Origin of the sequence: Nocardiopsis sp. JB363, assembly GCF_900143625.1 — a bacterium.
Lineage (GTDB): Bacteria > Actinomycetota > Actinomycetes > Streptosporangiales > Streptosporangiaceae > Nocardiopsis.
Genome location: NZ_FRFF01000200.1, coordinates 1 through 87,834, shown reverse-complemented (window position 1 = coordinate 87,834; position 87,834 = coordinate 1). Strand labels below are relative to the sequence as shown.

Annotated in this window: 71 protein-coding genes, 1 pseudogene and 1 riboswitch; of the genes and pseudogenes, 40 read left to right on the top strand and 32 right to left on the bottom strand. The window is 69.8% G+C overall.

Translation table 11 applies throughout. The features are described 5' to 3' along the window. Nucleotides 1-525 precede the first annotated feature (525 nt). Nucleotides 526-1,929: a hypothetical protein gene (locus BQ8420_RS30335; RefSeq protein WP_087103826.1), complete on the bottom strand. Its 1,404-nt coding sequence runs from the start codon at nt 1,927-1,929 to the stop codon at nt 526-528. Nucleotides 1,930-2,229: 300 nt separating this feature from the next. Between BQ8420_RS30335 and BQ8420_RS30330 the strand changes: the two genes are divergently transcribed. Both BQ8420_RS30330 and BQ8420_RS30325 read left to right on the top strand, forming a co-directional pair. Continuing rightward, entirely contained in the window at nt 2,230-3,195 is a 966-nt protein-coding gene (locus tag BQ8420_RS30330; protein ID WP_235006572.1) for a glycerophosphodiester phosphodiesterase family protein, read from the top strand. Nucleotides 3,196-3,299: 104 nt separating this feature from the next. Beyond that, nucleotides 3,300-4,553, top strand: a complete 1,254-nt coding sequence (locus BQ8420_RS30325) for an alanine racemase (protein ID WP_087103822.1) — start codon at nt 3,300-3,302, stop codon at nt 4,551-4,553. A 49-nt stretch (nt 4,554-4,602) separates the two neighbouring features. On the opposite strand, the gene BQ8420_RS30320 is transcribed toward BQ8420_RS30325, so the two are convergent. Next, nucleotides 4,603-6,201 carry a beta-N-acetylhexosaminidase gene (locus BQ8420_RS30320; protein ID WP_087103821.1) on the bottom strand — a complete coding sequence of 533 codons (1,599 nt, stop codon included), beginning with the start codon at nt 6,199-6,201 and terminating at the stop codon, nt 4,603-4,605. Between the two features lie 426 nt (nt 6,202-6,627). On the opposite strand from BQ8420_RS30320, the gene BQ8420_RS30315 reads away from it, so the two are divergent. The 3 genes from BQ8420_RS30315 (at nt 6,628) to BQ8420_RS30305 (ending at nt 9,244) form a co-directional block, all read left to right on the top strand. Beyond that, complete coding sequence (locus BQ8420_RS30315) at nt 6,628-7,521, top strand: DMT family transporter (RefSeq protein ID WP_087103836.1); 894 nt, start codon at nt 6,628-6,630, stop codon at nt 7,519-7,521. A gap of 52 nt (nt 7,522-7,573) precedes the next feature. Beyond that, entirely contained in the window at nt 7,574-8,794 is a 1,221-nt protein-coding gene (locus BQ8420_RS30310; protein WP_087103819.1) for a glycosyltransferase, read from the top strand. A 120-nt stretch (nt 8,795-8,914) separates the two neighbouring features. Then, a complete protein-coding gene (locus BQ8420_RS30305) occupies nt 8,915-9,244 on the top strand; it encodes a hypothetical protein (RefSeq protein ID WP_087103817.1) in 330 nt (109 codons plus the stop codon). A gap of 85 nt (nt 9,245-9,329) precedes the next feature. Here BQ8420_RS30305 and BQ8420_RS30300 read toward each other — a convergent pair whose 3' ends face one another. Continuing rightward, nucleotides 9,330-10,280, bottom strand: coding sequence for a LysR family transcriptional regulator (locus BQ8420_RS30300; protein ID WP_087103815.1), 951 nt, complete (start codon nt 10,278-10,280; stop codon nt 9,330-9,332). Nucleotides 10,281-10,429: 149 nt separating this feature from the next. Between BQ8420_RS30300 and BQ8420_RS30295 the strand changes: the two genes are divergently transcribed. Beyond that, on the top strand, nt 10,430-11,764 hold the full coding sequence (locus BQ8420_RS30295) for a pyridoxal phosphate-dependent aminotransferase (RefSeq protein ID WP_087103813.1): 1,335 nt from the start codon (nt 10,430-10,432) through the stop codon (nt 11,762-11,764). 162 nt (nt 11,765-11,926) lie between these two features. Here BQ8420_RS30295 and BQ8420_RS30290 read toward each other — a convergent pair whose 3' ends face one another. Continuing rightward, complete coding sequence (locus BQ8420_RS30290; RefSeq protein WP_087103811.1) at nt 11,927-13,123, bottom strand: glycosyltransferase family 1 protein; 1,197 nt, start codon at nt 13,121-13,123, stop codon at nt 11,927-11,929. A gap of 215 nt (nt 13,124-13,338) precedes the next feature. On the opposite strand from BQ8420_RS30290, the gene BQ8420_RS30285 reads away from it, so the two are divergent. Beyond that, complete coding sequence (locus tag BQ8420_RS30285; protein WP_087103809.1) at nt 13,339-13,593, top strand: DUF6457 domain-containing protein; 255 nt, start codon at nt 13,339-13,341, stop codon at nt 13,591-13,593. 218 nt (nt 13,594-13,811) lie between these two features. Next, complete coding sequence (locus tag BQ8420_RS30280; protein ID WP_087103807.1) at nt 13,812-15,230, top strand: sodium:alanine symporter family protein; 1,419 nt, start codon at nt 13,812-13,814, stop codon at nt 15,228-15,230. 100 nt (nt 15,231-15,330) lie between these two features. On the opposite strand, the gene thiD is transcribed toward BQ8420_RS30280, so the two are convergent. The 3 genes from thiD to BQ8420_RS30265 all read right to left on the bottom strand — a co-directional run bounded on the left by thiD (nt 15,331) and on the right by BQ8420_RS30265 (nt 19,274). After that, nucleotides 15,331-16,134, bottom strand: a complete 804-nt coding sequence (gene thiD / locus BQ8420_RS30275) for a bifunctional hydroxymethylpyrimidine kinase/phosphomethylpyrimidine kinase (RefSeq protein ID WP_087103806.1) — start codon at nt 16,132-16,134, stop codon at nt 15,331-15,333. Then, a riboswitch (TPP riboswitch) is annotated at nt 16,123-16,221 on the bottom strand. (Overlaps the previous gene by 12 nt.) A 67-nt stretch (nt 16,222-16,288) precedes the next feature. Next, a complete protein-coding gene (locus tag BQ8420_RS30270) occupies nt 16,289-17,215 on the bottom strand; it encodes a DUF368 domain-containing protein (RefSeq protein WP_087103804.1) in 927 nt (308 codons plus the stop codon). A gap of 397 nt (nt 17,216-17,612) precedes the next feature. Continuing rightward, the gene (locus tag BQ8420_RS30265; protein WP_087103802.1) at nt 17,613-19,274 is read right to left on the bottom strand and encodes an acyl-CoA synthetase; all 1,662 of its coding nucleotides are present in this window, start codon (nt 19,272-19,274) and stop codon (nt 17,613-17,615) included. Between the two features lie 369 nt (nt 19,275-19,643). On the opposite strand from BQ8420_RS30265, the gene rocD reads away from it, so the two are divergent. Next, nucleotides 19,644-20,918, top strand: coding sequence for an ornithine--oxo-acid transaminase (gene rocD, locus BQ8420_RS30260; RefSeq protein WP_087103800.1), 1,275 nt, complete (start codon nt 19,644-19,646; stop codon nt 20,916-20,918). Between the two features lie 87 nt (nt 20,919-21,005). Here rocD and BQ8420_RS30255 read toward each other — a convergent pair whose 3' ends face one another. Continuing rightward, nucleotides 21,006-22,352: an SGNH/GDSL hydrolase family protein gene (locus BQ8420_RS30255; protein ID WP_087103797.1), complete on the bottom strand. Its 1,347-nt coding sequence runs from the start codon at nt 22,350-22,352 to the stop codon at nt 21,006-21,008. Between the two features lie 446 nt (nt 22,353-22,798). Here BQ8420_RS30255 and fabI point away from each other — a divergent pair, with 446 nt between their 5' ends. Then, nucleotides 22,799-23,593, top strand: coding sequence for an enoyl-ACP reductase FabI (gene fabI / locus BQ8420_RS30250; RefSeq protein ID WP_087103795.1), 795 nt, complete (start codon nt 22,799-22,801; stop codon nt 23,591-23,593). Between the two features lie 140 nt (nt 23,594-23,733). Beyond that, nucleotides 23,734-24,063, top strand: coding sequence for a hypothetical protein (locus BQ8420_RS30245; RefSeq protein WP_087103794.1), 330 nt, complete (start codon nt 23,734-23,736; stop codon nt 24,061-24,063). Here the strand turns inward: BQ8420_RS30245 and BQ8420_RS30240 are convergent. Beyond that, on the bottom strand, nt 24,035-24,505 hold the full coding sequence (locus BQ8420_RS30240) for a DUF3291 domain-containing protein (RefSeq protein WP_087103792.1): 471 nt from the start codon (nt 24,503-24,505) through the stop codon (nt 24,035-24,037). The two genes, BQ8420_RS30245 and BQ8420_RS30240, sit on opposite strands and share 29 nt — an antisense overlap. A 116-nt stretch (nt 24,506-24,621) precedes the next feature. On the opposite strand from BQ8420_RS30240, the gene BQ8420_RS30235 reads away from it, so the two are divergent. Beyond that, nucleotides 24,622-26,097 carry a PLP-dependent aminotransferase family protein gene (locus tag BQ8420_RS30235; RefSeq protein ID WP_087103790.1) on the top strand — a complete coding sequence of 492 codons (1,476 nt, stop codon included), beginning with the start codon at nt 24,622-24,624 and terminating at the stop codon, nt 26,095-26,097. Between the two features lie 87 nt (nt 26,098-26,184). Here the strand turns inward: BQ8420_RS30235 and BQ8420_RS30230 are convergent, their stop codons facing one another. Then, nucleotides 26,185-26,799 carry a superoxide dismutase gene (locus BQ8420_RS30230; protein ID WP_087103788.1) on the bottom strand — a complete coding sequence of 205 codons (615 nt, stop codon included), beginning with the start codon at nt 26,797-26,799 and terminating at the stop codon, nt 26,185-26,187. Nucleotides 26,800-27,293: 494 nt separating this feature from the next. Between BQ8420_RS30230 and BQ8420_RS30225 the strand changes: the two genes are divergently transcribed. From BQ8420_RS30225 to BQ8420_RS30200, 6 genes are all read left to right on the top strand, one after another. Next, nucleotides 27,294-29,369 carry an acyltransferase family protein gene (locus tag BQ8420_RS30225; RefSeq protein ID WP_087103786.1) on the top strand — a complete coding sequence of 692 codons (2,076 nt, stop codon included), beginning with the start codon at nt 27,294-27,296 and terminating at the stop codon, nt 29,367-29,369. Nucleotides 29,370-29,697: 328 nt separating this feature from the next. Then, nucleotides 29,698-30,717 carry a class I SAM-dependent methyltransferase gene (locus BQ8420_RS30220; protein ID WP_087103784.1) on the top strand — a complete coding sequence of 340 codons (1,020 nt, stop codon included), beginning with the start codon at nt 29,698-29,700 and terminating at the stop codon, nt 30,715-30,717. A gap of 71 nt (nt 30,718-30,788) precedes the next feature. Continuing rightward, complete coding sequence (locus BQ8420_RS30215; protein ID WP_087103782.1) at nt 30,789-32,855, top strand: glycosyltransferase family 2 protein; 2,067 nt, start codon at nt 30,789-30,791, stop codon at nt 32,853-32,855. Then, nucleotides 32,852-34,528, top strand: coding sequence for a glycosyltransferase family A protein (locus BQ8420_RS30210; protein ID WP_087103780.1), 1,677 nt, complete (start codon nt 32,852-32,854; stop codon nt 34,526-34,528). Before BQ8420_RS30215 ends, BQ8420_RS30210 begins: the two co-directional genes overlap by 4 nt. 142 nt (nt 34,529-34,670) lie before the next feature. Beyond that, nucleotides 34,671-36,782 carry a glycosyltransferase family 2 protein gene (locus BQ8420_RS30205; RefSeq protein ID WP_087103778.1) on the top strand — a complete coding sequence of 704 codons (2,112 nt, stop codon included), beginning with the start codon at nt 34,671-34,673 and terminating at the stop codon, nt 36,780-36,782. Next, on the top strand, nt 36,779-38,467 hold the full coding sequence (locus BQ8420_RS30200; protein WP_087103776.1) for a glycosyltransferase: 1,689 nt from the start codon (nt 36,779-36,781) through the stop codon (nt 38,465-38,467). The genes BQ8420_RS30205 and BQ8420_RS30200 overlap by 4 nt, the downstream gene beginning before the upstream one ends. Nucleotides 38,468-38,472: 5 nt before the next feature. Here the strand turns inward: BQ8420_RS30200 and BQ8420_RS30195 are convergent, their stop codons facing one another. From BQ8420_RS30195 to BQ8420_RS30180, 4 genes are all read right to left on the bottom strand, one after another. Beyond that, complete coding sequence (locus BQ8420_RS30195; protein ID WP_200816156.1) at nt 38,473-38,928, bottom strand: MaoC family dehydratase; 456 nt, start codon at nt 38,926-38,928, stop codon at nt 38,473-38,475. Nucleotides 38,929-39,038: 110 nt separating this feature from the next. After that, nucleotides 39,039-40,136 (bottom strand): enolase C-terminal domain-like protein, encoded by a 1,098-nt coding sequence (locus BQ8420_RS30190; protein ID WP_087103834.1) that lies wholly within the window; start codon nt 40,134-40,136, stop codon nt 39,039-39,041. A gap of 277 nt (nt 40,137-40,413) precedes the next feature. After that, entirely contained in the window at nt 40,414-41,532 is a 1,119-nt protein-coding gene (ald, locus tag BQ8420_RS30185; RefSeq protein WP_087103772.1) for an alanine dehydrogenase, read from the bottom strand. Nucleotides 41,533-41,669: 137 nt separating this feature from the next. Beyond that, nucleotides 41,670-42,884 (bottom strand): amidohydrolase family protein, encoded by a 1,215-nt coding sequence (locus tag BQ8420_RS30180; RefSeq protein ID WP_087103770.1) that lies wholly within the window; start codon nt 42,882-42,884, stop codon nt 41,670-41,672. Nucleotides 42,885-43,215: 331 nt separating this feature from the next. Here BQ8420_RS30180 and BQ8420_RS30175 point away from each other — a divergent pair, with 331 nt between their 5' ends. After that, nucleotides 43,216-45,300: a cytochrome c oxidase assembly protein gene (locus BQ8420_RS30175; RefSeq protein WP_087103768.1), complete on the top strand. Its 2,085-nt coding sequence runs from the start codon at nt 43,216-43,218 to the stop codon at nt 45,298-45,300. A gap of 73 nt (nt 45,301-45,373) precedes the next feature. On the opposite strand, the gene BQ8420_RS30170 is transcribed toward BQ8420_RS30175, so the two are convergent. The 6 genes from BQ8420_RS30170 to BQ8420_RS30145 all read right to left on the bottom strand — a co-directional run bounded on the left by BQ8420_RS30170 (nt 45,374) and on the right by BQ8420_RS30145 (nt 52,140). Continuing rightward, nucleotides 45,374-45,901, bottom strand: a complete 528-nt coding sequence (locus tag BQ8420_RS30170) for a DUF3558 family protein (RefSeq protein ID WP_087103766.1) — start codon at nt 45,899-45,901, stop codon at nt 45,374-45,376. 128 nt (nt 45,902-46,029) lie between these two features. Then, nucleotides 46,030-46,458, bottom strand: a complete 429-nt coding sequence (locus tag BQ8420_RS30165; protein WP_200816155.1) for a hypothetical protein — start codon at nt 46,456-46,458, stop codon at nt 46,030-46,032. Between the two features lie 57 nt (nt 46,459-46,515). Beyond that, nucleotides 46,516-49,503: an AAA family ATPase gene (locus BQ8420_RS30160; RefSeq protein ID WP_087103764.1), complete on the bottom strand. Its 2,988-nt coding sequence runs from the start codon at nt 49,501-49,503 to the stop codon at nt 46,516-46,518. Beyond that, a complete protein-coding gene (locus tag BQ8420_RS30155) occupies nt 49,503-50,660 on the bottom strand; it encodes an exonuclease SbcCD subunit D (RefSeq protein WP_087103761.1) in 1,158 nt (385 codons plus the stop codon). The genes BQ8420_RS30160 and BQ8420_RS30155 overlap by 1 nt, the downstream gene beginning before the upstream one ends. A gap of 41 nt (nt 50,661-50,701) precedes the next feature. Next, nucleotides 50,702-51,361 carry an O-methyltransferase gene (locus tag BQ8420_RS30150; RefSeq protein ID WP_087103759.1) on the bottom strand — a complete coding sequence of 220 codons (660 nt, stop codon included), beginning with the start codon at nt 51,359-51,361 and terminating at the stop codon, nt 50,702-50,704. A gap of 65 nt (nt 51,362-51,426) precedes the next feature. Continuing rightward, nucleotides 51,427-52,140 carry a metal-dependent hydrolase gene (locus BQ8420_RS30145; RefSeq protein ID WP_087103757.1) on the bottom strand — a complete coding sequence of 238 codons (714 nt, stop codon included), beginning with the start codon at nt 52,138-52,140 and terminating at the stop codon, nt 51,427-51,429. A gap of 247 nt (nt 52,141-52,387) precedes the next feature. On the opposite strand from BQ8420_RS30145, the gene BQ8420_RS30140 reads away from it, so the two are divergent. From BQ8420_RS30140 to dapB, 11 genes are all read left to right on the top strand, one after another. After that, the gene (locus tag BQ8420_RS30140; RefSeq protein ID WP_087103755.1) at nt 52,388-54,226 is read left to right on the top strand and encodes an ABC transporter substrate-binding protein; all 1,839 of its coding nucleotides are present in this window, start codon (nt 52,388-52,390) and stop codon (nt 54,224-54,226) included. After that, on the top strand, nt 54,223-55,293 hold the full coding sequence (locus tag BQ8420_RS30135; protein ID WP_087103753.1) for an ABC transporter permease: 1,071 nt from the start codon (nt 54,223-54,225) through the stop codon (nt 55,291-55,293). The genes BQ8420_RS30140 and BQ8420_RS30135 overlap by 4 nt, the downstream gene beginning before the upstream one ends. Beyond that, on the top strand, nt 55,290-56,240 hold the full coding sequence (locus BQ8420_RS30130) for an ABC transporter permease (RefSeq protein WP_087103751.1): 951 nt from the start codon (nt 55,290-55,292) through the stop codon (nt 56,238-56,240). Before BQ8420_RS30135 ends, BQ8420_RS30130 begins: the two co-directional genes overlap by 4 nt. Next, complete coding sequence (locus tag BQ8420_RS30125) at nt 56,237-57,259, top strand: ABC transporter ATP-binding protein (protein ID WP_087103749.1); 1,023 nt, start codon at nt 56,237-56,239, stop codon at nt 57,257-57,259. Before BQ8420_RS30130 ends, BQ8420_RS30125 begins: the two co-directional genes overlap by 4 nt. Next, complete coding sequence (locus BQ8420_RS30120) at nt 57,256-58,299, top strand: ABC transporter ATP-binding protein (protein WP_087103747.1); 1,044 nt, start codon at nt 57,256-57,258, stop codon at nt 58,297-58,299. The genes BQ8420_RS30125 and BQ8420_RS30120 overlap by 4 nt, the downstream gene beginning before the upstream one ends. A 117-nt stretch (nt 58,300-58,416) precedes the next feature. Next, nucleotides 58,417-59,118: an arylamine N-acetyltransferase gene (locus BQ8420_RS30115; protein WP_087103745.1), complete on the top strand. Its 702-nt coding sequence runs from the start codon at nt 58,417-58,419 to the stop codon at nt 59,116-59,118. A gap of 194 nt (nt 59,119-59,312) precedes the next feature. Continuing rightward, on the top strand, nt 59,313-60,566 hold the full coding sequence (gene egtA, locus BQ8420_RS30110) for an ergothioneine biosynthesis glutamate--cysteine ligase EgtA (protein ID WP_087103743.1): 1,254 nt from the start codon (nt 59,313-59,315) through the stop codon (nt 60,564-60,566). After that, complete coding sequence (gene egtB, locus BQ8420_RS30105; protein WP_087103741.1) at nt 60,563-61,921, top strand: ergothioneine biosynthesis protein EgtB; 1,359 nt, start codon at nt 60,563-60,565, stop codon at nt 61,919-61,921. The genes egtA and egtB overlap by 4 nt, the downstream gene beginning before the upstream one ends. Beyond that, entirely contained in the window at nt 61,921-62,691 is a 771-nt protein-coding gene (gene egtC, locus BQ8420_RS30100; protein ID WP_087103738.1) for an ergothioneine biosynthesis protein EgtC, read from the top strand. Before egtB ends, egtC begins: the two co-directional genes overlap by 1 nt. Nucleotides 62,692-62,714: 23 nt before the next feature. After that, the gene (egtD, locus tag BQ8420_RS30095) at nt 62,715-63,689 is read left to right on the top strand and encodes an L-histidine N(alpha)-methyltransferase (RefSeq protein ID WP_087103736.1); all 975 of its coding nucleotides are present in this window, start codon (nt 62,715-62,717) and stop codon (nt 63,687-63,689) included. 44 nt (nt 63,690-63,733) lie between these two features. Further along, nucleotides 63,734-64,477, top strand: coding sequence for a 4-hydroxy-tetrahydrodipicolinate reductase (dapB, locus tag BQ8420_RS30090; RefSeq protein WP_087103734.1), 744 nt, complete (start codon nt 63,734-63,736; stop codon nt 64,475-64,477). Nucleotides 64,478-64,528: 51 nt separating this feature from the next. On the opposite strand, the gene BQ8420_RS30085 is transcribed toward dapB, so the two are convergent. From BQ8420_RS30085 to BQ8420_RS30070, 4 genes are all read right to left on the bottom strand, one after another. Then, the gene (locus BQ8420_RS30085) at nt 64,529-65,212 is read right to left on the bottom strand and encodes a class I SAM-dependent methyltransferase (RefSeq protein ID WP_087103732.1); all 684 of its coding nucleotides are present in this window, start codon (nt 65,210-65,212) and stop codon (nt 64,529-64,531) included. Between the two features lie 74 nt (nt 65,213-65,286). Further along, nucleotides 65,287-65,781 carry an NUDIX hydrolase gene (locus BQ8420_RS30080; RefSeq protein ID WP_087103730.1) on the bottom strand — a complete coding sequence of 165 codons (495 nt, stop codon included), beginning with the start codon at nt 65,779-65,781 and terminating at the stop codon, nt 65,287-65,289. Further along, nucleotides 65,778-66,659 (bottom strand): 1,4-dihydroxy-2-naphthoate polyprenyltransferase, encoded by an 882-nt coding sequence (locus BQ8420_RS30075; protein ID WP_087103728.1) that lies wholly within the window; start codon nt 66,657-66,659, stop codon nt 65,778-65,780. The genes BQ8420_RS30080 and BQ8420_RS30075 overlap by 4 nt, the downstream gene beginning before the upstream one ends. 90 nt (nt 66,660-66,749) lie before the next feature. After that, complete coding sequence (locus BQ8420_RS30070; protein WP_087103726.1) at nt 66,750-67,304, bottom strand: GNAT family N-acetyltransferase; 555 nt, start codon at nt 67,302-67,304, stop codon at nt 66,750-66,752. 85 nt (nt 67,305-67,389) lie between these two features. Between BQ8420_RS30070 and BQ8420_RS30065 the strand changes: the two genes are divergently transcribed. The 9 genes from BQ8420_RS30065 (at nt 67,390) to BQ8420_RS30025 (ending at nt 77,910) form a co-directional block, all read left to right on the top strand. Further along, the gene (locus BQ8420_RS30065; protein ID WP_255404919.1) at nt 67,390-67,770 is read left to right on the top strand and encodes a phage holin family protein; all 381 of its coding nucleotides are present in this window, start codon (nt 67,390-67,392) and stop codon (nt 67,768-67,770) included. Nucleotides 67,771-68,139: 369 nt separating this feature from the next. Then, nucleotides 68,140-69,111, top strand: coding sequence for a 4-hydroxy-tetrahydrodipicolinate synthase (gene dapA, locus BQ8420_RS30060; RefSeq protein ID WP_087103722.1), 972 nt, complete (start codon nt 68,140-68,142; stop codon nt 69,109-69,111). After that, nucleotides 69,108-70,793, top strand: coding sequence for a ribonuclease J (locus BQ8420_RS30055; protein WP_087103719.1), 1,686 nt, complete (start codon nt 69,108-69,110; stop codon nt 70,791-70,793). The genes dapA and BQ8420_RS30055 overlap by 4 nt, the downstream gene beginning before the upstream one ends. A 175-nt stretch (nt 70,794-70,968) precedes the next feature. Further along, nucleotides 70,969-73,437, top strand: coding sequence for a DNA translocase FtsK (locus tag BQ8420_RS30050; protein WP_087103717.1), 2,469 nt, complete (start codon nt 70,969-70,971; stop codon nt 73,435-73,437). Nucleotides 73,438-73,582: 145 nt separating this feature from the next. Beyond that, nucleotides 73,583-74,665: a helix-turn-helix domain-containing protein gene (locus BQ8420_RS30045; RefSeq protein ID WP_200816154.1), complete on the top strand. Its 1,083-nt coding sequence runs from the start codon at nt 73,583-73,585 to the stop codon at nt 74,663-74,665. Between the two features lie 174 nt (nt 74,666-74,839). Beyond that, on the top strand, nt 74,840-76,273 hold the full coding sequence (rimO, locus tag BQ8420_RS30040; protein ID WP_087103712.1) for a 30S ribosomal protein S12 methylthiotransferase RimO: 1,434 nt from the start codon (nt 74,840-74,842) through the stop codon (nt 76,271-76,273). After that, nucleotides 76,270-76,872 (top strand): CDP-diacylglycerol--glycerol-3-phosphate 3-phosphatidyltransferase, encoded by a 603-nt coding sequence (gene pgsA / locus BQ8420_RS30035; RefSeq protein ID WP_087103711.1) that lies wholly within the window; start codon nt 76,270-76,272, stop codon nt 76,870-76,872. The genes rimO and pgsA overlap by 4 nt, the downstream gene beginning before the upstream one ends. After that, nucleotides 76,869-77,396: a CinA family protein gene (locus BQ8420_RS30030; protein ID WP_143847662.1), complete on the top strand. Its 528-nt coding sequence runs from the start codon at nt 76,869-76,871 to the stop codon at nt 77,394-77,396. The genes pgsA and BQ8420_RS30030 overlap by 4 nt, the downstream gene beginning before the upstream one ends. Nucleotides 77,397-77,553: 157 nt before the next feature. After that, nucleotides 77,554-77,910 carry a helix-turn-helix domain-containing protein gene (locus BQ8420_RS30025; RefSeq protein WP_087103709.1) on the top strand — a complete coding sequence of 119 codons (357 nt, stop codon included), beginning with the start codon at nt 77,554-77,556 and terminating at the stop codon, nt 77,908-77,910. Between the two features lie 76 nt (nt 77,911-77,986). Here the strand turns inward: BQ8420_RS30025 and BQ8420_RS30020 are convergent, their stop codons facing one another. The 5 genes from BQ8420_RS30020 to BQ8420_RS30000 all read right to left on the bottom strand — a co-directional run bounded on the left by BQ8420_RS30020 (nt 77,987) and on the right by BQ8420_RS30000 (nt 83,382). Next, entirely contained in the window at nt 77,987-78,451 is a 465-nt protein-coding gene (locus tag BQ8420_RS30020) for an Rrf2 family transcriptional regulator (RefSeq protein ID WP_087103707.1), read from the bottom strand. A gap of 150 nt (nt 78,452-78,601) precedes the next feature. Beyond that, the gene (locus BQ8420_RS30015; protein ID WP_087103705.1) at nt 78,602-80,071 is read right to left on the bottom strand and encodes a glycoside hydrolase family 3 protein; all 1,470 of its coding nucleotides are present in this window, start codon (nt 80,069-80,071) and stop codon (nt 78,602-78,604) included. A gap of 84 nt (nt 80,072-80,155) precedes the next feature. Next, nucleotides 80,156-81,037: a carbohydrate ABC transporter permease gene (locus tag BQ8420_RS30010; RefSeq protein WP_087103703.1), complete on the bottom strand. Its 882-nt coding sequence runs from the start codon at nt 81,035-81,037 to the stop codon at nt 80,156-80,158. Then, nucleotides 81,034-82,014, bottom strand: a complete 981-nt coding sequence (locus tag BQ8420_RS30005) for a carbohydrate ABC transporter permease (RefSeq protein ID WP_087103701.1) — start codon at nt 82,012-82,014, stop codon at nt 81,034-81,036. Before BQ8420_RS30005 ends, BQ8420_RS30010 begins: the two co-directional genes overlap by 4 nt. A gap of 81 nt (nt 82,015-82,095) precedes the next feature. After that, nucleotides 82,096-83,382 carry an extracellular solute-binding protein gene (locus tag BQ8420_RS30000; RefSeq protein ID WP_087103699.1) on the bottom strand — a complete coding sequence of 429 codons (1,287 nt, stop codon included), beginning with the start codon at nt 83,380-83,382 and terminating at the stop codon, nt 82,096-82,098. A gap of 254 nt (nt 83,383-83,636) precedes the next feature. On the opposite strand from BQ8420_RS30000, the gene BQ8420_RS29995 reads away from it, so the two are divergent. Then, nucleotides 83,637-84,851: an ROK family transcriptional regulator gene (locus BQ8420_RS29995; RefSeq protein ID WP_087103697.1), complete on the top strand. Its 1,215-nt coding sequence runs from the start codon at nt 83,637-83,639 to the stop codon at nt 84,849-84,851. A 46-nt stretch (nt 84,852-84,897) separates the two neighbouring features. Here BQ8420_RS29995 and BQ8420_RS32515 read toward each other — a convergent pair whose 3' ends face one another. From BQ8420_RS32515 to BQ8420_RS29980, 3 genes and pseudogenes are all read right to left on the bottom strand, one after another. Continuing rightward, entirely contained in the window at nt 84,898-86,475 is a 1,578-nt protein-coding gene (locus tag BQ8420_RS32515) for a serine/threonine-protein kinase (protein WP_087103830.1), read from the bottom strand. Between the two features lie 30 nt (nt 86,476-86,505). Next, nucleotides 86,506-87,000 (bottom strand): GNAT family N-acetyltransferase, encoded by a 495-nt coding sequence (locus tag BQ8420_RS29985; RefSeq protein WP_235006569.1) that lies wholly within the window; start codon nt 86,998-87,000, stop codon nt 86,506-86,508. 5 nt (nt 87,001-87,005) lie between these two features. Next, nucleotides 87,006-87,834 (bottom strand): annotated as a pseudogene (locus tag BQ8420_RS29980) (DEAD/DEAH box helicase); the annotation flags it as partial.

Genomic DNA, 87,834 nt, shown 5'->3' with positions numbered 1-87,834 from the left:
GGGCCGGCCCGGGGTAGGGCACGGCGGGGGTGCGTGCCGCGATGGGGGCCGTGGCATCGGATCGAGGTGTCGGTCGGACGTGGGCGACGGTACATCATGCCTTGGCACGAATGCCGGGCGTTCGGGCGATTCGGGCCCAAGGACCTCAGTTCCGGTTTTCTTGCCGTCTTCTCCCGGGAGATTCCGGAAAAGAATCGATCAGTGGTCGAAGTATCGCTGAGGGTGACAGATTCGGAGGCGGTGCGCCCACGCCGGTCGGGCGGGAGGCGCGGGCCGGCGGGGTGGAGCCGGGAGGGCCGATGGAAAAGGCTTGTCCGAATGTGGCCCCAGAGGTGAGCCGGATATGTGTGGACCGAAAAGCCGTGGGGGTCGGTTTCGCGCGGCACGGTGTTCCGCGCAGCAGAGTGTTCCGTGCGGCAAAGAACCCGGGGCCGGTGGATGCGGGCACCGGCCCCGGGTCGCATGTGTCGCGGGGGAGCCTCGGCTCCGTCCGCTTCGCGCGCCGCTACTCGAAGCGCGCCCCGTTCAGGAGGTCTCGGCGGGGATGCTCCACGGCAGAGAGTCCCACAGCTCTTCCCACTCCTCGGCGCCGACCGGGTCCTCCATGTCGGCGGAGGCGGCGTCGGTGGTGTCGGCGGCGTCCTGCGCGTCGGTGGAGGCCTGTTCGGCCTGGTCCATCGCCTCGGCCATGGCCTCGCCGGCCTCCTCGACCAACGCGCCGATCTGGTCCGCGACCTCGGCGATCGCGTCCTCCACCTCGTCACTTCCCATGCCGAGGCTCTGGGCGCACTCGTCGATCGCGGCGACCTTGTCGGACTCGTCGCCGTAGTACCAGGCGGTGGCCAGCAGGCGGTCGAGGTCGGCCTCATCGAGGTCGTCCGCGTTCAGGGCCTGCTCGACGAACTCCTGACTCGCCGGGGCCATCTGCTCCTGGTCCAGGTCGGTGGAGCCGGACTCCAGGTCCACGAAGTGCTCGACCAGACAGGTCTTGGCCTCCTGAGAGGTAGTGGCCTCGGGCAGGTCGGCCTCTTGGGCACCGTCCTCGTCCGCGTCCTCTGCGGGGGTCTCGTCGGAGACCTCGTCGACCGGGGCCGTGTCGGCGCCCTCTTCCTCGGTGGTCTCCTCGTCGGTGGCGTCCTCCTCGGGAGCCTCGTCCTGCGGAGCCTGCGGGGTCACGTCGTCTTCCGGGGCCTCTTCGGGGGCGTCCTCGTTGGCCGGGGCGTCCTCAACGGGTGCCTCGTCCTCGGGGGTCGCGTCTTCCGGGGCTTCGTTCTCGGGCGCTTCCTCTTCCGGTACTTCGTCCTGCGGCGTCTCTTCCTCCGGGGTCTTCTCCTCGGGAGCCTCGGCTTCCTCGGCCTCCTCTGTCACCGGGGTCGCCGGGGCCGCCGGTTCGGCGACCGACTCGGCCATCCGGACCAGCTCGTCGCTCTCCCACCGGTCGGGCTGGAGGTGCGTGGTGACCGCGACCCCCGGGCTCGCCAACCAGAACAGGTCCCCGGTCTCCTCGGCCAGGTAGGCGCCGTGCTCGAACGTCTCGCTCTCGGGGAGCTCTTCGAGGCTCGAATCCGCGAGGTGGCTGTAGCGGCTGCTCCTGAGGTCGTCGAGTTCCTGCAGGTTCTCCGAACGCAGGACCGCGACCCGACCGTAGAGCTGGTCGGGTCCCTGAACCCACGAGAGCTGGGACCGGCTGTCGCCTTGGCGGTCGGTCGTGGAGTTGGCGTTGATCCCGTAACGGTCCAGACCCGGTGGCAGGTAGGCGATCCGGTACCCGTCGAGGCTGTAGGAGGAGACCCCCTGGCTGACGACGGGCCAGCTGAGCGCCTTCGTATCCTCATCCGCCGCGGCGGGCCCGGCGAGGCCCACCAGTCCCGATGTGGAGATGGCGGCGGCACTGAACAGCGCGACCCACCTCGTTTGGTGCTTGCGCATGCGAGTTCCTTCCCATCGACTACTACCAGTGATGATTTCAGGACTCTCAGTAGTTATCGAGGGTATTCATGGTCAAAAATCGGACATGAAGTAGCCAAATGCATTCATAGGGTGAGATTCGCCGGTCGTCTGGTGCGGTCCACCAGAAGATGGGCGGCGGATCATCGGCTGCTCTGCGTACGGTCACCAACTGGTCACCATGCGCGCTCACCCTGAGTGGGCAGTCGGCCAATCCACGCGTACATGGGAGGCCCGGTGCACCATCGCATCGGATTCGTTGTCGGAGCAGTCACGTTCTCGATGTCCGTTCTCGTGAGCCCCGCGCTCGCGGACCCGTCCACACTCGTGCGGAACGATCACGAGCCGATCGAAGTGCGGCGCGTCCACCAGAACGCGGCCACCCCACCACAGCAGACGGCGCCGACGCGCCCGCTCATCGCCGTCTCCCACCGAGGGGCGGCCGGCACCGCGCCGGAGAACACCCTCGCCGCCATCGACGAGGGACACCGACTCGGCGCGGAGACCGTGGAGATCGACGTCCAACTCACCTCGGACGAAGAGATCGTCGTGATGCACGACACGACTCTGGAGCGCACCACCGACGTCGCCGAGGTGTTCCCCGACCGGGCGCCCTACGACGTCGGCGACTTCACCATGGAGGAGATCGGTCGCCTCGACGCCGGTTCCTCCTTCGACGACGAGTTCGCCGGCGAACCCGTCCCGACCCTGCGGGAGGCCCTCGACCGACTGGAGGAGCTCGACATGAATCTGCTCCTGGAGGTCAAGGAACCCTCCCTGTACCCGGGGATCGAGCACCAGGTCTCCGTCGAACTGGCGCGCAGCCCGCACTGGCTGATGCCCAACGCGCCCGGTGAGCCCCACCGACTCGTCATCCAGAGCTTCGACTGGGAGTCCACCGAACACTCCAAGAGCCTGCTGCCGTCCGTGCCGCACGGCCTGCTCGGTCTCGTCCCGAAGGACGAGATCGCCGACCACGACTGGGCGCACATGATCAACCCCAACCACACATCCATCGACGCCGACTACGTCGCGGCCGTCCAGGACGCCGGGTTGGAGATCATGCCGTACACGATCAACGAGGCCGACGGGATGCGGCGCGTCCTGGAGATGGGTGTCGACGGTTTCATCACCGACTTCCCCGAGACCGGACGCCGGGCCATCGACGAGTTCCTGGAGGGCCGCACCGACCCGGTCTCCGACCCGGGTTCCGAGGAGTCGGGGGAGTCCGTGGAGCTCGTCTCCTGAGGCTTCCTGGGAAGGCGCACCGATGGGATGATCGGTGACGAACTCTCCGGTGCCGGGCGGTGTTCGCCGTCCGGCACCGGGCCCGGCCACGAAGCGGAGACCACGTGAGTGAACGGCTGACCATTCCCACCGAGTACGTCGACTGGCGCACGAAGGGTCTGTGGTGGCCGGGGGAACCCGTCACCCTCGACGAGTTCGCCGCCCGAAAGGACCACCTGTTCACCGGTCCGTTCACCTGGCCGCTGATGGTGCTGCGCGCTTCGGCCCTGGACCGCAACATCGCCGCGCTCGCCGACTTCACCCGCGACCACCGGCTCCTGTTCGCCCCGCACGGCAAGACCGCCATGTCACCCGTGCTCACCCAGCGCCAGCTCGACGCGGGCGCCTGGGGGATCACCGCGGCCACCGCCAACCAGGTACTGGACTTCCACCGCTTCGGGGTGCGCCGGATCCTGCTCGCCAACGAGTTGCTCGACCCGAAGGTGCTGCGTTGGGCGGCCGCCGAACTCGACACCGACCCCGACTTCGAGTTCCTCTTCTACGTCGACTCGCCGGAGGGCGTCGCCGTCGCCTCCGAGGCCGTCGCACCGCACGGCACGATGCGTGAGGGCGCACGACCGCTCCGGGTGCTGATCGAACGCGGCGTTCCGGGTGGTCGCACCGGTTGCCGGACCCGAGAGGACGTGCTGGCCGTCGCCCGCGAGGTCGCGAGTGCCCAGGGCCTGGAAACGGCCGGGGTGGCCGGATACGAGGGGCCCTTGGGTGACGCCGACGGCGTACGGGGCTTCCTCGACGACCTCCTCGGCGACGCCGCGGCCCTGGCCGGAGAACACGGGCCGACACGCCCGGTGCTGTCGGTGGGCGGCAGCGCCTGGTTCGACCTGGTCGCCGAGGCGCTGGGCGGACGCGAGGACGTCCTGCCGATCCTGCGCAGCGGCGCCTACGTCGCCCACGACGACGGCCTGTACCAGCGCACCACTCCCTACAACCGGCTGCCCGAGGGACCGGAGAGCCTCTCCGGCGCCCTGGAACTGTGGGCGCAGGTCACCTCGGTCCCGGAGGAGGGACTGGCGATCGTCGGCATGGGTCGCCGTGAGGCCAACCACGACCAGGGGTTCCCGATCCCAAGGGTGCTGCGCCGCACCGACGGCACCGTGGTCCCGGCCGAGGGGGTGGAGGTGTTCGACCTCAACGACCACCACGCCTACCTGAGGATCCCGGACGGGCTGCGTGTGCGCCCGGGCGACCTGTTCTCCTTCGGTATCTCCCATCCCTGCACGGCCTTCGACCGCTGGCAGGTGATCCCGGTGATCGATGACGACGACCGGGTGGTCGACGCGACCGCCACCTACTTCTAGGTGCCTCCGCCGGCACCGAAGCGCCGGCGGAGGCCCGAAAAGACGCTCTCTAGCCCCAGCCCTGGACGCCGGGGCGGCTGTGCCAGGGGCGGGGGCCGTCCATCGGGCGGTACTCCACTCCGGCGGCGTCCAGGCGACCCAGGTGGTGCACCAGGCGCGGTTCGAACTCGGCGTAGTCGCGTTCGTGGGTCGACCACACCTTCTCGGCGAACGCCGACAAGCGGGGGAACACCATGTAGTCGAGCCGACGGGGCGTGTCGATGTGCTCGGTCCACAGGTTCACCTGGGCGCCCAGGACGTGCTCGGCCTCCTTCTCGGTGAGGTCGGACGGTACCGGGTCGCCCGCGTACACGTCCTCCACCCGCAGCAGGGTGCCCACCGGCACCGGTTCGTCCGGGCTCTCGGACTGCTTGTAGTCCAGGTAGGAGGTGGCGGTGGGGGCCATGACGACGTCGTGGCCGGCGCGGGCGGCGGCGATACCACCCTCCTCGCCTCGCCAGGAGAGCACCGTCGCGCCCGGCGCGAGCCCTCCTTCGAGGATCTCGTCCCAGCCCAGCAGGCGGCGGCCGCGCTCGGTGAGGTGGTCGCCGAGCCGACGGATGAACCAGCTCTGCAGCTCGTCCTCGTCGGCCAGGCCCTCCTCACGGATGCGCTGTTGAGCGGACTCGCTGTTCTTCCACTGGGTCTTGGGGCACTCGTCCCCGCCCACGTGCACGTAGGGGCTCGGGAACAGTTCGATGAGCTCGTCGAAGACGTTCTTGTAGAAGTCGAGTACGTGGTCGGTGACGGCCAGTACCTCGTCGAAGATGCCCCACCGGGTTCCCACGGGGATCTCGCCGACCTCGCCGAGTTCGGGGTAGGCGTGGATGGCGGCCTGGGAGTGGCCGGGCACGTCGATCTCCGGGACCACCATGACGTGTCGTTCGGCGGCGTAGGCGACGATCTCGCGGATGTCGTCCTGGGTGAGGAACCCGCCGTGCGGGCGTCCGTCGAATACCGGGGGCTTGGTCATGCCGACCTGGCTCTCGGTGCGCCAGGAGCCCTTCTCGGTCAGCTTCGGGTAGCGGCGGATCTCGACCCGCCAGCCCTGGTCGTCGCTCAGGTGCAGGTGCAGCACGTTGAGTTTGTGCAGGGCGAGGAGGTCGATGAAGCGGAGGATCTCGCGTTTGGGCTGGAAGTGCCGGGCGATGTCGAGCATCACCCCGCGCCAACGGAAACGGGGGGCGTCGGTGACGCGCACGGAGGGCAGCTTCCAACGGTCGGAGGCTTCGCCCACGGGTGCGTCGCGGTAGGCGTCGGCGGGCAGGAGCTGACGCAGGGTCTGTGCCCCGTAGAAGACACCGGCGGGGTCGTGGCCGACGACGATGGCTCCCTCGGTGTCCACGATCAGCCGGTAGCCCTCCTCGCCCAGACCCGCGGTGGGGTCCACGCTCAGTCGGATCCGTGCGTCCTGTTCGTGGCCGATGGAGAGGGGAAGCCCGGTCGCGGCGCCGAGTTCGCGGCGCAACCAGGTCAGGGTCGGCCCGGCGGCCTGGTCCGCGGATATGCGGGTGGCGGCGTCGAGTGCCAGGCCCTCCGAGCCGTCGGCTGTGACCTCACCGGGGCGGGGGAGGAGGGAGACGGGGGAGTTGCGGGGGTTGTCAGGCACGAGGCACTGCTCCTATCCGGTCTAGACCACTATCGGACATCCTGTCACGAATCCACTCCCGGACCCAAGGGGTCGGTGTCGAAAGGTCCAATCACCCCATACCGACTTTTGACCCGCGCGGACTCTTAGGACACCGGTGATCGCGGCAGACGTAGGGACGAGGGGGCCGATGAGCGCATCGCCGAAACGACGGGGCGTGCGGACCCCGAGGGTAGGGAATGCCCGCACATGGAGGGGGTGCCGACACCACCTTGAGGACGGGGGGCGGCCCCATGGCCTGGTCACGGCCTTGTTCCGTACGGTCGTGACCGTATCCGGTTTCCGAACGGACGCGGATGGAGACAGAGTGCCGGAGGAGGCGGGGATGTCGTCGATGACACCAGGGACGCGCGGTGGCGCTCCGCGCCGACCGTGCCGGACCCGCTGATGGTCTGGCACGTGTTGATCGCGGTGGCGGGCGCCTTCAGTCTGGCGTTCGGTTCGGCGATGCAGGAACGCGATGCCGTCCGGGCCCCCGGAGGGAGAGTCGCTCGCGCGGGCTTCCTCCTGCACCTGCTGCGCCAACCCCGGTGGTTGCTCGGCAGCGGCGCGGCCGTGCTGGGCGCGACACTGCACCTGATCGCCCTCAGTGGTGCGCCCCTGACCATCATCCAGCCCATCGGGGTCACCGGACTGCTGTTCGCCATCGTGCTGTCGGCGTTCTTCAACCGTCAGAGGGTGCGGGTCTCGCAGATCCTCGCCGGGACCTCCGTCATGGTGGGTCTGGTCGGTGTCCTGTGGCTGTTCCCGCACGGTGGGCAGACCCCCGTGATGTCGAACGGAACCGCCCTGTGGCTGTCCGGGTGCGTCATCGGGGTGGGCGTCCTCGTGTACGTCACCGCCCAGTGGATGCCCAGCAACGCGCGTGCGCTCGCGCTCGCCCTGGCAGGTGGTGCCGCGCTCGGCACCACCTCCGGGTTGGCGCGGGTGGTGTCCGCCAACACCATGGCCGACCCGGTGCGCCTGTTCAGCTGGCTGACCGTGCTGGCCGTCGTCACCGCCGTGTTCGGCGCCCTGCTGTTGCAGAACGCCTACCGATCAGGTCATTTCGCCGCCGCCTACGCCACCCTGCTCATCGCCGACCCGGTGGTCGGGGTGGGCATCGGCGTCTTCCTCCTGGGGGAGGGGGTGCCCGACACCCCGGTGACGGCGACCGCGGCCGCGTTCTTCGCCGTGCTGGCGGTGCTGGGCACGGTGAGCCTGGCCCGTTCCCGGAACCGCAATCCGGAGGCCGACCCCCGCGCTTCCACGACCACCATCGCTCGCACCCGGAACCGCTGAACCGACGGCGACCGTCGCGAGCACCGCCACGTCGAACGAAGGAGTTCCCACCATGATTCACTCCGAGCGTCCACTGAGCGTGCTCATCGCGTCGGACACCTACCCGCCCGACGTCAACGGCGCCGGGTACTTCACCCACCGTCTCGCGGAGGGGCTGGCCGAGCGGGGACACCGTGTGCACGTGGTGTGCCCCTCGGAGAGGGGCGAACCGTACGTGAGGGTGAACGGGAGGGTCACCGAGCACAGACTCAGGTCCGCCCCGATTCCCTTCCAAGCGGACATGCGGGCGGCGTTGCCGTTGGGCATGGGCGGGCACATCGCCCGGCTCCTGCGCCGCCTGGACCCCGACGTCGTCCACATCCAGAGCCACTTCACCCTGAGTCGCTCGGTGCTGCGGCGGGCGCGTTCGGTGGCCGTTCCGGTGGTGCTCACCAACCACTTCATGCCGGACAACCTGTACGCGCACGCCCGGGTGCCGCACTCGATGCGGCGGGCCGCGGGCGCCGCCGCCTGGCGGGACATGGTGCGGGTGGCGATGGCGGCCGACCACGTGACCACGCCGACCCCGCGTGCGGCGGCGCTGTTGCGGGAGAAGGGGTTCGCCCGCGAGGTCGAGGCGATCTCCTGTGGGATCGACCTGGAGCGTTTCCACCCGTCGACGGATCGGGCCGGTGCGCGTGCCCGGTTCGGGTTGCCGGACCGGGACACGGTGGTGTTCGTGGGGCGGCTGGACCAGGAGAAGCGGATCGACGAAACGATCCGGGCCCTGGCGAGGATCGTGCCGGAGCGGGACGTACAGCTGGTGCTGGCCGGGACGGGGCAACGCGAGGATGAGCTGCGGGCGCTGGCGGCCCGGCTCGGGGTGGCCGACCGGGTGTTCTTCCTGGGGTTCGTGCCGGACGAGGAGCTGCCGTCGGTGTACGCGGCGGGTGACGCCTTCGCGATCGCCGGCGTGGCCGAGTTGCAGAGCATCGCGACGTTGGAGGCCATGTCGACGGGGCTGCCGGTGGTGGCGGCCGACGCGATGGCCCTGCCGCACCTGGTCTCGGAGGGGCACAACGGCTACCTGTTCCCGCCGGGGGACGACGCGGTGCTGGCCGAGCGGCTGCTCACGGTGCTCGGACCGAACCGGGAGAAGCTGGGGGAGGCGAGCCGGGAGGTGGCCTTGGAACACGACCACCACCGGTCGCTGGACCGGTTCGAGCGGGTGTACGGGAGGCTGCGCGGATGGGGTGCGGTCGGTGTGGCGGGGGAGCGTTCCCTGGTCGCCTGAGCGAGCGGTGCCCGTCGGGAGGCGCCTTCCGGAAATGCGACAAAAGCACCTAATGCCACTTTCCGTATTCTTTGCGTGGCCAACGGTGATGTTCGGGCGATACAGGAAACACCAGAGGTTGTGTGGTTCGAAGGCATCAGTGGACAGGCAGGCCTCGGCCGGAACGCCAAGAGTGGTAACGCGACCGAAGGCCTCACCGATCGGCTGCTCAGTGCCGAACGGGAGGCGGGGTTCCACGAGCGCGACATGTCGTCGTTCGAACGAGAGCGGATCGACTTGGAGCACCGGGTGAACCGGATGGAGGCCGAGCTGGAGTCCCTTCGCAAGAGAAGACTGGAAGCCTACGCTCGCTGGTGGGACGCCCGCGACGACCGTGACCGGGCCCGACACGTCTGTCGTCGGATCCGACGCAAGATCGACAAGATGCGCCGAAGAGCGCACGACGCATGAGAGCACGGGTTCCCGACAACCGACCAAGGAACGCGACACGTCCACTACGTGTCGCGTTCGACGTGTACGGGCCGGTACCTCGCCGTCACATGGTGGGTTCGTCCTTGGTGGTGAGCGGGTCGATCTCGTCCTCCACGCCGCGGGCCGCTTGCCGCAGGGCGTCCAGGGTCACCCGCATCGCGGGCCTGCGCAGCGACGCCGGCCGCAGTACCGCGTACACGTGCCGGGCCGGGGGTGAGGGCAGCTTCCGGTAGACCAGCCCCGCCGGTGCGCCCACCATCGCCAACGCCGGGACCGCGGCGATCCCGATGCCCTTCGACACCAGGCTCAGAATCGTGCCCAGCCCCTCGAACTCCCAGGTGGCGGCGGGCAGGCCGCCCACATCCGCGAACAGTGTGTCGGTGCCGTAACGCGAACGCTCGCCTTCGGGCGCCACGATCCACGACTCGTTGAGCAGACGATCCAACACCAGCGGGTACGACGGGTCCGCCAGCCGGTGATCCTCCGGGACCGCCAACACCATCGGGTCCCGCAACAGGTGGACGTGGCGCAGTCCGCTGTCCGCTCCTCGCCCCGGGTGCTTGCCGGTCCAGTCGTCGACGATCGCGATGTCGACCTCGCGGGAGCGCACCTTCTGCGTCCCGGTGGCCAGCAACGTCTGCCGCAGCACCAGCTGCATGCCCCGGTGCCGACGCAACGGCAGCGCCAACTCGGGCGCGAACGCCACCGCCGCGGTCGGGAAGGCCGTGACGGTGACCACTCCCAAAGCCACGTCCGCCTGTTCGGCCAGGACCGACTCGGCCGCCTCGACCATCGCCAGGATCTCCTCGGCCTGGATCACCAACAGCCGTCCGGCGTCGGTCAGCTCCGCACCGCGTGGAGAACGGTCCAGTAGTGCCACGCCCGTCTCCCGTTCGAGTGTGGCCAGTTGCTGGGAGACCGCGGAGGGGGTGTAGCCGAGGGCGCTCGCGGTGGCGACGATCGTGCCCCGAACACTGAATTCACGCAGCAACTGCAGGCGATGGAGATCAAGCATAAGGACATCTTACGCTCAGCATCAAAAAGCCGCGCTTGTACTGATGACGATTCCTGGGCAGGGTGGAGGGCGAGAGGTCAGACGAAGAGTGGAACAGCAGCTCAGAGGCTGACCCATCGCCTAACGTCCATATCGGAGATGAGTCACCCATGACCGTCACTGTGTCCGCCACTCTCGCCGTCAACGAAGCTCTCAACGAGAAGCGCCGCCAAGGGGTGCGTGTGCTTCCACTCGGCTTCGGCGAGGCGGGTCTTCCCGTGCACCCCGTCATGCGCGACCACCTCTCCGCGGGCAACGGAGCCAACGCCTACGGGCCCGTCGCCGGTTCGGCCGCGCTGCGCGAGGCCGCCGCCGGGTACTGGGGCCGTCGAGGTCTACCCACCGACCCGGACCTGGTCATCGCGGGCCCCGGCAGCAAGCCCCTGCTCTACAGCCTTCTTCTCGAAATCGGCGGCGACACCGCCATCGCCGCGCCCAGCTGGGTCAGCTACGCCGCGCAGAGCCGCCTGCTCGGTCAGAGCCCGATCATGGTGCCGACCGCCACCGGCCAGGGCGGCGTACCCCAGCCGGACCTGCTGCACGCCGCCGTCACCGACGCCCGCGAGCAGGGCCGCACCGTCAACGCCGTCGTCGTCACCGTCCCCGACAACCCCACCGGGACCGTCGCCGACGCAGAGACGGTCCGACGGCTCGCCGAGGTCGCTCGCGAACTCGACCTCATCGTCATCTCCGACGAGATCTACCGGGACGTCGTCCACCTCGACGCCGACGGCGAGGACCGTGTCGTCGTGCACAGTCCCGCCGAGTACGCGCCCGAGCGCACCGTCATCTCCACCGGCCTGAGCAAGAACCTGGCCCTGGGCGGCTGGCGGATCGGTGTCCTGCGCCTGCCCGACTCCGAGATCGGTCACCGGCTGCGCGGCGGACTGCTCGGTGTGGCCAGCGAGATCTGGTCCAGCCCGGCCGCGCCGGTGCAGGAGGCCGCCTCGCACGCCTTCGCCGAACCGACCGAGCTCGTCGACCACATCGACCGCAGCCGTCGCCTGCACGGCATCGTCGCCGGAGCCGTCACCGACGTGTTCGCCGCGGCCGGCGCGAACGTCGCCGCACCCAGTGCGGCCTTCTACCTCTACCCGGACTTCGAACCGGTCCGGGAACGTCTGCACGCCCTGCACGGGGTCACGACCGGGCCCGAACTCACCGGGCTGCTGCTGGAGCGGTACGGCATGGGCGTCCTGCCCGCCGTCGAGTTCGGGGAGAGCACCGACACCCTGCGCATGCGGGTCGCCACCAGCCTGCTCTACGGAGACTCCGAGGAGCGTCGCTACGCGGCCCTGTCCGCCCACGACCCGCTGGCGCTGCCGTGGATCCGCGCCCACCTGGATCGGCTCACCGAGGTGCTCGGCGGCCTGCTGGACGTGGGTCAGGGCCACGCCGCCAAGGTCATCCCGGTGCGACGCGAGGTCGCCCGGTCGGTGAACTGACCCGACCCCCACAGCTTGTGGCCGCCGCGTTTTAAGGGGGCGCGGCGGACACAACCGACGGGTCCCTCCCCATATCTCTCCCGGGGAGGGGCCCGTTCGTCATGTTCGGGGCCCGCGACGCCGAGGGGTCCGTGGATGCTGCGGGGTCACGGCCGCTGTGGGTCAAGCGCCCTGCGTCTGCGCCGACCGCTCGGCCAGTTCCCGGCTGGGAGCGATCACGGACCGGTAGTGCGCGACGAGTTCGGTGTTGACCGTGGCCCAGGTGCGGTGCTCCACCGATGGCCGGGCGGCGGCCCGCATCGGCTCGCGCACCCCGCGGTTGTGCGCCAGTCGGCCCACCGCCACCTTCAGCTCACGCGACGAGTCGGGCGCGAACAGCAACCCGTTGTGCTCGTCGGTGATCAGGTCCAGCGGGCCACCCGCGGCGGGGGCCACCACCGCGACCCCGGACGCCAGCGCCTCCTGGACGGTCTGACAGAAGGTCTCGTCGGCCCCCGTGTGCACGAACACGTCCAGCGCCGCGTACAGCCGGGACAGGTCCTGGCCGGTGCGCCGGCCGGTGAAGATCGCGTCGGGCAGCATCCGGCGCAGACGAACCAGGTCGGGGCCGTCACCGACCACCACCATCCGGACGTTGCGCAGGCGCGCCAGGTGGCCCAGCAGATCCACACGCTTGTCCTTGGACAGTCGGCCCACATAGCCGACGAGCGTCTCGCCGTTGGGGGCCAGACGGCGCCGCAGCTCCTCGGAACGGTGGTCGGGGTGGAACCGGTCGGTGTCCACCCCGCGTCGCCACAGGGCCAACCGGGGGAACCCACGGCCCGATAACGCCTCCATCGTGGCGGAGGAGGGCACCAGGGTGCGGTCCACCGCCGAGTGGACGCGGTGCAGCAACGACCAGAGCGCCTCGGTCCCGGGCAGACCGTACCGACCGGCGAAACCGGCCAGGTCGGTCTGGAACACGCCCACGGTCGGCAACGCCCAACGTCGCGCCACGTCCACCGCTGCGGCACCGAAGAAGGTGGGGGAGGCCAGGTGGACCACGTCGGGGGCGAAGGCGCGCAGGGCGGCGGTCATCGCCCGCCGCAGGGGCAGGCCCACCGCGAAGTCCCGGTACACGGGCAGGGGGACGGCAGGCAGTCGTACCACCGGGAACCCGGCGTACGAAGTGGGTCCGCGACCGGGCGCCAGCACCACGGCCTGGTGGCCCCCGGCGGCCAGGTGCTCCAGCACCCGACACACGGAATTGGTGACCCCGTTGACCTGGGGCAGGAACGACTCGGTCACGACGGCCACCCGGAGGGGGCGGCCCGATCGGGTCAGGGGGGAGGTGTCGATGAGCGGGATGATGGGGGACATGCGAGCGGGCTCCCAACGCCGGAATATCGCCACTACCAACGCTAGGCTCGGAGGGTGAACCGGGCCCCGGGTCCGAGAGAACCCGCCCCGTCGGAAGGGGGTGGGTTCGACGAGCGGACGGTGACGAGGCGTGTACGGTCGTCTGGCCGTCGCGTGACACCGGGATGGCCATGATCGTCGGAAACAGTGCAGGACACACGTTGAGGAGTCGAGCGGTGACCCTAGTGGAATGGTCGGAGCGGGTGTTCGAGGAGCTGCGATTGTCCGGGAGCGAGCCGCTCCAGAAGGCCGACGTCGATCGGATCCTCGACCTGGCCCGCGACGCCGCGCACTCCGTCGCCCGCCCCGCGGCGCCGCTCACCACCTACCTGTTGGGTGTGGCGGTCGGTAGGGGAGCGGACCCGGAGGAGGCCGCGGCCGCGCTCAGCAGGCTCGCGCTGGCCCACGCCGAGGACGACAAAACGGACTGAAGGTCCGTTCTCGGTTGGTCCAAGGCGCGCTGACGGCGACGCCCGCACGACGCAACGCGCATGTCGAACACACGTGATTCGTTCGTTACGCGTCAGTGCCATTCTTTGCCGATATCGAAATGCGCCCATCTGTGCCGATGTGACTCCGCGAACAACGGTCCACCTGTTCCACTCCCGGTTCCCTCGGCCCCACGCACACACCGAAAGGGAGATCCCCTGTGGACCAACTCCTTGAGATGGCCGACATCATCAGTGGCATCATCTGGGGGCCCTTCGTCCTCATTCCGTTGCTGTTGGGTGTCGGTGTCTTCCTCACCATCAGGCTGCGCCTTCTCCAGCTGCTCAGGCTTCCGCACTCGTTGTGGCTCGCCCTCGTCCGCCGCAAGGAGGACGACTCCGTCGAGGGCGACATCTCGCACTACCAGGCACTGAGCACCGCGCTCGCCGCCACCGTCGGTGTCGGTAACATCGCGGGCGCCGCACTGGCCATCGGTGTCGGTGGCCCGGGCGCGCTGTTCTGGATGTGGGTCATCGGCATCTTCGGTATGGCCACCAAGTACAGCGAGGCCCTCCTGGGGGTGAAGTACCGCCGCACCGACGCCAAGGGCGAGCAGAGCGGCGGCCCGATGTACTACCTGAAGAACGGCATCAAGGGTGGTCTCGGTACCTTCCTCGGTGTGGCCTTCGCGGTCTTCGGTGCCATCGCGGCCTTCGGTATCGGCAACGGCACCCAGGCCAACACCGTGGCCCAGCAGGTCAGCAGCGTCACCCCGCTGGAGCCGTGGGTCATCGGTCTCGCTCTGATGATCCTGGCCGGCGGAGTGATCCTCGGTGGCATCAAGAGCATCGGTCGTGTCGCCTCCGGTCTCGTGCCGATCATGATCATCGGTTACGTCGGCATCTGCATCGTCGTGCTCATCGCCAACTGGCAGTCGCTCCTGCCCGCGTTCCAGATGGTGTTCACCGACGCCTTCACCGGAACCTCCGCCGTCGGCGGTTTCGCGGGTGCCGGTGTCATGCTCGCCCTCCAGATGGGCTTCGCCCGCGGCATCTTCTCCAACGAGTCCGGTCTGGGCACCGGTGGTATCGCCGCCGCCGCGGCCAAGACCAAGGAGCCGGTCCGTCAGGCCATGGTCTCCATGACCCAGACCTTCATCGACACCATCATCGTGGTGAGCATGACCTGCCTGGTCATCATCGTGACCGGTGTGTGGCAGGGAGACGAGGCCGAGGACGGTTCGCTGCTGACCTCGCAGGCCATGACCGAGGGCCTGGGCGCCATCGGCCCCGGCTTCGGTGCGGCCGGCGCCTACATCGTCGCGGCCTCCGTCGCGGTCTTCGCCTTCAGCACCCTGCTCGGCTGGGCCTACTACGGCGAGCGGTGCGTGGAGTTCCTGGGCGGTCGCAAGCTGGTCCTGCCCTACCGCCTCATCTTCATCGTCATCATCTTCATCGGCTCGGTCGCCAGCCTCGACTCCGTCTGGCTGTTCAGCGACATCGCCAACGGCCTGATGGCGCTGCCGAACCTGGTGGGACTGCTTCTGCTGTCCCCTGTCGTCGTGGCCGAGACCAAGAGGTTCTTCGGCCACCCCGACTGGCGTAACCCGGACATCACCATGGACGACGTCCGGCGCTAGCCGACGCACGGACCCCGACACGGGGCGAACGCGAAGGGGGATCGGTCCGCACGGGCCGGTCTCCCTTTCGTGTGTTCACCACCAGAGGTGGCCGTGCCCGCTACCACCAGACGTGGAAATGGTGCACGGGGCCCTGGCCGCCGCCGGCGTCGATCTCGTCCGCGCGGCGCAGCGCCTCGGTCAGCCAGGTCTTGGCGTCGGCCACGGCGGTGGCCATGTCCGGGCGTTGGGGGATCAGCGCGGCGATCGCGGAGGACAGGGTGCAGCCGGTGCCGTGGGTGTTGCGGGTCGCCACGCGCGTGGCGCTCAGCTCGACCGGGGCGGACTCCCCGTCGACCAGCAGGTCGACGCTGTCGGTCCCCGGCAGGTGCCCGCCCTTGAGCAGGACCCGACGCGGCCCCAGCTTCAGAAGCCTCTCCGCCTGGGCCCGCATCGTGGCCAGGTCCGTGGCCTCCTCCTCGTCGAGCAGGTCGGCGGCCTCCGGCAGGTTCGGAGTGAGGAGGTCGGCGCGCGGCAGCAGTTCGCTGCGCAGCGCCTCCATCGCCGAACGCTCCAGCAACCGGTCACCGCTCTTGGCGACCATCACCGGGTCCACCACCACGTTCGACAATCCGCGCCGATCGATCGCGGCGGCCACGGCCTCGGTGACCTCGGCGGTGCCCAGCATCCCCACCTTGACCGCGTGGACGGTCGCGTCCTCGAACAGCGTGTCCATCTGGTCGACGACGAACGAGGCGGGGACACCGTGAACCCCGGTGACCCCGCGCGTGGACTGGGCGGTCAACGCCGTCACCACGCTCATCCCGAAGACTCCGTGGGCGGAGAAGGACTTCAGGTCCGCCTGGATGCCGGCGCCCCCACTGGGGTCGCTTCCGGCGATGGACACGACGTTGTACACGCTCATGGGCGTTCCTTCGCTAGTACGAACTAGGGCAGGTTCGACGGGTGTGCTCTCAGCCGGTTCGTTTCCCCGGCACCCCGCGCCGTCGGGGTCGGAGCGCTGTGAAGCGCTCGCTCGACCCCGACTCGGTATGTGGTTGTGAGTACGACTCTAAGGGTCAGACGGAGACGCTCTCGTGGCCGGCCTCGACCTCACGCTGGAGCCGCTTGCGGCGCTCCCACAGGATGGACACGACGATGATGGCGAAACCGGCCACCATCAGGGCGACCGTCAACGGGACCTCGGTGGGGGCGAGGATCTCCCGGTCCTCGCTCTGCCAGGGCCACAGGGCGCGCAGTGAACCCGCCATCAGGCCGGTCAGGACCACCAGGGTCAAGTGGTGGAAGTTCTCCAGGAAGTACTGGAGGACCTTCACGAAGAGCGCCAGACCGGTGAGCGCGCCGAGGGCGAAGGCACCGATGTAGACGAAGTCGAGGTTCTCCAACGCGTCCTTGGACGGGGTGTACAGGCCGACGGCCAACAGGATGAAGGAACCGGAGACGCCCGGCAGGACCAGCGCGCAGATCGCGACCGAGGCGACGAGGAAGACCACCACCGGGTGCGGGGGCAGATTGGCGCCGGGGAGACTGGTCAGGAAGAACGACAGTACGGCGAAGACCAGGGCCAGGAGGTAGTGCCCGGCCTTCCAGGACTTGCCCGCGCCGGTGTAGGGGATCCACAGACAGGCGAGCACCAGCCCGAAGAAGATCGCGTACGCGTACTGGGTGTACTCCTCGACCAGCGGGGCGATGAGCAGCAACGCTCCCACCAGGGCCACCGCCATGCCGACCAGGGCGGGGACGAGGACGGACCATTCCACCTGACGGAACTGTTCCCTGGCGCGGTCCTTGCCGCGGCCACGGGGCACGTCGGTGACGTAGCGCTTGATCCCGCTGACCATGTGGCCCGCGCCACCGATCAACTGGTCGTAGAGGCCGACGATGAGCGCGACGGTGCCACCGCTGATGCCGGGAAGTGCTTCGGAGGTGCCCACGGCCCCGCCGCGCACCGCGTTGAAGATGTAGGAGCCTACTGAGTTGGCCATATTGTCGGGCGCGGTCCCGGAAGGGACTTCCGGGGTAGGGGGCGCCGTCCTCCGTCCTGATGGTGCCGTCGGTTCCGTTCACACGGTGGACCGACAGGTCAAAGGGGTGCTGATCGGCGCGGTCCATGAGGAAGGCCGCTGTCGCGGTCTGATCCCGGATCCCGCGCCGAGGTTCGTCGCTCCGGCCGCACGTTGGGGGAAGGGGACCGCGGGCCCCGGGCCGGGTGTGGCCATTCTAGCGTCGCCGGAGAGGGCGGGAGGCGTCCCGGAGCTGTCCTGGAGACGTCGAGAGGGCGCCGAAACCCTGTTTCGGCTGCTGGGTCGTATGTCGACTCGGAGACCGAATCGCGGGATGACTCGGGAAGGGGCCGTAGGACCCACGGGAGTCCCCCGTGGATCACCGCGACTGGGGGCTGGGGGCACCCTGATCGGCCACGGAAGCGGCCCAACGGTAGTCCTGTTTGCCCACGGCCGTGCGCTGGACCCGGTCCACGAAGTGCACCGTCCGCGGCACCTTGAACCCGGCCAACAGAACCCGGCAGTGGGCGTGCAGCGCCTTCTCGTCCGGGGCGTACCCGGGGGCCGACGACACCAGAGCGGTGACCCGCTGGCCGAGGTTCTCGTCCGGCGCGGGCACCACGATCACGTCGTCCACCGACGGGTGGGCCTTGAGCACGGCCTCCACCTCCTCGGGGTACACCTTCTCCCCGGCGGTGTTGATGACCACGCTGCCCCGGCCCAGCAGGACGATCGAACCGTCCGAGGCCCGGGTCCCGTAGTCGCCCGACAGCGCCCAACGTCGCCCCTCGGCGTCGGTGGGGAAGGTGCGGGAGGTGGCGATGGGGTCGTTGTAGTAGCCCAACGGGATCCGCCCGGTCCGCGCGATCCGTCCGACCTGCGGTGACCCCGGCTCCAGTGGACGCAACGCGTCGTCGAGCACCGAGATGCTGCCGCCCATGGTGAAGCTGCGACGGTCGCCGGCGTCGGCGACCGTGGCCGCCTCGTCGGGGGCGGTCGCCGAACCGCACACACCCGTCTCCGAGCCCCCGTAGGAGTCGGCCAGGGTCACGTCCTCGCGCCAGGCCGTCCACAGGTTGCGCACCGACGGGGTCAACGGGGTACCGCCCGAACGTACCGAGGTCAGGTCGGGACACAGCTCGGGCTCGGTGAGCAGGTGCCTGGCCAGCGGGCGCGCCATCGCGTCGCCCACCAGCTGGAGCGCGTGCACGCCCTCGCGGTGCGCCAGTTCCAGCACGCGGTCGGGGCGGAAGCTGCGGTCGGTGGACAGCACCACGCGCTTTCCGCACAGCAGCATGCTCAACGCGTGCCACTGTCCGGCGGCGTGCATGAGCGGGCCCAGGACCAGCATGCGCTGGGGGAAGCAGCGAACGGCGCGTTCGGCGACGTCCTCGGGGGTGCGGGCACGGGGGGTGCCGGGGGAGCGACGCTCCACCGCGGCGCGGAAGACGTCGGCCTGCCGCCACAGCACGCCCTTGGGGTAGCCCGTGGTGCCGCCGGTGTAGAGCAGGTAGTGGTCGTCTCCGCCGGTGGTGGGAAGCGCGCTCTCGTGAGCGGCGGCCCCCTCGACCCGCGGAGCCAGGGCGGCCTCGTAGTCCACCCCGTCGGCGGTGCGCTCGGTCCCGTCCGCCAGCAGCAGCACGTGCCGCAGTCGCGGCAGGTCCGGTCGGATGGCCGTCACCGTCGCGGCCAGGGAGTCCTCCGCGATCAGTGCCACCGCGTGCGAGTCGGACAGCACGTGTCGCAGCTCCCCGGCCACGTACCGGTAGTTGACGTTGACCGGCACCGCGCCGGCACGCAGCACACCGAGGAACGACTCCATCCACTCGGCCCGGTTGAACGACAGGATCGCCACGTTCTCACCAGGGAGCACACCCGAGTCGACCAGGTGCCGGGCCAGCCGGGTGGAACGTTCGTCCAGGGCGCGGTAGGTGAGCCGACGAGGACCCGCGACCAGGGCGATCCGCTCGGGCACGGCCGCGGCCACCGCCGACATCAGTCCCGCGAGGGAGAAAGGGGTATCCGAAGACGCGTGTGGCACGACTGGTCCTCCCTGACGTGGTGTGACGGCCGTCCCCGGCAAGGGTGCTCGCGGCGGCTGTGACTGTACGGCGACCGTACCCGTCGGAAACCGAGCTGATCGTGGTGAGGGCTGTGTACCGCGTCACCTGCGCAACCATGCCTGTGACCCCCTTGTGACCGGGGCTCGGAAGAGTCCCGCTCAGACGGTGTACCGGCATAAGTTACGCGTGAGTTTCGGGCGTCGGTTCCGCGCGGTGATGTCGGCCACCTCTTGTGTGCTCACCGGATTATCTGCTCAAATTCTGGGGATCCCGCCGCGGGGGCTCTACCCGGCCCCACGGTGGGTATCTACTGTCTGACATCGGTCAATGGTGATCGGAGCGGCTAGATGGCCACCCAGAACCTGGGACAGCAGGACTCTGTCGGAAACCCCGACGGACAGGCACTCTCCAGCGCGGACCACATCGAACTCGCCCAGGCGAGATCCGCACACAACTACTCCCCCCTTCCCGTCGTGATCTCCGAGGGCCGTGGCTCCTGGGTGACGGACGTGGAGGGCAAGCGGTACCTCGACTGCCTGGCCGGATATTCGGCCATGAACTTCGGCCACCACAACCCCGACCTGTTGGCCGCCGCGCACGCCCAGCTCGACCGGGTGACGCTGACCAGCAGGGCCTTCCACAACGACCGGTTCGCACCGTGGGTGAGCGCCCTCGCCGACATGGTCGGCAAGCAGAAGGTCCTGCCGATGAACACCGGCGCCGAGGCGGTGGAGACCGGCATCAAGGTGGCCCGCAAATGGGGCTACGAGGTCAAGGGCGTTCCCGAGAACCAGGCGACCATCGTCGTGGCGGGCGCCAACTTCCACGGACGCACCACCACCATCATCTCCTTCTCCTCCGACCCGGAGGCGAAGACGGGTTTCGGCCCCTACACGCCCGGCTTCCGCTCCGTGCCCTACGGGGACGCCAAGGCCATCGAGGACGCCGTCGACGACACCACCGTCGCGGTGCTCATCGAACCGGTGCAGGGCGAAGCGGGCGTGGTCGTGCCGCCCGCCGACTACCTGCCCCGGGTCCGGGAGATCTGCGACGACAACCGGGTGCTGTTCATCGCCGACGAGGTGCAGGCCGGTTTGGGTCGCACCGGCACCATCCGGGCCTGTGAGCACACCGGGGTGGTCCCCGACGCCTACCTGTTCGGCAAGGCCCTGGGCGGCGGCATCCTGCCGGTGTCGGCCATGGTCGCCGACGAGGACGTGCTGGGCGTCATCCAGCCCGGCCAGCACGGGAGCACCTTCGGCGGGAACCCGCTTGCCGGCGCCGTCGGGGAGACGGTCGTGCACATGCTCAGCGAGGGTCCCTACCTGGAGAACGCCCGCAAGCTCGGCGAGGTCCTCAAGACCAGGTTGGACGAGTTCGTCGGTGACGGGGTGGTCGCGGCGCGCAGCATCGGCCTGTGGGCCGGTGTGGACGTCGACCCGGAACTGGCCTCCGGCAAGGAGCTGTGCAAGCGGCTCGCCGAGCACGGGGTCCTGGTCAAGGACACCCACGGTTCGACCGTGCGGATGTCGCCGCCCCTGGTGATCTCCGAAGAGGACCTCAACTGGGGTCTGGATCGCTTCGCCGAGGTCATCGCCGAACTCAAGGCCGAGAAGAAGTAGCGATCAGAGAGGGGCGGGGCGGTCGACGACGTCGCTGGCCCGCCCCCTCATGGTCCGGTGTACCGGACCCTTGCCTCGGGAACGTGGTCAGGACTCGGGGCCCGAGTCCGCGTCGGCGGCCTCCTCGTCACCCTCGCCCTCACCCTCAACGTGCACCGGGTCCAGCGGGCCTCCGAGTTCGCTGGTGAGCTTCTCCGGGGTCACACTCTCCAGACGGTCCCGGGATTGGTACAGCACCCGTTCGGGACCCTCCATGATCTGTAGGCGCACCCGCTCGGCGATCGACCGCTGACCCTCGGCGGTCGGGTGGAAGCTCGCACGGTCCACCTTCAGTCCCTCGCCCAGTTCACCCAGCACGATGCCGTTGAGCCAGGCGTCGTCCGCGCTGACCTCGTGGCCGGTCAGCGAGCTGAACACGTTCACGTACTCCACGCTGCCGACCTGGCGGGACCCGTAGACCTCGCCGTCCACCCGGTAGGCGGTGTCTCGGATGCGGTCGTTGAACCGCTCGGCGACGGTGTTCAGCCACAGCTGGTCGCTGTTGGAGAGCGTGTAGTACATACCGGGCGGCTCCTCCGGGAAGAGCCGCGGGTAGCCCAGGACCAGGACGCGGGCGTCGGGAGCACGGTCACGGATCTCGGTGAGCACCTCGGTGAGGATCTCCTCGAACTCGTCCATCTTCTCCTCGACCTCTGCGTCCTGGGCGGTGCAGCCGCCCCGTTCCAAGAGGGGCATGCGCACGATGCAGGTGCGCAGTACCGGGATGAACCCGAGGTCGTTGCCGCCGATGCCCACGGTCACCAGCGAGGTGTTCTCGGTGACGCGTTCGATCTGGGATTCGGGGGTGCCGATCTGTTCGAGCATCTGCGCGCCCCGGTGGCTGCTGCACGCGTAGAACCCCAGAGCGCCCTCGAAGTCGAACTCCTGCTCGATGAGGTTGGGGTAGGCGTTCTCCGAACGCCAGCACTCGCCCGGCTCCGCGGTCTCGGGGTCGTAGTCGCCGGCGCCGTCACCGGAGGAGTAGGAGTCGCCCAGCGACACGTAGTTGCCCCACAACGCGGCCTCGTCCGGCTCCACGCTTATCCGCCAGTCGATCTCCTCGTCCTCGGTGATCGGTGGCAGCGCCTCACCGGGGCAGACCCCGCCGGTGACGTCGCACCACAGGTTCAGGAGCCCGTTGCGGGTGGTGGGGACGGCCACCATGACGACCATGACCATCACCAGGGCGGCCGCGACGACCACGGTGACCTTGGAACGGCGACGACGACGGCGTTCGGGGGGTCTGGCGTCCTCGATGTCGAAGGCGTTGGCGCCGGCGCCCGGCACCTCGGGGAGGTCGTGGACCTCGGAGGGAGCGTTCTCCTCGGCGGCGCCGTCGTCATCGGGGCCGGGGGTCCCTTCGGGCACGTCCGGCTCACCGTCACGTGATGACACGGCCGCTAGCCTCCCGCGTGTACTCGGGCCTGTGGTCCAGCAGCCAGCCTACCCGCGGTGATTCGTGCGGATTACGTCCGTGAGCCGGCCGGGGGACGGGCTCGTTCGGGGAGCAGGCCCCTGACTCGGGGGCGTGTGATGACGGGGCGCCCCAGCGGCGGCCAAGCCCGCTGGGACGCCCCGAGTCCGTGCCAGGGAGGCGCCCTTACGACTCTGCCCGCACCACACCCCTCCGGTCACCCGTGGAAGACCACAAAGAATCGGCGCGGATTTCTGGCTCACTCGTACGGACCGCGGCTTCGCCGGTGTGTCCGGCCTCTCCCTCCACCGGCGCGGGCCGCGTCACCAAAGCCGGGGTGGGAATCTTTGTCGGCTTCCACGACTGAAAAACCGCCGGTACGCCGATACGTTTCCACTGCCAGCCACCGAACCGCCAAGGGGACCTCTTGAACCTGCTCATCACCGGTATCACCACCCAGTCCTCCATCGCCTACGCGATCGCCGAGGAGGCCATGAACCAGGGCCACGACGTCATCCTGACGAACCCGCCCGGCCGCGCCTTCTCCATCTGTGAGCGCATCGCCAAGCGGTTGCCCAAGGAACCGGTCGCGGTGCTGCCGATGGACGTCACCGACCCCGAGCAGATCAAGGCCACGGCCGAGGCCATCGGTGAGCACTGGGACCACGTGGACGGGATGCTGCACGCCATCGCCTACGCCCCCGAGTCCGCGTTGGGCGGCAACTTCCTCAACACCGACTGGGAGGACGTCGCCAAGGCGATCCACATCTCCGGTTACTCCCTGGCCGCCCTGACCGTGGGCATGCGCGACCTGCTCGCCAGGGCCCCCGAGGGTTCCGGTGTGGTGTCGCTGACCTTCGACGCCAGTGTCGCCTGGCCGGTCTACGACTGGATGGGTTCGGCCAAGGCCGTCCTGGAGAACTCGGCCCGCTACCTGGCCCGTGACCTGGGTCCGGACGGCATCCGGGTGAACACGATCTCCGCCGGCCCGATCAAGTCCCTCGCCGGCGGGTCCATCCCCGGCTTCTCCCGGATCGCCGACTCCTGGGGGGACAACTCCCCGCTGGGTTGGGACACCAAGGACACGACGGTGGTCGCCGGCCCCGCCCTGTTCCTGATGTCGTCCGCCGCCCGGGCCATCACGGGCACCGTTCTGCACGTCGACGGCGGCTACCACGCCATGGGCGCCCCCCTGGCCCCCGCCGAGACCCAGGACGGCTGAGGGACCCGAACGCTAGGCTGAGGGTCCCCCATCCCCCACGCGGCAAGGCGGCTGCTCGTGCCGGAATCCCCCGAGCCACTGCGGGTCAGCATCGATACCGGCGTAAGGCGGACGAGGCGGAGGCCTCGATCGACCCTCGGGTGACGATCGCGTTCTTCGAGGACTCGTTCGTGGTGGACGTGATGCTCGACGACGTCGACCGGGCCCGGTTGGGGCGGATCCAGCGGGTATCCGAAGTGTTCCTGGATCAGGGCCGCGACCTGAGGTGGGTGACCGAAACGGAGTGGGCCCTGGCGGTACGGCTTCCGGCCCTCACGCTGGATCGGGTGAGGGCCGAGCGCTGCCCGGTCGAGGGTGAGCGGGAGCGGCGGAGGGCGGAGACGTCGGCGCACGAGGGCTTCGTGGACGGGTGGATCTCCTCCCTGGAGGAAACTGCCGGGCTCAGGCCGGCACCGGGGACGCCAGCGTGAACGCGTGCGGGCGGGGGCCGTGCTCGCGCAGGTGGACGGCCCGACCGGCCGCCTCATCCAGGGTGGTCTCCGTTCCCGCGGTGGACCACCACAGGGTGCGCTCCACGGTGGGGAAGGTTCCACTTTCCCGGCGGTAGGCGAGCAGGTCGTCGTGGGTCCGTTCGACGAAGGACCGCAGGTCGGTGGCGTCGTGCCACAGGTGTACCCATCGGATGCGGTCTTCTTCGTGGCGGAAGTGGACCTCTCCCAGGTGGCCCATGTGGTCCTCGATCCGTTCGCGGAGGGCTCGCGCCAGAACCTTCAGGTGTGCGGGCTCGCCGGTGATCACCCGGTACTCGACCAGGACCGGCCCGGCGGCACGGCTCGGTCGCTCGGCCCGGAAGCGGTTCTGGGCGGGGCGGGAGTGGTCGGAGGAGGATCGGCGACGAAGCAGGGTACTCATGGGGTCTCCTTCAAATGGACCCTGTGATCGGGGCCACTTTGGCTCTGGTGGATCCGCGAACTTGATGCCATTATCGGAAGGGCAGGCCAAAGTCGCGAGATCCAATGGAGCGGAAAATGGACCTTGTTCGGCGGACCGATGAGCTCGTGGGTCTTCTCGGATCCTGGACGAGCGGGTCCGGTGCCCTCTACAAACGCTTGTCCGACGCCCTGAAGGACCTGGTCGGACAGGGTTCGCTGGCCCCGGGGGAACGCCTGCCCTCCGAACGGGCGTTGGCCACCGCGCTCCGAGTGAGTCGCACCACAGTGGTGGCCGCCTACGACCACTTGCGCGAGGAAGGGACCCTGGAGAGCCGGCAGGGCAGCGGAACCCGGATCAACAGCGCCCTGCCCCCGGTGCGTTCGGACGGGTGGACCTCCAGCGGTAACGGCAACCCCATCTACGGGACGCTGCTGCGAACAGACGACTCGCTCATCTCCGCCTCCTGCCTGCGTACCCCCGCTCTGGGCGGGGTCGAACGCGCCGTCCGCGAGGTGGTGGCCCAGGACCTGCCCTCGCTCATGGCGGAGAGCACTTACCACCCGCGCGGCCTGCCCGCCCTGCGCGAGGCGATCTGTCGGTACTACGAACGTCAAGGGCTGCCCACCCACCCCGACCAGATCGTCGTCACCACCGGCGCCCACCAGGCGGTGTCCTTGGTCGCCCAGCTCTACCTGCGGCGGGGCTCCACGGTGGTGGCCGAGGACCCGGGCTTCGCCGGATGCCTGGACCTCATGCGTGATCGCGAGGCCGAGATCATCCCCGTCCCGCTCGACGACCAGGGCATCGACCCGATCGGGACGCGCCGCGCCGTCGCCGAGCATCGCCCGCACCTGATGTACCTCATGCCCTCGTACCACAACCCGACCGGGGTGATGATGTCCGCGGCCCGTCGCCGGGAACTGGGGGAGTTGTCCGCGAGCTCGGGGGTGCCGATCCTGGAGGACAGCGCCTACACGGGAATCCGCGCCGAGGACGAACCCGCTCCGTTGGCCGCCTTCGCACCGCGGGGAGCGGAGATCATCACCGTCGACTCGCTGTCCAAGGTGGCGTGGGCCGGACTGCGGGTGGGGTGGCTGCGGGCGCCGGCCGAGATGGCGCTGCGGTTGAGCCGCCGCAAGGTCCTGGCCGACCTGGCGGGCCCGCTGTTGGACCAGGCGGTCGGGGTGCGCCTGATGGACGACTACGAAGCGCTCGCCCGCGAGCGTTCGGAGCTCCTGCAGGAGGCCATGGCCCACATGGAGGGGATGCTCCGGCGGGACCTGCCCGACTGGGCGTGGCGTACCCCCGACGGTGGGGCGGCGCTATGGGTGCGGCTGCCCGGTGTCGCGGCCCGGACCTTCGCCCGGGTGGCGCTCTCACACGAGGTCGAACTGGTGCCCGGTCCGGTCATGTCGGCGTCGGGCGGTGAGGGCCACGAGGAGTACTTCCGGCTTCCGGTGTCCTTCGACCACGCGACCCGGGAGGAGATGGTGTGGCGGCTGGCCCGCGCCTGGCGTGAACTGGACCGGCACGGTCCGATGGTCGGTCACCCGGACACCTTGGTGGTCTGAGAGGGAGGGCCCCGAACAAGGGGGAGGATGGCACCGGTCGGTGCCATCCTCCCCCGTCCGAACGTTCTCGAACGTTCGTGCGAGACGCTAGCCCAGCTGGGTCTTGCGAGCCTCGGTGAAACGCTGCTGGACGTCGGCCCAGTTGACGACGTTCCAGAACGCCTTGACGTAGTCCGCCTTCACGTTCTTGTACTGGAGGTAGAAGGCGTGCTCCCACATGTCCAGCATGAGCAGCGGCTGCGTGCCGATGGCGATGTTGGCCTGCTGGTCGAACAGCTGCTCGATGATCAGGCGCTGACCCAGGGCGTCCCAGGCCAGGATCGCCCAACCCGAACCCTGGATGCCCAGAGCCGCGGCGTTGAAGTGCCCACGGAAGGCATCGAACGAACCGAACTGGTCGTCGATGGCCGCACCCAGCTCACCCTCGGGCTTGTCGCCACCGTCCGGGGACAGGTTCTTCCAGAACACGGAGTGGTTGACGTGGCCGCCCAGGTTGAACGCGAGGTTCTTCTGGAGCTGGTTCACGGTCCCGAAGTCGCCGCCCTCGCGGGCCTCGGCCATCTTCTCCAGGGTGGTGTTGGCGCCCGCGACGTAGGTGGCGTGGTGCTTGTCGTGGTGCAGCTCCATGATCTGGCCGGAGATCCACGGCTCAAGGGCCGCGTAGTCGTAGGGCAGTTCGGGAAGCGTGTACGGCGCAGACATACTCTGACGCACCTTTCCAGTGACGATATTCGTCGTGTTCTTACCAGCGATGGGATCGCTCACCAGCAAGCTATCAGCAGCGGAAGCGGGTCCCTGATGTCAGCCTGCGGACACGGCCGACCGGGAATAAAACCGGGCCGGACCCTCGTTGAAACGCCGGTCCGGAAGGCGATCCCACGCTCCTCATCCTCCCTGCCCGCCACAGGGGGCCCGTGAACCCCGTGAGTGCGATGAATCCTCCCGCGTGATCCGCCGGGGTCGCTCCCTTTGTCCGGGACCCTCCGGGATTCCGTTCCCGGGTGGTGCGATTCGGTGCTGCTACCCTGACCCGCGTGTCTCAGAATCGCGAGTGAACGTTGACCGCGTGTTCGTTCGACATTCACCGTGGTGGCATCGGTCCAGGGGAGAATTCAGCGCTGAATTCGAATTGGCCGTACCCGCGAAGCCTCGTTCGGTGAAACACGCTTCCTAGACTTCCGAGGCCGTCTGCGCATATGAGCGAAACCACCACTGGGGTCCCCGCCCCCAGTACTCCCCGTATCCCCTCGGCCACCGATACCCGGGGGACCGTCCGGACCGGAGGCGGTTTCCGCCCCGAAATCGAGGGACTGCGCGCCGTCGCCGTGGTCCTGGTCGCCGTTTACCACATCTGGCTCGGACGGGTCTCCGGCGGTGTGGACGTGTTCCTACTGCTCACCGGCTTCCTCATCACGGGTTCGCTGGTGCGCGCCGTCGAACGCGACGGCCGGGTCCGGTTCGGTGCCTTCTGGGCCCGATTGGCCAAGCGCCTGGTGCCCCCGGTCGCGGTGGTCCTGGTCGCCATCATGGCCGGCATGTACATGTGGCTGCCCCGCTCACGCTGGGCGGACCTCTTGGCCGAGGTGCGCGCCGCCGCGCTCTACCACGAGAACTGGACCCTGGCCGACAACGCGGTCGACTACCTGGCCCGCGAGGCGGCCACCAGCCCCCTTCAGCACTTCTGGTCGCTCTCCATCCAGGGGCAGTTCTACCTGCTGTGGCCGCTGCTGATCACCGTCGCCGCGTTCATGGCCACCCGCGCGGGACTGTCCCTGCGTCGGAGTCTCCTCGTGCTGGTCACGGCGTTGTTCGCCCTCTCCCTGAGCTACTCGGTGTACATCACCGCCCACGACCAGGCCTGGGCGTACTTCGACACGGGCGCCCGCCTGTGGGAGCTCTCCCTGGGCGCGATCCTCGCCCTGATCATCACGGAACTGCGCCTCCCCGCCCGGATCAGGGTCTTCCTCGGCTGGTTCGGGCTGGTGGCGCTGGTCTCCTGCGGGTTGCTCCTCCAAGTCTCCACGCTCTTTCCCGGGTACATCGCGCTGTGGCCGACCCTCGCGGCCCTGATGGTCATCGTGGCCGGGAACACCGGCAGCCGGTACGGGGCCGACCGGCTTCTCACGTGGCGGCCGTTGATGTCGGTGGGCCGCCTCTCCTACGGGCTGTACCTGTGGCATTGGCCGGTCCTGGTCGGCTACCTGGAGGTGACCGGGCGGCAGACGGCCACCCCGCTCGGCGGGGCGCTGGTCCTGGGCGCGTCGTTCGCGCTGGCCTGGATCACCCACAGGGTGGTGGAGGGCGGCGTCGATCGGTTCACCCGGGCGGAGGCCCGCCGCACGCCCGGCTGGTCGGTCGTGATCGCCGCGCTCTTCCTGGTCCCGGTCCTGCTCGCCTCGCAGCTGTGGTCGCAGCGGTTGGAGGAGGAACGCGCGCAGCGGGTACAGGAGGTCATCGCACCGGAGAGGTATCCGGGCGCGCAGGTGGTCGCCGAGCCCGACCTGTTGTCGGTGCTGCCCGATCTGCCGGTACGCCCGGACCCGGCGGACGCCCGGCAGGATCTGTCCTCCCACCACCAGGAGGGCTGCCACGTCAACCTCTCCGTGGCGGAACTGGTGGTCTGCGAGCGGGGTCCCGCCGACGCGGAGTACACGTTGGCGCTGGTGGGAGCCTCACGCATGGCCCACTGGTATCCGGCGGTGGAGAAGGCCGCGGCCGAGCACGGTTGGCGGCTGGTGTCGTTCACCAAGAGCGGCTGCCAGTTCAGCCTGGCCACGTCCACTCGGGAGGACGCGGTGTTCCAGGAGTGCGAGGCGTGGAAGGCCGAGGCGTTGGCCGAGCTGGAGGAGCTGAACCCCGACGCGGTGCTGGTGTCCTCCACCCGGGCCACCCCCACCCGTGAAACGGTTCCCGAGGGCTACCCGGAGATGTGGTGGCACCTGAACGCCCTGGGCATCGAGGTGATCGGCCTCCGTGACCTGCCCCGGCTGCCCTACCGTGGCGCGGAGTGCCTGGAGTCCACGGAGGAGGTGGAGTGCACCAGCCCGGCCGCACTGAGTCTTCAGGAGGTCGACCCGGCCGCGCGGTTGGAGGAGTTGCCGCCCAACGTCACGCTGATGGACCTGACCGAACACGTGTGCCCGGGCGGCGACTGCGACGCGGTCGTGGGCAACGTGCTGGTGTACTGGGACCACTCGCACATCACCGCCACCTACGCGGCCACCCTCGCCCCGGCGGTGGAGAGCGCCCTGTCGGAGGCCACGGGTTGGTGACCCGAGCCCCGTCGCGACGACCTCGCCCGGATGACGCCCCAGGGTGTTCCGGGTGGGGTTCGTGCCGTTCCGATGGTTTTCCTTGGCACTTCGGAATCCCTTTCCCGAAATTCCGGACACGCTTCGATGATCTTCGGGTGATCGCCCGGTGAACGGCGAGGTAATTGACGGTCTCTTGGGTTTCGGATGCGCATACCCGATGCTCCGGACTCTTTCAAGGCGTTAATGTCGAAGCCGCACGGTGCTTTTCCCGTCGACGCTGTTCCGAACGGTTCCGCGTACTGATCCGTGCGTCGAGCGCCGCACCCCTTCCGCGGAGGTAACCCCCATGAGCTCCCTCAAGAACAGAATCCGCCGATTGTTGCCCATAGTCGGGCTCTTCGGCCTGGCGGCTGTCGCGACCCCGGTCGTCCTCGGAGTCTTCGGGCTGGTGACCTGGGCCGAGGCCGTTCTGGCCATCACGGTCCTGCTCCTGGGCGTCGCGGTGTGCGGATTGGGCATGGGCCTGCGGCGACTCCGCCTATCGGTGCTGGAACTGTCCACGTCGGTCCGGACCCAGACCGGCCAGGTCACCGAACTCTTCGGGCAGGACCGGTTGGAACTGGCCCGCTCCCTCGACGGGGTGCGCGCCGAGGTCAAGGAACTGCGGGACACCGCCCTGCCCCGAGCGGTCCACAACATCACCCGCTCGGGTGTGCGGAGCGGACGCGAGGACTACGAGCAGCAGGTCGCCTGGACCGAGCTGCGGGAGTACCTGGACGTGGCCCCGTTCATGCCGCCGCTGCGCGGGTGGGCCGCGTCGCCGGACGTGCTGCGGATTCTTGTCCGGATCATCGACCGGGACCGCCCCGAACTCGTGGTGGAGTGCGGCAGCGGCGCCTCCAGCGTGTGGATCGGCTACGCGCTGCGTAAGGCGGGGGCCGGCCGTCTGGTCGCGATCGAACACGACGCCCGCTACGCCGAGCTCAGCCGCGCCCTCGTCGCCGCCCACTCCCTGGCGGACATCGTCGAGGTCCGGCACGCGCCGCTCACACCGGTGCCCGCCGAGCTGGCCGACGGGGTATCCGCCGAGGTGCCCTGGTACGACACCGAAGCCCTGACCGACCTCAAGGGCGTGGGGCTGGTCTTCATCGACGGCCCTCCCGCGGCCACCGGTCCGGAGGCCCGCTACCCGGCCGTCCCGGCGCTCCTGTCCTCCTGCGCCGAGGGCGCCGTGTTCGTCCTCGACGACGCCGACCGCCTCGACGAACGAGCCCTGGGCGACCGTTGGCTGGCGGCCCACCCCGAGCTGACCCGCGTCGAGGAGGCCACCGAGAAGGGAGCGCACGTCTTCACCCGCACACCCTGACCCGAACGTCCCCGAGCATTCCCCGCGTCCCCCACTCACCCCGATCCGCAGCAGAACCGAGAAGGTCACCGATGATCACCACTGTCCTCCGGCAGGCCCTGCGCGCACGTGGCGACGAGCCCGCCGTGCTCTGCCACAGCGGGGCCGACACCCTCCGGGAGGTGTCCGAACAGCCTCGGCGGCCCGGGGACCTGCTCGTGGACCTGGGAGTCCACCCTCTGGGCGAGCCGCTTCGGATCGGCTCCGGCGAGGGCGACGAGGAGGAACCCGTCGCCGGGCTGGTGGCGCTGGTCGCCGCCACCCCCACCGACCTGAACCGGGCCCTGACCGCCGCCGTGCACCTGCCCCGGGCCGTGCAGGTGGTGGTCGCCCTCCTGGACACCCCCGGCCACCAGGACCCACCGGTCCCGGCCGGACCGGGCATGGGCCAATGGCGCGACCTGCAGGAACTGCGGGTGCGGAGGATGGGCAAGCGCGGGTGGGTGTGCGAGCTCTTCTTCCCCAACGCGGTCGAGACCGCCCAGGTTCTCGACGCCGTCCTGCACGGAACCCGGGGCCGCCGCCGCGGCCCGGTCGTGGCGCCCCTGACCGCCCTCAACGGCCCCGAGTCCTCGCTGTGGCGGCCCGGTGACACCGGCGCGCACGGTGTCGACGCGACCGGTCCGGTCCCGCTGCGCCGGGTCACCCCCGTGGCCGACCTGTCCCTGCGCGTGCACGACGGCGCGGACCCGGTATGGAACGAGGAGACCGTTCCGGTGCTGGACCGCGCGCCCACCAAGGCCGACGCCTGGGAAGAGCTCACCGGACCCGACGGCCGAGACCGCGCCGCGCACGTCGTCGCCGCGGGGCGCTCGGCGGCGCGGGTCACGGCCGCCCCCACCGACCTGGTGGCGCCGATCGACGAGACCACCGTCAACCCCACCGGGTTCTCCAAGGCCGAGAAGGGGCCCCTGGGCCATCTCACCGTGCACGGGGACCGCGCCGTCGTCCGCGAGGGGAACAAGGACCTGGTCGCGGTGGCGGCCGACGGCACCGTCACCGACGTCGACCTGACCCGGCTGCGCCACCTGCGCGGGGTGAGCGTCGACTGGTCCGGGCACACCGGCCCCACGGCGGCCGTGCGCGCGGTGGCGTCCCTGGCCGCCGGGGGCGTGCCCCTGGTCGCCGGCCCCGTGCCCTCCTGGGCCTCCGGGCTCGGCGCACCGCTGAGCGAACTCCTGGCCGGGGCCACCGACGCCGACCTCACCGACCGGCTGGCCCGTGAGGAACTCAGTATTCGGATGCGCCGCGCCGCCCTGTACACGCACGGTCTGCGTTCACGCTGGCGGGCCCTCGGCGAGCAGGCCGGGGTTCCGCTGCCGCCGGCCCCCCGGGTCTCGGTCATCCTGTGCACCCGACGTCTCGAGATGGTCGGCTTCGCGCTGGCCCAGATCGCCCGTCAGCGCGGGGTGGAGCTGGAGACCGTGCTGACCCTGCACGGGTTCACCGCCGACCGACCCGAGGTGGCTTCGGCGATCGACGCCTACCGCGACACCGGGCTGTCGATCACCGTGCACGAGGCCCCCGCCGACCAGATCTTCGGGTCGGTGCTCAACGACTCCGTCGCCCGCACCTCCGGTGACCTCATCGCCAAGTGGGACGACGACGACTGGTACGGGCCCGAACACCTGGCCGACCTCGTGCTCGCCCGGACCTACTCCGGGGCCGAGCTGGTCGGCACCGGACAGGACTTCGTCTACCTCCAGGAGGTGGACCTCATGGTGTGGCGCAGTCGCGAGTCCGAGACCGCCACCCGGTTCATCGCCGGAGGCACGATCCTCACCGACCGCGTGGTGCTGGAGGAGACCGGCGGTTTCCGCCCGCTGCCGCGCGCCATCGACACCCAACTGCTCATCGCCGTGTCCCGGGGTGGGGGGCGTATCCACCGCACCCACGGGCTCGGGTACGTGCTGCGCCGCACCGGCGGCGGACACACCTGGTCCGAGGACATGGCCTATTTCCTGCACAACTACGCACGACAGTGGTCCGGCTGGCGACCGAGCGTCCTGCTCGAAGGCGAACCTCACCCGTTGGGTGGACCGACCGAGGTCCACGAGGAGCCGGTCATGGCCACGACGCACCCCGGGGGACAATCTTGACCAGTACCGAAGAGCGCACCGTCGCCTCGATCACCGAGCCGACCGTGACGCCGGCGGAGACCGTGCCCGTACTGCCGCGCGGGGCGGTGGACCTGTCCGAGCAGCCTCGACTCCACCGCAACGACTACTCGGTGCTCACCCCGCCGCCGCTGGGGGAGTGGACGCCGACGTTGTCGGTGAGCGTGGTGATCCCGGCGCATGGTGGGGCGGACAAGCTCTCCCTGGTGCTGGCGTCGTTGGCGGCGCAGAGTTACCCGGCGCACCTCATGGAGGTGATCGTGGTGGACGACGGCAGCCCCGAACCGCTCGCCCTGCCGACCGTCCACCCGGAGAACACCCGCGTCATCCCCTCGGCTCCCGGTGGGTGGGGATCGGCGCACGGTGTCAACACCGGCGTCGCCGCCGCGTCGGGCCAGGTGATCCTGCGGCTGGACTCGGACATGCTCGTCTACCGCGAGCACGTGGAGTCGCAGATGCGGTGGCACCACCTGATCGACTACGGCGCCGTCCTCGGACACAAGCTGTTCGTCGACTTCGACCCCACCGCCCTGACCCCCGAGCACGTGCGAGGGGAGGTCGAGGCCGGCCGTGCCGACACGCTCTTCGACAGGGAGACCGCCGACCCGCACTGGATCGAGCGCCTGATCAACCAGCACGACCGGTTGCGCACCGCGGGGCGCCTCGCCTACAAGGTGTTCATCGGCGCCTCCGGGTCGCTGCACCGCGACCTGTTCGACGCCGCCGGAGGGCTCGACGCCGAGCTCATCCTGGGCGGCGACACCGAGTTCGCCTACCGTCTCGCCCAGCGCGGCGCGGTGTTCGTGCCCGACCTGGACACCAGCAGCTGGCACCTGGGGCGTACCCAGATGCAGACCCGCCGCGACGCCGGCACCCGCTACCGGATGCCGTACGTGTCCAACCGGGTGCCCGACTTCCACCTGCGCCGCAAGCGCCCGGACCTTCAGTGGGAGGTGCCGCTCGCGGACGTGGTCGTGGACACCACCGACCACACCCTGGAGGAGGTCGACACGACCGTCTCCTCGTTGCTGTCGGGTTCCACCCCGGACCTGCGCCTGTGGCTGCTGGGACCGTGGACGCGGCTGCACGGTGATCGCCGTGCCCCGCTGGACGACGAGCTCCTCGACGCCCGTCTCGTCCACGAGACCTTCCGCGGCGATCCCCGGGTGAGGTTCGTGGAGTCGCCGCCGCGGTCCGACTCGAAGGTGCCGTACCGCCTGTACCTGGCGGCCGGGCCCACCCTGACCGACACGGCCGTGGCCGATCTGATCAAGGAGATCGACAAGTTGGGCTGTGGACTGCTGAGCGCGCCCCTGCCCGGCGCCACCCGGGCGGCCGACGGGGTGCTGCGTCTGGAGCGCGCCTCCGCCTTCGCCCGCGCCCTCCACCTGGAACCCGAGGTGGCCGGCAAGGAGCTGGACCAGGTGATCGAGCAGACCCATGGCACCCACTGGATGCCGGGGGAGCGGTTCATCGCGGTGGAGGAGGAAGTCGAGGAGACTTCGCAGCCGAGCGCGGAGGTCCTTCAACAGCGTCTGGACAAGGCGTTGGTCGATGCCGACCGGCAGCGGGCGCGCGCCAAGCGGGCCGAACGCAAGCTGCGCTGGTTCACCCCGGGCCTGGGGCAGCGGTTGCTGCGCCGTATCGCTCGCTGAGACCGGGACGGGGCGGGCGCGTGGGTCGTGCCCGCCCCGGCGACACACCGCTCGCGGAGATCACATAGGGTAATCAATATGGCACTCTGGGTTCGACCCGTCGTCACGGGTCTCACACGCCCGCCACGTTCAAGGTTGCCCGATGATCACCTCTGTCGTCCGTCAGGCCCTACGTATCCGCGGTGAAGAACCCGCCGTCCTCTGTCACACCGGTGATCCGACGACGACCAGGCGCGAACTGGCGGGGTTCAGGCTTCGGCCCGGCGACCGGCTGATCGACCTGGACGCCCACCGGATGGGCGACCTGGTATCGGTCGCGGACGTCGAGAACGAGAGCGGCGGCCCCGAAGAGGGCACCGGGACCGCGGGACTGGTCGTCGTGCTGGCCGCCAGCCTCACCGACCTGCGACGTGTCCTGACCACGGCGACCGCGCTGCCGCGTACCGTGCACCTGGTCGTCGCCGTCGTCGACACCCCCGGCCACCAAGGGCCGCTTCTGCCCTCGCCCCCCGGCATCGACGAGTGGAACGACCTCCTCGAAGCCCGCGTGCGTCGGACGGGCAAGCGCGGCTGGGTGTGCGAACTCTTCTTCCCCAACTCCGTCGAGACCGCCCTGGCCATGGACTGCGTCCTGCACGGAGTCCGAGGGGGACGCCGCAGCCGACGCCCCGTTCCCTTGGTGGGTCTCCACGGAAACGAGGGGGCCCTGTGGCGGCCCGGCGACATCGCCACCACCGGGGTCAGCGCCACCGGACCGGTCCCGTTGCGCCGGGTCTCACCCAAGTCCGACCTGGTCCTGCGCACCGACGAGGTGGGTCTTCCCGTCTGGGAGGACCCCGCCGTCCCCCACCTGGACACCTCGGCGACCACGGGCCGCACCTGGTCCTCCCTCACGAGGACCGTTCCGCCCAGGGCCGGGGAGGTCGACCCGCACCGGGTCCCACCCGTGGACGAGTACCTCGTCAACCCCATCGGCTTCACCAAGAAGACCGGCGGACCCATGGGCGACCTCACCGCCCACGGCGACCGCGCCGTCGTCATGGAGGGCAAGAGGGTGCTGTGCGTCCTGCCCGAGGACGGCACGGTCACCGACCTCGACATCGGCCGGCTCCGGTACCTGCGCGGCGTCCGGATCGATTGGACCGGACACTCCGGTCCGCTCGCCGCGGTACGCGCGGTGGCCTCCCTGGCCGCCGGGGGCGTGCCCCTGATCGGTCGGCCCGTCCCCCCGTGGGCGGCCGATCTCGGAGATCCGCTCGTCGAGCTGCTCGCATCGGTGGAGGAGTGGGAGCTCGCCGACCCCCTCACCCGCGAGGAGCACAGCGTCCGGCTGCGTCGCGCCGCCCTGGGCACCCACTCACAGTCGGTCCGCTGGCGTGCCCTGGCCACCCGGGCCGGGGTCCCGCTCCCATCCGAACCCCTGGTCACGGTCATGCTCTGCACCCGCCGGCCGGAACTGGTGGGCTTCGCGCTCGCCCAGATCGCCCGCCAACGAGGCGCCCGCTTCGAGCTGGTGCTGGCCATGCACGGGTTCACCGCCGACCTGCCCCAGGTGCGATCGGCGTTGCGGGAGTTCGCCGCCACCGGCATCCCGCTCACCGTCCACGAGGCCCCCTCGGACCAGGTGTTCGGCGCCGTCCTCAACGACGCCGCCGACCGTGCCTCGGGAACGGTCATCGCCAAGTGGGACGACGACGACTGGTACGGCCCCGACCACCTCGCCGACATGCTCATGGCCCGCCACTATTCGAGCGCCGACCTGGTCGGCGTCACCCAGGACCTGGTCTACCTACAGGAACTGGACGTCACGGTGTGGCGCAGCTACCAGACCGAGAAACCCTCGCCGGACGTGGTGGGCAGCACGATCGTCATCGACCGGTCCGTGCTGGACGCCGTCGGTGGGTTCCGGCCGCTGCCCCGCGCGATCGACAGCCAACTGCTGCTGGCCGTACGCCGCAATGGGGGTCGTATCTTCCGCACCCACGGCCTGGGCTACCTGCTGCGTCGGGCGGGGGAAGGGCACACCTGGGGCGCCGACATGGGCTACTTCCTGCGCCGCAACAGTAAGCAGTGGTCCGGGTGGCGGCCCAGCGCCCTGCTGGAGGGCGCACCCGAGCCGATGGGCGGCGGACACGATCCCCTGCTCGCGACACCGACGCCGGTCCGAACCCGCATCGAGGGTTCCGTGCGACCGGGCGTGCCCGGGACGCCGGGCACGACGACGTCACCGACCACTATGGGAGGCCACCGTTGACCACCGCAGACAACACCTCCGCGTACGACGCGACCGGACCGTCACCGCTGGTCGAGGCCGCCCCACCCCAGGACGGGCCGCCCGCACAGCCTCGGATCCACCGCAACGACTACGCCGTGCTGGACGTCCCCGACCTGGGGGAGTGGACGCCGACGTTGTCGGTGAGCGTGGTGATTCCGGCGCATGGTGGGGCGGACAAGCTCTCCCTGGTGCTGGCGTCGTTGGCCGCGCAGAGCTACCCGGCGCACCTCACGGAGGTGATCGTGGTGGACGACGGCAGCCCCGAACCGCTCACCCCGCCACGGGTGCGACCCGAGAACACCCGGATCATCCGGTCCGCCGAAGGCGGGTGGGGATCGGCGCACGCCGTCAACACCGGCGTCGCCGCCGCGTCGGGCCAGGTGATCCTGCGGTTGGACGCGGACATGCTGGTCCACCGCGAGCACGTGGAGTCGCAGCTGCGCTGGCACCACGAGGTCGACTACGCGGTGGTGCTGGGCCACAAGCTGTTCGTCGACTTCGACCCCTCGGCGATGGTCCCGGAGTACGTGTACGAGGAGGTGGCGGCCGGCCGCGGCGACACGCTCTTCGACAGGGAGAACGCCGACCCGCACTGGGTGGAACGGTTCATCGACCGCACCGACCGGCTGCGTTCGGCGGGCCACGAGGGGTTCAAGGTCTACGTCGGCGCCACCGGGTCGCTGCACCGCGCCCTGTACGTCACGTCCGGGGGCATGGACCCCGAGATGGTGCTGGGCGGTGACAGCGAGTTCGGGCACCGCCTGGCCCAGCGCGGTGCGGTGTTCGTGCCCGATTTGGACAGCAGTAGCTGGCACCTGGGCCGATCCCAGATGCAGGAGCAACGTGACGCCGGCACCCGCTATCGGATGCCCTTCGTGTCCAACCGGGTGCCCGACTTCCACCTGCGCCGCAAACGGCCGGAACGCCAGTGGGAGGTGCCGCTGGTGGACGTGGTCCTGGACGTGGCCGAACGCACCCTGGAGGAAGTCGACGAGACCACCGGGGCGCTGCTGTGCGGCTCCACCCCCGACCTGCGTCTGTGGATGGTGGGGCCGTGGTCGCGGCTGCACGATGACCGCCGCACGCCGCTGGACGAGGAGTTCCTCGACCTGCGCCTGGCGCACGAGGCCTTCCGGGGGGACCCGAGGGTGCGCTTCGTGGAGTCACCGCCGGAGACCGACCCGCGCGTGCCGTACCGCCTGTACCTGGAGGCCGGGCCGCCGCCGACCCCGGACGCCCTGGTCGAACTCGTCAAGACCTGTGACCGGTCCGGGGCCGGTCTGCTGTGCGCCCCGCTACCAGGGGCGCTACGGGCCGGCGAGGGGGTCCTGCGACTGGAGCGGGTGGCCGCCTTCGAGCGTGCCCGGCACCTGGATCCGCTGGCCGCGGGCAAGGACCTGGACCACCTGGTGGAGGAGGTGTTCGGGATCCACTGGGCGCCGGCGACCGGCATCGTGGCGTCCCTGGGGCCGGAGGAGGCCGAACTGGAGGAGAAGGCCCCCACCGGCCGCAAGGAGGCGTCGACGGAGCGACTGAAGGCCGAACTGCGCCAGGCCACCGACCGGGGTGATCGGATGCGTCGACGGGCCGAACGCGCCGAACGCAAGCTGCGCTGGTTCACCCCGAGCCTGTTCCGTCGAGTCCTACGTCGCTTCGCCCGCTGAACGGTTCAGGGCACCCAGAGCCCCAGGCTCTCGGCGACCAGGGCGGGACGCTCCTGGCCCTCGATCTCCACGGTGTGCCGGGTGGAGACGAGGTAGCCCTTGGGGGTCTCCTTGACCTCGATGAGCTCCACGGCGTCGCGTACGCGTGAGCCCACGACGACGGGTTGAAGGAAGCGCACCTTGTTGAGCCCGTAGTTGATGGACATCCGGGGCTTCTCGGTGATCTCGAAGATCTGCTGGGAGAAGTGCGCCAGGAGGGACAGCGACAGGAAGCCGTGCGCGATGGTGGCGCCGAAGGGGCCCTCCGCGGCGCGGTCGGCGTCGAGGTGGATCCACTGCTGGTCCTCGGTCGCGTCGGCGAACCTGTCGATGCGACTCTGGTCGATGGTGACCCAGTCGGTGAGGCCCAGGGGCTCACCCTGAGCGGTGATGACCTCGTTGATGTCGGCGAAAACGCGCACCACGCCTCCACGTTCGGGTTGGGGGGCGGGCCTGTTTGCCGGGACCCCGTGTGGTGCGCGCCACTCTACCTAACAGTGTTCGGTTAAGCGTGGGCGGGGCCGGACCGACATCAGGCCGCATCCGGATCCGAGGCCCGTGGAGAACCCAGCAGCAACGTCCTGGCGGTGAAGGAGGGAAGGGTCGCCGGGTCGGGTTCGTGTCCCAGGCCGCTCACGGTCAACGGCACCGGAACCACGCCGTCGTGCGCGCGCACCGGCGGCACGACCAGGTCGCGCCCTCGTGAACCCGCGCCGGGCATCTCCACCGGAAGGGTCGCCCCGGCCAGCGACGCCAACGCGACCGTCGCGGCGCGGCCCACCCCGGTCCGCGCCGAGGAACCGCACCACGCCTGCCAACCGGCGTCCACCGCCATGTCCACCGCCCGACGGGCCGCGGTCAGCCCGCCCAACCGGGTCGGGTCCACGTTGATCGCCCGGCCCGCCTCGGCCCGGATCGCCTCACCCAGGTCGTCCAGTGAGGACAACGAACGGTGCAGAGCCACCGGCGTGCGCAGTTCGGAGGCCAGTCGGGCGTGCGCGGCGAGGTCGTCGGGGGCGAAGGGGTCCTCGATGGTCACCAGTCCCAGGGTGTCCAGGGACCGCAACGCGTCCAGGTGCTCGGAGGACTCGGTGTACCGACCGCCCGCGTCCACCTGGAGCACCAGGAACGGGAAGCTGGTCTGCACCGCGCGGACCACGTCGATGTCCCACCCCGGCTGGACCTCCAGCCTGATCCGCCGGAAACCCGATCCCACCTGCCGGTTCACCTCGGTGACCACGGACTCCAACGTCACCTGCCGGGCCAGGGTCACCCCCGCGGTGAGCGCGGTGCGCGACCCGGCCAGGGCGTGCGCCAACGGGGTCGAGCGTTGTCGACTCCACAGATCCCAACAGGCGGTGTCCAACGCGCCCACCAGCGCGGGATCCCAGGGCAGGTCGGCGAAGGCCTCCACCACCTCGGTCGGCCTGCGCCAGGAGTGGTCGAGCAGTACGGGTGCGAAGACCTGCGCCAGCGCGTCCCACTGCCGCGGGGTGGCACGGGGGATCTCGCCCCAACCGCTCACCTCGCCGTCGGACACCCGGACCAGGACGGGGGCCGTACCGCCTGCGCCTCGCCCGGCCAGCGACGGTCGTAGCCGCACCAGTTCGAGTTCGACGATGCGGGTCATGGTCACCGCTCCGGCGTGCGTCACTACAGTCCCCACCTCTGTTCGGGCCACGGGCAACGGGCCCGCCACGGGGAAGGACCCACTTTCGACGGTACCCCCGCCGGTCCCGCCCGACCACCCCGTACGGCTCACCCTGTGGACGAAGGTTTCCCTGGTGGTGCGGGCTTTGTGCGGGTCGGAGCGGGTTCGTCCATCCGGGTACGGGTCCGCGATATGTGTCTCACCATGGGAACGAGGAGGGGGCCGCCCGGGTCGGGCGGCCCCCTCGGGTGCGGCGTCAGCGCGCGAGGACCTCGTCGAGCTCACGGTGCTTGAGGCCGTGGGCCTCCGCCACCGGAGCGTAGACCACGTCCCCGTCGAAGGTGTTCAGGCCGGCCGCCAGGGACGCGTCGTCGCGCAGGGCCTGCTTCCAGCCCTTGTCGGCGAGCGCCACGACGTAGTGCAGTGTGTCCTTGGTGAGTGCGTGCGTGGAGGTGTTGGGGACCGCGCCGGGCATGTTCGCGACGCAGTAGAACACCGTGTCGTGCACGGTGAACGTGGGGTCGCCGTGCGTGGTGGGCCGGGAGTCCTCGAAGCAGCCTCCCTGGTCGATCGCGATGTCCACCAGGACCGCTCCCGGGCGCATTCGGGAGACCAACTCGTTGGAGACCAACTTGGGTGCCCTGGCGCCGGGAACCAGCACCGCGCCGATCATCATGTCGGACTCCAAGGCGGCCGACTCCACCTCGAAGGCGTTGGACGCCACCGTCTTGACCCGGCCCCGGTACAGGGAGTCCATGTGCCGCAGCTTGTCGACGTTCAGATCCAGCACCGTGACCTCGGCGCCCATCCCCACGGCGATCTGGGTGGCGTTCAGTCCGGACACACCGGCGCCGACCACGGTGACACGGGCCGGCCGCACCCCCGGAACCCCGCCCATGAGGACCCCGCGGCCGCCGGCGGAACGCTGTAGGGTCACCGACCCGACCTGCGTCGCCAGCCGGCCCGCCACCTCCGACATGGGGGCGAGCAAGGGCAGTGAACCGTCGGACAGTTGGACGGTCTCATAGGCGATACCGGTGACCCCGTGTTCGACCAGGGCGTCGGTGCACTCGCGGGAGGCGGCCAGGTGCAGGAAGGTGAAGAGGGTCTGCCCCTCGCGCATGCGGTGGTGCTCGGCGGGGACGGGCTCCTTCACCTTCAGGATGAGGTCACCGGTGGCCCACACCTCGTCGGCGGTGTCCAGGATGGTGGCGCCCACCTCCCGGTACTCGTCGTCGCTGATGGAGGAACCCAGACCCGCGTCGCGTTCGACGAAGACCTCGTGCCCCCGACGGGTCAGTTCGTGGACCCCGGCCGGGGTGATGGCCACTCGGTACTCGTGGTTCTTGATCTCACGGGGCACGCCGATGAGCACGGTTCCTCCAACTGGTATCGCCCTGGACACCTACCACTGTGACCGGTGAAGGCGCCTGGACGCCATCGCCAATGTGCATGACCCTGTAGGGCCATGTTGACAGGGTGTAAGGACTCCGTGTGGTGTGTGACACAGGTCTACGAATGTGTTTCCCGACCCGCCACCCACACCCTCGTGACCCGACCGGTCAGGCGCATCCCCGCGTAGGGACCCGGGTCGTTCTCGGGCACCAGTGTGGTCGCCTCGTCGTCGAAGGCGACCAGGTCCGCCTCGAATCCGGGCTGGATCCGGCCACGGGCCAGCCCCAAGAGGTCGGCGGGGCTTTGGGCGGTCCATCGCGCCAAGTGACTCAAGGTGAGGTTGCGGCGACGCGCGGCGGTCCACAGTGCCGAAAGACTCCACCGCAGTGTGTACAACCCGATCGCCGGCAGGTGTCCCGAACCGATGGTGGCCAGCGCCGAACCGGGTTCGAGGAGCGCGCTCCACAGGGCCTTGCGGTTGGCGTCCGAACGCAGGGGCGGACGGCAGCCGTGCACCGGTGAGTCCGGCCCGGGGAACTCCGAGGGCAGGCACAGGTAGTGCGGGCAGGTGTGCGCGCCCAGTTCCACCCCGGCCGCCTCCGCGGCCGACAGCAGCGCCGCGCACTCGGCGGCGGTGAACGGGGCGATGTGGGTACGCGCCCCCACCACCCTGGCGGCGGAGAACACCCGTTCCAGTCCACGACGTTCGGCCCGGGGCGGACGTTGTTCGGCGCTCACCGCAGGGGTGCCGAGCTCGGCGGAGTCCTCGGCGTGCACGATCAACAGCGAGTCGAGGGTGGCGATCTGCACCATGGCCTTGCGCAGACCGGAGTCGCTCAACGCCGCCATGTCGGGGGCGCCCCCGTCCGACAGGGAGGCCTGGAAGGCCACCACGCCGCCCGCTTGGAGGTCGGCGAGTTCCAAGGGGCCGGCGCCCTGATTGACACCGCCCAGGAAGGCGATGGCGACCGGGGAACCGGCGGCGGCGCGTTGGTGGACCTGGAGGGAGTCCGCGCAGGTGATGGCGGGTCGGGCGGGCGCGGGGGAGACCACCAGACAGGTGACCCCGCCGCGCAGGGCCGCGGAACCGGCCCGGTGATAGGAGTCGGCCAACTCCTCGCCGGGTGCGTGCACCCCGGTGCCCAGGTCGACCGCCCCGGGCAACAGGGCCCGGTCTCCCAGGTCGATGATCCGTGGGCCGGGCCCTTCGGTGATCGAACGGTACGGCAGCACCGCCTCGATACGTCCTTCGCGAACGGTCACGTCCGCTGCTTCGATCCCTTCGGGGACCACCACTCGTGTCGAGCGGATGACGGTGTCGAAATCGGGCATCGCTCCCCCTTCGTGCGCTGGGCTCAGGTCAGGGTGAGAGGTGTCGAGGAGGGGGACGGAGCGGGGACTCGTCGGAGCGTCGAGCGTATCGCGTGGATCCCCTTCATATAGGGGAAACATCACCAACGGTGGCGGCTTTCGCTTGCCGGCCGCGCCGAAAGGCGGTCGATCGGGGACCAAGTCCGACACCGCGTAGTAAACGGACTAACCTTGGTCGAGGTGTTCCTCCGTGCACGGCCCCTGCCGGACCCCGATCCGAACAGCACAGCGGTGGCCCTCACGGCCGAGAGCCCTGACCTGCTGTTGACCGCACTCGACGACGGAGTGGCACGTGGCTTCTCCCACCCAGAACGACAATTCCCCGATCAAAGCGCACCCCGACAACGCCGACCTGCCTCCGGGCACCGGGATCGTACCGATCTTCGCCCTGATCGCCGCCCTGGTGTGCGCCTTGTTCCTGGGCGCCACCCTGGTCCTGGGCGGTTCGGTCTTCGCCAGGGTCATCCCGGGCCTCCCCGACGCCGGTGAGGCCGTGCGGTGGGGCATGCCGATCGCCAAGAACGCCATGAACGTCGGAGCCGTCCTGACGATCGGGCTGCTGGTCATGGCGACCCTGCTGCTGCCCTCCTTCAAGGGACGCCTGTCCGACCAGGCCATCGGCTACGTACGCGCCGCCACCTGGGCTTCCTTGGCCTGGACCCTGGCCGCCGTGGCGACCCTCTACTTCCAGGCCTCCGAGTTCCTCGCCAAACCCATGGGACAGGTCTCGATCGACGAGGTCACCGCCTTCGCGGGGTCGGTCTCCGGCGGCATCGCCCTGATGTTCGTCATCCTGATCACGACCGGCATCGCGCTGTTCGGTCGCACCACCACCGGTGCCACCTCCGGCCTGTGGCTGCTGGTCGCCGCCTTGGTCGCGGTCACCCCTCCGGCCCTGACGGGCCACTCCGCCTCCTCCGGTTCCCACGAACTCGCCGTCACCGGACTGGCCCTGCACCTGATCTCCATCTCCGTGTGGGTAGGCGGCCTGGCCGCGGTCACCTACCACGCCGTACGAACCGACGGCGAGGCGCCGGCCACCGCCGCACACCGGTTCAGCCGCGTGGCGCTGTGGGCCTACGTCGGTGTCGCCGTCAGCGGGGCCGCCAGCGCCCTGGCCCGCCTCGAATCCATCGATCACCTGTTCGGCACCGAGTACGGGCTCATCATCGTCGCCAAGATCGTGCTGTTCGGCGTTCTCGGAGTGTTCGGCTACGCGCACCGCAAGTGGACGGTGGACCGGATCGCCCAGGCACCCGAAGGCAAGGCCGGCCACGCCTTCCGCCGCTGGAACTTCATCCGCCTGTCCGGGGTCGAGGTCGTCGTCATGGCCGCGGTCATGGGGATCTCCGCGGGGCTGGGGCGCACCGCGCCGCCCCCGCCGTTGGAGAGCACCGTCGACCCGGCCGCCGCCATCCTGGGCTTCACCATCCCGTCCGCGATGAGCCTGGAGAACCTGCTCACCCTGTGGCGCCCCGACCTGTTCTTCATCATGTTCGTGGTGATCGCCGCGGGCCTGTACCTGGGCGGCGTGTACCGGCTGTCCAAGCGGGGCGACAAGTGGCCGATCGGGCGCGTCGTGGCCTTCTTCGCGGGGCTGCTGACCATCGTCCTGGTCCAGCTCACCGGTTTCGCGACCTACGCGATGATCATGTTCTCGGCCCACATGATCCAGCACATGGTGCTGGCCATGGTCACCCCGATCCTGTTGGTGCTGGGTGCGCCGGCCACCCTGGCCTTGCGCGCCCTGAAGCCGGCCGAGCAGCGGGGCGACCGAGGGCCGCGCGAGTGGCTCAACGCCTTCCTCAACAGCCGCTTCTCCAAGTTCGTCACCCATCCCGCGGTGGCCGCACCGGTCTTCGTGCTCAGCCTGTACGCCCTCTACTTCACGCCGCTGTTCGGCATGCTCATGAACGACCACCTCGGTCACCTGTTCATGGGTGTGCACTTCCTCGTCTCGGGCTTCCTCTTCTACTGGGTGATCATCGGTGTCGACCCGGCCCCGCGGAAGGTCCCGTTCCTACTGCGCCTGCTGTTGCTGCTGGTGGTGATGGGGTTCCACGCCTTCTTCGGCATCGCCATCATGGAGCAGACCACGCCCATCGCCGCGGAGTTCTACGGCCAGTTCGACATCCCGTGGATGCAGGACCCGATGGCGGACCAGTACCAGGGCGGTGGCTTCGCCTGGGCCCTGGGCGAGATCCCCACACTCCTGGTGATGCTGGCGCTGGTGGTGCAGTGGTCGCGCGACGACGAGCGCCAGGAACGTCGCCGGCAGCGGCACAGCAGCCGTGGTGACTCCGACGACTCCGACATGGACGCCTACAACGAGTACCTCGCCGAACTCGACCGTCGTTCCCGCCAACAGCCGAACTGACCCCGATCCGTGGTCGATCCCCGACGGGCCCTTTCCCATCGAATGTGGAAGGGGCCCGTCGTCATGGGCGCCGTCACAGCTCCGGGGAGCCGGCGATGACGCTCCGGGCGGTCCGGATCGCCGTCTCACAGGCGTCCTCCGCACTGACCTGAACGAACAGACTGTGCTCGTCGGAGGTGGCCACCCCCAGGTTGCAGGAGTCGGGGAAGGTCTCGGTGTAGCCGGGGTAGCCCTCCACCGCCACGTATTCGTGCGCCTCTCCGCCCTCGAACGCCGCCGAGAGGGTGTGGGGGACCGGTGGCTCGTCCTCCTCGGCGTCGGGGTCGTGGGTCTCCACTCGCACGTCCACGCTGGAGTCGATCGCGTCGGTGAAGAAGCAGTTGTCGTCCGACTGCGGGACGCCGCTGTCACCCTCGCCGAGCAGACCGAGGTCGATCGCGGTTTCGTCGGGCAGCAGGTCGCAGGGGTGCCGCGCGGTGGGGTCCAACGGGGGCACGTCGAACTGGTCGATGGAGTCGCGCTCGGCCAGATCGACCTCACCACCACAGCCGCCGACCAGCACGGCCGCCACGCCCACGGCCGCCCATCTCCACCCGCGCATCCCGCCTCCGTCCACTCCGCACGACGATGCCGGGGCTCCCCGTCGGGGAACCCCGGCACGAAGTTACAGAGCGTCGCCGCCCCTGGAGCCTTTGTGGCCGGAAACGGTCACGGGTATGGACACCGTGCTCAGGAGATGAAAGCCATCACACCGGTCACCAGGAGCGCCATGGCCAGACAGATCACCAGGCCGCCCACCAGCACCGAGGGGGTGGGTTTGATCCCCGCCAGCCCTGCCTGGCCGTTCACCAGGGCCTGACGGCGGGCCACCATCGGCAGCATGGCCGCGTTGACCGCGTACATCACGACCGCCACGACGCTCGCGCCGGCGAACCCCACCCAGAAGCCGGTGCCCGCGGACATCTCGTTCAGGGCGGTCAAGGCCGGCAGCACCACCCACAACACGATCGAGGCGGCTCCGAAGGCGGTGAGCAACCGGGGAGGGATCCCACGAGAGCTTCCCGACAAGACGAGCAGCAGACCGAGCAGGGCCGCCACCATGATGGCGCCCCCGATTCCGAACACGGCGATGTTGACCAGCGAATTCACGATGGTCATTGTCCCACCGTCGGCCGGGCCTTCGGACCCGGGGTGCCCGACCGGGGGCGGGGCGCGTCAGCCGTGGTGTTCCACGTGCGAACCCGCGGAGCTCTTGCGCACGGTCAACCGCGTGGTCACCCGCTGGCGCAGGTCCGCCACGTGGCTCACCACGCCCACGGCCCGGCCACCGTCGCGCAGCCGGTCCAGCACGTCCAAGACCTCTTCCAGGGTGTCCTCGTCCAGTGTGCCGAACCCCTCGTCCACGAACAGGGTGTCGATCTCGGCGCCGCCGGCCTCCGCGGTGGCCACGTCGCCGAGTCCCAGGGCCAGCGCCAAGGAACTGAAGAAGGTCTCGCCGCCCGACAACGTCGCCGGGTCGCGTTCGACCCCGGTCCAGGAGTCCACCACACGCATTCCCAGACCACCGGCGGAGCGGGCCCGCCCGTCCCCGGCGGCCTTGTCGACGGTGTACCGCAGTTCGTAACGGCCGTCCGACATGGTCAGCAACCGGTCGTTGGCGGCGGCCACCACCTGCTCCAGCCGGGCCGCCAGGACGTAGGCGGACAACCGCACGCTGTCGGTGTTGTCCGGGGAGGTGCCCGCGGCCAGGGTGCTCAGCCCCTGCGCGATCGCGTACCTGCGCAGCACCGGCTCCGAACCCGTCATCCGGTCGGTCAACTCGGCGCGCAGGTCGCCCAACCGGCGTGCCCGATCCGCGAACATGCCCTGCCAGGTCATCGCGCGGTCGGCGGCGCGCTCCGCGGCGGCGGCGACGGTCTCCAACGCGACCAGGTCCGGTGGCTCCTGTTCCCCGGCGGCCACGAGTTCGGGGTCGGTCAGGCGTGCCCGGACCGCCGCCCACTGGTCGTCGAAGTCCCGGGCACGGCGGCGCAGGTCGCGGCGGGCGTGATCGTCCAGCGTCGCCGTCAGGACCTCCGCCTCGTCGGCGAACCCGGCTTCCGCTCGCGCGCCCTCGGCCTCGACCGTGGCGGCGCGCAGCTCCTCGGTGGCCCGTGCGCGCTGGTCCATCGCCTCGGCGGTCCCGCGCAGCAGGTCGGCCTCGCCCACCAGACGCGCGATGCGTTCGGGCAGGCCGGCGTCGGTACCACGGGCCTCGTCCAGCAGCGCCGTGAGCCGTTCGTATTCGGCCAGTGCGCTCTCCCGACGGGCCAGGAACTCACCCTCCTGGCGGCCCAGCGCGCCCACACGTTCCTCGGCGTGCCGTAGTTCCTCGCGGAGCCGGCCCAGCTCCTGTTCCAGGCTCTTACGCTCACCGGCGGCGGCGCGGGCCTCGGCCAACCGGGCACGCTCGGCCCCGACCTCCTCCTGCGCGCGAGCGGCGGTGCGGTCCTCGGCGACCCTGGCCTCGGTCTCCAACCGACCCCGCAACCGCACCACCGTGCTCTCGGCCGTCGACCGGTCCGTGGCGGCCCGCTCCGCGGCGGTCTGGGCCTCCTTCTCCCCGTCGGCCGAGACCAGGCCTCCTTCGCTCGGCATCGCGGGGGAGGGGTGTTCGACCGATCCGCACACCGCGCACGCCGACCCATCGGCCAGGTCGGCGGCGAGCTCGGCCGCCATCTGTCCGATGCGCCGCTCTCGCAGGTCCTGTGCGTGGTCCCGGGACCGCTGGGCGGTGTCCACGACCGTTCGCCGGGTCTCCTCCGCCCGCTCCAGTTCCACGGTGAGCCGCTCGTGCTCCACGGCGGCCGAGCGCCGCTTCTCCGCCAACGTCAACGCGTCCTGGGCGGTCTCCACCAGCCCGGCGTGTTCGCGCACCCGTTCCAGTTCCCGCTCGACCGCGGTCACCCGGACCGGCAGTGTCTCCGTACGCTCCCCGGCCCGCGCGGACTCGGCGCGGACCCCGGCGAGCCGCCGGTCCAGATCGGTCAGCTCCCCGCGCAGGGAGCGTCGGCGTTCGGCGTCACCGCGCAGCAGTTCCAACCGGGCCTGCTCGTCGCGGCGCTCCCGCTCGGCGGCGCGCAACGTCCGCGCGTCCGTCGACGCGGTCACGTCCAGGTCGGGCAGGCCTCCCGCCAGCGACAGCCGGTCGGTCACGGCCAGCTCCGCCTTGTCCAGTTCGGTGCGCCGGTGGTCGCGGGCGCGCAGGAACGGCAGCACGGCGTCGGTGCGTTCCGCGGCGGTCAGGCGTTCCTCGGACCGGGACCGCCAGGCCCGGTGCTCCTCCAACAGCGCGCTTCGCTCCCGGGCCTCGTCGAGCCGAGCGCGTCGCTCCCGTAGCGCGCGTCCGTCGGCCAGCGCCTGCCGGGACCGGTCCCGGGCGAGCGTGAACTCACCGGTGAGCGGTTCGGCGTCGCGGGCGGTCGCGGCGGTGACCATGGCCAGTTCGGTGGCCCAGGCGCTCAACTCCGCCGGGTCCGTCTCCCGGGGTGCGTCGGACCGTCCCACCTCGGCGATCCGCCCGGCGACCTCGCGCACCCGTTCCTCGGCCGAACGCACCTCGTGTTCGAGCCCGCGGGTGTGCCCGCCCAGCCATTCCTCCACGTCCCGGAACACCCGGGTGTTGAAGATCCGCTCCAGGGACTTGCGGCGGTCGTCCGACTTGGCCCGCAGGAACTGGGCGAAGTCGCCCTGGGGCAGCATGACGATCTGGCAGAACTGGGTGAGGGTGAGCCCCACCCGGTCCCCGACGAACTGTCCGGCCTCGTCCGGGCGGGTGGTGACCGGTTGCCAAGTGCCCTCCAGCAGCTCTTGGACCACCACCTTCTGGTTCTGGGTGACGGTGCCGCTGCCTCGCTTCTTGGGCCGTTCCCACCTCGGCTTGCGGATGATGTGGATCCGTCGGCCCCGGACGGTGAACTCCAGGGTCACCTCCGGCTCCAGGTCCGGTGGGGCGTGGTCGCTCTTGGGGGAGCGGTCCTTGCTGCGGGCCCCGGGCACGCTGCCGTACAGCGCGAAGCAGACCGCGTCCAGCACGGAGGTCTTGCCCGCCCCGGTCGGCCCGTGGACGAGGAAGAGCCCGCCCTGGCCGAGCCGGTCGAAGTCCACCCGTTCGGTACCGGCGAAGGGGCCGAACGCGGTCATGGTGAGGGTGTGCAGGCGCATCAGCGGATCCCTTCCTGGAGCCGGACCTCTTCGACGGCCCGGTCCACGAGCGCGCGCTCGTCCGGGGTGGCGGGCGCGCCGCGCGCCCACTCGACGAAGTCGGCGACCACGTCGCGTTCGGGCCGTTCGGCGATCGAGCCGGTGACGGGCCGTCGGTCGGGGGCACCGCCCTCGGGGGCGAACTCCAGCAGCAGGGCGTGCGGGAAACGTTCGCGCAGCCGTTCCATGGGTCGGGCCGGCCTGCGCGGGTCGGTGAGGGTGACCTGCAACCAGTGGCCGGTGTAGCGCTCCCACTCGGTACCGGTGAGCAGGTCGTCGAGCCTGCCGCGGATCCGGGCCAGGGGACGGGGCACCGGGGCGTCCACGAACTCGGCCCCGGCGAACCCGTCGGCGTCCAGTTCCACCACCCAGCAGCCCTTGCGGTGGTGCTCCTCGGAGAAGGAGTAGGCCAGCGGGCTGCCCGGGTAACGCACCGTGGGGGCGATGGTCTGTCGGCCGTGCAGGTGGCCCAGGGCGACGTAGTCGACGCCGTCGTAGATCGAGGCGGGCACGTACGAGGCGCCGCCCACGGAGATGTCGCGTTCGCTGTCCGAGCCCTCGCCGCCGGTGACGAAGGCGTGCGAGAGCACCACCGAACGGGTGCCGGGTCGCTCGGCCAGGTCGGCTCGGACCAGGTCCATGGCGTGTCCGATCGCCGCGGGGTGCCCGCGCTCGGTCAGGTCCCAGTGGTGGCGGGCGATCTCCGGTTCCAGGTAGGGGATGCCGTAGAAGGCGACCGGTCCGTGCTCGTCGTCGATGATCACCGGCTCGCCCACCCCTTCCAGGGAGCTGCGCAGGTGGACCCCGGAGGCGTCGATGAGGTCGGTGGCGAAGGCCATGCGGGTCAGGGAGTCGTGGTTACCGCTGATCAACACCGCCCGCGCCCCGGTCGCCCGGATCCGGCCCAGCGCCCGGTCGAACAGGCGCACGGCGTCCACCGGTGGCAGGGCACGATCGTAGAGGTCCCCGGCGACCACCACCACGTCGATCCGTTCGGCGTGGATGGTGGCGACGAGGTGGTCCAGGAACGCGGCCTGGGCGTCGATGAGGTTCTCCCGGTGGAAGGAGCGACCCAGGTGCCAGTCCGATGTGTGCAGCAGGCGCATGGAACTGGACATTACCCAAGTCGCGGGTGTTCCCGTCGGGAGAACCGGGGATCCTACAGCTTTCGGGCCAGGGTGAGCCCGTCGCCGATCGGCAGCAGGACCTGGGAGACCCGGTCGTCGGACACGACCCGGTCGTTGAAGTCGCGGATGCCCTGCACGTGGGGCGCGGTCTGCTCGGGGTCGATCACCCGCCCGTGGGAGAGGGTGTTGTCGGCCAGAAGCAGCCCACCGGGACGGATCCGCGGGACCAGTTCCTCCCAGTAGTCGAGGTAACCGGTCTTGTCGGCGTCCAGGAACGCGAGGTCGAACCGGGTGTCGTCGGGCAGGGCGCGCAGTGATTCCAGGGCCGGACCGACCCGCAGCTCGATCTTGTCGGCGACCCCGGCGCGCTCCCAATAGCGGCGGGCCACCGCCGTCCACTCCTCGCTGATGTCCAACGCCAGGAGGGTGCCGTCCTCGGGAAGGCCGCGGGCGAAGCAGATGGAGGAGTACCCGGTGAAGGTACCGATCTCCACCGCGTTCCGGGCCCCGGACAGCTGCGTGAGAAGGGTGGTGAACGCTCCCTGCTCGGGACCGATCTGCATGCCCCGCTGTTGGGGGAAGAGCCGAGCGGTCTCCTCGGAGAGGTCGGCGAGGACGGGGTCGACCGGTTCGCTGTGGGCGACGATGTAGGCGTGCAGTTCCGGGGTGAGGCCTTCTGAGGTTCGAGTCACGTCCGCAACCCTAGGACTCCGACCCTGCCCAGGCCAGGACCGCGCCGTGGGCGGGGAGGAGAGGATCAGTGCTGGGGAAGCAGGGTCGGCCAGTCGAAGAGGTAGATCGATCCGACGATGACGCCGATGGTGAGCAGCGGGGTGACGACCTTCTTCTCCACGGGGCCGTCGGTGACGAAACCTCGGCCCTGGCCGATGCGCTTCTTCCAGAACGGCCAGAAGATCGGGACGCCCATCTTGGTGATCATGTCGCCGAAGAAGTGCAGGATGACGCCGAAGGCGACCGCGAGTCCCAGCCAGGTGTAGTTCAGCCCGGCCGCGTACAGGCCCAGGGTGATCGCCGCCGTGCCCAGGGCGTTGATGATCCCCGAAGCGGCCCGGTTCTTGTCCAGACCGAAACCCAGCCCTTGGAGCGCGATACCGATGAGCAGGAACACGAACACCTGAACGGCCAACTCCGACCACAGGGCCAGGAACGTGACCAGGGCACCCATCAACGCGGCGAAGAAGAACGAGTGTGTTCCCATCCGGTGACCGCCGAAGGCCCAGTTCAGAATGTCACTGAGGATCTCGGTGACCTTTCCGTAGGTCTTGGTCACCGTCGCGCTCTTGTGGTCCACGTCGGGCAGGAGAGCCGCCCCCGCGCACACCAGAGATCCGGCGACGATCTCGCCCGGCCCCAGCTCGAAACTGAGCCCGAGGAATTCCTTGCCTTGGACGAGCGGAACGACCGCCATCCAACCGACCACGCCGCTCAGTGCGTGAGAGTGCCCCATCATGGCGGGAACCGTAGCGGAAGTCGACTATTCGCCGCGAATCGGAGTTTGGTTTTCGGTCGACCGTTGGGGGCACTTTCGTCACTCGGGCCCCGCGAAACGTCCCTGATTCCCGGGGTAGGAGTCGAATGTGTTGCGATATCCCGCCTCACCTCGGAGATGATTGACGCTCCTCACAACCTGTTGGTAGACAACCAACCACCCCCAGGTGGCCTGGCCACCACCCCACGATGAACCGACAGGGGCCGTCATGACACAGCACCGACCTCCCTCAGGCACCCTTCTTCGACGGACAGTGGCCTCCACAGGCGCGCTGATCCTGGTCGGGGGCCTGTCCGCGGTACCCGCGGCGGCCGAGGAAACCGACGCGAACACCCTCACCGTGGCCATCGCCCAGCAGGTGGACTCGTTCAACCCCTTCACGGCGCAGTTGGCCGTCACCACCAACATCCTCCGACACGTCTACGACAGCATCGTGACGGTCGACCCGGAGACCAACGAGCCCGCGCCCTCCCTCGCGGAGAGCTGGGACTCCTCCGACGACGGTCTGACCTGGACCTTCAACCTCCGTGACGACGCCTACTTCACCGACGGCGAGCAGCTCACCGCCGACGACGTCGTGTGGACGTTCACCACCATCATGGAGAACGACGCCGCCTCCATCGCCTCCGGCAACTACGTCGCCGGGTTCGAGGAGGTCACCGCCGAGGACGACCAGACCGTCGTCATCGAACTGAGCGAACCCCAGGCCACCATGACCGCGCTCAACGTCCCGATCGTGCCCCGGCACGTCTGGGAACCGATCGTGGAGGAGGAGGGCGAGGACTTCTCCGACTACGCCGGCGACGACTTCCCCACCGTCGGCAGTGGACCCTTCGTCCTCACCGAGCACGCCCGCGGCGAGCACATCCGGCTGGAGGCCAACCCCGAGCACTGGCGCGGCGCCCCCGGCTTCGACGAGCTGTACTTCCGCTACTACTCCGAGAAGGACGCCGCCGTCGAGGCGCTGCGCAGCGGAGAGGTCTCCTTCGTCTACGAACTGACCGACGCCCAGGCCACCTCCCTGGAGTCGACCGACGACATCGCCGTCAACATCGCCGACGGCAAGCGGTTCCAGGCCTTCACCATCAACCCGGGCGCCGAGACCCAGGACGGCGAGGCGTTCGGTGACGGACACCCCGCACTCCAGGACCTGACCCTGCGCCAGGCCATCGTCATGGGCATCGACAACGAGGAGATCGTCCAACAGGGCGCCAACGGACAGGCCGTCGCGGCCGGCGGCTACATCCCGCCGCGCTACACCGACTTCCACTGGTCGCCCGAGGGCGAGGAGGCCATCCTCGACTTCGACCCGGACGCCGCCAACGAGATGCTCGACGAGGCCGGCTACGACAGGGGCGACGACGGCGTGCGCGTCTCGCCCGACGGCGACCGCCTCGAACTGCGCATGCACGTCCACTCCGACCGCCCGGACAACGTCCAGGCCGGACAGGTCATCACCGAGCGCCTCGCCGACATCGGCATCGAGATCGACAACCAGACCGTCGACCCGGGCATCCTGAGCGACGCCCTCTACGACGCCGAGTACGACCTCATCTTCACCGGGTGGACGGTCAACCCCGACCCCGACTACGTGTTCAGCATCCACACCTGCGACGGGCTGCCCACCGAACCGGGCACCATGCAGGGCGACGCCTACTTCTGCGACGAGGAGTACGACGAGCTCTACGAGGCGCAGCTGAGCGAGTACGACCACGAGGCCCGCGCCGAGATCGTCCACCAGTTGCAGGAGATCCTGTACCGGGAGGCCGTGGTCAACGTCCTGGCCTACCCGAACATCATGGAGGCCTACCGGACCGACCAGATCGAGAGCATCCAGCTGGAGCCGACCGAGGGCGGCAACATCTGGGGCCAGGACGGCTACTGGGCCTGGTGGTCCGCCCAGCCCGCGGAAGGCGGCTCCGCCGCGAACAGCGGTGGGATCTCCACCGGGGTGGGCATCGGCATCGGCGCCGTGGTCCTCGTCCTGCTGGCCGGTGGCGCCTTCCTGTTCTTCCGTAACCGCTCCACCGTGGAGGACCGCGAGTGACGACCACGCCCACCGAGGCGGACGGACCGGACGGGGCGGGGACGGACGAGCTCCCCGCCCCGGCGGCCCCCGGGGGTGGGGGCCGGGCACAACGGGTCATCGCCTACGTGTTCGGCCGCCTGCTGACCGCGGCCGTTTCCCTGTTCGCCGTGATCGTCGCCGGGTTCTTCCTCTTCCGGATCCTGCCCGGCGATCCCGTCCGCGCCATGACGGAGGGACGCGAGGTCACCGCCGAACAGCGCGAGGAACTGCGCCGCCAGTTCGGCCTCGACCAACCCGTGTGGCGGCAGTTCCTCGACTACGCCGAGGGGCTGCTCCACCTCGATCTGGGCGTGTCCTTCCAGTACCGCGAACCGGTCGTCGACCTCATCCTGGAACGCCTGGGGCCGACACTCCTGCTCGCCGGCACCGGCACGATCATCGCCGCCCTGCTCGGCCTGTTCCTGGGGGCACGAGCCGGTTGGAATCCCGGTGGGCGCGGCGACCGGGTCAACACCGCCGTCGCGCTGTTCTTCTGGTCGGTGCCCACGTTCTGGCTCGGCCTGCTCCTCATCGTCCTGCTGGCCTCCGGCCGCGGCTTCATGCCCGGCCTGTTCCCGACCGGCGGCATGGTCGACCCGGGCCTGACCGGGCCGGTGGAACGCGCGCTGAGCACCGTCCAGCACATGGTCCTGCCGGTCACCACCATGGTGGCCGTCATCTACGCCCAGTACCTGATGATCATGCGTTCCTCCCTCATGGACGAGAAGGGGGCGGACTACCTGACCACCGCCCGCGCCAAGGGGCTGCGCGACGTCCTCGTCAGGCGCAGGCACGCCGTGCCCAACGCCCTGCTGCCCACCGTCACCCTCATCTTCCTCAACCTCGGACAGGTCGTGTCCGGGGTGATCCTGGTCGAGACGGTCTTCTCCTGGCCCGGCCTGGGCCAACTCTTCTACTCCGGCCTGGAAGTCCCCGACCTCGGCCTCGTCCAAGGGCTGTTCGTGGTCTTCGCGGCCTCGGTGATCCTCATGAACCTCCTGGCCGACCTGGTGTATCCGCTTCTCGACCCCCGGGTGCGCCCATGAGCGCCCCCACCGAACCCGGTCTCGGCACGGCGCTCTCGCCCCGTGCCCTGGCCCGGAAACGGCGCCGTGAGGCCCTGGGCCGGTTCGCCCGCGACTACGCGCGCAACCGCGCCGGCCTGTTCGGTCTGGCCTCGCTGCTCACGATCGGCGTGCTCGCCCTGACCGCGCCGCTGTTCGTCGACCAGGCCCACCTGACCATCACCGGCGCACCGGGCGACAGTTACCAGCCCCCCGGCTTCGAATACCCGCTGGGCACCGACAACTTCGGTCGTTCGATCCTGGATCTGATCATCTGGGGCGCGCGCGTCTCGTTGACGGTCGGTCTGCTGGCCACGTTCGTCTCCGTCACCCTGGGCACCCTGGCCGGCATCACCGCCGGGCACTTCGGGTCCTCCGGCGGGGTGGGCGGACGCATCGTCTCCTCGGTGATCATGCGCGTCACCGACTGGTTCCTGGTGTTGCCCACCCTGGTCCTGGCGGTGGCCCTGGCCGCGGTCCTGCCGCGAGGCACCGGCACCATCATCCTCGCCATCGGGCTCACCGTCTGGCCGCCCACGGCGCGACTGGTGCGCGCCCAGACCCTGGCGGTGGAAGCCCGACCCTACGTGGAACGCGCCCGCGCCCTCGGCGGCGGTCACGCCCACGTCATGGGCTGGCACGTGCTGCCGAACGTCATGCCGGTGGTGCTCGCCCAGACCACCCTGCTGGTGGCCACCTCCATCATCGCCGAGTCCACCCTCGCCTTCCTGGGCATGGGCGATCCCACCACCATCTCCTGGGGCGGCATCCTCCAGGCCGCCCGCACCTCCGGGGCGATCAGCGCCGGGATCTGGTGGTACATCGTCCCGCCCGGCCTGGCCATCGCCGTGGTCGCGCTGTCCTTCACCCTGTGCGGGCGCGCGGTCGAGTCCGTCATCAATCCACGACTGAGGGGAGGAGCCGGATGAGCGGCCTTCTCGACGTCCGGGACCTGCGCGTCACCTACACGACCAGCGGGGGCGAGATCCCCGCGGTACGCGGCGTGAACCTGTCCCTGGACCCCGGTGACACCCTCGGTGTGGCGGGGGAGTCCGGCAGCGGCAAGTCCACCGTGGCCCTGGCGCTGCTGCGCCTGCTGCCGGCCACCGCCCGCGTCACCGGGGACATCCTGCTCGAAGGCGAGAACGTCCTGGAGATGAAGTGGGGGCGCCTGCGCGCCGTGCGCTGGGTCGGCGCCTCGGTGGTCTTCCAGGGGGCCATGCACTCCCTCAACCCGGTCAAGCGGATCGGCGACCAGATCGCCGAGCCCCTCCTGCTGCACCGGACCGTGAAGCCGGACCGGGTCGATGCCCGGGTCACCGAACTCCTGGAACAGGTGGGCCTGCCCGTCTCCCGCACCCGGGACTATCCCCACCAGCTGTCCGGGGGACAACGCCAGCGGGTGATGATCGCGATGGCCCTGGCCTGCGAACCGCGTCTGATCATCGCCGACGAGGCCACCACCGCCCTGGACGTCATGATCCAGGCGCAGATCCTCGCGCTGCTGCGCGGATTGGTCGAGGAGACCGGCATCGGCATGCTGATGATCAGCCACGACCTGTCCGTGCTGGCCGCCACCTGCGACCGGCTCGCGGTCATGTACGCCGGTCGGATCGTGGAGGAGGGGCCGGCGCGGGACGTGGTGCACCGGCCCGCCCACCCGTACGCGAGCGCGCTCAGCGCCGCCTTCCCCAAGATCGGCGACCCCGCCTCCCGGTTGGCTCCACGCGGGCTTCCGGGCGATCCGCCGGATCCGGCCGACCCTCCGTCGGGTTGTGTGTTCCGACCTCGGTGCGCCGTGGTCGAGTCGGTGTGCGCCAGCGTCGATCCGCCCCTGTGGCCGGTCCACTCCGGCGCCGACGGAAACGCCGACCGGTACGCGGCGTGCGTGCACGTGGGCCCGGGGCCGCTCGTGAAGGAGACCAGCGCAGAGGAGACGAGCCGTTGAGCGCCGACACCGCCCCCCGCCCGCCCGTTCTACGGGCCGAGTCCGTGGAGGTGGCCTTCACCGCCGGGTTCGCTCCGGGCGGAGGCCGTGGCACCGCCCGTGCCGTGGACGGCGTCCACTTGGAGGTCGCGCCGGGGGAGATCGTGGCCCTGGTCGGGGAGTCGGGCTGCGGCAAGACCACCCTGGCCCGCACCCTCCTCGGGCTGGAACGGCCCACCGCCGGCCGGGTGCTGTTCGAGGGTGAGCCGCTGCGTTATCGGTCTCGTGACCTGCGCGCCTACCGGCGTCGGGTGCAGTTGGTGCAGCAGGACCCGATGGGTTCGCTCAACCCGCGGCGCACCGTGTACGAGTCGGTGGTCGAGGGGCTGCGCGTCCACGAGGGCACCGCCGTCGACGAGTTGGAGCGGGTGGAACGGGCGCTGTCCCGTGCCGGGCTGCGGCCACCCGAACGCTTCCTGTCCCGCTACCCGCACGAGCTGTCGGGAGGGCAGCGCCAGCGCGTGGTGATCGCCGGGGCCCTGGTCCTGGACCCCGAGGTGCTGGTGGCCGACGAGCCGGTGGCGTCCCTGGACGCCTCGGTGCGCGGCGAGATCCTGCGCCTGCTGCTGGAACTGCGCGACGAACTGGGGCTGTCCGCCCTGGTGGCCACACACGACCTCGGCCTGGCCTGGAACATCGCCGACCGGGTGGCAGTGATGTACCTGGGTCGGGTGGTGGAGCTGGGCACGGTGGAGGAGGTGCTGGCCTCGCCCGCCCACCCGTACACGCGCGCCCTGTTGTCGGTGTTGCCCGACTCCGGGGTGGACGAGGGGCCGGTGGTGCTCAGCGGCGAGCCGCCGGACCCCAAGCAGGTGCCCTCGGGGTGCCGTTTCCACCCGCGCTGCCCGGTCCTGTCCTCTGGTGCGGCAGAACGGGCCGGGGTGGCCGACCTGTGCACGAGCGTGGACCCCGCGATCCTGAGCGGAGGGGCCGAGCGTCGGGTGGCCTGTCACTGGGCGGCCGTCGACGAGTCCGGCCGCCTGCCCGAACAGGCCACCTGACCGCGGACGTCTCCGGGTTTCGCGATCCGACACCTCCTCCCCCCCCCGGCCGGTTGCGGCCGGGGGGAGACCCCACCGACGCGGAACAGGGGAACCGCCCGCGCCGTTGGCACGAGCATGTCGACCACCGAGAAGACCACGCTCGGACCACGGGACCCCGCGCCACCACCCGGGCCCGTGTTCACCGACCGCGACTTCTGGCACGGCGCCGACCTGGATCTGGACGCCTACCTGGACAGGGTGGGCCTGCCCGCCGATCTGCCGCCGACCCTGGACACCCTCACCGCGGTGCACCGCGCCCATCTCGCGGCGATCCCCTTCGAGAATCTCCAGTTGCTGCTGGACCGTCCCGTCCCGCTGGACGTGCCGTCCCTGACGGACAAGATGGTCCACCACCACCGGGGCGGCTATTGCTACGAGCAGAACCTGTTGCTGGCCGCGGTCCTGGACCGGCTCGGGTTCACGCTCACCGCGTTCAGCGCCCGGGTGCTGATGGGCGGAGACGGGCGCCCCCGTCCTTCCACGCACGCCCTGTCGCGGGTGGACCTGGAGGGTGCGTCGTGGCTGGTGGACGTCGGTTTCGGTGGGGGCGGCCCGTTGGAGCCCTTCCCCTTCGTGGACGGACACCAGACCTCCCAGGACGGTTGGGACCTGCGGCTGGACCGGAAGGACCCGGGCGGCGCCGGGCCGGAACGGGAGGTGCGCGAGTTGCGGGTGGAGGAGGTGGGGAAGGTGCTGCACGAGGTCTTCGGCATCCACCTCGACCAGCGGGAACGAGAGGTGGTCGAGGAACGGGTGCGCGGCTTTCTCGGAATGTGACAGGCATCACATTATGCGGGTGTCGGAATCGGCTCGGATCCCGACCGCACGAGAAGCGTGTGGCCGGCGGGGGTGCCGGGTCCGGGTCGAAACGCCCGCCCGGCCGCCCTCGACCCGGTTGGGTGATCGCACATGTTCACCGTCGCGGATCCCCGGGCAGGACCTTGGAGGTGTCACTCCGAGGGAGTCAGCCCATGTCCCGCATGACCACGGAAGACGTTCACGAGTACATCAACGGGATCTGCTTCAAGACCGGCCCTCCGGGCAAGGTCGGAGCCGAGACCGAATGGCTCGTCATCGACCCTGAAAGACCCACCGCGCCCGTCGCCATCGACCGTCTCGCGGAGCTCGTGGAGGCCTGTGGCCCCCCGCCCGCGGGAAGCCGGATCACCTTCGAACCGGGCGGCCAGATCGAGCTCAGCTCACCGGCGCTGCCGGGGCCGGCCCGGGCCCACGAGGCCCTCGCCGTCGACCTACGGCATATCGAGAAGACGCTCGCGGACGCCGGACTGTACCTGGCCGAGACCGCTCTCGACCCCGTACGACCGCCCGCACGTCAGCTCCGAACCCCCCGTTACACGGCGATGGAGCGTTTCTTCGACGGGCACCGTCACGCCAGTGGCCGCACCATGATGTGCAGTACCGCGTCCATCCAGGTGTGCCTGGACAACGGTGCGGACGCCGCCGACCTCCGCGGACGCTGGGAATTCCTGCACCGCCTCGGCCCCGTGCTGGTCGCGGCCTTCGCCGACTCGGCCGTCTGGCGAGGACGCCCCACCGGCTGGAAGTCCACCAGGTGGGCCATCTGGGCGGCCACCGACGCCACCCGCACCCGACCCGTCCTGGAACCGGGCACCGGTACCGACCCGGCCACCGCCTGGGCCGAGTACGCCCTGGGGGCGCGGGTGATGGCCCTGTCGGAGATCTCCGGCGGGGGCGGTGAGTGGATCGCCGATCCGGGAATCACCCTGGCCGACTGGGTCGACGGACGGGGGCCGCGTTCGATGACCCTCGACGACCTGGAATTCCATCTGAGCACCCTGTTTCCCCCCATCCGCCCGCGCGGCTGGTGGGAACTGCGCATGATCGACACCGTGCCCCTGCGCTGGTGGCCGGTCCCGGTGGCGCTCGCCGCCGCCCTGACCGAGGACCCACGGGCCAGGGCCACCGCCGAGGAGGCCACCGAACGCCTGTGCCGCGGCGCCGCGCCCACACCCACGCTGTGGCTGCGCTCCGCCCGTCTGGGGCCGGAGGACGCCGAGGTCGCCGCGTGCGCGCGGACCTGCTTCGACGCCGCCGTGGAGGCCCTGCCCCGCATGGGCGCGGCCGCCCTGGCCGCACTCGTCGACGAGTACGCCGACCACTACGTTCGACGCGGCCTGTGCCCCGCCGACACCACCGTCCAGGTGCCCGAACCACGCCTCGCCCATCCCGGAGGTTCGTCGTGAGCCACGAACAGGAACGAGTCAAGGAACGCATCGCCGCCGAACTCGACCACAGCAGGCGGCACAGCAACGAGCTGACCATCGACGCGCTCGACGAGTCCGAACTGCTCGCCCAGCACTCACCGTTGATGTCGCCCCTGGTCTGGGATCTGGCGCACATCGGCAACTACGAGGAACAGTGGCTGCTACGGGCCGCCGGCCGACGCCGGGCCCTGCGCCCGGACATCGACGGGCTCTACGACGCCTTCGAGAACCCGCGCGCGGACCGGGTCACCCTGCCGCTGCTGCGCCCCGACGAGGCGAGCGAGTACAACGCGCGGGTGCGGCGAGAGGTCCTCGACACCCTGGAGAGCGCCGACCTGTCCGCGCCTTCGCCGACGACGCCCGACCGGACCGCCCCCTCGGGGCCGTCCTCCCTGCTGGAGGCGGGCTTCGTCTTCCACATGGTCGTCCAACACGAGTTCATGCACGGGGAGACCATGCTCGCCACCCACCAGCTGCGGCGCGGAGCTCCCGTCCTGCTGGAGGAAGCGCCCGTCTCCGCGCCGGTCAGCCCGCCCCGGGCCCGGGAGGTCCTGGTTCCGGCAGGCCCCTTCACCTTGGGCACCGACGACGACCCATGGTCCTTCGACAACGAACGCCCCGCGCGTACGGTCGACCTGGCCGCCTTCTGGATCGACACCACCCCCGTGACCAACGCCGCCTATCAGGAGTTCATCGGCGACGGCGGTTACCGGAATCCCCGCTGGTGGAGCCGGGACGGTTGGGAGTGGCGTTGCGCGAGGGACGCCGTGGCCCCGGCCTTCTGGGCCCTGGAGGACGGTCGCTGGACCCGACGTCGTTTCGGTCGCCGCGAGGACGTACCGCCGAACGAGCCCGTTCAGCACGTGAGCTTCCACGAGTCCGAGGCCTATGCCCGCTGGGCGGGCAAACGACTGCCCACCGAGGCCGAGTGGGAGAAGGCGGCCCGGTACGACCCCGCCACCGGACGCTCCCACCGTTTCCCCTGGGGCGACGCCGAACCCGAACCGCGCCACGCCGACCTCGGCCGACGCCGGCTCGGTCCCGCGCCCGTGGACGCCCACCCCGACGGCGCCTCCCCGCTGGGGGTGCGTCAGCTCGTCGGCGGTGTCTGGGAGTGGACCTCCACCACCTTCCACGGCTACCCGGGCTTTCACGCCTTCCCCTACCCCGAGTACTCGGAGGTCTTCTTCGACGACGGCTACAAAGTGCTGCGCGGGGGCTCTTGGGCCACCCACCACACCGCCGTGCGCTCCACCTTCCGCAACTGGGATCACCCGATCCGACGGCAGATCTTCAGCGGGTTCCGCTGCGCACGCGACGCGGACCGCGACTGATGTGCCGTCATCTCGCCTACCTGGGGCCGCCGCGCACTCTGCACGAGCTGCTGTACGCGGCGCCCCACTCACTGTGCGTCCAGTCCTGGGCGCCCCGCCGTCAGCGGTACGGCACCGTCAACGCCGATGGGTTCGGAGTCGGCTGGTACCCGACCGAAACCGGGACGGGTGAGCCGGCGGAGCCCCTGCGCTACCGCAGGGCCATGCCCATCTGGGGAGACGCGTCCTTCGCCGATGCGGCCCGCGCCATCACCTCCGGGTGCGTGGTCGCGGCCGTGCGCGACGCCACCATCGGCTTCGGCTCGGAGGAGTCCGGAGCCCAGCCCTTCCGCGCCGACCGGCTGCTGTTCAGCCACAACGGGGCCGTCGAGGACGACGAGGCGGTGGCCGCCGCGCTCGGTTCCCCGATGCCCTCGGGGGCGCTGGACGCCCGTTCCCCGGTGGACTCGGCCCCACTGTTCGCACGCACACTGCGCCTGTGGCGGGCCTCCGGCGACCTGTCCGGTGCCCTGGCCGCAGTGGTGCGTCACGCCCGTGAACACTCCCGCGGCCGCTACAACCTGCTGGCCGGGGACGGCGGGATGATCGTCGGCACGACCGCCGGGGACACCCTGTTCACCCTGCGTCGACCAGGACGCGCGGCGGGGGAGGGCGACGAGGTCTTCCTGGCCTCCGAACCCTTCGACGAGGGGCGCGGCTGGCGGGAGGTGCCCGAGGAATCGGTGGTGGTCGCCACCCGCGAACACACCGACGTCCGGCCGATCGGCTGACCAGCGGGGAAACAGGAGACAGCATGTTCCGGATCGACCGAAACCTCACCGCGGACGACCTCGACAAAGCCCTGCGCGACGACGTCGCCGAAGGCCTCACCGCCCATCCCAAACGGCTCCCGCCCAAGTGGTTCTATGACGAACACGGGAGCGCCCTGTTCGAGGACATCACCCGGCTGCCCGAGTACTACCCGACCCGCGCCGAACGCGCCATCCTCGAACGACGCTCCGACGAGATCGCCCGGGCCGCCGACGCCGTCACCCTCATCGAGCTCGGATCCGGGTCTGGGGTCAAGACCCGGCTGCTGCTCGACGCCCTGGGCCGCCACGGTCCCCTGAAGCACTTCGTCCCCGTCGACGTCAGCGGTGACTTCCTCGCGGACTCCGCCCGACGGGTCGCCGACGATCATCCGGGCCTGGACGTGCACGCCGTGGTCGGCGACTTCGAACAACACCTGGGCCTGCTGCCGGTCGGCGAACACGACGGTCGCAGGATGCTCGCCGTCCTGGGATCCACCATCGGCAACCAGGCGCCCGCCGAACGCGCCGTGTTCCTGCGCGACGTCCGCGGAGCGCTCGACCCCGGCGACACGCTCCTGCTCGGCGCCGACCTGGTCAAGGATCCGGCGCGCCTGGTCGCCGCCTACGACGACGCCCAAGGCGTCACCGCCGCGTTCGACCGCAACGTCCTGTCCGTGATCAACCGGCGGCTGGGCGGCGACTTCGACCCGACGGCCTTCGACCACCTGGCCGTGTGGAACGCCGAGCACGAGTGGATCGAGATGCGCCTGCGCGCCCGGACCCGTCAGCGCGTCCGTGTGGCCGACCTCGACCTGGAGGTCGTCTTCGAGCCCGGCGAAGAGATGCGCACCGAGATCTCCGCCAAGTTCCGCCGCGAAGGACTCACCCGGGAACTGGACACCGCGGGGTTCACCCTCACCCATTGGTGGACCGACCCGGCCGGCGACTTCTCCCTCAACCTGTCCACCGCCCGCTGAGGCGTCCGCCGACCTCGCGCCCCGGATTCCGGTACGCTCGTCCCGTGTTCAAGGTAGGAGTTTTCGGCGCCGATGGGCGCATGGGGTCAGAGGTCGTCAAAGCGGTTCAGGCCGCCGACGACATGGAACTCGTCGCGGGCGTGGACGCCGGCGACGACCGTGAAGCGGTGCTGGGGGCCGACTACGTCGTCGACTTCACCCACCCCGACGTGGTGATGGACAACCTGCGGTGGTTGATCGACAACGGCGTCCACGCCGTCGTCGGCACCAGTGGTTTCGACGAGACGAAGCTGGCGAGCATCCGCGCGATGCAGGACGCGAAGCCGGGTGCGAAGGTGCTCATCGCCCCGAACTTCGGTATCGCCGCGGTGCTGATGATGCACTTCGCGAAGAAGGCCGCGCCCTACTTCGACTCCACCGAGATCATCGAGCTGCACCACCCGAACAAGGCCGACGCGCCCAGCGGCACGGCCTACCGGACGGCCGAACTGGTCGCCGAGGCCCGTCGCGAGGCCGGCAGCGAGCCGATGCCGGACGCCACCACCTCCGAGATCCCGGGCGCCCGCGGCGCCGACGTGGAGGGCGTTCGCGTCCACGCGCTGCGCATCCAGGGTCTGATCGCCCACCAGGAAGTGGTGTTCGGCACCGACGGCGAGACCCTGAAGATCCGCCACGACTCGATGAACCGCGCCTCGTTCATGCCGGGCGTCCTGCTCGGCGTGCGCCGCGCCGCGGACCTGCCCGACGCCCTGACTCTGGGCCTGGAGCCCATCCTGGGCCTGGACTAGCCGCACCCGTTCTCGAAGGGGGCCGCCCGGTGGGCGGCCCCCTTCACGTGTTCAGGCGCCGCGGCGGCAGGTGAAGAAGAGCTGTACCTCGGGTCGGGCGTCGGGGTCCGTCGGCTCGAAGGTGACCACACGCTCGTCCTCGATGACCAGCCCGGCGTTGGTGACCACCTCGCGCAGCTCGTCCCGGGGGTAGCCCGACACGCGGATCGCCGAACCCAGGAACGGGATCGGCTCGTCGTCGAGGTCGGACTCCACCATGGACAGGCACAAAAGGCCGCCCGGGGCCAGGGAGGCGCGCACACGGCCCAAGGCCAGGGCGATGCGGTTCTTGGGCAGGCACAGCAGCGAGAAGAACGCCACGATGGCGTCGTAGGACGTCTCGACCGGGTCCAGGTCCATGATGTCGGCCTGACGGAACTCCGCCCCCGGGACGTTGACGCGGGCCAGTTCCAACATGCGTTCGGAGATCTCGAAACCGGTCACCCGGGCACCGGCGTTGACCAGTTGGAGGGCGGTCGGCAGGCCGGTCCCCGATCCCAGGTCCAGGACGTGCGCTCCTTGGGGGAGGGAGTCCAGCAGACGTCGGACGCAGGCCTCCTGCCCCTCCTTGTTCGGGAACGCCTCTTCGTAGCGTTCCCCGATGGCGTCGAAGGCCTCGGCCTGCTCGGCGCGGCGTTCGGCCCACGCTACGGGGTCCGGGGCGAGGTCACGTTGGTCTGTGTGGTCACTCGGCACGGCGGTGGTCTCTCCCTGATGATGCGGGTTGGGAGGCGAATCCTAGCCGGACATGTGTCCGATGTGGTGCACGCTCAGATACTTCCTGGCAGAACGGAGTGTCCGTTCTCCAGGTAGACGGGCACTCCGGTGTGGTCGTCCACGTGGACCCCGGCGATCATGCGGAGCGCCGTACCCCCGACCAGGTATTCGTCCAGCTCCCGCGGCGGTACCCAGGCCCACCCGGACAGTTCGTCCTCGGGGAGGACGAACTCCTCCGAGGACACCTCCACCCGGAACAACCAGTGCAGGGCGGCGGTGCGCGGCGGAGCGGGCGCCGCCCAGTCCATCACCAGCAGGGCCCGGGGCGACGCCGACACCCCGAGTTCCTCGGTGACCTCCCGCAGACACGCGGTCAGGGGCGACTCCTCGGCCTCCATGATCCCCCCGGGGATGCCCCAGGGCCGATCGGGCATGTACACCCGCCGCACGAGCAGCACGTCGCCCTCGACCGAACGAATGAGCGCTCCCGCCGATCCCCGGGTGGCCGGCAGGGACGCGAAGAAGTCCTCTTCGCTCCGTTCCCTCATCCGAGGGAGCCCAGAGCCAGGGCGAGCGAGAACAACACGCCGAAGGCCATCTGGAGTTTGCCAGTCTCGCCCAGGCCCAGCACCAGGTCACGGCCGACCTGGCCGCCCAGCACCCGGCGCAGCGGCGGCACCGCCAAGGGAGCCGACAACAGCACCAGCGGCACCCACCAGGACAGCGGCAGCAGGGCCAACGCGAACACGAACGAGGCGACGATCATCCCCGCGAACACGCGGCGGGTACCGGTCTCGCCCAGACGCACCGCCAGGGTGACCTTCCCGGCCTCCGTGTCGGTGGGGATGTCGCGCAGGTTGTTGATCACCAGCACCGAGCAGGACAACAACCCGACCGGTACCGACGCCACCCACGCCTGCCAGGGCGCCGACTCCAGTTGCACGAACACGGTGCCCACCACGGCCACCACACCGAAGAACACGAACACCGAGACCTCGCCCAGGCCCCGATACCCATAGGGGGTGCGGCCACCGGTGTAGTACCAAGCGGCGGCGATCGCGGCCACGCCGACCAGCAGCAGCCACCACGAGGTGGTCGCCACCAGCACCAGACCGACGAGCCCGGCGAACGCGAAGCTTCCCAAAGCCGCAGCCAGCACCCGCTCGGGCGCGGCCAGCCCGGAGGCGGTCAACCGGGTGGGCCCGGTCCGTTCCTCGGTGTCGGTGCCCTTCACCCCGTCGCTGTAGTCGTTGGCGAAGTTCACCCCCACCTGCAGGGCCATCGACACCACCAACGCCAGAAGGGCCTTCCACCAGACGAACCCGTCCAAGGCGAAGGCCAGCGCGCTCCCCACCGCCACGGGCACGATCGAGTTCGGAAGTGTGCGGGGGCGCAGCCCCGAGACCCATTCACTGACCGTGGCCACGTGCCGGTCCTCCAGTTTCCACCCAGGGCGCGTCAAGGCACGCCGCAACGACCACCCCACGGTAGTCCCTGCTCGAAGTCGGCCCGAACCCTACTCGGAGATGGCCGCGTGCAGCCGCACCATGGGCACCAGGCGGCCCATGTCGATCTCCCTACGGGCACCGTCGGCTCGCCACCCCGACGCCTCCACGAACGACCTCAGCGCGTTGTCCTCCTCGGGGGTCCACACGTGCACCGTGCCGAACCCGCCCTCCACCAGATGGTCCACGCACGCGTTCAGCAGCCGACTGCCGTGCCCCTGACGGGCACGCTCGGGATCCACGTGCAGGGCGAACACCTCGGCGTCCTTGGCCGGCCACAGGTCGGGGTCGCCGGCCGGGCCGAAGGCGGCGAATCCCACAACGGTGCGCGCCCCGTCCACCTCGTCGGTGGCCACGACCAACCGGTGCTTGGACGTGGGAGGTGATTCCAGCGCCGTGGTCCACTGCTCCCGGAAACTCTTCCGTGCCTGCTCACCGGACATCTCCTCGGCCACCTCGGCGGGCAACAACTCGTCGTACAACGCACGCCACGAAGCGACCTGAAGGTCCACCACCGTGTCCACATCGGCGGCACGGGCGGGACGGACGAACTGTGCACTGGACATGAAGGGCCTCCTCTGGGGGTCCCCGCCCGAAACAAGTGGATGCCGGAGTTTCCGGAGCTTGCCCGAGCATGGGAACATCTACGATGTGAGCCTCATTATCAGAGTTATCGTGAACGCGCTGGCCCTTTGGGCGGCTGTATTCCTGATCGACGGTATCGAGATCCAGACCGACGACACCGTCGGTCAGATCGTCGTCTACCTGATCGTCGGTGCGATCTTCGGCGTGATCAACGCCGTTATCAAACCGATCGTCAAAACGGTCGGCTGCCTGTTCTACGCCCTGACCCTGGGTCTGATCGGGTTGGTCGTGAACGCGCTGCTGTTCATGCTCACGGGGTGGATCGCCGGACTCTTCGAGCTCCCCTTCCACATCGACGGCTTCTGGCCCGCGTTCTGGGGCGCCCTGGTCGTCACCGTCGTGAGCTGGCTGCTCAGCATGTTCCTTCCGGACGGCAAGGACGACTGACCTCGGACACACCCTCGCCACCTCCCGAAAGCGGTGGTCCCCGGGTCCCGCCCGCGTGGCGAGGGCCCGGGGCGGGTAGGTTCACATATCCGGGCTCCACACAACGGTGACGGTCCCTCACCTCGACCGACGAGGACGGGGACCGAACCGAACCGCGCTCCCGATACTCATAGGAGCGACACAGACTTTCCCGCGTCCGGCCCCCTACGGCCGATCGCGGTGGCGGACGCACAGCGCCGCCTCACCCGTGCACGGAGGAAAGCACTCGACACGGGACGCATCAGCTGATTCCCAAGACATGGAGAGGAGGAGGGGCACACGAGGGTCCGACCGCCTCGCGGCGACGGACCCGAGGGCCTTTCACACAAGATGATGGACACCAAGTACCGCCCGTTCGGCAAGATGCTGACCGCCATGGTCACCCCGATGCTCGAAGACGGCGAGCTCGACTACGACGGCGCCGCCAGACTCGCCACCTACCTGGTGGACGAGCAGCACAACGACGGCCTGATCATCAGCGGCACCACCGGTGAGTCGCCCACGACCAGCGACGAGGAGAAGGACCGCCTGCTCCGCAGCGTCGTCGAAGCGGTCGGCGACCGCGCCCAGGTCATCGCGGGGGTGGGTACCAACGACACCCGCCACAGCGTCAGGTTGGCCAAGGCCGCCGAGAAGGCGGGCGCGCACGGCCTCCTGGCCGTCACGCCCTACTACAACAAGCCTCCGCAGGAAGGGCTGATCCGGCACTTCACCGAGATCGCCGACACCACCGAACTACCGGTGATGCTCTACGACATCCCGCATCGCACCGGGACGCCGATCGCCTCCGAGACCCTGGTCCGACTGGCCGAGCACCCGCGCATCATCGCGAACAAGGACGCCAAGGACAACGTCGGCGCCAGCTCCTGGGTCATGGAGCGCACCGACCTGGCCTACTACTGCGGCACCGACATCCTGAACCTGCCGCTGCTGTCGGTGGGCGCCGCCGGTTTCGTCAGCGTCGTCGGCCACATCGTGGGCGCCGACCTCAAGGACATGATCGACGCGTTCGAGAAGGGCGAGGTCGGCCAGGCGCTGGCCATCCACCGCCGTCTCACCCCGGTCTACACCGGCATGTTCCGCACCCAGGGCGTCATCACCACCAAGGCCGTCCTCAACCTCTTCGGTCTTCCCTCGGGCCCGGTCCGCACACCGTTGGCCGACGCCTCCGCCGAGCTCCAGACCCTCCTGCGCGAGGACCTGGCGGCAGCGGGGGTCAAGGGCCCGATCGGGCTCGCCCCGCATCAGGCGGTTCCGGCCAGCGCCGTCCGCATCGAACGTCTCACGGAGGGTTCCGTATGAGTCACCCGCACCCCGAGCTCGGTCCGCCCCCGCCCCAAGGCGAGGGTGTTCTGAGAATCGTCCCGCTGGGTGGACTCGGTGAGATCGGTCGCAACATGACGGTCTTCGAGTACGCGGGCCGACTGCTCATCGTCGACTGCGGCGTGCTCTTCCCCGAGGAGGAGCAGCCCGGTGTCGACCTGATCCTGCCGGACTTCGACTACATCCGGGGTCGCCTGGACGACATCGAGGCCATCGTGCTCACCCACGGGCACGAGGACCACATCGGTGGTGTGCCGTTCCTGCTGCGCGAGCGGGCGGACATCCCGATCGTCGGCTCCAAGCTCACCTTGGCGCTGATCAGCGCCAAGCTGGGCGAGCACCGCATCAAGCCGGAGACGGTCCTGGTGGAGGAAGGGGAACGGCGCGACTTCGGCCCCTTCGACCTGGAGTTCTTCGCGGTCAACCACTCCATCCCGGACGCGCTGGCCATCGGCATCCGCACCCCCGGCGGCTCGGTGCTGCACACCGGTGACTTCAAGATGGACCAGCTGCCGATGGACAACCGCCTCACCGACCTGGCCGGGTTCGCCCGGTTCGGTGAGGAGGGCGTCGACATCCTGCTGTCGGACTCCACCAACGCCGAGCAGCCCGGGTTCGTCGTCAACGAGCGCGACCTGACCGCGGCCATCGACAAGGTGTTCCGCCAGGCGCAGAAGCGCATCGTCGTGGCGTGTTTCGCTTCGCACGTGCACCGCGTCCAGCAGGTCATCGACTCGGCGACCGAGCACGGCCGCAAGATCGCGTTCGTGGGCCGCTCGATGGTCCGCAACATGAACATCGCGCGCGACCTCGGCTACCTCAGCATCCCCGGCGACACCATCGTCGACGTCAAGCAACTCGACAAGATGCCGGCCGACAAGGTCGTCCTGATCTGCACCGGCTCCCAGGGCGAGCCCATGGCGGCGCTCAGCCGCATGGCCAACCGGGACCACCAGATCCGGATCGAGGAGGGGGACACCATCCTGCTGGCCTCCTCGCTCATCCCGGGCAACGAGAACTCGGTCAACCGGGTGATCAACGGTCTGACCCGCTGGGGCGCCAAGGTCGTGCACAAGGGCAACGCCCTGGTGCACGTGTCCGGCCACGCCTCCGCCGGCGAGCTGCTGTACGTGCTCAACATGGTGCGCCCGCGCAACTTCATGCCGGTGCACGGTGAATGGCGGCACATGCGCGCCCACGCCGACCTGGCCAAGCTCACGGGCGTCCCGAACGACCGGGTCGTCATCGCCGAGGACGGCGTGGTGGTCGACGTGTACAAGAACCGCGCGAAGATCGTGGGCGCCGTGCAGGCCGGCTACGTCTACGTCGACGGTTCCTCGGTGGGCGACGTCACCGACGCCGCGCTCAAGGACCGCCGCATCCTCGGCGAGGAGGGCTTCATCTCCGTCGTCCTGGCCGTGGACTCCAACACGGGCAAGATCCTGGGTGAGCCCGAGATCCACACCCGGGGCGCGGGCATCGGCGCGGACGCCTACGACGACGTCATCGACAAGCTCCAGGCCGCCCTGGACAGGGCGGCCTCGGACGGGGTCAACGACCCCCACCAGCTGCGGCAGCTCATCCGCCGCAGCGCCGGCCGCTGGGTGAACGAGACGTACCGCCGTCGTCCCATGATCATCCCGGTCCTGGTCGAGGTCTGACCGTAGGGGACCACCGATCGACGGCCCGGAGCGCACACACGCTCCGGGCCGTTTCCTTCGACACGCCGGTTCGTGTTCGTGCCTCGGGCTGGACGGCTTAGTAGGCTTCCCGCCGTGCCGGGACGCTGTGTCCGGGCCTCTGAGTTCGACCCCGTCCCCGTGGAGGTGACCTCCGATGGCCACGCGTGCCTCCTCTGGTGGTTCCGGGCGCAAGAAGCCCGCCACGCGCAAGCCCGCGGCCAAGAAGCGCATGCCGGACGGGCCCATCGCCTACGTGGTCGCCCTCTTCGGCCAGTTCCTGCTGGTCCTGTGGAAACTCATCGCCCACACTGTGGGCGGGGCGGCCCGCGCGGTCGGACGCAGCGCCCGTGACCTGGACCCGGACCTGCGCCGGGACGGTGTCGGCCTGATCCTGCTCGCCCTGGGCATCCTCGTGGCCGCGGCCGTGTGGTGGCAGAGTGACGGACCCCTGTTGGAGGCCACCCGCATGGTGGTCGTCGGCGGTTTCGGCGTGTTCTCCCCGATCCTGCCGCTGCTGTTCCTGCCCCTGGCCATCAAGCTGATGCGCACGCCCAGCACCGCCAAGGACGGCGATGGGGGCCGGCTCTTCATAGGGGTCACCGCGATCATGCTCGGCCTGCTCGGGCTCATCCACATCGCCCACGGCATCCCGCAACCCGCCGACGGCATGGAGGGTCTGCAGAACGCGGGCGGCATCATCGGGTTCGTGGCCTCGGGACCGCTCAGCTCCGTGGTCACCCCCTGGCTCACCGGGCTGCTCCTGGCCCTGGTCCTGATCTTCGGCATCCTGGTGGTGACCGCCACCCCCATCCGGCGCATCCCCGACCGGCTCCAGATCCTGTTCAGCGCCCTGATGGAACGCGACCCCGGGCCGGACTCCGGCATCGGCATCCTGGGTGCCGAGGCGGAGAAGAAACCCGCCAAGCCGCGCAAGCGCAAGGCCAAGCCCGCCGAGCACGAGTCGGTCGCCGGCGACCACGAGCGCCCCTACGACACCCCCGTGGTCTCCGAAGAGTCCGGGTCGGTCGTCCCGGCCCTCACCGACGAGGCGGAGAAGAAGCCCGCCAAGAGGAAGCCCAAGGCCAAGACCGCGGTCCCCGACCCCACACCGGTGCCCGCCACCACCGAGCAGCTCTCGATCCCCTCCCGCGTGGTCGAGGGCGACTACGAGCTGCCGGTGACCACCATGCTCAAGCCCGGCTCCGCGCCCAAGCAGCGGACCCAGGCCAACGACGACGTCGTGGCCGCCCTGTCCGGGGTGATGGAGCAGTTCAAGATCGACGCCGAGGTCACCGGGTTCACCCGAGGACCGACGGTCACCCGCTACGAGATCGAGCTCGGTCCGGCGGTGAAGGTCGAGAAGGTCACCGCTCTGTCCAAGAACATCTCCCTGGTGGTGAAGAGCGCCGACGTGCGCATCCAGTCGCCCATCCCCGGCAAGTCCGCGATCGGTGTGGAGATCCCCAACACCGACAAGGACATAGTCAGCCTGGGCGATGTGCTCCGCTCCCCGGCGGCCACCACCGACGACCACCCGATGCTGGTCGGCCTCGGCAAGGACGTGGAGGGCTCCAACGTCGTGGCCAACCTGGCCAAGATGCCGCACGTACTGGTCGCGGGCGCCACCGGTGCCGGTAAGTCCACCTGTATCAACGGGCTCATCACCTCGCTGATGATGCGCGCCACGCCCGACGAGGTGCGCATGATCCTGGTCGACCCCAAGCGGGTCGAGCTCACCATGTACGAGGGCATCCCGCACCTGATCACCCCCATCATCACCAGCCCGAAGAAGGCCGCCGAGGCCCTCCAGTGGGTGGTGGGGGAGATGGACCGCCGCTACGACGACCTGGCCGCGTCCGGTTACCGGCACGTGGACGACTTCAACGCGGCCGTGCGCAACGGCGAACTCAAGGCGCCGCTGGGCAGCGAACGCGAATACGAGGCCTACCCGTACCTGCTGGTCATCGTCGACGAGCTCGCCGACCTGATGATGGTCGCCCCGCGCGACGTAGAGGACTCGGTCGTGCGCATCACCCAGCTCGCCCGTGCCGCCGGTATCCACCTGGTCCTGGCCACCCAGCGGCCCAGCGTCGACGTCGTCACCGGTCTGATCAAGGCCAACGTCCCCTCCCGGCTGGCGTTCGCCACCTCCAGCCTCTCCGACAGCCGCGTCATCCTCGACCAGCCCGGCGCGGAGAAACTCGTCGGCAAGGGTGACGCGCTGTTCCTGCCGATGGGCGCGGGCAAACCCATCCGCCTGCAGAACGCCTGGGTCGCCGAGAAGGAGATCCGCGGGATCGTCGAGCACTGCAAGAAGCAGGCCGAACCGAACTACCGCGAGGACGTCGCCGTCGAGGCGGTCAAGAAGAAGGAGATCGACGAGGACATCGGCGACGACATGGACGTGCTGCTCCAGGCCGTCGAGCTGGTCGTCACCACCCAGTTCGGGTCCACGTCGATGCTTCAGCGCAAGCTCCGGGTCGGTTTCGCCAAGGCGGGCCGGCTCATGGACCTCATGGAGAGCCGCGACGTGGTCGGCCCCAGCGAGGGTTCCAAGGCCCGCGACGTCCTCGTGCAGGCCGACGATCTGGCCGCCGTCCTCACCGACATCCGCGGTCACTGACTCTCCCCCGACACACGCCCCGACGCCCGGGTCGCCCGATTTGGTGCGATCTTGGACGCCGCATGGGGCGTGGTGACCTGCGTCGAGTGCCCAGAAGTAGCAGAGTGGGTCGACGTAGGCACGGACAGTCGCGGGGGGAGTGCGCATGGCGACGATCGGCCAGACCCTGTCCGCCGCACGGATCGCGGCGGGTTGCTCCTTGGAGAACCTGAGCACAAGTACACGCATCCGGATGCAGGTCCTCAGGGGCATCGAGAACGAGGACTTCGTCCCCTGTGGAGGGGACTTCTACGCGCGTGGTCACATCCGCAGGATCTGCAAGTTCCTCGGACTCGACCCGCGGTCACTGCTGGAGGAGTACGACCGCGAACACGCCTCTGACGACAAGCCCCTCTTCGTTCCCCCACAGTGGCATCCGGCCACGGAGTCGAAGGCGGCACGAGTCGCGGCGGCCCGAGGCGAACAGGAGGCGTCCCAAGACGTCCCCCGTCGCGTCGGCGACGAGGACCTCGACCCCAATCAGCGGGCCGAGAACTGGGGCTATTTCGAACGCAACAAGAAACTGGCGCGCGTGACCCGGCCGACGGACCGGCCCGGCGGACACGCCGAGGTGCCACCACCTCGGAGCTCGGAGGGGGACGAGACCGAGGAGGCGACGGACGGGGCGACCGACGGGGCGACGGCCCCGGCGCCGCGGAGCAGGAACACGGCCGCTGAGGCACGCCCCGCGGGCGGAGTGCGTCGACACTGGCCCTGGGCCGTGGTCGGACTCATCCTCATCACCGCGCTCATCGTCGGGGTACGGGCCTGGAACGGCTGGGAAGAGGGTGACCCGTCCCGGACCGCCTTCGAGTCCCCGCGCGACGACTCGGGTGGGGAGGAGACCGTGGATTCGGGGAGCGTGCCCGATGAGAAGGAGATCGCCGCGAAGGCGAAGGCCCAGGCACAGGTGCCCGAGGAGGCCGCCGAACCCGTCGATTTCACCGTCCGACTCACGGGCTCCGGGCGAAGCTGGGTCGAGGTCACCGACGATGAGGGCACGGACCTGTTCACCGGCTTCATCGTGGAGGGGGAGACCCTCGACTACGTCACCGAAGGTCCCTTGACCTTCCGCCTCGGCGAGCCCGGGTCGGTCGGTGTCGCCGTCGATGGAGAGGACCTGGGAACCGAGGGGAAGTCCCGGGGAGTCGAGGACTTCAGCGTCGGTGCCGACGGGTACGTCGACTGACGAGGTGGAAGTATGCGAAGGCCGGGGTACGTGCGGGTGAGTCGATCACGGTAGGGTGGGATGTTGCGGGCGACGCCGATCGACGTCGCGTCGCGCGAGTGATCAGCCCGTACCCCGGCCTTCGCCGTGCCGCGTCCCCGCACCACTCACAGCTCTCCCACACGCTTGGAAGCCATGTCATCGCGCCGTACTGTCTCACTCGTCACCCTGGGGTGTGCGCGTAACGAGGTCGACTCCGAAGAGCTCGCCGGGCGGTTCGCCGCCGGTGGCTGGGACCTCGTCGACGACGACACCCAGGCGGACGTGACCGTCGTCAACACCTGTGGTTTCATCGACGCCGCCAAGCAGGACTCCATCGAGACCCTGTTGGAAGCGGCCGAGAACGGTGGCAAGGTCGTCGCGGCCGGGTGCATGGCCGAACGGTACGGTTCCGAACTGGCCGACTCCCTGCCCGAAGCCCACGTGATCGGCTTCGACGACTACGCGAACATCACCGACCGTCTCGACGACGTCGTCTCCGGGCGTCCGCTGATCCCGCACGACCCGCGTGACCGCCGCACCCTGTTGCCGATCAGCCCGGCCGACCGTGACGCCTCCCAGGTCCACGTGCCCGGTCACGCCGCCTTCGCCGAGGCGGAGGGGGCCGAGGGCACCGATCTGCCCTACCGCGCCACCGTGCCACGTCGCCGCCTCACCGGCGGCCCCGTGGCCAACCTCAAGATCGCGTCGGGCTGCGACAGACGATGCACCTTCTGCGCCATCCCCGCCTTCCGCGGCGCCTACATCTCGCGTCAGGCCGACGAGATCGTCCGCGAGGCCGAGTGGCTGGCGAGCGAGGGCGTGCGCGAGGTCTTCCTGGTGAGCGAGAACTCCACCTCCTACGGCAAGGACCTGGGCGATGTACGCGCCCTGGAGAAGCTGTTGCCGCGACTGGCCGCCGTCGAGGGCCTGGAGCGGGTGCGGGTCAGCTACCTGCAGCCCGCCGAGGTCCGCCCCGGACTGGTGGAGGTGCTCACCACGACCCCCGGTGTGGTGCCCTACTTCGACCTGTCCTTCCAGCACGCCAGCGGCCCCCTGCTGCGCCGCATGCGCCGCTTCGGTGACCGCGAGCGTTTCCTGGAACTGCTGGCCACCGCCCGTAAGACCGCACCGGAGGCCGGCGCGCGTTCCAACTTCATCGTCGGTTTCCCCGGCGAGACGGAGGAGGAGTTCGAGGAGCTGGTCGCCTTCCTCAGCGAGGCGCGTCTGGACGCCATCGGCGTCTTCGGCTACTCCGACGAGGACGGTACCGAGGCCTTGGGCCACGCGAACAAGGTGCCCGAGGACCTCGTCCAGGAGCGGGTCGACCGGCTCAACCGGCTGGCCGAGGAACTCATGTCCCAGCGGGCCGAGGAGCGGATCGGCAGCGAGGTGACCGTGCTGGTGGAGACCGTCCTGGACGATGGCGTCTTCGAGGGCCGGTCCGGCCACCAGGCGCCCGAGGTGGACGGCAGCACCATCCTGTACGGCGAGGGCCTCGCCGTGGGGGACCTGGTGCGCGCCACCGTCATCCAGGCGTCCGGGGCCGACCTCGTCGCCGAACAGGACGGGGAAGCCGGAGAAAGATGAGCACCCACGACCCCGCGGCGTCGCCGGCCCCCCAGGCTCCCCTGTGGAACATCGCGAACATCCTCACGATGAGTCGCCTGGTCATGGTGCCGCTCTTCGTCTGGCTCATGTTCTTCGACGGCACGTGGTGGCGGCTGGCGGCGTTCGCTGTCTTCGTCGTCGCCGCCATCACCGACCGCGTCGACGGTGAGCTGGCCCGTCGCCGCAATCTGGTCACCGACTTCGGCAAGATCGCCGATCCGATCGCCGACAAGGCGCTCACCGGAGCGGCGCTCGTCGTGCTGTCCATCCAGGGCGACCTGTGGTGGTGGGTGACCATCGCGATCCTGGTGCGCGAGTGGGGAATCACACTGCTGCGCTTCGCGGTGCTGCGTTTCGGTGTGATGCCCGCGAGCAGCGGAGGCAAGCTCAAGACCGTCCTGCAGATCGTCGCGATCAGCATCTACCTGTTCCCGCTGAACCTGTTGCCGTTCACCGAGGTGTTCACCTGGATCGCGCACGCCGTCATGGCGGTGGCCCTGGCGATCACCCTGTGGACCGGTCTGACCTACATCGTCGACGCGGTACGCCTGGTACGCGCCAAGGGAGCCCGGACGTGAACGAGGCCGGGGCCATCGGGACGGCGGCCCTGGAGGCCGCCACAGACGTCCACCGGGCCCTGTACGAGGCCGGGGCCACCTGTGCCACCGCGGAGTCCCTCACGGGCGGTCTCATCGGCGCTCACCTGACCGCTGTCCCGGGGACCTCGGCCACCTATCGGGGTGGCCTGGTGACCTACGCCACCGATGCCAAGGTCTCCCTCCTGGGGGTGCCCACCGAGCTGCTCATCGAGCACGGTGCCGTCCACCCCGACGTGGCCTTCCACATGGCTGTGGGCGCCCGCCGGGCGTTGCGCGCGGATTTCGCGGTCGCCGTCACCGGGGTCGCCGGCCCCGACTCCCAGGACGGGGAACCCGTCGGCACCGTCTTCGCGGCGGTGGCGGGACCCGATTCGCACACACGGGTCGAACGGTTCCGTTTCACCGGGGATCGTGCGGGTATCCGGTACCACACGGTCGAGGGCGCGTTGAGGCTCCTGAGGACCGCCGTTCGCGGGAGCGAGGCGGGCAGCACCCGGTATTGACCCTTTCGGCCGGTGCCCTCTGCCCGGGCGCGGGAACAAAAACACCCCCGTAAGAGGTTCCCCCTCCAGCGAACAGGACGGCGAGAGGTGCCCGAATCGGGCGTGAGGCGGGTACGGTGTTGTATATGAAGGTCGCTACCGGTGGGAGGGAGCGCGAATGATGGTCCTGCTTCGTCACCTACTGGGTGACGTGCTCAGGCGGCTACGGCAGCGCCAGGGCCGCACCCTCCGTGAAGTGTCGGCCGACGCACGTGTTTCCCTCGGTTATCTGTCCGAGGTCGAGCGCGGGCAGAAGGAAGCCTCTTCCGAGTTGCTGTCGTCGATCTGTGGGGCCCTCGGGGTCCCGCTCTCACAGGTGCTGAGAGAGGTCTCCGACCAGTTGGCGCTGGCCGAACTCCAGGAAGCCGCCCTTTTGGAGGACGCTGTCTCCGGCGACCCCGACCCGGCCCGGGACCTCGGTATCACGCGTGTACCCGATCGCGTCCCCCAGGTCGCCGACATGGCGGGTGTCTGACCCCCACCGCACGAGCACAGACGCAGAAAACCGGTCCTTCCCCGAGGGGAGGACCGGTTTTTCGTGTGTTCGGGGTTCAGCGGTGGCTGTGGTTGACCCAGGACTCGGGATCCTCGGCCAGGACCCGCACCTGATCGGGAAGTTCGTTGGTGACCAGGTGTTGGAGGTTGACTCCCTCCAGGATGGCGCGCTCACTGGCGCGCAGGGCGATCCACACCTGTTGCAGGCTGCGGGCGGCCCCGTCGTAATCCACGTGTTCGGGGCGTTCCCCGCGCACGTTGGCGAGTGGTCCGTCGACCGCTCGAATGATGTCGGCGAGGGAGATCTCCCCCGCGGGTCGGGCGAGCCAGTAGCCGCCAACGGGACCCCGTTGACTGCGAACCAGGCCGGCTCTGCGTAGCTGGGTGAGGATGTTCTCTAGGAATTTTCCGGGGATGGCCTGCGCGCGTGCGAGCTGCTCGGCCGTCACCGGACCGTCGCCGGCGACAGCGAGCTCTGCGGCCGCGCGAAGCGCGTAGTCGACCCGGGCTGAAAGGCGCATGCTGTGATTATGCCGTGTTTAGAAGGGCGAATGGGGCACCGGGCTCCGACGGGTGTCGCCGGAGCCCGGGATGCTACGGGTCAAGGGTACTTCTCCTACCGGGTTAGGGGGGACATGGGTGATGATTCGGAGACGGACTCCGTGCCCCGGTCAGCCGGTCACTTCCAGGGCCCCGGCGGCGCCGAGGAGTTCGGCGGCGCTCAGCCCGTTGACGTGGGCGGCCCCGTACGTGCTCACGTAGGCCCCGCAGTCCGGCCGCCAGATGGGCAGGCCCATCTCCACCACCACGGCCTTCGGATGGGCCGCCAGCAGGCCGCTGACGAACGCACGCGCACTGGGGTAGCGGTGCGCGTCCCGCACGACCACGACCAGGTCGCGATCGCCCACCGCGGAGAGCACCGCCGAGGGGTCGTCGCCGTCGGGGGAGACCCGTACGGTGTCGCGGAACCACGGGCCCAGGCCCCAGGGGACGTCGCCCACCGCCATGCCGGGAGGGGCGTCCACCTCGACCACGAACGGGTCCGCCAACGGCGGCAGCTCACCGTCCACCCGCACGGCCCGGCGGGCACCCGTCAGCCCGATGGCGGAGGACGCGTCGTCGTGGGCGCGTTCGACGGCCGATCGGCCCACCCACTCGCGCAGGCGCGCGTTGCGTTCGGCCGCCTCCTCCAGACGCTCACCACGGAGCCGACCCTCGTGGACCGCCCGCACCAGGGCGGCCCGGACCTCGGCGACCTGGTCGGCGTACACGAACCGGCCCAGGCACAACAGGTCGCAACCGGCCGCGACGGCCAGCACACTGGCCTCGGGGATGCCGATGTGTCCGCTCACCCCGCGCATGTCCATGGCGTCGCTCACCACGACCCCGGTGAAACCCATCTCGTCGCGCAGGAGTTCGTTGAGCAGCGCGTGGTTGAGGGTGGCGGGCCCCTGCGAGCCCAGGCCGGGCAGTTCGATGTGGGCGGTCAGGATCGACCGCACGCCCGCGTCGACGGCGGCCCGGAAGGGAGCCAGCTCACGGCGGCGCAGCAGGTCCGCGTCGGCCTCCACCAAGGGCAGGGTGTGGTGGGAGTCCTGCGAGGTGGCGCCGTGGCCGGGGAAGTGCTTGGCGCAGGCGGCCACGCCCGCCTCCTGTAGCCCGCGGACCGAGGCGGCCGCGTGCCGGGCCACCAGTTCGGCGTCCGATCCGAAGGAACGGGTTCCGATCACCGGGTTGTCATCGGCGACGTTGACGTCCACCGATGGCGCCAGGTCCAGGTTGAACCCCAGGTCGGCCAGTTCCAGCCCCAGGGCCCGGAAGGTCTCGCGGGTCAGGTCGGGGTCGTCGACCGCGCCCAGCGCGGCGTTGCCCGGGTAGTCGCTGCCGTGCGCCTGTCCGATGCGGGTGACGTCGCCACCCTCCTCGTCCAGGGAGATCAGCGGCGGAAGGTCGGTGACCTCGCGCAGGCTCGCGTTGAGCGCGGTCACCTGCTCGGCGCTCCGTAGGTTGTTGTGGAACAGGCAGACGCCCGAGATCCCATCCGCCAGACCGTCCAGGATCCAGCGGGGGGCCCGGTAGGACTCGAAGGGCACCAGCAACGTGGCGTTGGCCAGACGCTCCAGGGTCGGGTCGTGTGGCATGACGGACTCCGTTCGTGAACATGGGTGCCCGGTCGAGGGCAGACGTGTGGCGTGGAAAGGGGGGTGTGGGTGTGAACGTGCGGGTCAGCCCTTGACCGCGCCCATGGTCAGGCCGGAGACCATGCGGCGTTGGACGAAGAGGAAGAAGATCATCACGGGGACGGTCAGCAGGGTCGAGGCGGCCATGATCGATCCCCATTCGATGGACACGGCGCCGAAGTAGTACTGCAGGGAGATCGGCAGGGTGTAGGCGCCGGTGTTGTTCTGCAGGAACGTGAAGGCGACGAGGAACTCGTTCCACGCGGTGATGAACGCGAAGATGCTCGCCGCGGCCAGACCGGGCGCCACCAGCGGCATGAGGATCCGCCAGAAGATCGTCCAGCCGCTCGCGCCGTCGATGGCGGCGGCCTCCTCCAGCTCCCGGGGTACCGCGGACACGAAGTTGCGGATCATGAGGATGGTGATCGGCAGCGCGACCGCCACGTAGATCACGAACACGCCGGACAGGTTGCCGATCAGTTCGAGGTCCAGGGTGTTGCCGAGGTGGAAGAAGTTGATGAACAGGGAGATGATCAGCGCCTCGACCGGGACCATCTGGATCACCAGCAGCATGATGATGAAGGCCGAGCGCAGCTTGAACCGGAAGCGGGCCACGGCGATGGCGGCGAGGAACGCCAGCATCGCGGCGACGGCCACCGATCCGACGGCCACGACCAGGCTGTTGCCGAGGAAGGACCAGAACGACGTGCCGGGGATGAGGACGCCCGACAGGACCCGCTCGAAGTGTTCCAGGGTGATCTCACGGGGGAACAAGGTGGGCTGACGGGTGAAGATCTCACCGGTGGGTCGCAGCGCGGTGGCCAGGACCCAGTAGACGGGGAAGACCGCGAAGACGAAGACCGCGAGGGCGGCGAGGTACAGGCCCAGCCTTCCGATGGACCTGCGCAGCCGGTGGACGTTGTTCATCGGGCCTCCTCCTGGCGGATCATGGTGCGCAGGTAGTACGCGCTGATCACGAGGACCAGGACCGTCATGATCACGGCGATCGCCGACCCCATGCCGTAGTTGGGCGGGGTCGAGGCGAAGCCCAGCTGGAAGATGTAGGTCGGGATCAGGGAGATGTCACGGTTGCTGACGCCGTTGCCGAGGATGAACAGCTGGGTGAAGATCCGGAAGTCCCAGATCACCTGCAACACCAGCAGCAGCGCGAAGAGCGGACGCAGCATCGGGAAGGTGACGCTCCAGAAGCTCTTCCAGGCGCCGGCGCCGTCGATGCGCACGGCCTCGTAGAGCTCGTGCGGAATGCTCTTGAGCCCGGCCAGAACGCTGATCGCCACGAACGGGAACGACTGCCACACCACGGTGACGATGAGGATGGGGAAGAGCGTGCTCGGCGAGTTGAACCAGTTGAACTCGTTCCACCCCGATCCCACCAACCAGTCCGGTAGCGCGGTCAGGAGGGTGTTGATCAGCCCGTACCTGGTGTCGAACAACCAGCGGTAGACGATGGCGGCGCTGATGACGGGCGTGGCCCACGCCAGCATCAGGCCGAGTCCCAGGGTGGTCGACGCCCACTTGGGCAGCTTGTGCATCAAGATGCCGACGAGCGTTCCGAGGGTCATCGTCAGGACCACCATGGTCAGGCAGACGATGATCGTGTTGCGGAACACCGACCAGAAGCGGTCGTCGGTGAGCACGTAGAGGTAGTGGCCGAAGTTGTTCCACTGCGCGTCCTGGCCCCGCAACTGCTGTAGACCGTAGTCGTGCAGCGAGATCCACAGCATCTGGCCGATGGGCCAGAGCAGGACCACGGTGAGCACGATCAAAGCGGGCAGGATCAGGAGGTAGGGAACGAGCCTGGTGCGGGTGCGGCGGGACGCGTTCCGTCGCCGTCCGGGCGAGGGCGCCTCGGGTTCCGTGGGGCGTTCCAACGTTTGAGTCATGGGCCGTTCCTGGCGGGTCGAGGGGGCGGTCGCCTGGTGGGCGACCGCCCCTGACGAGGATGTCGGGGCGGGTTCCGCGCCCTACTCGGAGACCTCACGGTTGAGGGCTTCGGTGAGCTCCTCGTTGAGCTCGGGAAGGACGTCGTCGGCGGACTCGCCCTCGGCCAGGCGCTGGACGGCGGTCTGGATGGTGGTCAGCTCCCACTGGACGTGGCCCCAGTTGGCGGTGTCCGGGAACAGACGCAGGTCTCCGGTGGCCTGGGTGGCGGCGCCGGACAGGATCGGGTCCTCCTGGAAGGTGTCGCCCTCCAGAACGTCGGTGTAGGTGGGGAACATCGACGACACCTCGGTGTAGGCCAGCGCGTTGTCCTTGCTGTTCAACGTGGTGATGTAGTCGAAGGCGGCGTCGGGGTACTCGGAGGTGCCCCACACGGCCAGGTCGGAGCCGCCGCCGAAGGCGGGCGCCATGCCGTCCACGCCCGGGATGGGAGCGGTGGCCCAGTGGCCGGCGTGCTCGTCGTTGAGGTCCTCCAACTGGGCCTGGGCCCAGGGACCGTCGATGAACATGCCGACCTCGCGGTTGACGAAGTCGGCGTGGGCGCAGTCGACCTCGTTGAGGCCGACGCAGGCGCTCGGGGAGATGCCGTCCACGGTCAGGTCGGCGTAGAACTCCAGGGCCTCACCGGTCTCGGCGGAGTCGAGCTGCCCGACCCATTCGCCGCCCTCCTCGACGGCGAATTCGCCGTCGTTGGCCCAGACGAAGCTGGCGATGCCGTTCAGGAAGTCGGTGGGAGCGGCGAAACCGGGAACGTCGTACTCGTCCTCGATGTCCTCGGCGACCTCGACCAGTTCGTCCCAGGTGGTGGGCGGTTCGTGGCCCAGCTCCTCCAGCTGGTCGGTGTTGTACCAGAGGGCGCGCACGCCGCTGTACCAGGGGACGCTGTACTGCGCGTCGCCGAAGGTGCCGTTGGCGTAGGCTCCTTCGAGGAGATCGGCGCTGTCGTCCCAGCCCTCGACGTACTCGGACACGTCGTAGAAGGCTTCGGCCTCGGCCCAGGTGGCGACCTGGTCGTTGCCGATCTCGACGACGTCGGGCCCGCCGGAGACCAGGGCGGTCTGGAAGCGCTGGCTGAACTCGCCCCAGGGGACCCACTGGACGTCCACATCGGTGTCCGGGTAGAGCTCCTGGTACTGCTCGGTGACCGAGTCCATGAAGGCGTTCTGGTCCTCGTTGGCGTCGCCCATGCGCCATACGGTCAGGGTGTCGGGGGCGTCACCGGAGGCGTTGCCTCCGTCGTCGGATCCGCCACCGCAGGCGGCTGCCAACATGACCACGGTCGAGACCAGTGCGATCTTGGGGAACTTCATGTGGGCCTATCTCCCTTCGCACGTCGCGCCGGGGCGCGGCGCCTGTGCCCGAAGCAACCTGGGATCATGAACGGATCCGTGTGCCTCGACGTCTGATGGGGGTGTGCTGGGACGGCGGTGTCTTGGTCGCCCCTCCGGCGCGGGTACCGGGGTCCGAAACCACTGCGGACCTGCCGGGACGTGGCCTCCTGTGAGGTTGTGAGCTAAATTAACAGGAAACTTTCCTAATAAAAACAGGGTGAGGTGTCACGGTTATGTCTCAACGTCCGGGGACTCCCCGGCTGCTGCGCCAACTCAACGATCGCGCGGCACTCGAACTTCTACTCTCCGGCGGCCCGTTGACCAGGACGCAACTCGGCACGAGGACCGGCTTGTCCAAGGTGACCGCGTCCCAACTCCTCGCTCGGTTGGAGGAACGGGATCTCGTCCGCGTCGTCGGCAGTCGGGCCGGGGGACGCGGCCCCAACGCCGCTCTCTACGCGGTCGTCCCGGAGAGCGCCTACGTCGCCGCCCTCGACGTCAGCGCCAATCGCGTCACCGCCACCATCGCCGACATCACCGGTCGGATCATCAGTGACGTCAGCGTCGACCCCAGCGCCTCCGACGACCCCGTGGCCCTGGTCCACACCGCCGTGATGCGCCTGGTGGAGACCGCCGAGGTCCCCCTCGAAAAGGTCCGCGCCTGCGTCATCGGCACCCCCGGTGTCGTTGATCCGCGCACCGGCGACATCCGTTTCTCCTTCGACCTCATGTCCTGGCACGAAGGGGTGCTGGAGGCACTGCGCGCCGACCTCGAACGCTCGGTCATGTTGGAGAACGACGTGAACCTGGCGGCACTGGCGGAACACGCCGACGGGGCCGCCACGGACGTCGACGAGTTCGTGCTCATCTGGCTCAGCGCCGCCGGCGGCGTGGGCATGTCCACCATGATCGGCGGACGGGTTCACCGGGGCCGTTCCGGCGGCGCGGGCGAGATCGGCTACCTGCCGGTGCCCGGAGCCCCCTTGTCCACCGACGTCGGCCTCTCCGGTGGCTACGAGTCCCTGAAGTCCGACGGTGACCAGGAACTACCGCACGGCTTTCAGGCGTTGGTGCACGCCAAACAGGTACTGCGCCTGGCCGGCGAACACGGATTCACCGGAGACGACGTCACCGAGGTGGTCGCCCGTGCCGCGGGCTCCAGCACCCCCGAAGGCGACGCCTTCCTCGACGTCTTCGCCGAACGGCTCTCCCGGGGCATCGCCGCCGTCAGCGTGATGATCGACCCCGGTCTGGTCGTCCTGGGCGGCGACGTGGCCCGCGCCGGAGGCCCCAAGCTCGCCGAACGGGTCGCTGCCGCCACCGCCCGGATCGCCCCCAACGCCACCGAGGTGGCCCTGGGAACGGTGGAGGGCAGCCCGGTCGTGCGCGGAGCCCTCCTGCACGGACTGGAACGTGCTCGCGACGAGGTGTTCTCCGCCACCGTCTGACCCCCGACCGCGTCCCGGCGATCCTGCTCACCGGGGCGCGGGGGAGTCAGTCCTCCTCGTTCTCCGCGGTCCTCTGGGACGGGGCGAGGGAATCGAGCACCGTCTCGAACTCGTCCCGCTGTTCCTCGCGCAGGTCCTGAGGGAAGTTGAAGCTCAATCGGTAGGACATCGCGGTGTGCTCGTCGGTGATCTCACGCGTGAACATCCACCGTTCCGGGATCTCGCGCTCCCCGTGGATGTACACGGCCTCGTAGACCGCGCTCAGCACACCAGGGCCCTCCAGCCGCGGCTCCAGCATCAGTTGTTCCGCGTCGCTGAAGTCCTCGTCCTCGTTGAGCAGCTCGTCCATCCGCTCCATGGCGCCCTCGGCGTCGTAGACCATGAGGTCGTACCTGGTCACGAGCAGCTGCAGGCCTCCGGTCTCCACGCCGGTCTCGAACTCGTAGGAGGCCAACCGGTCGACGCCGTTCCCCGGCTGGTCCTCCTCGTTGTCCACCATCTCCCAGTCCTCGGGGGCGATCAGCGTGACCACCCCGTCGTCGTACCGGGTGAACCCCTCGGGCGCGTCCTCCACGACCGGTTCGGAGGGCTCCGGTGACGGTTCCGTGACGGCCTCGGTGGAGGGGGTTCCAGGGCCGGTGGCGACCTCCTGACCGTTGGACGAGGAGAACACGAACCACACCGTGAACGCGCCCAACACCAGCACGGCAAGGACGGTGGCCCCGCCGACGAACAGCAGGGAGCGTGACCGGCCGGGCGAGGGCGCCACCGGTGCGGCGGGCGCGTCCAACAGGGACAACGCTCGCTCCGGCACCAGCCGCCGCCGCGGATCCCGCTCCAACAATCCGGCGATCACCGAGGCCGACCGGCCCCGGGCCGGCACCGGGGGGATCGGCTGGGTCAGCACCGCGGTGAGCGTCGAGGTGATGGTGTCGCGCTTGAACGGTGACTCTCCGGCCAGGGCCGCGAACAGGGTGGCGCCCAGACTCCACAGATCCGACACCGCGCCGTGGTCGTCGTGCTCCAGTCGCTCGGGCGCCGCGTAGGCGGCGGTGCCCAGGATCGCGCCGGTCCCCGTCAGCGCCGTCCCTCCGTGGTCGGGCAGGTTGGCGATACCGAAGTCGGTCAGCACCGGCCGGGTGCCGCCCGAGGTCAGCATGATGTTGGCGGGTTTGACGTCACGGTGGACCACCCCCGCCCGGTGCGCCGCCCACAACGCTTCCAGCAACGGACGCGCGATCCGCTCCACCTCCGCCTCCGACAGGGGCCCGGCGCGGTGCAGGCGTTCGCGCAGCGACTCGCCGTCCAACAGCTCCATGACGATGAACGGGATCCCGTCCACCTCCAGGACGTCGTGCACGGTCACCACCGATGGGTGGGACACGCGCGCCGCCGCCTGCGCCTCACGGATCATCCGAGCCCGGGCACGCTCGCGTTCGCGCGGAGGCATGTCATGGGGGAGGAGGACCTCCTTGATCGCCACCTCGCGGTTCAGGCGGGTGTCGTGGGCACGCCAGACCGTCCCCATGGCGCCGCTGCCGAGCTCGCCTCGGAGCTCGTAACGGCCGACGGAGGTACGGGCGGAGGACCGGGAGAGGGGCTCCGGGGGATCAATGGGGACCATGAGCACATCATCTCAAACCGGGGTGCCGGTTCACACTCCTCTGGACATCGCCACTCGGGGACGGACCATGATGCCCGCCTCCTCCTCGGTCTCCCACTGACGAACCAGACCCGGTCCCCACGCCTCACGGGGCAGTGCGACGAAGCCCCGTCGCTCGTACCAGGGCCCGTTCCAGGGCAGGTCACGGAAGGTGGTGAGGGTGACCCGGTCGTGGCCGCGAACGGCGGCCTCGGCGCACACCCGTTCCAACAGGGCACCGCCCACCCCGCGTCGCCCGTGCGCCGGGTCCACGGCCAACTGCTCCACATGGGTGGCGCCGTCCAACACGATGGTCGCCGCCAGCCCCACCACGGACCCGTCGACCTCGGCCACCAGCACGTGTTCGACGTGGTCCAGCATCTCCCGCGGATCGTCCGGCGGTAGTTCCAGCCCCGCCCGCTCGAACAGCGTGTCCGCGGCCAGCGACGCCGCCACCACCGCGTCCGTGTCATGTCGCCGCATCTCGCGGATCACCGGTTCCCTCATGCTCCTCAGCGTCGCAGACGCAGCCCCTTGGGGGTGACGTGGAAACCCGCCGACACCAGAGCCGAGTCCAGCGACGAACCGAACACCTCCACACCGTCGGCGCGCTCCACCAGGACGGAGTCGATCCGGCCCTCGCGCACCGACGCGGCCACCGCACGGGCCGCCCGCTCCAACAACGCCGGAGACGACCCGAAGGTCAGCGCCGACCGCCCCGGAGACAGGTACAACGTCGGCAGACCCCCGTCCAGGACGACCAGGGCCCCCGCCGTGCGACCCGGTCGGTGCGCACCCTCGACCCCCGCGGGCCACGCCGACTCGACACCGTACGGATTGGCCGGATCCGTGGCCGCCAACACCACCGGGTCCGAGGGACCGCCCGGCTTCTCTCCGGTCAGGGCCCGCAACCGGTCCACCGCGCCCGGCAGCGCGAACTGCGCGCCACCGAGCCCCTCCACGAAGTAGCCGCGACGCACCCGCCCGGTCTCCTCCATCGATCGCAGCACCCGGTACTCGTCCGCCGACAACCCGCGCCCTTGGTGCCCGCGCACCAACACCCCGCCGCGTTCCAGCCGCGCCTCCACCCGCGCCAGGGTCCGCCGGGTCGGATCCGGGTCCGGTTCCGGCAACGACCACCACCGGCCCGACGCCGTCGGCGGCCCCGCGCGGGTCGGCAATACCGGACGACGCAGCGACCGCGACCGCGACCGACGCGGCGCCGCCCCGGAACCCGACACGGCCCGCAACGGAGCCAAGGAGTCGTTGGTGACGCACCCCGCCCACACCAACTCCCACAACGCCGCCACCAGATCGGCGTCGGAGAACACCGCCCCGCCC

Coding starts and splice junctions, on each gene's coding strand:
- egtC (WP_087103738.1), top strand. CDS start 61,921: ATGTGCCGTCATCTCGCCTACCTGGGGCCGCCGCGCACTCTGCACGAG.
- BQ8420_RS30310 (WP_087103819.1), top strand. CDS start 7,574: ATGATTCACTCCGAGCGTCCACTGAGCGTGCTCATCGCGTCGGACACC.
- BQ8420_RS30070 (WP_087103726.1), bottom strand. CDS start 67,304: ATGTCCAGTGCACAGTTCGTCCGTCCCGCCCGTGCCGCCGATGTGGAC.
- dapA (WP_087103722.1), top strand. CDS start 68,140: ATGATGGACACCAAGTACCGCCCGTTCGGCAAGATGCTGACCGCCATG.
- BQ8420_RS30130 (WP_087103751.1), top strand. CDS start 55,290: ATGAGCGCCCCCACCGAACCCGGTCTCGGCACGGCGCTCTCGCCCCGT.
- BQ8420_RS30230 (WP_087103788.1), bottom strand. CDS start 26,799: ATGTCTGCGCCGTACACGCTTCCCGAACTGCCCTACGACTACGCGGCC.
- BQ8420_RS30215 (WP_087103782.1), top strand. CDS start 30,789: ATGATCACCACTGTCCTCCGGCAGGCCCTGCGCGCACGTGGCGACGAG.
- BQ8420_RS30125 (WP_087103749.1), top strand. CDS start 56,237: ATGAGCGGCCTTCTCGACGTCCGGGACCTGCGCGTCACCTACACGACC.
- BQ8420_RS30225 (WP_087103786.1), top strand. CDS start 27,294: ATGAGCGAAACCACCACTGGGGTCCCCGCCCCCAGTACTCCCCGTATC.
- egtA (WP_087103743.1), top strand. CDS start 59,313: ATGTCCCGCATGACCACGGAAGACGTTCACGAGTACATCAACGGGATC.
- BQ8420_RS30080 (WP_087103730.1), bottom strand. CDS start 65,781: ATGAGGGAACGGAGCGAAGAGGACTTCTTCGCGTCCCTGCCGGCCACC.
- BQ8420_RS30020 (WP_087103707.1), bottom strand. CDS start 78,451: ATGCGCCTTTCAGCCCGGGTCGACTACGCGCTTCGCGCGGCCGCAGAG.
- BQ8420_RS30155 (WP_087103761.1), bottom strand. CDS start 50,660: ATGTCCAGTTCCATGCGCCTGCTGCACACATCGGACTGGCACCTGGGT.
- BQ8420_RS30295 (WP_087103813.1), top strand. CDS start 10,430: ATGACCGTCACTGTGTCCGCCACTCTCGCCGTCAACGAAGCTCTCAAC.
- BQ8420_RS30235 (WP_087103790.1), top strand. CDS start 24,622: ATGGACCTTGTTCGGCGGACCGATGAGCTCGTGGGTCTTCTCGGATCC.
- BQ8420_RS30165 (WP_200816155.1), bottom strand. CDS start 46,458: ATGACCATCGTGAATTCGCTGGTCAACATCGCCGTGTTCGGAATCGGG.
- BQ8420_RS29985 (WP_235006569.1), bottom strand. CDS start 87,000: ATGAGGGAACCGGTGATCCGCGAGATGCGGCGACATGACACGGACGCG.
- BQ8420_RS30145 (WP_087103757.1), bottom strand. CDS start 52,140: ATGATGGGGCACTCTCACGCACTGAGCGGCGTGGTCGGTTGGATGGCG.
- BQ8420_RS30000 (WP_087103699.1), bottom strand. CDS start 83,382: ATGAAGTTCCCCAAGATCGCACTGGTCTCGACCGTGGTCATGTTGGCA.
- BQ8420_RS30190 (WP_087103834.1), bottom strand. CDS start 40,136: ATGACCCGCATCGTCGAACTCGAACTGGTGCGGCTACGACCGTCGCTG.
- rocD (WP_087103800.1), top strand. CDS start 19,644: ATGGCCACCCAGAACCTGGGACAGCAGGACTCTGTCGGAAACCCCGAC.
- BQ8420_RS29995 (WP_087103697.1), top strand. CDS start 83,637: ATGTCTCAACGTCCGGGGACTCCCCGGCTGCTGCGCCAACTCAACGAT.
- BQ8420_RS30300 (WP_087103815.1), bottom strand. CDS start 10,280: ATGCTTGATCTCCATCGCCTGCAGTTGCTGCGTGAATTCAGTGTTCGG.
- BQ8420_RS30240 (WP_087103792.1), bottom strand. CDS start 24,505: ATGAGTACCCTGCTTCGTCGCCGATCCTCCTCCGACCACTCCCGCCCC.
- pgsA (WP_087103711.1), top strand. CDS start 76,270: ATGAGCACCCACGACCCCGCGGCGTCGCCGGCCCCCCAGGCTCCCCTG.
- BQ8420_RS30045 (WP_200816154.1), top strand. CDS start 73,583: ATGGCGACGATCGGCCAGACCCTGTCCGCCGCACGGATCGCGGCGGGT.
- BQ8420_RS32515 (WP_087103830.1), bottom strand. CDS start 86,475: ATGGTCCCCATTGATCCCCCGGAGCCCCTCTCCCGGTCCTCCGCCCGT.
- egtD (WP_087103736.1), top strand. CDS start 62,715: ATGTTCCGGATCGACCGAAACCTCACCGCGGACGACCTCGACAAAGCC.
- BQ8420_RS30010 (WP_087103703.1), bottom strand. CDS start 81,037: ATGAACAACGTCCACCGGCTGCGCAGGTCCATCGGAAGGCTGGGCCTG.
- BQ8420_RS30005 (WP_087103701.1), bottom strand. CDS start 82,014: ATGACTCAAACGTTGGAACGCCCCACGGAACCCGAGGCGCCCTCGCCC.
- BQ8420_RS30180 (WP_087103770.1), bottom strand. CDS start 42,884: ATGCCCGATTTCGACACCGTCATCCGCTCGACACGAGTGGTGGTCCCC.
- BQ8420_RS30025 (WP_087103709.1), top strand. CDS start 77,554: ATGATGGTCCTGCTTCGTCACCTACTGGGTGACGTGCTCAGGCGGCTA.
- BQ8420_RS30270 (WP_087103804.1), bottom strand. CDS start 17,215: ATGGCCAACTCAGTAGGCTCCTACATCTTCAACGCGGTGCGCGGCGGG.
- rimO (WP_087103712.1), top strand. CDS start 74,840: ATGTCATCGCGCCGTACTGTCTCACTCGTCACCCTGGGGTGTGCGCGT.
- BQ8420_RS30170 (WP_087103766.1), bottom strand. CDS start 45,901: ATGCGCGGGTGGAGATGGGCGGCCGTGGGCGTGGCGGCCGTGCTGGTC.
- BQ8420_RS30055 (WP_087103719.1), top strand. CDS start 69,108: ATGAGTCACCCGCACCCCGAGCTCGGTCCGCCCCCGCCCCAAGGCGAG.
- BQ8420_RS30160 (WP_087103764.1), bottom strand. CDS start 49,503: ATGCGCCTGCACACCCTCACCATGACCGCGTTCGGCCCCTTCGCCGGT.
- BQ8420_RS30115 (WP_087103745.1), top strand. CDS start 58,417: ATGTCGACCACCGAGAAGACCACGCTCGGACCACGGGACCCCGCGCCA.
- BQ8420_RS30205 (WP_087103778.1), top strand. CDS start 34,671: ATGATCACCTCTGTCGTCCGTCAGGCCCTACGTATCCGCGGTGAAGAA.
- BQ8420_RS30140 (WP_087103755.1), top strand. CDS start 52,388: ATGACACAGCACCGACCTCCCTCAGGCACCCTTCTTCGACGGACAGTG.
- BQ8420_RS30290 (WP_087103811.1), bottom strand. CDS start 13,123: ATGTCCCCCATCATCCCGCTCATCGACACCTCCCCCCTGACCCGATCG.
- BQ8420_RS30220 (WP_087103784.1), top strand. CDS start 29,698: ATGAGCTCCCTCAAGAACAGAATCCGCCGATTGTTGCCCATAGTCGGG.
- BQ8420_RS30015 (WP_087103705.1), bottom strand. CDS start 80,071: ATGCCACACGACCCGACCCTGGAGCGTCTGGCCAACGCCACGTTGCTG.
- BQ8420_RS30330 (WP_235006572.1), top strand. CDS start 2,230: ATGTCCGTTCTCGTGAGCCCCGCGCTCGCGGACCCGTCCACACTCGTG.
- BQ8420_RS30335 (WP_087103826.1), bottom strand. CDS start 1,929: ATGCGCAAGCACCAAACGAGGTGGGTCGCGCTGTTCAGTGCCGCCGCC.
- thiD (WP_087103806.1), bottom strand. CDS start 16,134: ATGAGCGTGTACAACGTCGTGTCCATCGCCGGAAGCGACCCCAGTGGG.
- BQ8420_RS30050 (WP_087103717.1), top strand. CDS start 70,969: ATGGCCACGCGTGCCTCCTCTGGTGGTTCCGGGCGCAAGAAGCCCGCC.
- BQ8420_RS30315 (WP_087103836.1), top strand. CDS start 6,628: ATGGTCTGGCACGTGTTGATCGCGGTGGCGGGCGCCTTCAGTCTGGCG.